Raw genomic sequence first — 115,343 nt, forward strand, 5'->3', positions numbered from 1 at the left:
CCTTCTCCACCGAGCATACACTCAGCGAGTTACAGACGTTGTGCCGACGTTATCAGGCATTATTACTCAGCATTGATGAACAAACGCTGTCGGTCGCCGTCACGGTGTCCCCTTCTTCAGAGATGATCGCCGCACTGCGTTTCGCCAGCAACCGCCGAATTATGGTGGAACAGTGGCCACAGGCCAGAATGGAACAACAGCTTAACCCAGTGAACGCCGTTGCTGAGCCAGCAGAAACCTATCATGCCGGTACTTATCACACCAATACCGGGCAGCAGGAGCATGACGACGATTCCCCCGTAGCGCAGTTTATCCATCAAACGCTGCGCCTCGCCGTTCAGCGCCGAGCCTCTGATATTCACTTTGAGCCACAGCCAGACAGCTATCGTGTGCGGCTACGCATTGACGGTGTATTGCAGGCCATATCCGCGCCACCGCCAGAGTTGACAGGCCGTATTACCGCACGGCTGAAAATCATGGGCAAATTGAATATCGCCGAACGGCGGTTACCGCAGGATGGTCAATTCAGCCTAATGCTGGATCAACAGCCCTATTCGTTACGCATCGCCACCCTCCCGTGCAGCAGGGAGAAAAAGTCGTCCTGCGTATTTTACAAACACATCAGCAGGAGTTGGTGCTGGATAAACTCGGGCTTACTGCAAAAGCATTGCAACAGCTTATCGGTGTGCTGAGTACCTCACAGGGTATGCTACTAGTCACCGGTCCAACGGGGAGTGGCAAAACCGTGACGCTTTACAGCGCGATACGCTGGCTGAACGATAGCAGTCGCAATATCTGTAGCGTGGAAGATCCGGTCGAAATCCCCTTGCAGGGAATCAACCAAACGGCGATCAATCCTAAAGCGGAACTGGGCTTTGGCAGAATTTTACGTGCGCTGCTGCGACAAGACCCAGACGTCATTATGATTGGTGAAATCCGCGATGCTGAAACCGCAGAAATTGCGGTAAAAGCCGCACAAACCGGCCATCTGGTCATGTCCACGTTGCATACCAACTCTGCCGTAGAAACGCTGACTCGTCTCAACCATCTGGGCATTCCCGGTTATCTGTTAGCGGCGGCGCTAAAACTCATCGTCGCACAGCGACTTGTACGTCGATTATGCCCGCACTGTAAAACGCCAGGAGAGCCGCTACTCTCACTGCCAAACGACATGTGGCAAGGACCACTGCACCATTGGAAAGCCAATGGTTGCAGTCACTGTTTCTCTGGTTACTATGGCCGTGTCGCGCTCTATGAATTACTGCCCATCACGCCGGATTTTCAAACCGCGCTAGCAGGCAACGCCAGCGTAGGGGAATTATCTGTACTGTCACGCAACTCAGGTTTCCCAACGCTGCTGGCCTCGGGGTTGGAGCTGGTCAACGACGGCCTGACTTCACTTGCTGAAGTCTATCGTGTTGTAGGCGATGAACGGTCGATGAATCAGGAGGCGCAATGAAGTTAGAGCGCTTATATCACTGGCAGGCAATCACATCCGAGGGTGAATTTGCTGACGGCGCGCTTATTAGCACGCACCGCCAGCACGCTTATGCCAGCCTGATTGCCCAAGGCTACCAGCCGCTCATCGTAAAGGCTGGTCATTATCTATCACCCCGCTACTGGAAACGCGAACAGCTAGGTGAGTTAATCAAACAGCTTGCTGCACTACTACAAGCTGGATTGCCACTGCTGGAAGCATTAAAACTGATATCAGAGCAACATGAGCGCCCTGGCTGGCGCTGCATATTACGGGACGTCCGAACTCATGTTGCTCAGGGAAACTCGCTGTCTGAGGCATTGCACGACTATCCTCATATCTTTCCAGTCCTGTATCGATCCCTCATTGCCGTCGGCGAGTTGACTGGGAAGCTAGACGTATGCTGCCTACAGCTAGCACAACAGCAAGAGAAGCAATCCAGACTGCAACAAAAAGTTATCAAGGCGCTACGCTATCCTTGTTTTGTTTTGCTCATTGCAATGCTGGTCAGCATGATGATGTTGCTGCTGGTTCTACCCGAATTCGCAACACTCTACTCCTCGTTCAATACGCCGTTGCCGTGGTTTACTCGGCAGTTACTTCATCTAGCCGACCTCCTTGCTGGCTACGGGTTCCTTGGGCTATTGCTTATTAGCTGCCTAATATTGGGGTATGCCCGACTGAGACAGCAAAGACCATTATGGAAAACCAGAGAACAAGAATGGCTGCTGAGGCTCCCTGTGGTATCCAGTTTGCTACGTGGTAAATCACTGAACCAGATATTCAATATTCTGGCCATGACTCAGCATGCCGGTTTAACGCTTCCTGAGGGGCTGGATGCGGCAGCAACGATCCGTCACCCGCTTTATCAGGCAGCCATTCAACAGATACAGACGCAGTTGCATCAGGGTACGTCGCTATATCATGCCACACAACATCACATCGCATTGTTCCCTGCACCCTGTCCGCAGTTGATTCGGGTTGGGGAAGAAACCGGAGCGCTGGATACAATCTTTACACAGTTAGCAGAATGGCATGAGAGGCGGGTGCAACAACAGGCCGATATGCTGACACAAACGCTGGAGCCGTTATTGATGATGGTCGTCGGAGGAATGGTCGGGGCGCTAGTGATTGGCATGTACTTGCCTATCTTCCAACTGGGGAATGTATTGGCTGGTGCCTGAACCAGCCAATACATGCAAGACAACGTCGACAAATCAAACTACGCAATCGCTGTTAACAACGGAAAGACAGAATGTGAAGACGTATAACTATCCGTTGAAAATACGATTTTCCTGCTCGGCCACGCGGATAAACGTTGTGCGCTTCGTCAGCTCCTTCAAGCGGGATGCGCCAACATAGGTACAGGCCGATCGCAAGCCGCCAAGGATATCGCGGACAGTATTATCTACCGGACCGCGCAGTGGCAATTTCACGGTTTTTCCTTCTGCGGCACGGTACTCCGCCACACCGCCGACGTGACGTTCCATCGCAGATGTGGAACTCATGCCGTAGAACAACATCATTTTCTCACCGTTTTCTTCAACGATGGTGCCTTCACATTCATCATGCCCTGCCAGCATGCCGCCCAACATAACGAAATCTGCACCGCCGCCGAATGCTTTTGCTACATCACCCGGCATAGCACAACCGCCATCACTTACGATTTGCCCACCAAGGCCATGTGCCGCATCGGCACATTCAATCACGGCGGAAAGCTGGGGGTAGCCTACACCCGTTTTAACGCGTGTAGTGCAAACAGAACCGGGGCCAATGCCGACTTTCACGATATCTGCCCCAGAGAGAATGAGTTCTTCCACCATTTCGCCCGTCACGACGTTTCCCGCGCAGATAACCTTATCTGGGCAGGCCTCACGTGCTTTTTGCAGGAATGTCACAAAGTGTTCAGAATAGCCATTTGCTACATCGATGCAGATAAATTTCAGCTCCGACGACAGTGCCAGAATTTGCTTTAACTTGATGAAGTCAGCGTCAGATGTCCCGGTCGAAACCATAACATGACGTAATACCGATGCCGGTGCGCGTTGCACAAACTGAGACCAGTGTTCGACAGAGTAGTGTTTATGGACAGCCGTCAGAACATCAAAAGAGGCTAGGACTTCCGCCATACTAAACGTACCTACGGAATCCATATTGGCTGCGATAATCGGTACACCGGACCAGTTGCCTCCGGCGTGGAGAAAAGTGAATTGACGTTCTAATTCAACTTCGGAGCGGCTTTTCAGCGTCGAACGCTTTGGCCGGATGAGAACGTCTTTAAAGCCTAACTTTAAATCTTCTTCAATACGCATGAGGTTCGAGTTCCTGGTTAGTGACGGCAATATATTCAGTATCACTACTGAGCATAATCGTGTTTGAAAAAATAATGCCCTTTACCAGTGACGTTATCATACGCAGGAATAATCCTGCGGCAAGACTGCGATTTTCACTTTATTTGGGATAAAATCAGAAAAATTTACCTATCGCCCAGCAGAGTGATAGTGTGAAGCAAACAGCGGTTTATGCCTGATCGGATTCGGGGGATGGGAATGTACTCCTCACCCTTGAAGATAATCGAAATGTTAACTTTTCAGCACGAGTGCAATGACATACATCGTAGCCTTAACGGGCGGTATCGGCAGCGGGAAAAGCACCGTCGCCGATGAATTTGCCAAATTAGGGGCCACTATCGTTGACGCGGATATCATCGCGCGTCAGGTAGTCGAACCTGGGAAACCCGCACTGGATGCCATCAGGCTCCGGTTTGGCGATGCTGTGCTCAATACCGATGGTTCATTAAACCGCGCCGCACTACGTCACCGAATCTTTTCCTCATCAGAGGAGAAACAGTGGCTGAATAATTTGCTCCATCCGTTGATCCATCAGGAAACACAGGCCCAGTTTCGTGCCATGTCCACACCGTATATTCTGTGGGTCGTCCCGTTACTGGTGGAGAATGGGTTGCAACAGCGAGCACAGCGTATTCTGGTCGTTGATGTAGACAGAGACACACAGCTTGAACGCACACTGGCCCGCGATAGCATCAGTCGGCAGCAAGCAGAAAACATACTGGCAGCACAGGTAACCCGAGAACAGCGCCTGGCTTATGCTGATGATATTATTGATAACAGTCGTTGCCCAAACGAACTAGCTCCACAGGTTGCGGCATTACACCGCCACTATTTGGATCTAGCCGCCTACGCAACCGACAGGATGACTAAGAATGAGTGACGCCTCCTCAACCATTTTATTTGAATATCCGCTGAACGAAAAAACGCGTACCTGGTTGCGTATCGAATCATTATTGCAGCAGTTGCATCAAAACCACTCCCTGACCGATATGGGGGGCGCACTGACATTTTTTCGAGCCATCGCCGAGCTGCTTGATGTACTAGAACGTGGAGATGTGCGTACCGAGTTGCTGAAAGAACTGGAGCGCCAACAGCAAAAATTGCTGCAATGGAGTGATGTGCCGGGCGTTGACATGGAGCGGATCCACACACTGCGACGCCAGTTGAAAGATCTGGCCGGCACACTGATGGCGGCACCGCGGATGGGGCAGTTCTTACGGGAAGATCGACTGATTGGCATGGTCCGCCAGCGACTCGGTATTCCCGGCGGGTGCTGCAGTTTCGACTTGCCGACACTACATAGCTGGCTGCACCAGCCTCAGGAGCTGCGTGAGAAATTGGTTTATGGCTGGCTTAGCTCCTTGTCGCCGCTCAAACAAGCATTGGATATGATTCTGGAACTGATCCGTCACTCCGGCACATTCCGCCCACAAACCAGCCTGAATGGCTTCTTTCAGGACAATGCCTCTGATGCAGACCTGCTACGTTTGCGTCTTGAACAGGTACATCAACTCTATCCGCAAATATCCGGCCATAAGACACGCTATGCCATCCGTTTTCTACCATTGGATAGCGAAAACGGCCATATTCCCCCTCGTTTAACGTTTGAACTGGCCTGCTGTTAGACACAGCCCCGATAAACGAAAACGCATTCAGCACCAAATAGAGTGAAAAGAATTTTATGACAACAGAGATTACAACGGTGAAGTGCCCCACCTGCAAGCAGGCGGTCATCTGGGATGAGAACAGCATCTATCGCCCATTTTGCAGCAAACGTTGTCAGCTCATCGATTTGGGTGAATGGGCTGACGAAGAAAAACGCATTCCGAGTGATGATATGGTTTCTGATAGTGATGACTGGAGCGAAACGCGCTAACAGCCACGTTTCGCAGTAACATCTTTCAGACAGGCAAATCTAGATTAAAGCGATTTCAGCCAGCGGATCATCTCCGCGTTCGCTGGCGGAAATTCCTCCTCGCGTAATTCTTCTACGCTCACCCAGCGAGATTCCTGACCTTCCCGGCCATAGGGTTCCCCCAGCCATGTTTCAACCAGAAAAAAATGAAGCGTGATGATTCTCTCCGGCGTAGAAAATGTTTTGTTATTTAGCGGCTGCGGTGCGCTAGCGTCGATACCCGTTTCTTCGAACAGTTCACGAATCAGCCCCTGCTCTGGCGTTTCGCCCGCTTCAATTTTACCGCCAGGAAATTCCCACATCCCTGCCATATGAACGCCATCAGGACGACGAGCAATGAAGTATTGCTGTTCCGCATTGCGGATGATTCCCACTGCGACGGATAACTGTTTTTGCGTCATGACAATTCCTATCAAATGCTTACCAAGTAAAAGGCGGTCAATGACCGCCTTTGCACTTATCACCTATTACTCACTGGATTAGCAGCCCATTATTTCTGTAAGCGACCGTGGCACTGCTTATATTTCTTGCCTGAGCCGCATGGGCAAGGATCGTTACGCCCAATTTTACGGTCTGCATGAGCGGGTGAACCGGTATTCAGGCTATCTTCTTCCTGATGGCTCAGTTGCTGCTGCCGCGCCAAACGTTCAGCTTCTTCACGGCGTTGCAGCTCCAACGCTTCGATTTCTTCCGGCATTCTCACCTGGACTTTGCTCAGCGTGCTGATCACTTCATATTTCAGTGATTCCAACATCGCAGCAAACATAGAGAATGATTCACGCTTATATTCTTGTTTCGGATCTTTCTGTGCATAGCCACGCAGATGGATGCCCTGACGCAGATAATCCATTGCCGCCAGATGCTCTTTCCACAATGAATCCAGCGTCTGCAACATCACACCTTTCTCGAAGTTGCGCATGACTTCATTGCCAACCACTTCTTCTTTGCGAGAATAAATTTCAAGCGCCTGCTGGAAAATACGCTCACGCAGCGTTTCTTCATGCAGTTCAGGCTCTTTATCCAGCCATGCCTTGATCGGCATATCCAGATCGAAATCGTTCTTCAGGCGCTGTTCCAGTCCTTCCGCATCCCACATCTCTTCCAGAGACTGCGGCGGGATATAGCTGTCGATAGTCGCTTTAAACACATCCTCACGAATACTAGTGATGGTTTCGCTGATATCAGCGACGTCCAGCAGTTCGTTACGCTGCGTGTAGATCGCACGACGTTGGTCGCTCGCTACATCGTCGTATTCCAGCAGTTGTTTACGAATATCGAAGTTACGGCTTTCCACTTTACGCTGTGCGTTAGCAATCGCCTTGGTGACCCACGGGTGCTCAATGGCTTCACCCGGTTTCATACCCAGCTTACGCATCATGTTAGAAACACGATCGGAGGCAAAAATACGCATCAGCGCATCTTCCATCGACAGATAGAAGCGTGATGAACCCGCATCCCCCTGACGGCCCGAACGGCCACGCAACTGGTTATCAATACGGCGAGATTCATGGCGCTCTGTACCGATAATGTGCAAACCACCCGCAGCCAGTACGGCATCATGACGCACTTTCCAAGCGGCTTTGATTTCTGCAATTTGCCCGTCATCTGGATTCTCCAGATGCGCCACTTCTGTTTGCCAGCTACCGCCTAATACGATGTCCGTACCACGACCAGCCATGTTGGTTGCGATAGTGACAGCACCCGCCTGACCCGCCTGAGCAACGATATCGGCTTCCATGGCGTGGAACTTCGCATTCAACACATTGTGTTTAATGCCCGCTTTCTCCAGCGCCAGAGAAACCACTTCGGATTTTTCAATGGAGATCGTACCGACCAGAATCGGCTGGCCTTTTACGGAACGGTCTTTGATATCCTCAATAATGGCATCGATTTTTTCCTGTTCGGTCATGTAGACCAGATCAGGCAAATCTTTACGGATCATCGGACGGTTGGTCGGCACCACAATCGTATCCAGCTTATAGATAGAGCTGAATTCGAACGCTTCGGTATCTGCCGTACCCGTCATACCTGCCAGTTTTTCGTACAGCCGAAAGTAGTTCTGGAAGGTAATGGAAGCCAACGTCTGGTTTTCATTCTGAATGGCCACCTTCTCTTTCGCTTCCACGGCCTGATGCAGACCATCGGACCAGCGACGTCCCTGCATGGTGCGCCCCGTGTGTTCGTCAACGATGATAACTTCACCGTCTTTCACAATGTAGTCCACATCGAGAGTAAACAGCACGTGCGCGCGCAGTGCGGCGGTCACATGGTGCATCAGCATAATGTTCGTCGGGGAGTACAGCGATTCTCCCTCTTCCATAATGCCTTCTTTCACCAGCAGTTCTTCCACCAGAACCAGACCGCGTTCGGTGAGGTTAACCTGGCGTGCTTTCTCATCAACAGAGAAGTGGCCTTCACCGTGGAAGGTGTCCGAATCTTCCTTCTCCTGACGGATCAGATGAGGGATAATTTTATTGACGCTGATATAAAGCTCAGAGCTGTCTTCAGCCGGACCAGAAATGATCAGCGGTGTACGTGCTTCATCGATCAAGATGGAGTCAACTTCATCCACCAGCGCGTAGTACAGTTTGCGCTGTACGCGATCTTCCGGGCTGAATGCCATGTTGTCGCGCAGGTAGTCAAAGCCGTATTCGTTATTGGTCCCGTAGGTAATATCTGCGGCATAGGCTTCACGCTTCGCCGGAGCAGGCATTCCTGGCAGGTTAATACCGACGCTCAGGCCAAGGAATTCAAATAGCGGACGGTTATTTTCGGCATCACGCTGTGCCAAATAATCGTTCACGGTAACCACGTGCACGCCACGGCCAGTCAACGCATTCAAGTACGCCGGTAAGGTTGCCGTCAGCGTTTTACCTTCACCAGTACGCATCTCCGCAATGCACCGCTCGTTCAACACCATACCGCCAAGAAGCTGCACGTCGAAATGACGCATGCCAAATACACGCTTACTAGATTCACGCACCACAGCGAAGGCTTCTGGCAGCAGGTTTTCCAGCGTTTCACCTTTCTCCAGACGAGCACGGAACTCCAGCGTTTTCGCTTGCAGTTCCTCATCTGAAAGTTTTTCCATTTCTGGCTCTAACCGACCAACAACATCAACATTTTTACGCATACGGCGTAGAGTACGATCGTTACGACTACCAAAAATTTTGGTTAGGATATTCATGACCATAATAATTTTAATCTCACAAGTGCCACGTATCCAGTGGCAACACAACATCGAAAACCTGAGAAACTCAGAGAAAACGGAATAAATTTCTTCCGCTAATTATCCATTACACGTTCAACTGAGAAGAGAGGGTCCTGCACGGATGCCGCGAATTTGGGCAAGCCAAATACCGATTTGATGATGTGCCTGAGGATAAAAAGTGACTCGCCCAGCATGGGGGGAGATCACAAAGGGATACTGGGAATCCTGCGTCAGCAGCGCATTTAGCGTATCCAGCAAAACCAGAGAATGCGGTTCCAGCTCGTCAGCCTGCTGGGCATTGACCGTCTGTGGCGTCGTCAATGCAAAAGAAAGGTGACGGATGACAGTACGAATCGCATGCTGATGCCAGTAATCAACGCTGTAGGACGAGCGTCGATGTGCTTCTTTCAGCGCCACCAGATCGGTAAGGCTCAGCGATACGTTATTTTGGCGACTAACACTGGAACTTGAATTAGGGAGTGAGGCAATATCCTGTGAGTCGTTCAGGCTTGTCGGCAGACCAAGACTCGCCGCGACCATCCCTAATAAGAGATGCGGCCAGAAATAACGTCTGCCAAATTGTCGCCAACGATTTAGAATACCAATCACGAGTAACATCCACCGGAGCCAGGTCTATGCGTGATAGCCGCCCACAATCACTGGAATTTCTGTTTGATAGCGCATCCATGTCGGGTAAAGGCCCGCTACAAGATGTGCAACAGCGCGCTATCGCCTTATTAAAACTCAACCGTGCCGTCCGCGGATTACTGCCTGCACCGTTGCACCCATGGTGCCGCGTCGCTAATTACCGACAAGGCTTACTGATACTGGAAACCGCCAACGCCAGTTGGCTGATGCGGTTACGTTACGAACAACCTGCGCTGCTCTCTGCATTACGCGCACAAATACTACCATCATTGGCTTCAATCGACATCAGGATTAATCCAACGCTTGCCGCAAAAGGGCATGAAATCGTGAAAAATAGTAGCATTTCAGTAACGGAGAGTGCCGACAGCAAACCGTTGCGTCAGTTGAGTGAGCAAAGCGCGGAAACATTGAGGACGTTAGCAGGCAACAGCCCGGAAAAACTTAGAAAGATATTAGAACGACTGGCTTCGCTGGCCGGAGAGAGTACCAGTAAAACCAGTCGTAATAAGAAGTGACGACTTCAGGCGTTACGCCAACACGATAGACGGTGCTTTAAATGCCAGTGGCATTTCAGCTTCGTCTTCAAAGGTCACGTATTCCCACGCTTCCTGATTTGCCAGCACAGCCTGCAACAGTTTGTTGTTCAGGGCATGGCCAGATTTAAATGCAGAAAACGCACCAATGATGTTGTGGCCACACATAAACAGGTCGCCAATGGCATCCAGCATTTTATGGCGGACAAACTCATCTTCAAAACGCAAACCGTCTTCGTTCAACACGCGGTAATCGTCAACGACGATGGCACAATCCATACTGCCGCCCAGGCACAACCCACGAGACTGCAAGTATTCGATATCGCGCATGAAGCCGAAGGTACGCGCACGGCTGATCTGGCGAACAAACGCATCAGCAGAGAAATCCAAACGATAGCGCTGGTTGCCCGCATCAATCGCCGGGTGGTTGAAGTCGATAGTGAAATCCAAGCTAAAACCGTTAAACGGTTTCATTTCGGCCCACTTATCACCATCTTCAACGCGAACTGGCTGTTTGATACGTACGAATTTCTTGGCACAATTCAGCTCTTCAATACCCGCATCTAACAGCAGGTAAACGAACGGGCTGGCGCTACCATCCATAATTGGAATTTCTGGCGCGTCAACATCAATGACAATATTGTCAATGCCCAACCCTGCAAGCGCAGCGTTAAGATGCTCCACCGTAGAAATACGCACGTCATGCTCATTAACCAGGCAAGTACAGAGCATGGTATCACGCACGGATTTTGCATCAGCCGGGAAATCAACCGGGGGATTCAAGTCTGTGCGGCGATAGATGACCCCGGTATTTGCCGGTGCAGGACGCATGGTCAACGTGACCTTCTTGCCGGTATGTAACCCGACACCAGTCGCCTGAACAATACGTTTTAATGTACGTTGTTTGATCATCATTTTATCTCGCATGTTACTGAACCTACCGACCTAGTATAGACCAGGCTCGGTGGCACAGTTTAGCACAAAGAGCGGAGATTCCAACGTTATCTGGCAGCAAATTAGTCTGCCTGCTTACGCAGAAACGCCGGGATATCCAGATAGTCTGGCTCTTTATTTGTCTGCGGATTCTGGTCGTTAACCACTTTAGCAGCCGGTTTTTCCTGCGCCAGCGGCGTCATACCGTGTTGCTGGTAACGATGATCCATCACAGGCTGGCTGGCCTGCTTGTTCGTCACCAGAGTAATCTCAGGACGTTTGTCCATGCCGATACCCGTCGCAACAACCGTCACACGCAGTTCATCATTCATTTCTGGGTCAAGCGACGTACCAATCACCACAGTCGCATTGTCAGATGCAAATGCACGGATAGTGTTACCTACCGTCTCGAACTCATCCAGACGCAGGTCAAAGCCCGCCGTGATGTTGACCAACACGCCACGCGCGCCGGACAGATCGATATCTTCCAACAGTGGGCTGGAGATCGCCATTTCAGCCGCTTCTTCTGCACGGTCTTCACCGCGTGCAACGCCGGAGCCCATCATGGCATAACCCATTTCGGACATCACGGTACGCACGTCTGCAAAGTCGACGTTCATCAGGCCTGGACGCGTGATCAGCTCGGCAATACCCTGTACTGCGCCTTTCAGTACGTCATTTGCTGCACCAAATGCATCCAGCAGGGAAATACCACGCCCCAGTACTTTCAGCAGCTTATCGTTTGGAATGGTGATCAGCGAATCAACGTGCTTAGACAGCTCGGCGATACCTTGCTCCGCAAACGCCATACGCTTTTTGCCTTCAAAGTTGAAAGGCTTGGTCACCACAGCGACGGTCAGAATACCCAGGTCTTTGGCTACTTCAGCCACAACCGGTGCAGCGCCGGTCCCTGTACCACCGCCCATACCTGCGGCGATAAACACCATGTCCGCGCCTTCCAGCGCTGAACGCAGTGCTTCACGATCTTCTTCAGCCGAATTACGGCCAACTTCCGGGTTAGCGCCTGCACCCAGACCTTTTGTGATACCGCTACCGATCTGAATCGTCTGGCCAACCGCTGTTTTACGTAATGCCTGCGCATCCGTGTTGACCGCAAAGAACTCAACGCCTTCGATGCGCTCGCGCACCATGTGTTCGACGGCATTACCACCGCCGCCACCGACGCCGATGACTTTAATCACCGCGTCGTTGGTTAATTCCATTGGTTCAAACATAATTTCTCTCCGTTTGTGCCTGTAACTGCGAGATCATAAAACTGTGCCAGGTGATCTCTTTGATAAAATTAAAATTCTTTCCTCAACCAGCTATTGATTCTCTTGAACCAGTTGCTCACTGAGGCACGTTTTTCGACTTCATGCTCACCACCCAGGTGAGATTCTTTTCCGTAATGCAGTAACCCAACCGCCGTTGAGTAATAAGGCTCTTGGGCGTAATCCGTCAGCCCTGTTATATTCATTGGTTGTCCAATACGCACCTGTGTATGGAACACACGCTGCGCACAAGCCGCCAGACCGTCTATTTGCGCGGCACCGCCCGTCAGCACAATCCCTGCCGCCAGATGGTGTTTCACGCCCTGTTGACGCAACTGCTCCTGCAACTGTAAAAGTTCATCGTTCACCAAGTTCAACAGCTCGGTGTAACGTGGTTCAATCACTTCCGCCAGTGTCTGTCTTTGCAGACTGCGGGGTGGACGTCCTCCAACACTCGGAACCTCCACATTCTCATCTTTGCCGACGATCGCGCCTAATGCACAGCCATGGCGCACCTTAATCGCTTCGGCATCCGTCGGCGGCGTGCCAAATGCGTAGGCAATATCGCTCGTAACTACATTGCCTGCATAAGGAATCACTTTCGTGTGTCGCAATGCACCACCGGTATAGACCGCGATATCCATTGTGCCGCCACCGATATCAACGACGCACACGCCCAGTTCACGCTCGTCTTCTGTCAGAACCGCATAGCTGGAAGCCAGCCCCGCAAAAATCAGTTGGTCGACTTTTAAACCACAGCGTTCAACGGCTTTAACAATATTCTTCGCCATATCGTTATGGCAGGTTATCAGGTGGACTTTCGCCTGCATACGCACGCCGGATAAGCCCACTGGGTTTTTAATCCCTTCCTGATAATCGATCGCATATTCTTGCGGAATTACATGGAGAACGCGGTGTTCATCGCGCACGCGCACCGATTTAGCGGTGTGCACCACGCTTTCTACGTCTTCCTGCGTCACCTCTTCTTCTGAAATAGGCACCATTCCTATTTCATTCTGGCAACTGATGTGTTTTCCCGATAGCGCCAGATACACAGAAGAAATCTGACAGTCTGCCATTAACTCCGCTTGATCAATCGCGCGTTGAACACACTTAACGACCGATTCCAGATCGTTTACGCCGCCTTTATCCATTCCGCGTGACGGACAACTGCCTACGCCAATAATATTGACCATGCCATCGGGCAGGACTTCCCCTACCAGCGCAGCCACTTTTGCTGTACCGATTTCCAGCCCAACTACCAGTTTTCTGTCTGTCGACTTGATCATTGTTGTTTAGCCTGTGCCTGTTTCTGGTTACTGTTCTGTTGCTGATCAATGTCTTATTGCTGACCAACTCGTTGCCGATCAACATGTTGTTGATCAAGCAAAGCTGGAGCCCAACCTATCGCGGCCCCGCTGTCGTATCGCAAATCTACATGGCTAATACGTTTGTTCTCGCTCTGAGCCTGCCGCTGCAACAGCGGATACAGCTCGATAAAGCGTTGCAGACGTTTAGCCCTATCGTCCCGCCCCAATTCGAGGCGAGTATCATCGTCTAATCCCAGTTGCCACGAATGCCGCGCACTCATCGCTACCGTTTTTAACGTAAACTTTCCGGCGGCTAGCGTCTGACTCATGATGCGATAGCCTTCCAATACTTCTGTTTCACTGCCTTCTGGGCCATATAGCAACGGCATCTTACGGTTACCAACGCGTTCGGCGGGGACAGTGAACGAATTTCCTTCCGCATCAACCAGTAGCTGATCATTCCAACGCGCTACCGGCACATATTCAACCAGATGAATCTTTAATTCGTCCGGCCACTGCTTACGCACGCTGGCCTGTTTGATCCATGATAGACGTTCGATCTGCTGCTGGATCACGTTCACATCCTGTGTCATGAACGTTCCCGGCGACCCCAACGACAAAATCGCCTGACGAATATCGTCATTGGTGGTGTACTGCCTTTCCCCTGTCACTGCCATACGAGAGAGCGGCAGGCGGCTGGCGTCTTTCATCCACCCCACCACAATCCAGCTTCCCCAGACGATCGTCCCTATCACCATCAGCAGGAAAATGATTCCTGCCAATTGGCCTCCATTACTGCGACGTGTTCCTTTCGGTTCAGGCTCTCGTCCGCGTGTATTCAGCGCTGCCTGCGACATATCAGCCAGCAAGCTCCAGAATTTTCACGACCAGTTGCGAAAAAGTCAGACCACGTTGACGCGCCGCCATAGGAACCAGGCTGTGGCTCGTCATCCCTGGAGACGTATTCACCTCAAGCAAATAGAAAGCACCATCGCTATCCAACATAAAATCGACGCGTCCCCATCCGCTACAATCCACCGCACGGTAAGCCGCCATCGCCAGTACCGCTAACGCCTGCTCTTGATCGTCCGGCAGACCACTTGGGCAGAAATACTGCGTATCGTCCGACAAATACTTCGCTTCATAATCGTAAAACGTCCCCGCAGGCTGGATGCGAATAGACGGCAATACCTCATCACCCAAGATAGCAACGGTATACTCTGGGCCACTCAGCCATTTCTCGACCAGAACATCGTCATCATGACGGAATGCTTCTTCCAATGCCGCAGGCAACTCACTAAGCGCATTCACTTTGCTCATGCCAACGCTGGAACCTTCACGGCTTGGTTTGACGATCAGCGGCAACCCAAGATGAGTGAACTTCGCCAGCAATTCGTTTGCTGCCGTTTCTGAATAGTGCCGACGATCCAATGCCACGTAAGGCGATACCGGTAATCCGACCGCTTGCCACACCTGTTTGGTACGGAGCTTATCCATCGTCAGTGCGGATGCCATCACGCCGCTACCGGTATAAGGCAGCCCCAGAAATTCCAGAACACCCTGCAATGTGCCATCTTCACCACCACGACCATGTAAGGCGATGAAAACGCGGGTAAAGCCTTCTTCCTTCAATTTCGTCACAGGGAAGTCACGGGTATCGACCGCATGCGCATTGATGCCCGCTTCTTTCAGGCCAGCCAAAACCGCCTGACCGGAAAGTAACGACACTTCACGTTCAGCAGAGGTTCCACCAAGCAATACGGCAACTTTCTCAGTCATGATGTTCCTCATTCACTTATCTGCGGCTGTAATCTGGAATCAGCCAGTTTACGCGCCAGTTTACCGATGTTGCCGGCTCCCTGAACCAAGATCAGGTCTTCACCTCGCAGCGCCTGTGACAACAGTTCCGGTAAAGTATCCACATCCGTCACCAGAATCGGATCAATCTTACCTCTTCCGCGAATGGTACGGCACAGTGAACGGCTGTCTGCGCCCGGAATCGGCGATTCTCCAGCGGAATACACATCCAGCATCAGCAACACGTCAACCTGCGATAGCACATGCGCGAAGTCGTCGTACAAATCACGGGTGCGCGTATAGCGATGTGGCTGAAAAATCATAACTAACCGCTTATCTGGCCAGCCAGCGCGTGCGGCTTTAATCGTAGCATCAACCTCAGTCGGATGATGGCCATAATCATCGACCAACATCGCGGTGCCACTGTGTCCATTGACTAATTCGAGCGGATACTCGCCGAGAAAATCAAAGCGACGCCCGGTGCCCTGAAAACGTTCTAGCGCGCGCAGAATCGACTCGTCGTCGATGCCTTCATCGGTCGCCACGGCAACCGCCGCCGCTGCATTCAGCGCATTGTGACGCCCCGGCGCATTCAGCGTAACGTTCAGCAACGGTTTATCTTTCCGCTCCAGCGTAAAGTGCCCTTGTGCGCCAGTCTGACGATATCCAGCAATTCGCACATCAGCATCGTCGCTAAAACCATAGGTAATGATGTGACGACCAACACGTGGCAGCAGCTCACGGATTACCTCATCATCCACACACATCACGGCCTGACCATAAAACGGCAGGTTGTGCAGGAAATTAATGAACGTCTGCTTCAGGTTCTCAAAATCGCCCTGATAGGTGTCCATATGGTCGGCTTCAATGTTGGTTACAATCGCCACCATCGGCTGCAAATGCAGGAAGGACGCATCGCTTTCATCTGCTTCTGCGATCAGGTAACGGCTTGAGCCCAAACGCGCATGCGTTCCCGCTGCTTTCACCAAACCGCCGTTCACAAACGTTGGGTCCAATCCCGCTTCAGCATAAATACTGGTGACCATCGCCGTTGTCGTCGTCTTGCCATGCGTACCCGCGATCGCAATGCCATGACGAAATCGCATCAGTTCCGCCAACATTTCGGCACGACGGATCACCGGAATCCGTGCATCATGCGCAGCGACAATCTCTGGGTTATCCGCCGTAATCGCACTTGATACCACCACCACGCTGGCGTTCAGAACGTTCTCTGCACGGTGGTGGAAATAAATCTGCGCGCCAAGTTCGGTCAACTGTTGCGTCACCGCATTCGGTGCCAGATCGGAACCGCTAATTTCATAACCTTCGTTGGCCAACACTTCGGCGATACCACCCATGCCAGCACCGCCGATGCCGACAAAGTGTATGTGCCGGACGCGATGCATCTCGGGCACGATTGAACGTAGTTTCGCCAGTTGTTGAGTATTCACTTTATTCTATCGCTACCTTGTAACGTCGCCGGCCAGTCTTCTACCCGACAACGTTGTATTAATTAACCATGAGCCACATCTGTGACCCGACTGCCTGCCGCTGCACTGACTTCCGCCGCAACCCGTTCGGTTGCATCTGGAATCGCCACTGCGCGGGCTTTTTGCGCCATCGCCAGCAAAGTTGTGCGATCCCAACCGGACAGCACCTCACTGACTGCCGCCACGCTAAACTGTGGCTGCTCAATAATTTTTGCCGCGCCAGCCTTTTCCAGCGGCAGCGCATTCCAGTACTGCTGCCGATCTTTATGCTGAAACGGCACAAACAGTGCAGGTAACCCAGCCGCCGCGATTTCACTGACGGTCAAGGCACCGGAACGGCATACCACGATGTCTGCCCACGCGTAGGCTGCCGCCATGTCATCAATAAACTCAGTAATCTTGTGCTGCGTCTGCCCAACATTCTGATAAGCCTGCTGAACGGTTGATAACGCACCTTTACCGACCTGATGCCAAATCGTAATACGCTCACCCAACTGCTCTGCCACACCGGGAAGCGTTTGGTTCAGCACCCTTGCACCCTGACTACCACCAACAACCAGCACCCTCACAGGGCCTGAGCGATCGGCTAATCGTGTTTCCGGTGCTGGTAATGCCAACACATCGGTTCTTACCGGGTTACCCACGACATCTGCCTTGGGAAACGCGCCCGGAAACGCCTGCAATACCTTTTTAGCGATATGGGATAACCAGCGGTTGGTCAGCCCTGCAATACCATTCTGCTCATGCAGTACGACCGGAATGCCGCACAGCCAGGCAGCCAGACCACCGGGGCCAGAAACATAACCGCCCATGCCCAGCACCACATCAGGCTGGTAACGGCGCATAATCGCCCGCGCCTGACGTACTGCCTGAAAAATACGAATCGGCGCGCTTAACTGCGCCCGAATACCTTTGCCACGCAAGCCAGAAATGCGGATAAAATCAATTTCGATACCATGCTTAGGCACCAAATCGGCTTCCATACGATCCGCAGTACCTAACCAGCGAACCTGCCAGCCCTGCGCCATCAGATGATGCGCAACCGCCAGCCCAGGGAAGACATGTCCACCCGTGCCGCCAGCCATCACCATCAAACGCTTGCCTTCGCCACTCATCGGGCACCTCTCGTAAACGCCTGCGCTTTTGTCCGGCGCGTTTCAAAATCAATGCGTAACAACAAAACAATCGCCGTCGACATAATCAGTAAACTGGAACCACCATAACTGATTAGCGGTAGCGTTAACCCTTTCGTCGGCAGCATCCCCGCCGCTGCGCCTACGTTCACCAGCGTCTGAAAGCTAAACCAGACACCGATCGAACACGCCAGAAAGCCTGAAAAACGCTGATCGATCTCCAGCGCCCGCTTTCCGATAGACATCGCGCGAAAAGCGACGAAGAATATCATTAACAACGCCAAAACCACACCGATATACCCCAGTTCCTCACCTAAAATAGAGAAAATGAAATCGGTATGCGCTTCCGGCAGATATTCCAATTTCTGCACTGAATTCCCCAGCCCTTGCCCCCAGAACTCACCGCGTCCAAACGCCATCAGAGATTGTGTTAACTGGTAGCCGTCGCCGAACGGATCATCCCACGGATTCCAGAAAGACGTCACACGCCGCATACGGTAAGGTTCAGCGACAATCAGAAGCCCAACGGCAAATCCACCGGAACCGATGATCGCCAGAAACTGCCACATCTTGGCTCCGGCCAGAAACAGCATCGCCAGCGTCGTAATAAACAGTACCACCACCGTACCGAGGTCAGGCTGAGCCAGTAGCAGCACCGCCAATACCACCATCACGCCCATCGGTTTGCAAAATCCCCAGAAGTTATTTCGTACTTCTTCAACCTTGCGCACCATGTAGCTGGACAGGTAGCAAAACAGCGCCAGCTTGGATAATTCCGCAGGCTGGATGCGCAACGGCCCCAGAGAAATCCAGCGAGACGCACCGTTAACCGAACTTCCCACAGCGAGTACAACCAGCAGCATGACCATCGCGAGCAATAACAGCACCGGACTATAGCGTTGCCATATTTCCATCGGGATACGCAGCGTAATTAACGACAAGCCAAACGCTAACCCCAGATAAATCGCATCACGCTTCGCGAACAAAAACGGGTCGCTGGCAAGACGTTGCCCGACAGGCATAGAAGCAGACGTCACCATAACAAAACCAATAATGGCGAGCCCAAGCGTCAACCACACGAGCGTTCTATCGTACAGAACGATGCTCAGCGTATCGCTTTCGCGTGTCCCCATAACCCAGCTTTTGACGCGTTCGATAAACGCCAGCCCAAAGAACCGCATCAACCTAATTCCTTCGCAAGGCGAGCAAACTCATCACCTCGCTGTTCAAAACTGCGAAACTGATCCAGGCTTGCACAAGCTGGCGACAGCAGCACCATGTCACCCGGCTTAATGCGTTCAGCGATGACGCGCATCGCCTGTTCCATTGTGTCTGTCTGTGCGGCAATTTCCGGGCGCAATGCAGCCAGTTGTGCACCATCACGACCAAAGCAATACAAACGAATACGCTCACCCTGTAAATACGGCACCAACGGCGAGAAGTCGGCAGATTTTCCATCACCACCGAGTAACAAATGCAACGTGCCGTCGACAACCAAACCGCTTAATGCTGCTTCGGTGCTGCCCACATTGGTGGCTTTAGAATCATTGATCCACCGCACGCCATCGCGCTCAAAGGCCATTTGGAAACGATGCGGTAACCCGGTAAATGCCGTCAATGCCGCCAGCGCAGAAGCCCGCGGGATCTTCACGGCATCAGCCAGCGCCAACGCCGCCAATGCATTCGTGTAGTTATGTTGCCCGACCAGCTTGATTTCACGGGTGTTGAGCACACGTTCACCGTTTACACGCAGCCAGGTTTCACCCTGCTGGCGGTTGAGATGATAATCGCCGACATCAACGCCAAAACTGCGACAGCGTGCATCCGCACCGCGAACCGGCATGGTCAGCGCATCATCAGCATTCACAACACACAAATCCGCGTGTTCATAAATACGCAATTTCGCCGCCCGGTACTGCTGTAGACCAAACGGGTAACGGTTGGTGTGATCTTCCGTTACGTTCAGAATGGTAGCCGCAGCGGCGTGCAGGCTACTCGTCGTTTCCAATTGGAAACTTGATAACTCCAGGACATAAAGCTGAGCGGGCTGTTCCAGCAACTGCAACGCGGGGAGGCCAATGTTGCCACCGACGCCCACCTGCCAGCCTGCAGCGCGCGCCATTTCACCGACCAGCGTTGTCACCGTGCTTTTGCCGTTCGAACCGGTAATCGCCACAATCGGGGCCTGCGCTTCACGACAGAACAGTTCAATATCGCCAACAATCTCAATACCAGCATCAGCGGCGTCACACAGAATCGGCGTCGCCAACGCAACACCGGGGCTGGCGACGATCAAATCCGCATTCATCAGCCAATCTTCATTCAGGCTGCCAAGATGCCGTTCCACCTGTTCCGGCAGCTTATCCAGACCCGGTGGACTGATACGGGTATCCACCACGCGCGGTACGACACCGCGCGCGAGAAAGAAATCAACACAGGAGAGCCCGGTCAGACCCAACCCGATAATGACGACTTTTTTACCCTGATAGTCCACCATGTCTTATCGTACCTTCAGCGTTGCCAGGCCAATCAGCACCAGCATCAACGAAATAATCCAGAAGCGCACAATCACGCGCGGTTCCGGCCAGCCCTTAAGTTCATAATGATGATGAATCGGTGCCATGCGGAAAATCCGCTGCCCGCGTAACTTAAAGGACCCAACTTGCAGGATCACCGACAGCGTTTCAACCACGAAGACACCGCCCATAATCACTAACAAAAACTCCTGACGCAGCAGTACCGCGATAGTACCCAGTGCGCCGCCCAGTGCCAGCGAACCTACGTCTCCCATGAAGACCTGCGCCGGATAGGTGTTAAACCACAGGAACCCAAGCCCTGCACCGACAATCGCGGTGCAGACGATCACCAGTTCACTGGCATGACGGATATACGGAATATGCAGATAGCCGGCAAAATTCATGTTCCCCGTTGCCCATGCCACCAGCGCAAAGCCAGCAGCAACAAACACGGTCGGCATGATTGCCAGCCCATCCAGGCCATCAGTCAGGTTTACGGCATTACTCGTTCCTACAATCACAAAATAGGCCAGCGCGACATACAGCAGGCCCAACTGCGGCATCACATCTTTGAAAAACGGCACAACCAACTGCGTGGCTGGCGTATCTTTACCGATGGAGTACATGGTGAAAGCCACCACGAGCGCAATCACGGACTGCCAGAAATATTTCCAGCGGGCAATCAGCCCTTTGGTATCCTTACGCACCACTTTGCGGTAATCATCAACAAAACCGACTGCACCATAGCCCGCTAACACAAGCAGTACGCACCAGACATACGGGTTAGACAAATTCGCCCACATCAGAACGGAAACGATAATCGCCACCAGGATCATCACGCCCCCCATTGTCGGGGTTCCGCGCTTGCTAAAATGCGATTCCGGCCCTTCGCTACGCACAACCTGCCCAATCTGCAAACGTTGCAGCCAGGCGATCATATGCGGCCCCATCCATAAGGAAATAACCAATGCGGTCAGCAGGCTGACAATGGCGCGGAACGTCAAATAAGAAAAGACGTTAAAACCGGTATAAAGTTTGGCCAAATGTTCGGCCAGCCATACTAACATTGAGCATTCTCCTGTAATGCGTGTACAACTTGCTCCATCGCAGCGCTGCGAGAGCCTTTGACCAATACGCTGATGACGTTATGTTCTGACATCAGCACCTTCAAACGTGAAACGAGCGCGGCCTTATCGTGAAAATGCTCACCATTACCGTTGCTTTGGCTTATCAATTTACTCAACGTTCCGACACTCAATACGCGATCGATGCCCGCAATACGCGCCGCTTCGCCCACCTGACGGTGACACTCAGGGGCATCATCACCCAGCTCGCCCATATCACCGACAACCATCACGCGGTAACCCGGCATCTCTGCCAGTACCTGTGCCGCGGCCGTCATCGAGCCCACGTTGGCGTTATAACTGTCATCCAGCAGTAGCTTGCCTTCAGACAACGTGATCGGAAATAATCGCCCCGGCACCGCTTGAAGCTGAGATAATCCGACTTTAACCGCGTCCAGAGTCGCCCCGACGGACATCGCCAGCGCCGTTGCCGCCAACGCATTCGACACATTATGTCGACCAGGTAAAGGCAGCAAAACCTGCGTTTCGCCAAACGGTGTATGCAGAGTGAAGCGCGTACCCTGTGCTAAAACGACTACATCGCTGGCAAAAAAATCGATGTCGCAAGCGGCCTGTGGCGAGAAATGCCAGACGGTTTTATGATTCAGCGTGACCTGCCAGTGCGGGAAATCGTTGCTGTCCGCATTTACGATCGCTACGCCGTCGGCTGGCAAACCAGAAAAAATCTCACCTTTTGCCTGCGCTACACCGGCCAGTGAACCAAAACCTTCCAGATGTGCAGCAGCCAAGTTATTGACCAGCGCACTTTCTGGCCGCACCAGATCGGTGGTATAGGCAATCTCACCAATGTGATTCGCCCCTAGTTCAATCACCGCAAACTGGTGTTCCTCTGTCAGACGCAGCAGCGTTAACGGCACACCAATATCGTTGTTGAAGTTACCCGCGGTATACAGCACCGAGCCACACTGGCGCAGGATCGCTGCCGTCATCTCTTTAACCGAGGTTTTGCCGGAAGAACCAGTCAGTGCAACAACGCGCGCCGTTGACTGCTGACGAACCCAGGCACCCAATTGCCCTAACGCTAAACGCGTATCGCTCACCAGCAATTGCGGTACATCGATATGTAAGCGCTTACTGACTAACAGGGCCGCCGCACCGCCTTTTACTGCATCTGCTGCGTAATCATGTGCATCGAATTTGTCGCCTTTCAGCGCGACAAACAAACAGCCGGACGTCAGTTGACGCGTATCGGTTGAAACATCTTCAATATCAATGTTCTCACCCATTAGCTGCGCATTCAGCGCCGTGGCAAGTTGCTGCAAAGAAACGCGAATCATGCGATCACCCCCAGCAAGCGAGCAACGGTAATGCGATCGGAATAATCAAGACGCTGATTGCCAACCAGTTGGTAATCTTCGTGCCCTTTTCCTGCAACCAGCACCACGTCATTTTCCTGCGCCTGCATGATCGCACTGGTGACAGCCTCAGCACGTCCATGTATCACCTGGACGCGCCCGGCATCTAGCAGCCCAGAGAGAATATCGGTAACGATCGCCTGAGGTTCTTCACTGCGCGGGTTATCGTCAGTCACTACAACGCGATCGGCCAGTTGTTCTGCAATACCGCCCATAAGTGGGCGCTTACCTTTATCGCGATCGCCGCCGCAGCCAAATACGCACCAGAGTTTGCCCAGACAGTGCAAACGCGCCGCTTCAAGCGCTTTTTCCAGCGCATCCGGCGTATGGGCATAATCAACAACGACCGTTGGCTTTCCTTCAGCATGGAAAACTTCCATGCGACCGCATACAGGTTGCAGTTGCGATCCAGCAATAACGAGCTTGTCGAGCGGATAGCCAAGAGACAGCAATGTTGCTAATGCCAGCAGCATATTGCTGACGTTAAACGCCCCCATCAGGCGACTTTCAATTTCGCCATGTCCCCAGCTTGAATCAAACGCAATCGTGGCGCCGTTATCGTGATAATCAATCTGTGTCGCTTTCAGCCAGCGCCCACGGCAGCCGGGGACCAAATTGTTTTCCATCGTTACAGCAACCGCGTCTGGCAACTTGGCTAGCCAACGCAGCCCAACCTCATCATCAGCATTGATAATCATCTGGCCTACGCGATGCTCAGCGAACAGTGCCCACTTGGCCGCTTCATAGCTTTCCATATCACCGTGGTAATCAAGATGGTCGCGGCTCAGATTGGTGAACACTGCCGCCGTAAAAGGCAGCGCGGCCACGCGGTTTTGTACCAACCCGTGGGAAGACACTTCCATTGCAGCAAACGTCGCGCCTTGCTCTACCAACTGGCTCAGCACCTGCTGAACATCGACAGCAGACCCTGTCGTATTCTCTGTCGGAATGGCTCGCCCCAATAGGCCATTGCCTACGGTACCCATCACTGCGCTCGTTTCGCCTAACGCCTGGCTCCACTGCGCCAGAAGCTGAGTCGTTGTCGTTTTCCCGTTGGTTCCCGTTACGCCAATTAGCTGTAATCTTTCCGCCGGTTGCTGATAAAAACGGCCTGCCAGCGCGGAAAGCCGCTGGTTCAGATTACTGAGATAGACCACTGGCACACCGTGCATTTCGCGAACGGTGCCATCAGCAGTTTCACCTTCTGCTTCAGCAACAATCGCTGCTACGCCTTGCGCAATTGCCTGCGGAATATAGCGCCGTCCATCTGCTTTGTGCCCGACAATCGCGACAAACAGATCCCCGGCAGCCGCGACGCGGCTGTCTAATGTCATTTCCCGCAGCGCGAGCTCCGGGGTGTCTTGCACCCACGGCGCAAGTAAATCGCGCAAATTACGATCTGCCACCTGATCCCTCTTCTCTATTAATTACAAACTCGTTTTTGTCGCCCACTGGCAACGCATCCGGTTCGATATTCATCGTACGCAGAACGCCACCCATGATGGCGCCAAAGATTGGCGCAGAAACCGCGCCGCCGTAGTACTTCCCTGCCTGCGGATCGTTAATCACGACAACCAGAGCAAAACGTGGGTTACTGGCTGGCGCCACACCCGCCGTATAGGCAATATATTTGTTGATGTATTTACCATCTGGGCCGACTTTCTTGGCCGTGCCGGTTTTAATCGCGATACGGTAGCCCTTGATAGCTGCCTTGGTGCCGCCACCGCCGGGTAGTGCAACGCTTTCCATCATGTGTACCACTGAACGCACCAGCGCTTCAGGGAAGACACGCTCGCCAGGCACGGGGGGATCGACTCTGGTAATCGACAGCGGGCGGTAAATACCGAAACTGCCAATCGTGGCATAGACTCGCGCTAACTGTAATGGGGTTACCATCAGCCCATAGCCGAAAGAAAAGGTGGCCCGCTCTACGTCAGACCACCGTTGTTTTTGAGGGTATAAGCCACTGCTTTCTCCGACCAACCCCAAATTGGTCGCTTTTCCTAATCCAAAGCGCGCGTAAGTATCTACTAACGCAGAGGAAGGCATCGCTAACGCCAGCCTGGAGACACCGACGTTACTCGATTTTTGGAGCACGCCCGTCAGCGTTAATTCACTGTAACGCGCCACATCTTTGATTTCATGACCATTGACGTAATACGGCAGCGTGTTGAGTACGCTGTTCTCTTTCACCACGCCGCGCTGCAAGGCCGTCATCACCACCATCGGTTTAACGGTAGAACCTGGTTCGAAAATATCGGTAATCGCGCGGTTACGCATGATGTCTTTCGGCGTACCCGCCAGATTATTCGGGTTATAAGACGGGCTATTTGCCATTGCCAACACTTCGCCAGTATTCACATCGACCAGTACGGCCGTTCCCGATTCGGCTTTGTTAAAGGCAACAGCATTATTGAGCTCGCGGTAAACCAGCGCTTGCAAACGCTCATCAATACTGAGCGCCAGATTATGTGCGGCCTGGCTGTCAACAGAGGAGATATCTTCAATCACGCGACCAAATCGGTCTTTACGCACGGTCCGCTCACCGGGTTGCCCAGTCAGCCAGCGGTCAAAACTTTTCTCAACGCCTTCAATGCCTTGCCCATCGATATTGGTGAAACCAATGAGGTGAGAGGTCACTTGCCCTGAAGGATAGTACCGACGGGACTCCTGCCGCAGATTAATACCTGGTAATTTCAGCTTATGAACGTATTCACCAATAGCCGGGTTAACCTGACGCGCCAGATAAACGAAGCGCCCTTTAGGGTTAGTATTGATCTTGGTTGCCAACTGATCTAACGGAATATCAAGCGCATCAGAAAGTGCTTTCCAGCGCGTATCCAGTGTAATACCGCCACGATCGTTCACTTCTTTCGGATCTGCCCAAACGGCATTCACGGGTACACTGACGGCCAGGGGGCGACCGGCGCGATCGCTGATCATACCGCGCGCCGTTGGCACTTCCTGAACGCGCAGGGAACGCATATCGCCTTCGCGCACCAGTTTGTCTGGATTGATCACCTGAAGATATGCCGCACGAGCCATCAAGCCAACCATCGCAAGCAGGATACAGCCGCAAAGCAACGCAAAACGCCAGCTAACAAAGCTGGCTTGATCTTCCTGGCGCTTTAACTTTCCTGTACGGGCTGCTTTCATGCTTAGCTGGTTGCCTATTTAGTTCATTACTTAACCACAATATTTTCCTGTGACGGATCGACATGCCCCATTTGCAGTTTTTCCGTCGCGATCCGCTCAACGCGGCTATGATCCCCTAATGAGTTTTCCTCCAGGATCAGATTTCGCCATTCGATATCCAGCGCATCACGCTCCAGCAGAAGCTGTTCGCGTTCTGCAGTCAGCAAACGCGTCCGGTGCGCCGTCGTTACGACAAAGACGGCAGAAACCAACACGGCAACGATCAGCAGCACCGGGAGTTTTGCATTACGCAGCAGATCCTCACCGATGACACCGACCAGCGTATGCCGTTCGTTACCGATCACGCTGACAGTCTCTCAGCAAACCGCAGCACGGAACTACGCGCACGCGGGTTTTCTGCCACTTCGTCTTCCGAAGGCATCAGTTTCTTTCCGACAGGCTTTAACGTCTGTCCACCCTGGCTGCGCAGTTGTTCTTCCGTTAGCGGTAGACCAGCAGGCACCTGTGGCCCACGACTTTGATGACGGATGAACCGTTTCACAATCCGATCTTCTAACGAGTGGAAGCTGATCACCGACAGACGCCCCTGCGGAGCCAGTACGCTCAGCGCACCTTCTAACGCACGCTCGATCTCTTCCAGTTCGCTATTGATATAAATGCGGATCGCCTGAAAACTGCGCGTTGCCGGATGTTTATGCTTTTCGCGAACCGGGCTAGCAGCCGCAATCAATTCCGCCAGTTCTTTTGTCCGCGTCATCGGCTCGGTACGATTACGTTCCACAATGGCGCGGGCAATCCGCTTGGCAAAACGCTCTTCACCGAACGTTTTCAAGACCCAGACAATATCGTCAGCTTCTGCTTTCATCAGCCATTCGGCAGCAGACAAACCGCGCGTCGGATCCATACGCATATCTAGCGGACCATCACGCATGAATGAGAACCCACGCTCAGGATCATCAAGCTGCGGGGAAGAAACGCCAAGATCGAGCAGAACACCATCGATCTGTCCGGTCAGCCCACGTTCAGCAACATACTCCGCCATTGCAGAGAACGGCCCATGGATGATAGAGAAACGCGGATCGTCAATCGCCTTGGCGGCTTCAATGGCCTGAGGATCGCGGTCGATAGCTAACAGACGCCCTTCCGGCCCCAGTTGGGAAAGAATCAGACGGGAGTGACCGCCACGGCCAAATGTACCGTCGATGTATGTGCCGCCGCTGCGAATATTCAGGCCATTTACGGCCTCATCCAACAGGACGGAGGTATGTTTATAATTTTCCAGCATGACTATAGCGATAAGTCCTGCAACCGCTCAGACAAAGGTTCCTGAGTCGATTGTTCAGCGTCAATATCATCCTTGACCTGTTGATACCAAGTCTGTTCATCCCACAGTTCAAACTTGTTGAACTGCCCGACTAGCATCACTTCTTTTTTAAGGTCCGCATGCTGCCTTAACGTATTCGCAATCAACAAACGTCCTGCACTATCCATTTGACACTCGCTGGCATGCCCCAATAACAAACGCTGCACACGACGCTCAGCGGGGTTCATGCTCGACAAGCGAGACAATTTTTGTTCAATGATTTCCCATTCGGGTAAGGGATAAAGCAGCAGGCAGGGCTGATGCAAGTCAATGGTGCAAACCATTTGACCTTGCGATTCCTCGTTCAGCATTTCCCGGTATCGGGTAGGCACAGCAAGACGCCCTTTACTGTCGAGGTTAACCAGCGTAGCCCCACGAAACATACCTGAATTACCCCTCCATCGCCTTTTTCACCACTTTACCCCACAAAATCCCACCTTTAAGAGTGTACGGAGGGTATGAAAACCTTGTCAAGCCAGAGCAGACGCGCTTTGGGATTATTCCTGAATGAATTTGGGCCAGCATAGAGGTAAAAAGAATAAGGAGTCAGAATTAGCAGTGATTAACATCATGATAATTTGAGGAAAATTTTCAGTAAAAAGGGTTCATTGCAAACATATCGCCACCAACTTCGGCATATAGATTATTTTCATTGTCACAACCTGATACCAAAGATAAAGACTATTCAGAATAGTCTCATTAAACCGAACGCCTTGAATACCAAGGCCTACCGTAGCCCGCAAAACCATACATGACTGTTAACATTTGCTCAATGTCACATTTTTAACATCAACATCATCGATTCTTTATTAATCTGTCGATTTACGCTCATTCATGCCCTCTCACCGATGAATACGGCTTCCTACGAAAAGAAAAACAGGTTCAGGAAACGCATCGAATAAAATGAACACCAGCACATCCTGAGAAGCCTTAAGCAAGGGCGTCAAAAGCAACCTCTGTTTATCGGTCATTCCCTCACTTCCTTTAAGGCTTTCACATAATTAACGCGTTGCAGGAACGCCACGGCCCAAAAACAAATTAATACTTTGTTTTTAAATAATTTTAAATTTCATCTCGCGATAAAAAAACAAGAAATTTACTGGATAAACATAAAGTAGCGGAAAAATAGAAAAAACGTTCGTAAATAAAAATTTTTCACTAATACCAAGCTAATATATCAGTGATGTAAACTACACAAATTAAATAAGACATAACAAAAAACCATCCAAACCAACCTAACCAGTTTATCCATCCTAAGATTGGAGCAGCCAGGTATGTTTTCCCCGACGTCACGATTGCGAAGCGCCACCGCAGATACCTTTGCGCTCGTTGTCTATTGTTTCATCATCGGCATGGCGATTGAAATCATGCTTTCCGGGATGAGCTTTGAGCAGTCACTGTCTTCACGCCTGCTATCTATCCCTGTCAATATTGCTATTGCCTGGCCATATGGGCTTTATCGCGATCGCGTGCTGAATATGGCTAAACGTCGCGGTGGCGACCATTTCCTGGTGCGTAGCGTTGCCGACCTGTTTGCGTATGTCAGTTTTCAATCCCCTGTTTATGCCGTGATCCTCTGGGTTATTGGGGCAAACCCAGCACAAATCCTGACCGCCGTCACCAGTAATCTGGTGATATCAATGGTGATGGGCGTAACGTATGGCTATTTTTTGGAATACTGCCGTCGGCTATTCCGAGTCGCACTGCCATAAAAATGCATTGAGATCGGATGAAGAAGAGGCGCCATAGCAATCTATGGCGCAGAAAGGCAGGGGATATTACGCGCGGCTCAGTGAGCCACGGCGGTACAGATTACGCCGAATACGATTCAAGCCAGGCTTCGGCCTTTTCGGTTCATCCAGACTGGCTAACACCAACTCCAGCACACGCTCTGCAACTTCACGATGGCGCTGGGCAACAGACAATACTGGGCATTCCAGATAATCCAACAGTTCATTATCCCCAAAGGTCGCGATAGCCAAATTATTCGGCAACCGCCCGTTAATCTTCAGGTTAACGTCCATCACCCCCTGCAATAGTGGGAATGAGGTGGTGAACAACGCATCAGGCATAGGATTATTGTTCAAATAATCCATAAACGCAGCAGCAGCGGCTACCCGCTCATAGCTATTGGAGTAAAGATAATTCACTTCACGCGGATCGCCTGCCCACGCCTGACGGAACCCCTGTTCACGCAGGAAACTGACGGAGAGTTCAGGCAAGGCACCAAGATAGAGTACCGATTTCGCAGGCATTTTCCTTAATTCTTGCGCCAGCATTTCGGCATCTTCAAGATCGGCCCCCACCACGCTGGTAAAGTGCTCACGATCTAATGCCCGATCTAATGCAATAATCGGCAGGCCACCGTTTATCCAACGCTGATAAAACGGGTGCTCAGGTGGCAACGCGGTAGAAACGATAATCGCATCAACCTGACGCTGTAACAAATGTTCAATACAGCGCATCTCGTTATCCGGCTGATCCTCGGAACACGCGATTAATAACTGATATCCGCGCTGTCTGGCCTGACGCTCCAGATAATTGGCGATGCGCGTATAGCTGGTATTTTCCAGATCGGGAATAACCAGGCCAATTGAACGTGTGCGCCCAGCGCGTAATCCAGCCGCGACGGCGTTGGGATGATAATTGTGCTCCCTGACGACAGCCATGACTTTCTCAACGGTCTTATCGCTTACGCGATATTGTTTGGCTTTCCCGTTAATGACATAGCTGGCTGTCGTGCGTGAAACACCCGCAAGACGCGCGATTTCATCCAGTTTCACGGTAACCCCTTAGTAGGCCGGAAAATAAGTAGGCCGGCTAAACAAATAGTGTGATGACCATAAAATCATCATGGATATGGCGTAGATCTAACAGCAGAAGCTTTTGTACGGCAACTGCTTTTATCACGTTACCCACATATTTCAAGTCGTCACATCAATAATGGACGTCTTTTAACCTGAAATACATTGCACCGATATCAGATAAGGGAAATAAAAAAGCCCGATGCTATTATCGGGCCTCTTAAAGGAAAAAGCAGCGAAAAGTCGATTAACGCATGATTTTGTCGCCGCGCGATACACCGACGATCCCAGAGCGTGCCACTTCAACAATTTCGGCAACTTCACGCACGGCACTGAGGAATGCATCCAGTTTATCGCTGGTGCCAGCAAGCTGTACGGTATACAGCGAGGCGGTGACATCCACAATCTGGCCGCGGAAAATATCGGCACAGCGCTTCACTTCTTCACGGCCATAGCCTGTGGCCTGTAGCTTGACCAGCATGATCTCTCGCTCAACGTGCGCACCCTGCCCCAGTTCGCTGACGCGCAGGACATCCACCAGCTTGTGCAGTTGCTTTTCGATCTGCTCCAACACTTTCTCATCGCCTACCGTCTGAATCGTCATTCGGGATAGCGTAGGGTCTTCGGTTGGCGCTACCGTCAGGCTTTCGATGTTGTAGCCACGCTGTGAAAACAGACCGACGACACGTGATAAAGCGCCTGATTCATTCTCAAGTAATACTGATAAAATCCGACGCATGATCAGGTCCTCTCCGTTTTGCTCAACCACATTTCATCCATCGCCCCGCCGCGAATCTGCATGGGGTAAACATGCTCGCTGCTATCGATGTTGATATCAACAAACACCAGGCGATCTTTCTGCGCCAGCGCTTGTGACAGCTTACTTTCCAGTTCGTCCGGCGTATCGATAGAAATCCCGACGTGACCGTACGCTTCAGCCAGCTTGACGAAATCCGGCAACGATTCCATATAAGAACTAGAATGGCGGCCAGAGTAAATCATATCCTGCCACTGCTTCACCATGCCGAGGAAACGGTTGTTCAGGTTGATCACCACGACCGGCAGATCATATTGCAGTGCCGTAGAAAGCTCCTGAATATTCATCTGAATACTGCCATCGCCCGTGACACAAATGACCGTTTCTTCCGGTAGCGCAAGCTTGATACCCAACGCGGCGGGCAGGCCAAAGCCCATCGTCCCCAGACCGCCAGAGTTCACCCAGCGGCGTGGTAAATCGAAAGGATAATACAGCGCAGCAAACATTTGGTGCTGACCGACATCCGATGCGACATAGGCTTTGCCTTCGGTCAGCCGATGCAACGTTTCAATCACCGCCTGCGGTTTAATCTTGTCGCTTTCGGTGTCGTATTTCAGACAGTGACGCCCACGCCATTGCTCGATACCCTGCCACCAGTCGCGCAGCGCATCGAACTGCTGCGGTGCGCCATCCTGTTCCAACAACTCCAGTATCAGGCTTAGCACCTGTTTGGCATCGCCCACGATAGGGATATCTGCGTTTACCGTTTTGGAAATCGACGCAGGATCGATATCAATATGCAATACCGTCGCATTCGGGCAGTACTTCGCCAAATTGTTCGTCGTGCGGTCATCGAAGCGCACCCCAACGGCAAAAATCACATCGGCGTTATGCATAGCCATGTTGGCTTCATACGTCCCGTGCATCCCCAGCATGCCGAGGCATTGACGGTGCGTCCCTGGGAAGCCGCCCAGCCCCATCAGAGACGTTGTTACTGGCAGATTGAGCTTTTCCGCCAGCGCCAGCAGTTCTTCGTGGCACTCCGCGTTAATCACGCCACCACCGCTGTAGATAATCGGCTTTTCTGCCGCCAGCAGGGTTTGCAACGCACGACGAATCTGACCTTTGTGCCCTTGAACCGTTGGGCTGTAAGAGCGCATGCTGACGCTTTCGGGATAAACATACGGCAGTTTATTCGCCGGACTCATGATGTCTTTGGGTAGATCGACGACCACTGGCCCCGGACGTCCGGTTGATGCCAGGTAAAAGGCTTTTTTCAGGATCGTCGGGACATCTTCAACTTTCTTGACCAGAAAGCTGTGCTTCACGATAGGGCGGGAAATGCCCACCGTGTCGCATTCCTGAAAGGAATCATAGCCAATCAGCGAGGTGGCAACCTGACCGGACAACACCACCATAGGAATGGAGTCCATATACGCCGTGGCAATACCGGTGATGGCGTTTGTCGCACCGGGACCGGAGGTAACCAGCACAACGCCGACCTCACCCGTCGCGCGCGCATAGCCATCGGCCATATGCGCTGCACCTTGCTCATGCCGCACCAAAATATGCTCGATACCGCCAACCGTGTGTAGGGCGTCGTAAATATCCAACACCGCACCGCCCGGATAACCGAACACATGTTTTACGCCCTGATCGATCAACGATCGGACCACCATTTCGGCGCCTGACAACATCTCCATGGATCTGCCTCTTTTGTTCAGAAAACGGAGCCCGTTTCTGTATTGACCGGGGGGAATCCCCGCGCTCACGTTGTGTTAATACTGTTAACTTTACGAAATATTATAGGGATTGCTAATAACCCATTAACATAACGCCAGATTATGACGCAGACAAACGGCAAAAAACCACCGCTCCTAATCAGGCCGAGGGGAAATCGAACGTGAGTGAAAAAAGAACTGAGATAAAATACTAGCCAGGAACCTGTAGACCTGAGAGATCGTCCATAAAGGACGTGAATTACAGAGTGAAATTTTGAGGCCGAAAAACCACATTTCTTTTCAGGAGACGAATTTTTCGGCCTACGACATCATCAAGATTCCGCGTACATCGCATCAATTTCCAGTTGATAACGCTGGTTGATGATCTTCCTGCGCAGCTTGAGCGTTGGCGTCAACTCTCCTTCCGCCATCGAAAACGGTACTGGCAGCAGCGTGAATTTCTTCACCTGCTCAACGCGGGAAAGCTCTTTCTGCATCTCCCGCAGGCGCTGTTCGAACAGTTCAATAATATGGCTGTGACGCAACAATTCCAGACGATCGTGGTACTTCAAGTTGATGGAGCGAGCGTATTCTTCCAGTGCCTCGAAACAAGGAACGATCAGTGCTGAAACGTACTTACGCGTGTCCGCGATAATCGCAACCTGTTCGATGAAGCGATCCTGCCCCAGTGTCCCTTCCAGATGCTGCGGTGCAATATATTTACCGCCCGAGGTTTTCATCAGATCTTTCAAGCGCTCGGTAATAAACAGGTTTCCGTTAGCATCCAGCTCTCCTGCATCACCGGTTTTCAGCCAGCCGTCTTCGGTAAAGGTTTCTGCAGTTTCCTGCGGACGATGGAAATAACCCCGCATGATGGTCGCGCCACGCACTTGGATCTCTTTTTCCTCGCCAATGCGAACCTCAATGCCCGGTAGCGGCGTGCCAATAGAGCCTAAGCGGAAGCGGCCTTCTTCCCAGCAGGAAACCGTCGCGCAGGTTTCGGTCATGCCATAACCATAAATAATGCGAATCCCGATCGACCGGAAAAACAGAATAATGTTGTCATCCAGTCGTGCGCCTGCTGCGGGCATAAAGCGAATTTCGCCCCCCAGAAGCTGACGCAGTTTCCCTAACACCAATCGGTCGGCATAGTGGTGCAGGATGCGGCGTAAGAGGTTACCTTTTTTCGCCGCCTGCTTAGCCAGAAAAGCATGCTGCCCCTGCGCGATAGCCCAGTTGAAGAGTCGTTGACGATACCACGGTGCCTGTGCCACTTTTTCATGAATGGCGCTATACACTTTCTCATAAAAACGGGGGACGGCGCACATCACCGTCGGCTTCACCGCCTGCATCGCGCCACGCACCAGATTCGTATCGCTGAGGTACACGTTCTGTGCGCCACAGTGCATCACGAAGAAGCTCCAGGCACGTTCGAATACATGGGAAAGTGGTAAGAAACTCAGTGAGACATCGTTTTCCGACATGCTCAAGCGCTCGTCGTGCAGCTTAAGCTGCATCGCCATGTTGGTGTAATCCAGCATGACGCCTTTTGGTTCACCCGTGGTGCCAGAGGTATAAATCAGCGTAAACAGATCGTTAAGATCGCGACTGTCGATGCGTGTTTGCCATTCATCACGCCAGAAATCGTCTACTGCCTGCGCTTCAAACTCATGCAGAGATTGCGCAATATCGCTACCGTGCAGGTTAACGCCCTCATCCATCACGATAATATTTCGTAACTGTGGGCAGGCATCACGTAGCACCAGCAGCGCATCCAACTGCTCCTGACCACCGACGAAGATCGTGCGGATATCCGCATCATTAATAATGAACGCCGCCTGTGCCGCCGTATTCGTGGCATAAATTGGCACGCTGATCGCACGCAGGTGTAATAGCGCAAGGTCGGCCAGCGACCAATTCATCGAGTTATGAGAGAAAATCGCAACCCGTTCCTGAACATCCACGCCCTGCGCTAAGAGCGCGCTGGCAATGCGCTGAATGCGCTGTCCTGCCTGTGTCCAGGTGAGTTGCTGCTCGCCCGCAGGCGTCCACTCGCGCAACGCAATACGACCTGCGCAGTGATTGATCCGATCTTGAACCCGGTGCACCACATGGTATGGCTGTAAATGATTAGTCATCTGTAAAAGAATTTATAAGGGAAATGAATGTGACAGCGTTTCAGCGTACAGCTGTATATTATTTGGCGTGCAGTCTACCGCCATTGTTCAAAACCGCAACGATCTTTCGTTCATTCGTCGTTGGCTATCGCTGGTTTACTTGACGCACGTCACATCAATCAAAAGTTGACATAACCCTGATAATCGCGTACCAATAATGCAACACCGAATTTTAGATGACGAGATCCCATGTTCAACTTTGCTGTCCTACTAGGCCTACTACTAAACGCATCCTTCTTGCGCGGTAGGTTTGTGGGCAGAGTTAAGAACTAAGTTTCTCGCCACACGATACAAAAACCCGCGCTGATGCGCGGGTTTTTTTTTACTCGCCGAGCGCCAAGTACAAAGTAGACACGACAAGGAACTAAACCGATGAGCGAGCAAGTCATTATTTTTGATACCACATTACGCGATGGTGAACAGGCTTTACAGGCGAGTTTGAGCGTAAAAGAAAAGCTGCAAATTGCCTTTGCTCTGGAGCGTATGGGCGTTGATGTCATGGAAGTTGGCTTTCCCGTGTCCTCTCCTGGCGACTTTGAATCCGTTCAGACCATTGCCCGCAACATCAAAAATAGTCGTGTATGCGGTCTGACCCGCTGTGTCGAAAAGGATATCGATGTCGCCGCAGAAGCGTTGCGTGTCGCAGACGCCTTCCGTATTCACACCTTCATTGCCACCTCACCGATGCACATCGCCACCAAGTTGCGCAGCACGCTGGATGAGGTGATTGAACGCGCTATCTACATGATCAAACGCGCGCGTAACTACACAGACGATGTTGAATTCTCCTGCGAAGATGCGGGCCGCACGCCAATCCCCGATCTGTGTCGCGTGGTCGAAGCGGCCATCAACGCTGGTGCACGTACCATTAATATCCCGGACACTGTCGGCTACACCATGCCGCATGAGTTCGGTAATATCATTGCTTCGCTGTACCAACATGTTCCGAATATCGATAAAGCCATCATTTCTGTTCACACTCACGACGATCTGGGCTTGGCCGTCGGCAATGCCATGGCGGCGGTTCACGCAGGGGCTCGTCAGGTAGAAGGCACGTTGAATGGTATCGGTGAACGTGCGGGTAACTGCTCACTGGAAGAAGTGATTATGGCGATAAAAACCCGCCATAACCTCCTGAATGTCCACACCAACATCAATCATCAGGAAATTTACCGCACCAGCCAACTGGTCAGCCAGATTTGCAACATGCCTATTCCTGCCAACAAAGCGGTCGTCGGTGCCAACGCCTTCGCCCACTCTTCAGGCATTCATCAGGATGGCGTGCTGAAAAATCGTGAAAACTACGAAATCATGACGCCAGAATCCATCGGCCTGAAAGAGGTGCAGTTGAACCTGACTTCCCGTTCTGGCCGCGCGGCGGTGAAACACCGCATGGAAGAGATGGGCTATCAGGACAGCGATTACAATCTGGACGATTTGTACTCCGCCTTCCTGAAACTGGCAGATAAAAAAGGTCAGGTGTTTGATTACGATCTGGAAGCGCTGGCCTTTATCAGCCGTCAGCAGGAAGAACCCGAATTCTACAGTTTGGACTATTTCAGCGTTCAGTCTGGTTCCAGCGTGATGGCAACCGCTTCAGTCAAGCTGATCTGTGGTGAAGAAACCCAGTCAGAAGCCGCAACGGGTAATGGTCCGGTAGATGCCGTTTATCAGGCGATCAACCGCATTACGGGTTACCAAATTTCGCTGGTTAAATACCAACTGACGGCCAAAGGACAGGGGCGTGATGCGCTGGGTCAGGTTGATATCGTCGCAGATTATCAGGGGCGTCGCTTCCACGGCGTCGGTTTGGCAACGGATATCGTTGAATCTTCCGCACAGGCAATGGTAAATGTATTAAACAACATCAAACGTGCTCAGCAGGTAGAAAAAGAAATTCAGCGTCTGCAACAGCACAATAACCAACAACAAAACGATAGCAAACAACAAAACAGTCAGGAAACAGTGTGATGACAAAGAGCTACCATATCGCCGTTTTACCCGGAGACGGCATTGGCCCAGAAGTAATGGCACAGGCCCACAAAGTACTGGATGCGGTGCGTCAGCGTTTTGGTATCCGCATTACCACCAGTGAATACGACGTTGGCGGTATCGCCATTGACCGTCAGGGCACACCGTTGCCACAGGCAACCGTTGCGGGCTGTGAGCAGGCCGATGCGATCCTGTTCGGTTCCGTGGGCGGCCCGAAATGGGAACATTTGCCACCGGCAGAGCAGCCAGAGCGCGGTGCGTTACTGCCTTTGCGTAAGCACTTCAAATTGTTCAGCAACCTGCGCCCTGCACGTCTGTATCAAGGGCTGGAAGCGTTTTGTCCACTGCGTAGCGACATCGCCGCAAAAGGCTTTGATATCCTGTGCGTCCGCGAACTGACGGGTGGGATCTATTTCGGTCAGCCGAAAGGCCGTGAAGGTAGCGGTCAGTATGAGCGCGCTTTCGATACCGAGGTGTATCACCGTTTCGAGATTGAACGCATCGCGCACATCGCGTTTGAATCCGCCCGTAAACGCCGTAGCATCGTGACCTCCATCGATAAAGCCAACGTGCTGCAAAGCTCTATTCTGTGGCGCGAGATCGTCACGGAAGTCGCTAAAGCCTACCCAGATGTGCAGTTGTCCCATCTGTATATCGATAACGCGACAATGCAATTAATCAAAGATCCGTCTCAGTTTGACGTGATGCTGTGTTCTAACCTGTTCGGTGACATTCTGTCCGACGAGTGCGCCATGATTACCGGCTCAATGGGCATGCTGCCTTCCGCGAGCTTGAACGAGCAAGGCTTCGGCTTGTACGAGCCTGCTGGCGGTTCCGCACCAGATATCGCGGGTAAAGACATTGCCAACCCGATCGCGCAGATTCTGTCACTGGCGCTGCTGCTGCGTTACAGCCTGGGGGCGGATGATGCCGCAGAGGCAATCGAAAAAGCCGTCAATACTGCGCTGGCTGAAGGCTACCGCACCGCCGATCTGGCAAGCGCCAGCAACGCGATCGGTACCAGTGAAATGGGCGACGTGATTGCGCGTTTCGTGGCGCAAGGGGCATAACCATGGGTAAGACGTTATATCAAAAACTGTACGACGCGCACATCGTGCATGAAGCGCCGAACGAAACACCGCTGCTGTATATCGACAGGCATCTGGTGCACGAAGTGACTTCCCCGCAGGCGTTCGACGGCCTGCGTGCGATGGGCCGCAAGGTTCGTCAGCCGGGGAAAACCTTCGCGACCATGGACCACAACGTGTCCACGCAGACCAAGGACATCAATGCCAGCGGTGAGATGGCTCGCATTCAGATGCAAGAGTTAATCAAGAACTGTGCGGAATTCGGCGTTCAACTGTATGACCTGAACCACCCGAATCAGGGTATCGTTCACGTTATCGGTCCTGAACAAGGGATGACGCTGCCGGGTATGACCATCGTTTGCGGTGACTCACACACGGCAACGCACGGCGCATTTGGTTCACTGGCTTTCGGTATCGGTACGTCGGAAGTGGAACATGTGCTGGCGACGCAAACCCTGAAACAGGGTCGTGCCAAAACCATGAAGATTGAAGTCACCGGCGATGCGGCACACGGCATCACCGCAAAAGACATCGTGCTGGCGATCATCGGTAAAACCGGTAGCGCGGGCGGCACCGGCCATGTGGTTGAGTTCTGCGGCAAAGCGATTCGTGCACTGAGCATGGAAGGCCGTATGACGCTGTGTAACATGGCCATTGAGATGGGTGCGAAGGCGGGTCTGGTTGCACCGGATGAAACCACGTTCAACTACCTGAAAGGCCGCCAGTTTGCACCGAAAGACGCCAACTGGGACGCCGCCGTTGCCTACTGGAGCACGCTGCAATCCGATGATGACGCGCAGTTCGACACTATCGTCACGCTGGATGCCGCGCAGATTGCACCACAGGTCACCTGGGGCACTAACCCCGGTCAGGTTATCGCCGTCAATCAGGAAATCCCTAACCCTGATTCTTTCAGCGATCCGGTAGAGCGCGCCTCTGCTGCCAAAGCGCTGGCGTATATGGATCTGCAACCCGGCATTAAACTGACCGACGTGAAGATCGATAAAGTCTTCATTGGTTCTTGCACCAACTCGCGTATCGAAGATTTACGCGCGGCGGCAGAGATTGCCAAAGGACGTAAAGTCGCTGCTGGCGTTCAGGCTATCGTCGTACCCGGCTCCGGCCCGGTAAAAACCATGGCGGAGCTGGAAGGGCTGGATAAAGTGTTCATCGAAGCCGGTTTTGAGTGGCGCTTACCGGGCTGCTCCATGTGTCTGGCGATGAACAATGACCGCCTGAACCCTGGCGAACGTTGTGCATCAACCAGCAACCGTAACTTTGAAGGCCGTCAGGGGCGCGCTGGCCGCACCCATCTGGTCAGCCCGGCAATGGCTGCGGCTGCGGCGGTGACGGGTCGCTTTGCCGACGTCCGCGAGTTGAATTAAGAGAGAAACCGACATGGCTAAATTTACCCAACACACAGGTCTGGTGGTTCCTCTGGATGCCGCTAACGTCGATACTGATGCCATCATTCCGAAGCAGTTTCTGCAAAAGGTGACGCGTACCGGTTTCGGCCAACACCTGTTTCACGACTGGCGTTTTCTGGACGATGCAGGCCAACAGCCCAACCCTGAGTTTGTGCTGAACAAGCCACAATACAAAGGGGCAAGTATCCTGCTGGCGCGCGAAAATTTCGGCTGTGGCTCTTCCCGTGAGCACGCGCCGTGGGCGCTGACCGATTACGGTTTCAATGTTGTTATCGCCCCAAGCTTCGCCGATATTTTCTACGGCAACTCGTTTAACAACCAGTTGCTGCCAGTGAAGTTGAGCGACGAAGAAGTGGACGAGCTGTTCAAACTGGTTGACGGTCAGGAAGGGATTACCTTCACCGTCGATCTAGAAAATCAGGTCGTTCAGGCAGGTAGTAAACGTTATCCGTTTGAAATCGACAGCTTCCGCCGTCACTGTATGATCAACGGATTAGACAGCATCGGTCTGACGCTGCAACACGAAGCATCGATTACCGAGTATGAAAAGAATCAGCCAGCCTTTCTGAACTGATTTAAGATTACTGATAGTCTGAAGCTCGCATCCTTGCGAGCTTTTTCTTTTTTAAATTAAACGCTAAAGCAAGGCGGCAATCATATAAAAAACCAGCATACTTAAGAGCACGGCTATCACAATATTTCTGATAAAAAATGAAATCACGATGCTCACAATCGCGCCGAGAAAATAAGGGTTATCAGGAAAGGCGCGAATCACGCCGTGGTCCATTAAAATAATCGGTCCGCAAATCGCAGTGAGTAAACAAGGCGCTGAATACTTTAATGCTCGATGGAGTAAAGCCGGAATTTTTACCGGTACGGCGGGCTCAAGAAAGATATAGCGATTAAAAAACACGATCCCCGACAGAACGAATATCAATAACCAACTCATTTCTCTTCCTTAAGCACAGATGCGATGAATACCGAGAAAAACATACCGCCGACACCGGCAATAGCGATGGCGCCTTCTATCTTGAAGTAGGTCAATAGCATCGACAGCAGCAGAGAGAACAGGACGCCAGAAAAAGTGCTGATCTTCTTGATCATCGGTACAACGATGGTGATGAACGTGGCAACAATAGAGTAATCAAGGTGATACTTATCCAAGTCAGGCACCGAAGACGCCATGAGCACACCGAGGATGCTGAAGATATTCCAAAAAACATAAAAGGTAAAACCCGCACCGATTAAATAACTGGCGCTGACATTGTTCTTTCGATCTTTCTTTTCACTGAGCGCAAAGAGTTCATCTGATAATAAAAAACCAATAGGCAGTCGTTTTCTTAATTTTAAGGTTGAAACATATTCGCGTAGCGTCAGACCATATATCAGGTGCTGTGCGGTGATAAAAAACACGGAGATTAATAGCGTCGCAACATTCGCCCCGGACATGAGTAAGCCCAGCGAAACGAGCTGCGCTGCCCCCGCGAAAATAATCGCTGACATCCCGATACTTTGCCCGACGGATAATCCCGATTGAATAGCCATCGAACCAGCAAGAATCCCCCAGGGCACAACTGATAAACAGAGAGGAAGCATTTCAACCACGCCGGTCATAAAGTGCTTCCACGGGCTAATCGCGTCTTTTGATGACGACGATGAACGGGCTACGGTGTTTTCCATATAACCTTGCACTACCATAAATAAATCGATAGCGGAAAATTAACAAAACGCCTTTTAATAGTATTGGATAAAGTTGCTGCGCCTCAGAATAGAGAACGAGCCTATTCATACCCTCAATAACCCGAGTTTCAGGACAAAAACGTTAACGTTTTGAACAACGCACAGGCAACTTGAAGTATGACAGGTTATACGTTGCCTTTAGCAAACTCCCCTGGCGTCAACCCCAACGAATTTTTGAAATGACGATGAAAGTGGCTTTGATCGGTAAAACCACACTGCACCGACACATCAAGAATAGTATTGCCTTTACGTAATAGATCTTTCGCCTTACGCAGACGTGCCTGAATCAAATAAGCGTGGGGCGTAATACCGACTACTGCCTTAAATTGTCGTAAGAAGTGCCACACGCTAAGCTCGGCGAGAGCTGCCAGTTCAACAAGAGCCAGTTCTCTCTCGGGATAGCTGTCTATAAAGGCTTTAACATTCAGTATATTTTGAGTCGCAACGGGAAGTATTTGTGGCGTCAGGCGAGTCTTGCTATAGCGCATCGTCAGCCAGGTTAATGACGACAGCAGCAGCGTTTCTTTCAATAACATATTGCCCGGCTGAGCAAGCATATTGAAGGTCATGAGCAGTTGTTCAGCCAATCCGGGATCGTGCACCACCGCATCGGGAAACCACGGAACGGAATCTTTAGTGCGGTGAATATCCTGATTAATCGAGCGAAAAAGATCGGGATGCGGATAAATGGCCCGATAGGCCCAGCCAGTGTCTACCTCAGAACTGCCCGTATGCACATCGTCCGCATTCACCAGAATGATGTCACCTTTGGGCGCAACGTGCTCTGCACCAGAGCGATAAAAGCGTTGAGCGCCCTGCTCAATCACGCTGATGCAATAAGTATCATGAACATGACGAGGAAAGCGCTGCTGGTAGTACTGCGCCTGCAACATATCCAGACCGCCGAGTGCTTCAAGGTGTCTGAAGTTTGTCTGCTCTTGCGCAACCGGCTTTTTATGCACGCGTTAACCCTCTTATCATTTGTACAAAATTGCTCAGGCAGAAAAATAATAGGCGATCTTCATCATCCAGAAACGGTGTACCTGTTTCACTGATTCTATCAGAAGCGGACTCACATCCCCATGCTGGAAAAAACAGCAAAAAAAGCCAGCGACAAAAGCCGCTGGCGATCGATGATACATCTCTGTCTTTTTTACCGCTCTGGCTTTTTTACCAACAGGATTACATCAGATGAAAACGGGACACGCCAAGATTCAACCGCTCAGCCTGCTGCTCCAGCGATGCGGCAGACGAGGAGGCTTCCAGCACCAACGTCGCGTTTTGTTGCGTGACTCGATCCATTTCTGATATTGCTAACGACACCTGATTGATGCCGCTGCTTTGTTCATCGGAAGCCAGCGCGATCTCATTCATGATTCGAGTAACGTTATTAATTTCCGCGACAATCTCACCCATCGCTTTACCCGCTTCGGATGCCAGCGTCGTTCCCTCCGTTACTCTGGCTTCGGATTCTTTAATCAACGCGGCAATTTCTGTTGCAGCGTTAGCCGCACGCTGTGCCAGACTACGTACTTCTCCTGCAACCACCGCGAATCCTTTGCCCTGCTCGCCTGCTCTGGCGGCTTCAACCGCCGCATTAAGCGCCAGAATATTGGTCTGGAATGCAATCCCATTAATGAGCGAGATAATCTCAGAAATTTTATCTGAACTCTTGGCAATGCCGGCCATAGAACCGACAACCTGTTCCACAATATCGCCACCGTTCACCGCTTTAGATGACGTATCCGTCGCTGCCTTGCTGGCATGATGCGCATTATCAGTATTCTGCTTCACCGCTGCGGTGAGCTGTTCCATGCTGGCTGCCGTTTCCGCCAGCGCTGCGGCCTGCTGTTCCGTCCGGGCGGATAAGTCGGTATTACCGACAGCAATTTTTGTCGAACTGCTGTGAATCGACTCCGCACTATCACGCACCGAGCCAACGGTCTCTGAGAGTGAATCCTGCATTTGCTGGATATTGTCCCCCAAAATACCAATTTCATTTCTTCCCACATCCACACTCGTGCGCGTTAAATCTCCCTGCGCGATCGCTTGTATACGCGACACCCAATACTGTATTGGATTAATAATGACCCGGCGAATTAATAAGAACGTCATACCGGTTAACACGATGGCAAGAATAAACGCCCCCGTCATGAGCGTATATCCCAGCGTTGAATGTCTGTCGGCCGTCACATTAATATTTTTTGCCATCTCAACCCGATAAAGGTAAGACGCTTTCAGCGGCACGTCATACTCATCGTCCAACTTAGACAGGGTGGTCGACTCAAACGCATTGAGTTCGTCAACATTGCCCCGTTTCGCTATATCAAACATCGGCTTGATACCCCGCTCGACATAATCGCTATAGCGTGCTTTCAGTTCATTATCACGTGCTTGTTCAACGTCAGCGCGAACCGCTCTATTTTGATATCCGTTAAACATTTGCTGCGACATCGCCAGCCGTTCTTCGGCGGCTTTCATACTGGCGTTGTAACTGTCCGTAAGACCATTATGTAAGTGGTTCACCGCATGCAGCAAATTCATACGTGCCGCACGCATATGATTCGCGCTATCAACTAACTCCATCCGAACGTTCAATTCCAGCGTTGATTCATTTAATGACAATTCTGCTTGCTTCAAAAAATAGGATGATGTTGCGACAGCCAGGGCAAAGAGCAGTAAAACACCAGAAAAAACAACGATAAAAAGAGGTGTTAGCTTAATATTATGTACCCCGGGGGCGGACCGCCAGGATTCTGGTTTTTCGTAAAGCGCTATTGACTGATACGGTACATCGCTCATTTTTACATCCGTCGAGTTATTCAGAAAGTTGCTGTGAAGTAAATTTCAGGTAAGTAATAAAAAATAAAACACCACCACATGTTACATATTAATTAAAGATTGTGACAACCTGCGTTAAATGCAAGAAAAAAAATAGTAACCTATAAAAAATAATTTTATCTATAAGATCATCATCACAAAAAAACGTCATTTTAACGATAATGATTTCAATTAAAAACAATTCATAATGTGAATAATTACATGCAGTTATTTAGCAACCCAGTTAATTTCTTTGCGTTACGATTTATTATTAGTATAGAAACACATTCACAGAATTGTTTAATTTTAATGACAATAGATTTCATCCTAATATTCAATGTTGAGTATTAAATCATCGTTACTTTAGCAATCGCTGAATACCCCCCTCTGCGAGCATAATCCCTCTCCTGTCTTCTACTTTCTTTTGCGAAGCCGCGCGCAGGCTTATCACATCGTTCAATTTTCAGAGAAATAAGCGGATATATTTCATTCTCGACCAATAACGATGTTGACATCCGTCAACAATTGAATTTACCATGGCTCTCTATAGCGATGAAAAAACATCCAAATAAGCACATTCAAGCAGCTATTGAATACGCATTAGCGCAGGGCTGGCGTTTTTATTCTAGTAGTGGGCATGCATTTGGCAGGCTTGTCTGCGGTACTCCGAACCACAGTACTCACATGATGAGTATTTGGTCCACGCCATCAGTCCCAGAAAACCACGCAAAGCAAATCCGCCGCAACGTCGATAGCTGTCTGGCAATGCAGAAACAATAGAAGATACATACGGTTTAGCGAGGAATTTATGACAACGTATCACTTTTCTCTCACGCTATCGGGCGTTTCTGCAGATACCATAGGACTGGAGGATGCGCTTTTTTCCAGCGGCTGTGACGATGCTCTGGTCTGCTTTTATGGCAACGCTGTCTATCTCGAATTTGATCGAGAAAGCCCCCTTTTTTCTACCGCAGTCATCAGCGCTATTCATGACATTGAGTCCGCAGGTATCCAGGCAAACGTCCACTCCGTCGATGCAGCCTGGGTTGGGATCAGTGATATCGCGGCCTTATCCGCGCTATCGCGTCAAGCCATTGCGCTTCTCAAAGATGGAAAACGTGGCGCGGGCGATTTTCCCTCTCCGGTTCAACGCTTACGTGGTACATCGCCGCTATGGGAATGGAGTGATGTCGCCGACTGGCTAGCTAAACAAAAAAAAATACCACAGGAATTAGCCGACAACGCCCAGGAGCTTGCCACGATTAATCTGGCCTTGCAGATACGCAATGCACACCAGCAGGACGAATTAGCACGTTATTGTGCATTACTCAGCGAGGGTAAATTATTACGTGAACACTGCCGCTGATATCTCTTTGCCGCAAACTATCAGCGAAAAACCAAAAGGCGATAAGCAGGTCAGCACCATAAAAAAAACCAGCGAGAGAACTCGCTGGTTGGTGAAACATCACCATTACTCAGAATACGTTTCCTCACACCACCTAGAGCCAATGCCGATATTCGTCGTCGGACATGTCGTTCAGGTGCCACTGCGTCGCCTGCTGCAACAGTGCGATTCGCTGCTGGGCAGACATCCATCGCAACCACGTCGCTTTACAGGTCGATAAGTAGGTTTGATAGAACTGGGACAAACGGGAAATCGCCATGAGCCACCTCCTTTATTTCCTTGTTGAAAAGTATCGACGTAATATAGGGAAAGATAAATTGATGACTTTAGTGCAGGGAGTTCCTCTTTTATGTCTTCTCCTCGATTGCAACAACAGTTCATCCGCCTGTGGCAACACTTTCAGGGGCAAACCACCGATACCACGCTGCAAGAACTGACCGGGGTACTTAACTGCTCACGCCGCCATATCCGCTCGTTATTGAACGCAATGCAGCAAGAAGGCTGGCTCATCTGGCAGGCAGAAGCTGGGAGAGGAAAACGTTCGCAGCTCTCCTTTGTGTACACCGGATTAGCGCTACAGCAGCAGCGTGCCGAAGATCTGCTGGAACAGGATCGTATTGAGCAACTGGTGCAACTGGTCGGTGACAAAGAAGCGGTGCGCCAGATGCTACTCTCTCACCTTGGGCGAAGTTTCCGGCAAGGCAAGCACATTCTGCGCATCCTCTATTACCGCCCGTTAGGCAATTTACTGCCAAGTTCAGCACTGCGGCGTTCAGAAATGCATATTGCGCGACAAATTTTTAGCGGATTAACCAACATAAATGAGGAAAATGGGGAACTGAAACCCGATCTGGCTCATCATTGGCAGCAATTATCTCCCTTGCACTGGCGCTTTTATCTGCGTCCGGCAATCCGTTTCCATCACGGTCGTGAACTCACGATGGACGACATCACCACATCGTTATCGCGCCTCGCTCCGCTTCCGCTCTTTTCCCATATTGAAGCGGTGACCTCACCGATGCCGTTTGTGATTGATATCAAGCTGAGCAGCCCAGATAAATGGCTACCGTGGCTCCTGGCCAGCGTACACGCCATGATCCTGCCGCAAGAGTGGCAAACGCTGCCGAATTTTGCACAGCACCCGATTGGCACCGGGCCTTACGCGGTGGTACGCAATAACAGCAGCCAGTTGAAAATCCGGGCTTTCGATGACTATTTTGGCTATCGGGCGCTGATTGATGAGGTCAACATCTGGGTCTTACCGGATGAACCGGAAGAAATGCCAGTGTCTGTCCAATTCCAGTCTGATGAGTCTCATCATGAACAGTTGGAAAGTAGAATGGAGGAAGGCGGTTATTTCCTGTTATTCGACAAGCGCTCGCAGTTGAACCAACGCCCAGAGGTTCAGCAATGGCTCAGACAGGTATTTAACCCTATTTCGCTGCTCAGCCATGCCAATACCAGCAACCAGCGCGACTGGTCGCCCGCCTATAGCCTGCTGCCACGCTGGCATCACCATCATCCCGATACGCCACAGTCCATTCCTGAAGGGCTAACAGAAGTCACGCTTACGTTCTATCAGGAACATCCGGAGTATCGGATATTAAGCGAGATTATGCGCACACTGCTGGCGCAACAGGGCATCACCCTGCATGTTCAGATCATCAGCTACGAAGACTGGTATCAGGGCAATGCCGCAAGCGATATCTGGTTTGGTAGCCTGAATTGTTACCTGCCGCTCGAATTCTCTCTATTCGCCATGCTCTATGAGCTGCCACTGGTGCAACATTGCCTGAACGACGACCTGGGCACGGACGCACAGCAGTGGCGTAACCATACGTTGCCGATGGCGGAATGGTGTGAAAAGCTCATCAAGAGCGGGCAACTGCATCCGTTACTGCATCACTGGCTGCAACTTCAAGGGCAGCGCAGCATGCGCGGCGTCAGGATGAACATGCTGGGCTGGTTTGATTTTAAATCCGCCTGGTTCGCGCCGCCGGAACGCTGAGTACCGTTGAAAAAGGTGCGGGGCACGTTGAATCGCCCCGCACCCCGCGGTCTATTTTTGCAATTGCATCCGTAAGAAATGTTCGACGTCGACCGTCTCGTAACCATTGCGTTCATTGAACGTGCCGGATTTGTCCCACCACATGCCCTCTCCCAAAGCAAACGCAGCCCGATAGTGCGCCATTGCGTCATCTGGGGCCACCTTCAGATCCTTGCGCAATTTGTCCAGAGTCCATAGTGTCTTCTCAAAGACCTTCCCTGTGACACGTTCAACGACATCGGCAAGTTGCCCGTATGAAATAGTGTCACCTGCCACGTAGACCACCTCATTAGCCCGTCGTGGTTCAGCCAACAAAATTTCAGTCGTGAGCCAGCCAATATCTTCGGGGATCGTCACGGTCACTTGCGTATCCCAACTTCCCAGACCGTGAAGGATTCCGTGCTCCAGATCCACCACGCCGAAGACGGGTTCAAACAGGAAACTCGTGAACATACCAGTCGAAACAATCACCCATTCGGTACTCCGTTGGCTACGTAGCAGTTGTCTCACGTCGTATTGTTCATCAAAAACCGGATGGCCGCTTTTTCGACCCACAACGTCATAATCAACACCGAATTGCCAAGGGAAATAGCGCGCGACGTTGGCAGCCAACACCGATCTGGTTATTTTCATCTGAGTGCCTGGCCCCGCTACGAACCCCGAACAGTTCAATACCGTCTTATAATTCCTGAAAAGCTCGGTTAGAGCATGTTCATCAGAGGCCAGATCGAACCCGATAACGTCAACCCCTAGTGCACGGAGTTCGGTCAGTGTTGCCATCCCGTGCTCCGACGGATCGTTAACGGTGTCCGGCGAGACGAGTGCCGTGACCGACAACGGCAAGGTTCGCGCACGCGGTGCAAGAGCACGCAATACCGCCATACCGAGTTGCCCTGCGCCAAGCACAAGAATATCTTTCAACGCTGTTCCGCTATCATTCACGCCTTAACTCCTTCACAATTTCAAATTATCGCTATCATAGGGAATAGTGAACGCCCCATGTAGTCAGTGTGCTAACACGCCTTTTGTCCGATACTGCTTGTCAGAATAAGGACATTCAAAGATCGAGTGTCATGTTATACAAAAATGCGCAGATGATAAGATTCCGCCAGCTCACTTCATAATTTGAAAAAATCAAACGATAAGGTGATATGGCTGCTAACACGGCAGTACGCCTTACACGTTTCATCGCAAAATGGGGAGACATCATCGTATGGATCGGTTTCAGGCCATGGAGACATTTATCCGAGTGGTCGATGCGGGTAGTTTCAAAAAAGCGGCGGAAACAATGCATGTTCTGCCATCCACCGTCACCCGCAGCATCAAAGAACTCGAATCACATCTCGGCGCTCGGTTACTCAACCGAACGACGCGAGCACTCAGTATTACGGATATTGGCCTGCGCTATTACGACAGTTGCAAAGCGATCTTGCGGGATGTGCACGCGGCGGAAAGCGTAACGGCACAGCAAAAGGAGGAACTACAGGGAACGATCAGAATCGGGGCGACACCTTCTCTGGTCAAAAATTTCCTGATCCCGGCACTGCCGGACTTCTGTGAGCGTCATCCGGGAATAAGGTTGGACTTCCATCTGGGTGATGCCACTGTCGATATTGTCCAGCAGGGTATTGATTGTGTCATCAGAACCGGAGAACCCCCGTTATCACGACTGGCCGCACGACGTCTCGGGGCGTTCCATTGGACTATCTGCGCTTCCCCACGCTATCTCGAACAACATGGATACCCCACAACGTTGGACTCGCTCAAAGATCATGTCGCAGTGGGCTATATCCACAGCCGGGCAGCTCGTTCAATTAGTTGGGGGTTTCACGATGAAGCTCACACCGTAGCGATTCCGCTAGCAGGACAGATCAGCGTAAATGACACCGATGCCTATCTCGCCGCGGGTGTAGCGGGTCTGGGTCTACTACGCATTGCCAGTTATATGGTACGCCAGCAACTCTCTGATGGACATCTTGTCCGGCTGCTTCCTGATCTCGAAGCACCACGTGAACCTATTTTCATCCTCTACCCGCAAAGCCGCCACCTCTCGCCAGCTATCCGCGCCTTTATCGACTGGTGTACCGCACTAATCGAGCAGGAGGCAGTGAAATGGTGAATGTCCACAAACAGGACAACAGAGTTCATTACGTTAAGCGAGATTGTGCCTGTACTGTGGAGTATTCAAGCCTGGTTCGCGCCGCCGGAACGCTGAGAACCTTTCACTGCCCGACTTAACCCTTTACAATGAGTCGTTCTCAACGGGGTGCGGAAAATTTTTCGCTGAGAAGATACCCGTCGAACCTGATCCGGTTAATACCGGCGAAGGGATTTGAGAGTGCGGCTTATTGCTGCCTCGAAGTCCTTTGCCACCCTATGATTCTCAGGAGTGCAAAGTGTTAAATCAATTATTACACCGTTCAGCCATCGTGCTGAAAACCAGCCTGCCTTGTCTGTTACTGCTCTCAGCATCCGCTTTCGCCAAGCCCGCGCTTACCGTTTATACCTACGACTCATTCGCTTCCGAATGGGGTCCAGGCCCCGTCATTAAAACCGCGTTTGAAAAAGAGTGCGAGTGCGAACTGAATTTTGTCGCGCTGGAGGATGGCGCATCGCTGCTGAACCGTCTGCGTATGGAAGGCAAAAACAGCAAAGCGGATATCATTCTGGGGCTGGACAACAACCTGTTGCAGGCTGCGGAGCAAACCGGTCTGTTTACGCCACACGGTCAGGACACCAGCGCCGTCACAGTGCCGGGCGGCTGGAGCAATAAGACGTTCATCCCTTACGACTACGGCTATTTTGCTTTTGTGTATAACAAAGACACGCTGAAGAACCCGCCGAAAAGCCTGCATGAACTGCTGGACAGCAACGCACCGTGGAAAGTGATCTATCAGGATCCACGCACCAGCACGCCGGGGTTGGGCCTGCTGCTATGGATGCAGAAAGTGTACGGCGACGATGCGCCACAAGCCTGGCAGAAGCTGGCGAAAAAAACCGTTACCGTGACCAAAGGCTGGAGCGAAGCCTACGGCCTGTTCCTGAAAGGGGAAGCGGATCTGGTGCTGAGCTATACCACATCACCGGCTTATCACATCATCGAAGAGAAGAAAGACAACTACGCGGCGGCCACCTTTAGCGAAGGGCATTATCTGCAAATCGAAATCGCCGGGCAGTTGGCTTCCAGCAAAAATCCCGAGCTGGCAAAACGCTTTATGAAGTTCATCCTGAGCCCAACCTTCCAGCAGGCTATCCCCACCACGAACTGGATGTATCCGGCGGTGAAAACCGAACTGCCTGCGGGCTTCGCGACGCTTGCCGTGCCTGAGAAAGCCATGCAGTTCAGCGCACAAGAAGTCGCCGACCAAAGGACACAGTGGATTCAGGCATGGCAACGCGCCGTCAGCCACTGATCGGCGGACGTTTGTGGCCGGGACTACTGGCCACCTCGCTGTTAATTTCCGTTGCCGTACTGGCTTTCGGCGCACTGTGGCTACAGGCGCCCGAAAGTCAGTGGCGCACGCTATGGCATGACTGTTATCTCTGGCATGTCATTCGGTTTACCTTCTGGCAGGCGTTTCTCTCTGCACTGTTTTCTACCGTTCCCGCGATTTTCCTCGCCAGAGCGCTGTATCGGCGGCGTTTCCCCGGTCACCGTTGGCTGCTGCGCCTGTGCGCTATGACGCTGGTACTGCCCGTGCTGGTCGCCGTTTTTGGCCTACTCAGCGTATATGGCCGCCAAGGCTGGCTGGCCTCTGCGTTGGGCTGGTTTGACCTGAAATACACGTTCTCACCCTACGGATTGCAGGGCATCCTGCTGGCACATGTATTCTTCAATCTGCCGCTGGCAACCCGACTGCTGTTGCAATCCTTAGAGGGCATCGCCACCGAGCAGCGCCAGCTAGCCGCCAATTTAGGTATGAATAGCTGGCAACATTTCCGTCTGTTGGAATGGCCCAACCTGCGCAGGCAGATTTTACCCACCGGCGCGCTGATTTTTATGCTCTGCTTTGCCAGCTTTGCCACGGTGCTGTCGCTAGGCGGTGGCCCGCAGGCGACGACGATTGAGTTGGCTATCTATCAGGCATTGAGCTTTGATTATGATCCAGCGCGAGCAGCACTGCTGGCATTAATTCAGATGGTTTGCTGTCTAGGTTTGGTGCTGCTGAGCCAGCGGCTGGGACGCATTCTACCCGTCGGCAGCACGCAGCAGCTTGCCTGGCGCAACTTGCAGGATAGTACCTTAAGTCGCCTCACCGACGGCCTGCTGATCGGCGCACTGTTGCTGCTGGTCATTCCCCCTTTGCTAGCCGTGGTGGTCGATGGCGTGAATCGCTCGCTGGTTACCGTGCTGCAACAGCCCGTGCTCTGGCAAACGCTGTTTACCTCGCTGCGCATTGCCTTAGGCGCAGGATTGTTGTGTCTGGTGTTAACCATGATGCTGCTCTGGAGTAGCCGCGAGCTCAAGTTACGCCAGAAGCCACTCTACGGGCAGTTGATGAATCTGAGCGGCATGCTCATCCTCGCCATGCCCGGTATTGTGCTGGCAACCGGCTTTTTCCTGCTGCTGAATAACAGCATCGGGCTACCACAATCCCCCTATGCGCTGGTGGTGTTCACGAATGCGCTGATGGCAATTCCGTATGCCATTAAGGTGCTGGAAAATCCCATGCTGGACGTTGCCGAGCGCTATAACCGGCTCTGTACATCGCTGGATATTCGCGGCTGGCAGCGGCTGAAGCTGATCGAGCTGGCTGCGCTGAAGCAGCCGTTAGCTCAGGCGTTGGCCTTTTCCTGCGTGCTGTCAATCGGTGACTTCGGCGTCATCGCACTGTTCGGCAATGAGCAATTCCGCACGTTGCCATTCTATTTGTACCAGCAAATTGGTTCCTATCGCAGCGCCGATGGCGCAGTCACGGCACTGCTGTTGATGCTGCTGTGCTTTATGTTATTTACCCTGATTGAGAAACTGGCAGGCCGTCATGATCGCGCTTGAGAAATTGACCTACTTCTATCAGCACTTACCTATGCGCTTTGATTTTCACGTCAAACCGGGTGAGCGCATCGCCATCCTCGGCCCCAGTGGCGCAGGAAAAAGCACGCTGCTGAATCTGGTTGCCGGTTTCCTGATGGCGGATAGTGGTGAGTTACGGCTTAACGGCGCATCTCACCGCGAGACGCCTCCCGCGAAACGACCGGTTTCGATCCTGTTTCAGGAAAACAACCTGTTTCCTCACCTGACGATTGGGCAGAACATCGCGCTAGGATTGCACCCCGGCCTGCGACTCAGTGCCGCACAGCGTGAAACGCTACGGCAGATCGCCAATCGGGTCGGTCTGGCGGATCTTCTGGATCGGCTACCGTCGCAGGTTTCCGGTGGACAGCGTCAGCGCGCAGCATTGGCACGCTGTCTGGTGCGTCATCAACCGATTCTGCTGTTGGATGAACCGTTTTCGGCACTCGATCCCGCGCTGCGCCAGGAGATGCTCGATCTGGTTGAAAGCGTGTGTCAGGAGCGTCAGTTCACGCTGTTGATGGTGTCCCACAATCTGGATGATGCCATGCGGATCGCAAAACGCACGGTGCTGATCGTGGACGGGCAGATTTATTATGATGGGCCGACTCAGGCGCTACAGGATGGCAGCGCCGAGGCAGCCGCCATCCTGGGGATTTCGCGTCCGTCTTCGGATTGAGGAGTTAAGGCAAAGCCTGATAGCGCAGGTTACTGAACGTTACGTCGCCTTCGCCCGACGCGTAAAGGGCAGGCCGCAAACTGAGGAAGTCATACGCGACGTTGTGATGGTAGCCAGACACTTCCATCTGCACCGGATACTTCTTCCACGGTTCCTGATCCGAGGTTCGGGTGTAAAACGTCACGATATGACGGTCGTTTTTCATCCGAATTTGCACCTCATTGCCCGTGATGTGCGGTAGTTTCTTCTCCGCTCTTTCCAGCCCATAGCGGTGCATCACCGTCCCGTCCTGATTAAACGACAGCCCGACGTACAGCTTCGCATTGTAGAACAGCAGTAAACCGGCCTGCGCTCCGGGAGCGAAATTCGCCGTGACTTCAATTTGGTAAGCCTGATCGCCGGGGATCATCGTCAGCGGCGCGCTGTCTTTCGGCGACGTTCCTTTTGCCTTCAACTGTAGCTTACCGTCTTTAAGCGTGACCCGCTTCAGTTCTTCCGCATTGGCGCGGTAGAAATGCCAGCGGGCTGGAAATTTCTCGTCGGTAAAACTATCAGACCAACCGATACCGTGAGGCACCGCTTCGCCCCCTGCGGGTTTGCGAATCGGTTTGCCAGTATCGAATCCAGCAGAGGTAAACCAGCCATCATTCCCCCAGACGATCGGCTCCAACATCGCCTGACGTCCCAGCGTCATAAAGCCGTTTTCATAACCGTGGTACATCATGTACCAATTTTTATCCGGTCCTTCGATCAGCGTTGCGTGGCCGCGTGACCACCATTTTTCTGAACGATCCTGCGTGCGGATAATCGGGTTATGCGGTGAATTTTCCCACGGCCCGTTGATCGATTTCGATCGCGCGGCAATCACCATATGTCCGGTTGGTGGCCCAGCCGTGCCGCCTTCCGCCAGCACCATGTAGAAGTAATCGCCGTGGCGCAGCATCTTCGGCCCTTCCTGTGAGAAGCTTTCCACATCCCACTCTTCTGGATACTGCCACCCCTGATAGACCACCTCCATTTCACCGACCGTCGACAGCCCGTCATCGGTTAACTGCACGCGGTTGCCGCCAGACATAAAGATGTAACGCTTACCATCCTCCCCCACCACATGGCCGGGGTCGCTAGCCGGGTTTTTAAGACCGGTATCTTTCGGCGCTGTCCATGGGCCGCGAATATCATCGGCGGTAATCACATACAGCGTTTTCTTTTTCGTTCCTTTGGCGTCGATAATCCGGTTTGTAGTGAAGTAGATATAATATTTGCCGTCGTGTTTCACCAAATCCGGTGCCCAGATCGCGTCAACGGGCGTCGTTATCGCAGGGCCAAGCGGCTGCCAGTTCACCAGATCGCGCGAGTGCCAAATTAACAGTCCGGGGATGTCGTCAAAGGACGAAAACGTCATGTAGTAATCAGCGCCATCCTTGATAATGGTGGGATCAGGATGATCGCCCGCAATAATCGGGTTGAGATAACAACCATTACCCAAATCAGCCTGACGCTGCTGTTCAATACCGCGCATCCATTCATTGGCAGGGCCTGCCTGGCAGGCGATCGCCTGGCTGATACCTATTGCCATCAGTAAGATACCGCTTAATACACCTCTCCCCACTGCTCGGGACATGCCCATCTGTCACCACCCACTATCTCAATGATTATTTTATCATTTATAACATTGAAACCCTGTTCCAATTGTGAAAAAAGTCACGCTTCTCTGGTTGTGTGGCGAAAAATAAAGCAGTAATAACAGCATTAAATGTCGATAGATTGTGATCCTGTAGGCATATTCGGTTTTTATCCCTTGTGGGTATTGTGTCTTTTTATGCTGCTGTGCTTATATGAATTGGCAATTGGTTCATTACTTATTCGAACACAAATAACGTAAACGTAAATAACGTAAATAGGATTCCCGTGACGCACTACTCTTCTTCCACTTCAGCACTACTAAGCACCGCGCATGTTGACGCGGTCGTCGTCGTGCGCGTGGTGGTCGTGGTCGTCGTCGGCAGCGCGCCGTAACGGGTTCCGAATCGAAGATTCTCAAACCCCGCCGGCGCCAGCCGAGCGGGGTTTCTTGTTTCTACCCTCCCCGCTCCGACACCGCACCGGCCCTGATGAAGGATGTAAACATGCGTTATACAGGCGCTCAGTTGATTGTTCGATTGCTCGAACAGCAGGGCATCACCACCGTAGCGGGTATTCCAGGTGGCGCAGCTCTGCCGTTATATGATGCACTGGGTCAAAGCAAGACGATTCGCCACGTTTTGGCTCGCCATGAGCAAGGCGCAGGATTTATGGCACAAGGCATGGCGCGCGCCAGCGGGCAAGCCGCCGTTTGTATGGCCTCCAGCGGTCCGGGAGCAACCAACCTGCTTACTGCCATTGCCGATGCCAAACTGGATTCAATCCCGCTGGTGTGTATCACCGGTCAAGTGCCTTCCAGCATGATCGGCACCGATGCATTTCAGGAAGTCGACACCTACGGCATCTCTATCCCCGTCACCAAGCATAATTATCTGGTGCGTGACATCAACGAACTGCCGCGCGTGATCCCGGAAGCGTTTCGCATCGCACAATCGGGTCGCCCTGGCCCGGTGTGGATCGATATTCCAAAAGACATTCAGAACGCGACCATTGAACTGAGTGAACTGCCTAGCGTCTTTCCTCTCGATACGCCACCAGCCATCGTGCAGCAGGACATTGAGCGGGCTGCCGCCATGATTAACGCAGCGCAGCGTCCGGTTCTCTATCTGGGCGGGGGAATTATTAGCAGCGTCGCACACGAACAGGCCGTTCAGTTAGCGGAACGTTCCAGCCTGCCAACCACCATGACGCTAATGGCCCTAGGCTCAATGCCTGTCGATCATCCTCTGTCGCTGGGTATGCTCGGCATGCACGCCGCACGATCAACCAATCTGATCTTACAGCAGGCGGATTTGTTAATTGTGCTGGGTGCACGTTTTGACGATCGCGCGATTGGTAAAGCGGAGCAGTTTTGCCCGCAGGCCAGCATCATCCACATCGACATCGATCCGGCCGAGTTAGGCAAGATCCGTCAACCGCACGTGGCGATCAATGCCGATGTCGCGCAGGCGCTGGATCACCTGCTGCCACATATTGCCCCCCAATCGCGTGATGTATGGCACGCAACCGTCCGCGGGCTGCAACAGGAATTTCCGTTCAACATGCCGAATGTTGACGATCCCTTAAGCCATTATGGTCTGGTTCAAGCTACGGCACAGGCGTTGACGGATGATGCCATCATTACGACCGATGTCGGACAGCACCAGATGTGGGTCGCTCAATCTTATCCGCTGCGTCGCCCGCGCCAATGGCTGACATCCGGCGGGTTTGGCACGATGGGTTTTGGCTTGCCTGCGGCGATTGGTGCGGCACTGGCCGAACCGGAGCGTACCGTAGTGTGCTTCTCGGGTGATGGTAGCCTGATGATGAACATTCAGGAAATGGCGACTGCGGCAGAAGAAGGGCTCAACGTAAAAATCGTCCTGATGAATAACCAGTCACTCGGTCTGGTTCATCAGCAACAGGATATGTTCTTCCAGCAACGCATCTTCGCCGCAGATTACCGCTACAGTGCGAATTTCCTCGCGATTGCCGCAGGTTTCGGCTTTGCGACTTGCGATCTGAACGCCGCAACCGACCCACAGGCCGCGTTGAAAGAAGCACTCAACCAGCCGGGCCCAGCGCTGATCCACGTACGCATTGACGCTAATGAAAAAGTTTTCCCCATCGTGCCGCCGGGCGCAGCGAACATCGATATGATCGGAGATTAATGACTATGTCAACTCAAGCAACTTCAAATCAGGTCACGCTAGAACTCTCTGTACGCAACCATCCCGGCGTGATGTCACACGTTTGCGGCCTGTTTGCCCGCCGGGCATTTAACGTAGAAGGCATTCTGTGTATGCCGCTGACAAACGGTGAAGAAAGCCGAATCTGGCTATTGGTTAAAGATGACCAACGGCTACAGCAAATGATCAGTCAGGTAGAAAAGCTGGAGGACGTTCTACAGGTACGCCGTCACGGTGAAGAAATGCGTATTTTCGAGCAGGTCGCTGAGTTCTACTGTTAAATCTGGCAAGGGCCGGGAACGTCCCCGGCCGGAATAACGGCTACCCGTTGAGCACCTGCCATAGCAGGTGCCGGTAAACTGGCATCAGCGGGTGCTGAATCAGCACGATCAACGATGCAACCGCCGCTACAGATATCGCTGGAGCGACCCAACGCAGGCGTCTGAGCGGTATCTTTCTGCTAAACCAATCAGGATGCTTACGCTTATCGCTACGCCACCAGCGCCAGTTTAACCAGCCTGCGACCCATACTACGACGGCTGTTGTCAGTAATAACCACTTAAAACCGGCGCTGTTCGTGTCTGCGGGAATATCAATCGCCACCCCAGCCAAAATACCGGGTAAGAAATAGGCCGGTGGCCACAGCAGGCAGCCGATGATATTCGGCACGGCAAATTTATACGGAGGCAACCCCAACATTCCCGCCACCATCGGGATTAACGGCCGCGTCGGGCCGACGAAGCGCCCGATCAATATCGTCGGCATTGGGTGTTGATACAGGGCATATTCGGTTTTATTCACTAATGCCTGATACTTTTTCAGGAAAGACCAGTTATGCAGCGGCGCTTTGAAACGCACGCCAATAAAATAGGAAATCCAGTCCCCTAGCAGGCAGCCGATAATCCCAGCCGCCCACGCCGGATACAGCCCCATTTGTCCGCTACCGATCAGTGCCCCCAGCGTTGCCATCATAACCGTACCTGGCAACAGCAAGCCCACCAGAGCCAGAGATTCCAGAAAGGCAACCAGCATGACGGCGATCAGCGAATACGCGAGTGATTGGGTAACCAGATGATCCAGCCACGCTTCCATAAAACCTACCCATATTTTATAAAAACAAGGATTGTCTGGATCATAGCAGAAGCCGTCAACTCCTGATTGCTGGTCAATTCTTTTGCACCGCAGGGCATCAACACTTATGATAGCGGTCATTTTTTGCCACTGTGCCGCTCTGCCACTATGTTTTTTAAACTACTCAATCATTTCGGGCTACGACGCCTTATCTTATTACTAGCAGTGGCAAGCGCATTAGTGACGCTGGCAAACAGTTTTTATGCCAGCTATCGCGTCCAGCGAGAGCTTCTGATTGATAACACACTTGAAGCCAACCGCGTCTACGCCGCCAAACTTGCGGCAATGACCCATTCTTTCTTTAAAGAATCCCAGCAGCAGTTAGCCTACAGCGCAAACATCGTCGCTTACCAAATGGATGACAAAGTCAGTCTGCTAAAAGAAGCTGACCGCCTGCGATTACAGACCAGCAACTTCAACTCTGTCGTCATTGCCGATGAAAAAGGTATTGTCAGGGCCACATCACCCGACACGTTCCAATTAATCGGGAGAAACCTGACAACAGACGGCGTGCTCGACGCGTTAAAAGAAAAGCGGCCTCTCATCAGTCAGCCCTATATGTCTGCCGCCAATAACCTTATCGTGCTGATATCGTCGCCGATTTTCACGCGAGATGGCCGATATAAAGGGTTTATCGGCGGATCGATCTATCTCAAGCAACCCAGCGTGCTTAATACGCTGTTAGATAAACACTATTACCGCGACGGCTCTTATATTTATGTCACCGATAAAAATAGAAAGATGCTGTATCACCGCGATATGGAGCGTATTGGTAAAGTAGAAACCAACGATCTGAAGATCGACACACAGCGCGAAGATAATGGTAGCCAGCATATGGTTAACTATCTGGGTGAAAAAATGTTAGCGGGTTACGCCGTTGAATCAACCTCACAATGGGAGATTGTGGCGCTTCGTCCAACGGACACCACGCTGAAACCATTGGATGGACTGATGCTGAACGTTCTGCGTCATACGCTCCCGCTAGCGCTGCTTACTATCTTGTGCGTCTGGCTACTTGCCCGACTCATCGCACAGCCCCTCTGGCTGTTGGCGCGCAGTGCCAATAAGATGGATGCGACAGACGTTTCTGACGATATCAGAAATATCCACTCTTGGTATTTTGAAGCCTCTCAGCTTAAGCAGGCAATGTTACTGGGTATCGATTTATTACAGCGCAAAATTGGTAAGTTACGCTCTGAGGCACACTCGGACCCGATGACCGAACTGCTCAATCGTCGTGGGTTGGACAGCGTTCTCCGCTACTGGCAGATGGGGCAAAAAAGCTTTGCGGTCATTGCGCTCGATATCGATCGCTTCAAGCGCATCAATGACACTCATGGTCACGACGTCGGGGATACTGTTATTCGCTATCTATCACAGCTTATTCGCACCAGCTCGCGCGATGCCGACATTCTGTGCCGCAGCGGCGGTGAAGAGTTCCTGATCCTGCTGCCCGAAACCAGTCAGGATGAGGCTATCAAGATTGCTGAACGATTACGTCAACGCACGCAGGACTCCACGATACCGGTCGTGGGCAACATTACGATCTCATTAGGTGTTGCCCTGTGGGAACCGGGCACCAGCGATATGTCAGTCGAGCGAACCTTCAAGCTAGCGGATGAGGCGCTGTATCAAGCCAAACAGGAAGGCCGCAACCGTGTGGTTTCAGCCTTAAGCAACGAACATTAATTCCCGATTTCCCCTGTCTTTTTATGGTTCATCACACAGTCGCGTTAATCATTTAGCCAGACAGATTATGATGTCCCGATTAAGAACGCCACGGTAATCAATAAAACAGGCGGGTATTGCGTGATAGCAATACCCGCCTGTTTTACTTTTCTTACCTGAATTTTAGTTTTCCTATGCCTATTTTGCATAATAAATGTAAGTAACCGCTTACTCACACCCTTCGCAAACGTGCGCAAATTATCACCTTATTTGTCATTAACCTATCAAAATACCGTGTTTAAATTGGTTATTCCTTTGATTAATTTATCACTAAGGAAAACTTTCAGCATTACTGCGCATTCTGCGCAACTTCTTGCTCACTTTCTGGTGGAAATCACTGTTTGCGCAATGGATGCCGTTTTTTCGCGAGGTCTGCGCAACTTCTTGCTCAAATTTGGCTTAAGGAAAATATGACTTAAGTGATTCATCAGCAAAAACAACAGGATAAAAATTGGCATGCAGATTGCTATACAGAACGTGAAGTTATTCAACTCGTTCAACAACAAGGAGCAATACCATGCCAACTCCATGCTATATCAGCATCGAAGGAAAAACTCAGGGCAACATTACCGCGGGTGCTTTCACCTCTGACTCTGTCGGCAACATCTACGTGGAAGGCCACGAAGACGAAATGCTGGTGCAGGAATTCAAGCACGTCGTTACCGTACCAACCGACCCGCAATCCGGTCAGCCATCCGGTCAGCGCGTACACAAGCCGTTTAAATTCACCGTCGCACTGAACAAAGCGGTGCCGCTGATGTACAACGCCCTCGCCTCCGGTGAAATGCTGCCAACCGTTACCCTGAAGTGGTATCGCACCTCGGTGGAAGGCAAACAGGAGCACTTCTTCTCTACCGTGCTGACCGATGCCACCATCGTTGATGTTAACTGCCAGATGCCACACTGCCAGGACCCAGCCAAGCTGGACTACACCCAACTGATTGAAGTCTCACTGGCCTACCGCAAAATCGACTGGGAGCACACCGTCGCTGGAACCTCTGGTTCCGACGACTGGCGCGCGCCAGTCGAAGCTTAATCGTTCTGTCTCCAACCCGGCCACCGTGCCGGGTTTTTTGCCTGCCCTGTACTGAGATCTGGTATCTCCAGATCTGATCCTACCCAGCAATAGTGGACACGCGACTAAGTGAGTAAACTCTCAACCAGAGGTGATTACTCATGACAAAACCAGTACCAACCAGCAAAACGCCCCGCAAACAGTACACGCCCGAATTTCGCGATGAAGCCCTTAAACTGGCTGAGCGTATTGGAATCGCTGCTGCTGCCCGTGAACTCAGCTTGTATGAATCCCAGCTCTACAACTGGCGGAGTAAACAACACCAGCAGATGAACTCATCAGAGCGCGAGAATGAACTGGCTGCCGAAAATGCGCGTCTGAAGCGCCAACTGGCGGAGCGCGATGAAGAACTGGCTATTCTCCAAAAGGCCGCGACATACTTCGCGAAGCGCCTGAAATGAAGTATGTCTTTATCGAAAAGCATCGGGCAGAGTTCAGCATCAAAGCCATATGTCGGGTGCTTCAGGTTGCCCGCAGCGGCTGGTATGTCTGGCGCAGGCGTCGTTGTCAGATAACCCCGCGCCAGCATTTCCGGCTCATTTGCGATGAGGCTGTCCGTAAGGCATTCGCTGGGGCAAAACAGCGTTATGGTGCGCCACGTCTTGCTGATGAGTTGCCGGAGTACAACATCAAAACCATCGCTGCGAGCCTGCGCCGTCAGGGGTTGCGGGCGAAAGCCAGCCGTAAATTCAGTCCGGTCAGCTACCGTGAACATGGCCTGCCGGTATCGGAAAACCTGCTGAAGCAGGACTTCATCGCCAGCGGCCCGAACCAGAAGTGGGCAGGCGATATCACGTATCTTCGCACGGACGAGGGCTGGCTGTATCTCGCGGTGGTGATTGACTGGTGGTCACGGGCCGTTATTGGCTGGTCGATGTCGTCACGAATGACGGCGCAACTGGCCTGCGATGCGTTACAGATGGCGCTCTGGCGTCGTAAGCGACCGAAAAACGTTATTGTCCATGCCGACCGTGGCGGACAGTACTGTTCAGCGGATTACCAGACTCTGCTGAAACGGCATAATCTGCATGGCAGCATGAGTGCAAAGGGGTGTTGCTACGATAATGCCTGTGTGGAAAGCTTTTTCCATTCACTGAAAGTGGAATGCATCCACGGGGAACGCTTTATCAGCCGGGAAATAATGCGAACAACAGTGTTTAATTATATCGAGTGTGATTACAATCGGTGGCGACGCCACAGTGCTTGTGGCGGTCTCAGCCCGGAACAATTTGAAAACCAGAACCTCGCTTAGGGCTGTGTCCACATTACGTGGGTAGGATCACTAGACCTGGAACAGATATTAAGGTTGATCTTAACGGAAATGTTCATCCGAATAGTGGGGGCGTATCAGTTTCCCCAAATACTGATGGTTTACCTAACCATAGGAAGCCACCAGAATTCGGTGGAACAGGAAAAGATCCTGTATGGGAACTTGATACATCTGATTTAGGAAAGGATTTAAAACATGTCCCTGATTCGCGTACTCACGGAACGATCCAACCCAGCCGTACGATGAGTATGGATGAATATCAAAGAGCATTAGCCTCGACAAAAGGGAAGTGGGAATTATGCCAATAAAAGAAGAGTTTATTGATATATTATCGAGTGAAATAGTCTTTTGCTCTAATCTTATGAAATTAAGAGAGTTGCTTATTTCTTTCAAGGTTAGAGGTATGTCTAAAAATGAAATGCTCTTATATCTTAATGAACTTAGGCTAGTTTCAAATGAAGAAGTTGTTTTAGAGTTAATGGATTTTGTTGAAGGACATTGTAATCCTCAATTATCTATATATTAAAAAATAAAGCATAAAGCCGAGAATCAGTGGAGCAGCAGCTTCTCTCGCGGGCGTTACGCTACACGGCTTCCGGCGAACTGGCGTCAGTCAGGGACGGCTTGCGGGATGCGGACAACCGTCTGGTGGAAGCGCGGGGCCGGGGCTACAGGGTGAGTTCGTGGCCCGCTATGGCTATGATGCGCTGGGCAGGCGCACCCATAAAACGGTCACCCGGGGTGAAAACGGTAAACAGGAAGAGACGCGTTTCCTGTGGGAAGGTTTTCGGCTGCTACAGGTCAGACACGCCGAGCGGACGGAAAGCTACGTTATGACCCGACTCTCTGGTGGTCACCGTTAGCGCGTATCACGCAGCAATCGGGCGCGCGTGACGGCGATATCCGCTGGTTCAATACCGAACTGAACGGGGCGCCGCTGGAGACTACGGCAGCTTTGGCGCCGTCAACGGACAGACGCAGGACAGCGAAGGGCTGCGTTGCGGCAAGTCGATAGAACCCCAACCGCTACGCTATGCCGGACAATACGCGGATGAAGAAACAGGGTTACACTACAACCTGTTCCGCTATTACGACCCGACGGTAGGCCGCTTCACCACACAGGACCCGATAGGGCTGGCGGGAGGGCTGAATCTTTATCAGTATGCGCCGAATCCGCTGGAGTGGGTTGCTCCGCTTGGGTTGAATACAGCCCCTTCTCTGCCAGATAGAATTATCTCTTCTAATGGCAATACAAATATTGTCCATTATTATGATGACTTATCCAGAGAGCATGCAGATCCGATTCATTATCATATTGAAGAAAATGGAAAATCTATTGGGAAAGTAAAAGCTGATAGAACTCTACTCGATGGTAAGTTAAACAAAAAGTCATCTGAGATGTTGGGTGATAGGGAAATAATAAATAAAATGCGTAGATCTGAGAAGAAAATCGCCAATTATATTAGAAAGGTTGGGGGAGGTAAGGTTGGCGGCAGGCCGTTTAAACCTGGAGCTAGAGGTCCCAAAAGAAATTGTGGAGGTGTGTAATGCAAACTGATTATTTAGATAAATTGGAATATTATTATCGTGAAGGGGGGGGGATGGAACTCCTATGGCGTAACCACGATGTTTTTTTTCAACTTCTTTCATTTTCCCTTGATATGGATTTTTCTTTATCACAAAAAAATTCGCAACGTGAATATGCGAAATACTTTATATCATACACTTCAGTATTTCTTGTAAAGGATGTCTTGGATTTGGAATTAATTGAAAGAAAAATAGGTTCTAAAGCTGGTGTCTTCATGCGTCTTTTTTTTAATAATGAACTCATTTCCAATGAGTTCATAAGGGAAGTGATTTATAAGAGTGAGTTTATTGGGAGAATAGAAGGTTATTCGGAATGGATTGAGTACCCATTAATGCTTGCAGCAAAAAGTGTTATATCTTTTTCTAAAGAAAAAGGCATAGGGCTAAATGATGTGATTCCAAGTTCATTCAACATAAGCAATTATCTTAAGGAGTATCTTCTTTCATGGGCTTATGAAGAAGGGAAGCTATCTAATGATGCTGAAATGTATTTCAAGCTTAATTTTGATAAAAAATACAAAATGATATCATCTATCTTAGAAAATAAATCATATTGATATTTCATCATTAGAATTCACTTGGGATTTTAAATTATGATTAAGAATATATTTTAAATAATTCAGATTGAAGGAAGAGACGCACTGAACGGTGCGCCGCTGGAGATGACGGATGCGGAAGGCGCGGTGCGCTGGAGCGGAGACTACGGCAGCTTCGGCGCCGTCAACGGACAGACGCAGGACAGCGAAGGACTACGCCACGGCAAGCCGGTAGAATCCCAGTCGCTACGCTATGCCGGACAATACGCAGATGAGGAAACAGGTTTACACTACAACCTGTACCGCTATTACGACCCCACGGTAGGCCGCTTCACGACACAGGACCCGATAGGGCTGGCGGGGGGGATAAATCTTTATCAGTATGCGCCGAATCCGCTGGGGTGGGTGGATCCGCTGGGGTTGGCGAAATGTTCCTCTTCCCGTAAACCAGAAAAAGTAAAATCAACAGGGAGAACTAAAACAAGAAATAAGAAATAAGAATGAGGATTTTGCTTTAGATCATGTAAAAAAACATCCAGAGAATGGATCTGTAATAATAAAACCAGAACAAATCGGCGATCCACACTTTAAAGGGAAAGGATGGTCTAAGATGGAACAAAAAATCAATGATGTAAATGTACATTATATGGCTAAAATAGATAAGACGGGTAAAATGACACACGTTACTGATTTCAAGATAAAGGATTAATTATGAAATTTACTTACAAAGATAAAAAAGAAAAAAATGATCACTGGCTTAACTGTGAAAAAACCGTTCCCCTTATATAGAGTTAAGTAATGTAAATAAGGATTATGTTAATATTTTTTATGATATAAGTAATTATAATATCGATTTAGAATTATTATCCAATGACATAAAAAACATGTATTCCACATATGTGGGTTTTTTCATGATTAACGATAAAATAATAGAAAACTTAGAAGCCCAATATTATTTTTTTAATTTCATAGTTAAAGTTGAGCATGCTTGTTATTTGGCGGATAAATTGCATGACTACCTAGAATATAAATTAATGAAATGAAAATGGTATTGAGATATATCACATTGATAATATTAAGGACAATACGCGGATGAGGAAACGAGGTTACACTACAACCTGTTCCGCTATTACGACCCGACGGTAGGCCGCTTCACCACGCAGGACCCGATAGGGCTAAACGGCGGGTTAAACTTATATCAGTATGCGCCGAATCCGCTGGGGTTAAGCCCCTGTTCATCTAATAAAGGATTTAATCGCAGAGATAAAATTACCAGTCGCTGGACTGATCGCTTGACGGGGAAAAAACCTGCGGATGTTCATGATTATTTAACGTCGAAAGGCTGGTCGAAAACATACCCTCAGGCTGATAAGCCGGGCGCTATCCAGCATATTCAATATGTTAAAACAACAAAATCAGGCACTACTTATAAATTAGATTATCATCCAGGTGGCTCAGGCTCCCAACAGAATATTCATGGAAATGACTATTGGAAGGTTTATCGTGACGTTAATGGTAAGGATGTCGTTTATGGCCGAATAGGTCATGGTGGGTTTAAAAATCATGATCTTATTAACGATTCTCCTGTTTATGTTAACGGCGTGCTAATGAATGGTGGTCTATAAATGATTGATATCAATGCTGATATTATTTCTAATAAATCGATTGGAAATATAATTTTAGGTGAGAACATTGAAAACCATCTCAATGATATGTATTCAAATCATGTTGTTAGGTTTTTCGATTATTTTTTACCTGATTATGAAAAAAGAATGGCGTATGTTATTGATGAGACAATTACGATAGCTACATTGTCTAACGGTTTAATTACATCTGTCGGGTGCAATGAGAAATACAAGGGTTATTATATGAACTCTCTGCATACTGAGATGAGAATGTCCGATATAATTAAACTGACTGATAATCAACGTATATTTAACGGTTGTATTATCGTTAATGATGATTTTGGTTTTTCTATTGATCTTCCAGCTCCATATGATGAAATAGCAGATGATATAGATAACGTTCCTTTAGAACTTATTCTAAAAGAAATGAGAGTTGCTAACTATTACTCATGGAAACCGAAGAAATAAATAAAATCCGGAAGCGCTCCCAACGATCCTTCCGGCTATTTTTTATCTGCTGTTTATCGTGTGCGGTGTCAGAGATTACTCCCGGTCTCAATCACTATTCTGCCCCGCTCAACCGTCACCGTTATCGGCATCCCCGTCATAAACCCCGACGCTTCCCGCTAGCGGCCTTTAAGGTTGATGGCGGAAGGAAGGTTGAGCCTGCCGTTTTGGCGTACTCATGACCAGTATCGCCGCTGGGGGGATTATTGCCCGTCTATTGGCAACGCTGCTGGCGCAGCGGTAACCCCAGTGATAGCGTACAGGGAAAGGGATGGGGCCTGTTCTGAGAAACGACGATAACACGCTTGAGGCACTGACGGACAGCGTCTGGCTGGATGAATCGACCTGTCTGGTGCACTATACCTACAATGCGCACAGGCAGTTGATTACCGTCACCGGGCGGGGCGGTAGCGTGCGCCGTCGTTTTACCTGGCACGATGACGGGCTGATGGCCAGCCATGAAGAGGCGAGCGGCCTGCTTAGCGAATACCAGTGGCAGGAGATTGCCGATTTACCGCGTGTGGTGGCCTACCGCAACAGTGCGGGTGAGCAACTCACGCTGGAGTATGACTTCGCCGGACAACGGCGCGGCGTACCAGTTTGGCTATGATGCGGTTGGCCGGCGGGTGAACGAGCGGCGCGTGGATGGCGTCGAACTGACTTTTGACTACGACGCCAGCGGTCGCAGCGCGCTCATGCCGCGAATGACGAGGCTGTCTCGCACATTTATCAGTACGATGACCAAGGCTACGGCTCTCGCGGAAACGGGAGTCCACGGAGGAGAGTCTTATCATGAGTTTAGAATTAGTTGCAGATTTGAACGCCCAAATCGCTAAAGAAACACGAGATGAGATATTATTAGCATTGGAAAGTGAGTATCAAAGAGTTTATGCATCAACATCTGGAAACTATGGCTTTGTTAGATATGGTGAAGAATATAAAATTAAAACGCCCCCGCTCTTTGATATTTCCATTTTAAAAGACAAGGTTATTTTATCGATATATGGAAATTTAACCGATCAGAGAATAATCACAGATCAAGTTAGCAATGCTTTTTTGGCGAAAAATATTCCTGTTTATTTTTCGGAAGAATAGTGAAAATATTAATTATAAAAAAAACAAACCCCATCCACAACTCAATCACACATTTATGAATTAAACATGGAAATAAAATTAAAAGTAAATAAAAAGCCTGTTGAGCCAGATGAATTTTTAAATGAAGAGGAAATGGAGTTATCTCCTTTCCACTTTTCGCTTGTCGAACTATCTCAATATTTAAATGGTTTTATAGATATTACATTTAACGATAAGTTGAATGTTAGACTAGATTTATTTTCTGATTTCTCAGTATGTCTTGAGGATATCATCGACTCTATCAATGCGGCAAAAACACGCAATTGCAAAAGCGAAGAAATATGGTTTTGCGAGCAGGGATCTGATTTTTACATATATTACAAAGTGAATGAAAATAGACTCTCCCTATCTTATAAAAAGGGGCCAGGGGTAGGAGGAATCAACAGAGAAATGTCTGATTTCATCGTTCACATTGACACATCAGAATATATTGAAAAATGGACGAGTATTTTTCAAGAATTACGAATTATCTTTGAACAAGAATTGCATAAAAAAATCCCTTCACCTTTTTAACAGTAGTAATAATAGATAGATGGCTAAGTCAACTTTCAATCGAAGACTCGTTAACATGAACATGAGAGAAATAGAAACTAAATATGGTGTAATTTACGGAAGAAATGCGCTTATCTTGTCAAACACAGCGCTTAATCTCCACCCTTTTGAGTTCATTGTGACATCATCGTTATCATTGATGGCATGCAAGCCATCAATAAAAAATAAAAAAGATGTCCTTATTAAATTTTCATTTACTGACATAGAAAATTTATCGATCTACAAAACAGATGATTACCCTTATGAAAAATACACTGCATCAAGTTTTGATGAAGTTGAAGGGGAATATAAAAGAGATAACAAAAGAATAGTGCTAAGCACCTACGATCACGTTTTTGATATCATTGGAAAATGCGAAGTAATATATTCCTAATTAAATAGGAGTAAAATTAAATAGTTAGAATTATTTCTCATTACATTCTAAGGTAGCTGTATATTCCAAAATTTTGAATATTAAAGATCATGTTGAAAATAAACAGAAAGTAAACCCGTTGTCAGAGTCGGAGAGCACAGTGCTCACCGTAGGACAGTTGCACAAGCTGTAGCCTATAATGGCTTCGGCGTGACAGTTCTATTCCAGGACACTGGACATTACCTGTATAAATAACCATACTTATCCCCACAATCCTTCCTTATCCGCTTGCTATAAAAGGCCGCTTAGTGACTCAGGTTCGTCAGGGGTTTCTACTGACCCGCCACTGGAATGATACGCCAGCAGGCACGCAGGTTGAATTCTGGCTGGCCACCGATGAAGGCCCGCTGCTCGCCCGACTGCCACCACAAGAGGCCATAGCCTTTATTCCCGCACAGCAGGAAGCCCGCGCAAGAATGCTTTTACAGCAGGAAAAACGCTGGCAGTTAAAACCGCTTGCTATGCAAGATTTCCATCATCAACCGCTACTGGGGCTGTATTGCCCGCAATACCGTCAGCTACTGCGGCTGGAAAAGTTACTACGTGAAGGTGGCGTTCAGGTCTACGAAGCGGATATTCGCCCGACGGAACGTTTTCTGATGGAGCGCTTTATCACCGCCCCCGTGTGGTTGAGCGGTACACCCACGTCAGATAACCTGCTGACGCAAGCCCGTATGAAACCCAACCCCGATTATCGCCCGACGCTCAGGCTGGTGTCGCTAGATATCGAAACCACCCGCCACGGCGAGCTTTACTGCATTGGGCTGGAAGGCTGTGGACAGCGTCAGGTTTACATGCTCGGCCCACCAAACGGGACACCTGCTGAACGCGATGATTTTAATCTTGAATACGTCGCCAGCCGCCCGCTACTGTTGGAAAAGCTGAACACCTGGATGCAGCTGCACGATCCCGACGCCATCATCGGCTGGAATCTGGTGCAGTTTGACCTGCGTGTTTTGCAGAAACATGCCGAACGCTACAACATTCCGCTCACGCTGGGGCGTAATGGACAGGCGCTGGAATGGCGAGAACACGGCTTTAAACAGGGACATTTCTTTGCCAGCGCAACCGGCCGCCTGATTATTGACGGTATTGAAGCGCTCAAATCCGCGACGTGGAATTTTGCCTCGTTCAGTCTGGAGTTTGTCGCACAGTCGCTGCTGGGGGAAGGCAAAGCCATCGACACGCCCTACCAGCGGATGGATGAAATCGACCGTCGCTTTGCCGAAGATAAGCCCGCACTCGCTCGCTATAATCTGCAAGACTGCGAACTCGTCACGCGTATTTTTGACAAAACTGAACTCCTTCCCTTTTTACTGGAACGCGCCAGCGTCACCGGGCTGGCGGCAGACCGCAGCGGGGGTTCCGTTGCAGCATTTTCCCACCTCTATTTACCGCGCATGCATCGCATGGGTTACGTCGCCCCTAATCTGGGCGAGGTTGCGCTTGAGGCCAGCCCCGGTGGATTTGTCATGGATTCGCGTCCCGGCCTGTATGACTCAGTGCTCGTGCTGGATTACAAGAGCCTCTACCCCTCGATTATCCGTACCTTCCTGATCGACCCGGTCGGGCTAGCGGTGGGAACGCAGAATCCAGACACTCAACATGCCGTATCCGGTTTTCGCGGGGCATGGTTCTCCCGCGAACAGCACTGTTTACCTGCGATTGTCGAGCAAATCTGGCAAGGGCGTGAAGCAGCGAAGCGCACCAACAATAAGCCGCTATCACAGGCATTGAAGATCATCATGAATGCCTTTTACGGCGTGCTAGGTGCTACCGGCTGTCGCTTCTTCGACCCGCGCCTCGCCTCCTCTATCACCCTGCGCGGTCATGAAATCATGCGTAAAACGCGCGAGCTGATCGAAGAACAAGGCTATCAGGTCATTTATGGCGATACCGACTCCACGTTCGTCTGGCTTAAGTATTCGCACAGTGAAGAGGAAGCTGCAAAAATTGGCAAAACGCTGGTACAGCACATTAATCAGTGGTGGACACGGCATCTGCAAGACACCCAACAATTAACCAGCGCGCTGGAGCTAGAGTTTGAAACCCATTTCCGCCGCTTCCTGATGCCAACGATTCGCGGCGCAGAGCAAGGCAGTAAAAAGCGCTACGCCGGAATGATCGACACGCCACAAGGCGAAAAGATGGTGTACAAAGGGCTGGAAACCGTGCGTACCGACTGGACGCCGCTGGCACAGCAGTTTCAACAGCAGCTTTATCTGCTGATTTTTCAGCAACAACCTTATCAGGACTGGCTGCGAGATTATGTCGATCGAACCCTGAACGGTGATTTTGACGATCTGCTGATTTACCGTAAACGACTACGTCGCAAGCTGGATGATTACCAGCGCAACGTGCCACCACACGCCAGAGCCGCGAAGATCGCCGATGACTATAACCGCCAGCAAGGGCGACCGCTGCAATACCAAAACGGCGGTTGGATCAGCTATGTGATGACCGTCCACGGCCCTGAACCACTGGAAACCCGGCATTCACCGTTAGATTACCAGCATTATGTAGAACGCCAGCTCCAACCTGTCGCAGACGCCATTCTTCCTTTCCTTCATGACGATTTTGCTACACTGGTGACAGGTCAGATGGGATTATTTTAAATAGAAGCGGTTAATTCACAGCACAGCAAGTTTGAGAGGTGACGAACGCGCTGTCATCCATTACCATAACGCCCTTTCTGAATTTGCATCAGCAGCATTATCAGCAACCGATAATGTAATCAGACATTCCCCCGACACAAACGACATCGAGCTAAGAATTTATGCCTTTTACACTTGGTCAGCGCTGGATCAGCGATACAGAAAGCGAACTTGGACTGGGAACGGTTGTTGCCGTCGATACGCGTATGATAACGCTGCTTTTCCCTGCCAGCGGTGAAAACCGACTTTATTCCCGCAGCGATGCCCCCATCACCCGCGTGATGTTCAATCCCGGCGACACCGTTACCAGCCATGAAGGTTGGCAGCTCAAGGTTGATGACGTGCGGGAAGAAAAAGGATTGCTGGTGTATTGCGGCCAACGCCTGGACGATGAAACGCAGGCTGAACTGCGTGAAGTCTTTCTAGACAGCAAGCTCACGTTCAACAAACCGCAAGATCGCCTGTTTGCCGGACAGATTGATCGTATGGATCGCTTTGCTCTGCGCTATCGCGCCCGCAAGCACCAGAACGAGCAGGCGCTGCAACAATGGGGCGGTTTGCGCGGCATGCGTGCCAGCCTCATCCCCCATCAGCTTCACATCGCTCACGAAGTCGGCCAACGCCATGCACCACGCGTTTTGCTGGCGGACGAAGTCGGTCTGGGGAAAACTATTGAAGCCGGTATGATCATCCACCAGCAACTACTGGCGGGTCGTGCCAATCGCGTGCTGATTATCGTACCGGAAACCCTGCAACATCAGTGGCTGGTCGAAATGCTGCGCCGCTTTAACCTGCTGTTCTCACTGTTTGACGACGAGCGCTATGCCGAAGCCAAACTGGACAGCAGCAACCCGTTTGAAACCGAACAGTTGGTGATCTGCTCACTGGGGTTTGTTCAACGCAGTGCCCAGCGTTTTGCACAGTTGGTCAACGCTGACTGGGATCTGCTGGTGGTGGATGAAGCCCACCATCTGGTCTGGAGCGAAGAGAGCCCCAGCCCGGAATACCAGGCGATTGAAGCGCTGGCTCGCGCTACCCCTGCCGTGCTGCTATTAACCGCAACACCTGAACAGCTTGGGCAGCAGAGCCACTTTGCGCGCTTACGCCTGCTCGATCCCAACCGTTTCCACGACTATCAGGAATTCGTTGCCGAACAGCAGCAGTACCGTCCGGTCGCCGATGCCGTCACTCTGCTATTAGCGGGTGAAACCGCTCAGGCGGCTGAGCTAAATGCGCTGAGCGATCTTCTGGGTGAACAGGACATTGAGCCGTTGCTGAAATCCATCAACAGCGACAGCGATGACAACCAGAAAGCGCGTCAGGAACTGATCACCATGCTGATGGATCGCCACGGCACCAGCCGTGTGTTGTTCCGCAATACGCGTCAGGGCGTTAAAGGCTTCCCCCAGCGTATCCTGCATCAGATCCGCTTGCCGCTGCCGGCGCAGTACCAAACGGCCATTAAAGTGTCCGGCATTATGAACGCGAACAAGCCACTGGAAACCCGCGCGCGCGACATGCTGTACCCAGAACAAATTTATCAACAGCTCGAAGGGGACGACGCCACCTGGTGGAACTTCGATCCGCGTGTCGAATGGTTGCTGAACTACCTGACGGCCAATCGTGATGAAAAAGTGCTGGTAATCTGTGCTCAGGCAGCCACAGCGCTACAGTTGGAGCAGGTGCTACGCACACGTGAGGCTATTCGTGCCGCCGTCTTCCATGAAGGGTTGTCTATTCTGGAACGTGACCGTGCCGCCGCCTATTTCGCTTCCGAAGAAGAAGGCGCACAGGTGTTGATCTGTTCAGAGATCGGCTCCGAAGGCCGTAACTTCCAGTTTGCCAGCCATTTAGTGATGTTCGATTTGCCATTCAACCCCGACCTGCTGGAACAGCGTATTGGTCGTCTGGATCGTATCGGGCAGGCAAAAGAAATTCAGGTTCTGGTGCCGTATCTGGAAAATACTGCACAGGCCATGCTGGTACGCTGGTATCACGAAGGGTTGGATGCGTTTGAGCACACCTGTCCAACAGGCCGCACTATCTATGATGCACACCATACACAGTTGATTGAGCGACTGACGACCGTCGGTGAGCAGCAGGGATTGGATGAATTTATCCATACCTGCCGCCAGCAGCACGACAGCCTGAAGCAACAGCTTGAACAAGGCCGCGATCGTCTGCTGGAAATGCATTCTAACGGTGGCGAGCAGGCTCAGTTGCTGGCGCAGGCCATTGCTGAACAGGATAATGACGTCAATCTGGTGACATTTGCCCTGAACCTGTTTGATATTGTTGGCATCAATCAGGAAGATCGCAGCGATAACCTGATCATACTGACGCCATCCGATCATATGCTGGTGCCGGATTTCCCAGGTTTGCCGCAGGACGGCTGTACGATCACCTTCGATCGCGATCAGGCACTTTCCCGCGAAGACGCGCAGTTTATCAGTTGGGAACACCCGCTCATTCGTAACGGGCTCGATCTGGTACTGTCCGGCGATACCGGAAGCTGTGCGGTTTCCCTGCTGAAAAATAAAGCGCTGCCGGTCGGCACACTGCTGGCTGAGCTAGTTTACGTTGTGGAAGCTCAGGCACCAAAACACTTGCAACTGACCCGCTTCCTGCCGCCAACACCGGTTCGTCTGCTGATGGATCGTAAAGGCACGGATCTGGCGGCACAGGTTGAGTTTGAGAGCTTCAACCGCCAGCTCAACGCAGTAAACCGTCATACGTCCAGCAAGCTGGTGAATGCAGTGCAATCCGATGTTCATGCGATGCTGCAACAGGCAGAAGCGTTGGTAGAAACGCAGGCGCGCCAGCTTATCACCGAAGCGCAACAGCAGGCCGATCTGCAACTGCGCCGCGAACTGGAACGTTTGGAAGCACTGAAAGCCGTCAATCCAAACATTCGTGAAGATGAGCTGACCGCGTTGGAAAATCAGCGCGAGCAGGTGCTGAGCAACCTCCACGAGGCCAACTGGCGTCTGGATGCGATCCGTCTGGTCGTGGTAACACATCAGTAGCACTACTGGCAGCGGTGTAGGCACAGCACTATACCGCTGCCATAACAACATGTTGTTTGCAAAATCGAGATATACGAGCCTACCATGAGGCGAGGTTTCCCTGCGAACTGATCGCCCCCACAAAATCAGTTAGTCCAGAAGGATTGCAGCAGATAGCTTTATGATTTGGGAATCAGAAAACTGTCAAAGATGCTTTTCGACATAACCATCATGACGCATTCGCAAATAAGAAATAATGGGAGCATTAAATAATGAGTCGCTATGATGATATTAACCATTACTTCTATAGTGAAAATAATATTCACATGGATACAGAAAGATATTTAATATTATTAACAGACTCCTATGATATGTATTTGGATGATATCCGAGACAACCCCAATGAATTGTACATAACTTCAAAGATTTTTTTCGAAAGAGTATCTCCCGGACAGATGTATTATTACATGTGGGAGCTGGTTTTTGAAAAAAAAATCAACAACCAAATGTTATGTAATTTCATTGCCTTTGAATCAATGTATCTATTCATCGAATATACATCACATTCTGGACACATTGATAATTTCAAAGAGACTTTATCTAGACAAGGTTGTGCCCTACTTGCGTTCATCTCTTGTCATAAAAATGATATTACAGCATATTGCAGTCCTTTTATTTTTGATAAATTAAAAAACAAAAACAATATACATAAAGATGATTCAGCTATTCAGAAACTAGGTATATTAGCGATTGAAATGCTTGCAAGTGAGCATAACCAGACCATCGATTGGGATTCTATGGGAATTCCTTTTGACCATTTTTATCGCGATTTTGTTAAGGAAGTTTTATATTCAACAGATGAAAAGGTATTAACAGATTGGCTCAACGCACTTTGTGATAATCATTTAAAGTGGTCCGCTCGTTCTGAGCTTATTGAGAATGAATCGCCGCTTTTGGGCTATGAAATATCAGAAGACTATCAACTCCTATGGCCATTTGAATACCAGGCTGTGAAGAACTTTCGTGCTAAACATGGGTTAAGCACCCCTGAGATTGATCATCCGTTACTCAATACGCCAATGGCAATCGATCACCATCCCGATTTTAGCCAATGGCAAGCCCCGGAATGGTTTTATCCATTACTCGATAAACTGATTGCTATTAATCCGAAAATCACCTTTGTCAGGGATCTTTTCAAATAATAAATCCAGCCAACTCTGAAGGACTTAAAAAATGACGTTGCGGTTTGAAAATCAGAGTGTTGTTAAAGAACTTTTCGGGGTTGATATTTCACATCATTCACAAGTTCGAAGCAATAAAGGTAATTTTAAATGAGCCAGAGATTCGATGACATCAGAGATTATTTCTACAGTAGAAACAGCTCCGACATGGATACTGAAAGGTATGTTAATTTAACAAATGAAGAAGGTGATGTATATTTGGAAAAATTAAATAAAATAGAAAACTCACCTGAGAAGACATTCATAACATCAAATAGTCTCTTTGAAACCATAGCCCCTAGCCATGCATACTACTATTCATGGAGTATTATTTTTAATAAAAAAATAGCCAACCAATACTTATGTAATTACATTGTCTTTGAAGCCATGTCTCTTTTTAGTGACTATGGTTCGTATGAAGATCACACCGAATATTTTTATATCCCCATAAATAAGCAAGGTTTGGCATTACTTTATTTTATGGCTTGCCACCAGTTTGATTTATCTGAACGCTGCTATCCATTTATAGTTGATGGTTTAAAAAGTACAATTATAGATGATTTTAAGGATCTAGAAGTACAAAAGTTAGGCATATTAGCGATTGAAATGCTTGCAAGTGAGAATAATCAAACCATCGATTGGGATTCTATGGGAATTCCTTTTGACCATTTTTATCGCGATTTTGTTAAGGAAGCTTTATACTCAAAAGATGAAAAGGTATTAATAGATTGGCTCAACGCACTTTGTGATAATCATTTAAAATGGTCAGCTCGTTCTGAGCTTGTTGAGAATGAATCGCCGCTTTTGGGCTATGAAATATCAGAAGACTATCAGCTCCTATGGCCATTTGAATACCAGGCTGTGAAGAACTTTCGCGCTAAACATGGGTTAAGCACCCCAGAGATTGATCATCCGTTACTCAAAACGCCAATGGCAATCGATCATCGTCCCGATTTTAGCCAATGGCAAGCCCCGGAATGGTTTTATCCATTACTCGATAAACTTATTGCTATTAATCCGAAAATCTCCTTTGTCAGGGATCTTTTCAAATAATAAATCCAGCCAACTCTGAAGGACTTAAAAAATGACGTTGCGGTTTGAAAATCAGAGTGTTGTTAAAGAACTTTTCGGAGTTGACATTTCACATCGCCCACAATTTTTAAGTAATAAAGGTAATTTTTAATGAGCCAGAGATTCAATGAAATCAGAGATTATTTCCACAGTAGAAATAATTCCAACATGGATATCGAAAGATATGTTAATTTAACAAATGAAGAAGGTGATGTATATTTAGAAAAATTAAATAAAATAGGAAACTCACCCGATAAGACATTCATAACATCAAATAGCCTCTTTGAAACCATAGCTCCTAGTCATGCATACTACTATTCATGGAATATTATTTTTAATAAAAAAATAGCCAACCAATACTTATGTAATTACATTGTTTTTGAAGCCATGTCTCTTTTTAGCGACTATGGTTCGCATGAAGACCACACCGAATATTTTTATATCCCCATACATAAACAAGGTTCGGCATTGCTTTATTTTATGGCTTGCCACCAGTTTGATTTATCTGAACGCTGCTATCCATTTATAGTTGATGGTTTAAAAAGTACAATTATAGATGACTTTAAGGATCTAGAAATACAAAAACTAGGTATATTAGCGATTGAAATGCTTGCAAGTGAACATAACCAGACCATCGATTGGGATTCTATGGAAATTCCTTTTGATCGCTTTTATCGCGATTTCGTTAAGGAAGTTTTATATTCAACAGATGAAAAGGTATTAACAGATTGGCTCAACGCACTTTGTGATAATCATTTAAAGTGGTCCGCTCGTTCTGAGCTTATTGAGAATGAATCGCCGCTTTTGGGCTATGAAATATCAGAAGACTATCAACTCCTATGGCCATTTGAATACCAGGCTGTGAAGAACTTTCGTGCTAAACATGGGTTAAGCACCCCTGAGATTGATCATCCGTTACTCAATACGCCAATGGCAATCGATCACCGTCCCGACTTTAGCCAATGGCAAGCCCCGGAATGGTTTTATCCATTACTCGATAAACTGATTACTATTAATCCGAAAATATCCTTTGTCAGAGATCTCTTCAAATAACGAGTTTCCAGTCATAGAAAACATAGGGAGTAATATGAATCGAGAAGCGAATGATGGCAACCAACGTTAATATATCGTGCATTAACCGCAGAGTGGTGAGAGCCACTATCAAAGTGGTCAATACAGCGCCGCCTTCCCCGCATTTTTGGGACTTCTTTGAAGTCAAAATCATGGCTATGGATACTAAAGGTCTGACACCATTGGAACAAGATGAGGGGAATCTGTCAGAAATTAAGAAGGACGGAATTGCTATAATAAAACATGCACAAATTTCTAATTGTAGGAGTTTTCAGTAATGAAGACATTCAAAGACACTCAGAATTATTATAATGAAAACAATAGTTCACTTGACCCTAATGAATATTTATCATCATTAAAAGATTTTGACAGATTCATTCTTGAGCCTACAGATACACCAACGGATGCATTTGTAAATTCAATGGCATTTTTTGATATAGTGTCGCCGCGATATGCTTTTTATTATGCGTGGTTAATAAATTTTAAAGAGAGAATAGATAATCAATATTTATGTGACTCAATTGCATATTATGCCATGTCACTTTTTAGTGATTACGGTTCACATAGCAAACATGTTGAGTATTTTGATAATCCATTATTTAAACAAGGGATTGGGCTACTTACCTTCATGGCATGTGAAAAATTTGAAGTAGTTAATAATTGTTATCCGTTTATCATTGATGGATTGAATACAATGCCAGCAGGTGATTTAGGAGAAATCCCTCCCCAACGTTTAGCGGTTCTTGCAGTTGAGATGTTAGCAAGCGAGCGTGATCAAGTCATCGACTGGGATTCAATGACAATACCCTTCGATCACTTTTATAGAGATTTTGTCAGAGAGGCTTTATATTCAAAAAATGAAAATTTAGTTAAAGAATGGTTGGTTGCATTATGCGATAACCACGTGCACTGGAGTGCAAGACCTACTCTTGTTGAAGAAGAGGTTGACTATATGGGATATGAAATTGAGGAACCACATTTACTCCTATGGCCATTTGAATACCAGGCTGTGAAGAATTTCCGTGCTAAACATGGGTTAAGTACCCCAGAGATTGATCATCCGTTACTCAATACGCCAATGGCAATCGATCACCGTCCCGACTTTAGCCAATGGCAAGCGCCGAAATGGTTTTATCCATTACTTGATAAACTGATTGCTATTAATCCGAAAATATCCTTTGTCAGGGATCTCTTCAAATAATAAATCCTCAGTCATAGGGAACATAGAGGTGATATGAGGCTGACTGAATAAATTTATGAAAGCATTACCGTTACCGCCGGGCCGACTTTGTTCATACAGCTATTGAATATTTGCATGACAATTTCTAACCTTTAATGACCTACAGGAATATTCCTGAATCTAAATAATCCTGCATAATACCGCTACACTCGATGGAAGGTTTGTAGCACAAGGTGTTAGAGGTTTCTCACCATTAAATGCCCGTCTGGTAAGGCTTAACCATCACGCGTGATGATTTGCAAAGTAATTACTGTATATTCAACCAGCAACCTACTATTTCACAAAGCTATATAGTCTGGAATAAGCTATCAGCCAAAACTATGAGAGGGTTGATGAAATTAGGCGGGACAACGAGAGATTGCAATACATCAACAAAAACAAATAAAATCAATTAAATATACAATGGCATGTTAATTAAATCAGATAGAGAAAAGTGTATATGGTAGTAATTTATCAAGATCAGCACATCATGGTGGTGAATAAGCCCAGCGGGCTGCTGTCGGTTCCCGGCCGTGCGCCAGAAAACAAAGACAGCGTCATGAGCCGTATTCAGGCTGACTACCCCACGGCCGAATCTGTTCATCGTCTGGATATGGCAACCAGCGGCGTGATTGCCGTTGCACTCACAAAAGCTGCCGAGCGCGAATTAAAGCGCCAGTTTCGCGAGCGTGAACCTAAGAAATGCTACCTTGCCCGCGTCTGGGGACATATGGCGCAGGATGAAGGCGTTATCGATCTGCCACTGATCTGCGACTGGCCGAACCGCCCGAAACAGAAAGTCTGCTTTGAAACAGGAAAATCAGCACAGACGGAGTATCAGGTACTCTCGCGTGACGATGACGGTACGACACGCGTCAAGCTGATGCCGATTACCGGTCGTTCTCATCAACTGCGCGTCCACCTGCTCGCACTCGGCCACCCTATCCTCGGCGATGGCTTTTACGCACATCCCGATGCCAAAGCGATGGCCCCCCGCCTTTTACTGCATGCACAAGAGTTAGCGATCACACACCCAGCGTTCAATACCCCGATGCACTTTCGTTGTGAGGCGGATTTCTGAGGCAAACGCGCTAGCGGAATTTCCACATTATATTCAGCATGAACGGTTAAGAGATAAAGCATAAGAGAAGTGAGAAAGAAGAGGAAGGATGCGGATTATTTTGCCCGATTCGCACCTTTTAACAGTTCATAGGCGGCTTGAATATCCTGCGCTTTGCGTTTGGCCATCTCCATCATTCTCGGTGAAAGCTTCTTCGCGACCAGCTTATCGGGATGATGTTCGCTCATGAGTTTACGGTAAGCGCGTTTAATCGTTGCGGCATCATCGCTGCTGCGCACCCCCAAAGTACGGCAGGCACTTTCAACCGTTGGCCCACACGGCACCGACGCTGGGCGTTGACCACCATAAGAGTGTCCGTTGGAATAACCGCCATTGGAATAACTACTGCTGCGCCGCTGATGTGATTTGCCATTCTGTCGTGACTGGTTTTGCCGAGACTGCTGCCCCGTGGGGCTTTCCATATTCCGCAAAAAGAACTCAAACTGCTCACGCGTCACGCCCAGTTCATCCGCAATAACATACAGCACACGGCGCTCATTTGGGTGTAGAACACCATCGACAAACGCGACCTGAAGCTGAATTTCCAGAAACATCTTAATTAAATCAAAACGCCCCAGACAGGCATCACGCAGCTTGCGCAATCTTATTCGCAAAGGGAAATGGCCAGCTTTTCCCTCGCGGAAAGCCCGTTGGGCAGCAGTTCTAGCCTCACCAAACAGCTCAAGGCGATCCATCATTTTGGTCGCGATCTTGATGTCAGCTTCCGTCACCCGGCCTTTGGATTTGGTCAGATGCCCCATCGCCTGAAAGGTCGTGAGAAAGAACAGTGACTGACGGGTAGACTGAGCGGAGAAATAATCACGGCGACGCGATGCCTGGACTCTGTCAATCCAATGCCCCATCAGTAAACCCATGATCACTCCCCAGATGCCAACGCTTGAGGCAATTCCCAGCGCCAACCCCAGCAACTTTCCCCAATACCGCATATACTCCTCAAATCCTCATGCCGTCAGCCAAAAATTGCTTTATCATACCTGTCATTTATCTTTGCACCTAACGGCGGTGCGTATATAAGCGGTGGGGATTTAACACTGGCGCAACGCTAACGAGTGATATAGTCTCTGACCGTTTGCCGACATGATGCCCCTGATGACGGAACACCCGATAACACGTATGAAAAAAAGTTTCCCAACTCTGCTGGCCACTCTGGTTTGGTCGGCGCTTTACAGCCAGCACGCGCTGGCCGATCTCGCTGAACAGTGCATGCTGGGTGTACCCACGTACAACAGGCCGCTGGTAACAGGCGATCCCAATCAGTTGCCGGTCAATATTCAGGCCGACAAAACCGAAGCCAATTATCCCGACAACGCCAAATTCATCGGCAATGTTAACATCCAGCAGGGCAACAGCATCATGACTGCCGAGCAGGTGGAGTTGAACCAACTGGATCCGGCAACGCAGGGCAGCACACCTACGCGCACCATTACCGCGACGGGGAATGTCCACTACGACGACAATCAGGTCATCCTCAAAGGCCCTAAAGCCTGGGCCAACCTGAATACCAAAGATACTGACGTCTATGAAGGCGACTATCAGATGGTGGGCCGTCAAGGGCGTGGTTCCGCCGACAAAATGAAAATGCGTGACAGCAATCGCTACACCATTCTGGAAAACGGCTCCTTCACTTCCTGCCTGCCGGGAGATAATAGCTGGAGTGTCGTCGGTTCGGAAGTAATTCAAGACAGAGAAGAACAGGTTGCTGAAATCTGGAACGCGCGTTTCAAGATTGGTGGCGTACCTGTGTTCTACAGTCCGTATTTACAGCTTCCTATCGGTGATAAACGACGCTCTGGCTTCCTGATCCCTAATGCAAAATATGGTAGCAGCAATGGCTTTGAACTGCTGACACCCTATTACTGGAATATCGCCCCTAATTTTGACGCCACCATCACTCCGCATCTGCAAACCAAACGCGGCGTACAGTGGCAGAACGAATTCCGCTATTTGGCCACGCCGGGCCTCGGTGTTATTCAGTTCGACTGGCTCCCCAGCGACCGTGAATACGCCAAAAACGCACCGCAGGACGATAATGATACCCGCTGGCTGCTCCACTGGGGCCACAGCGGCGTGATGGATCAGGTGTGGCGTTTTAACGCGGACTATACAAAAGTCAGCGACGATCGCTACTTTACCGATCTGGATTCGCATTACGGTTCAACTACTGACGGCTACGTCACCCAAAAACTCAGTGCAGGTTATGCGAACCAAAACTGGAACACCACACTGTCCACCAAACAGTTCCAGGTCTTTTCCAATGCGACCAGCCGTGATGTCTACCGCGCAGAACCACAGCTTGATATCAATTACTACCAGAATGATATCGGCCCGGTTGATATGCACCTTTACGGTCAGGCGGTAAAATTTACCAACGTCAACGACAACCGGCCAGAAGCCACGCGTCTGCACGTTGAGCCAACGCTAAATCTCCCGCTGGCAAACCGCTGGGCCAGCCTGAATACCGAAGCTAAGCTATTAGCGACGCACTACCAGCAGGATAATCTGGAGCGTTACCGCACTTCCTCGACGCCAAACATTGACCAAAGTACAAAAGATGCACTGAAAGACTCGGTGAATCGGGTGATGCCGCAATATAAAGTCGATGGCAAGATGGTCTTTGAACGCGAAATGGACTGGTCGCAGGCTTATACCCAGACGCTGGAACCTCGTGCGCAATATCTGTACGTGCCTTATCGCGATCAGAGCAGTATCCATAGCTATGACTCCACGCTCATGCAGACTGACTATTCCGGCCTGTTCCGCGATCGCAGCTACAGCGGTCTGGATCGTATCGCGTCCGCGAATCAGCTTGTGACCGGTGTCACCACGCGAATTTATGATGATGCGTTGGTTGAACGTTTTAACGCTTCTATTGGTCAAATCTATTACTTCGATCGCCCACGTACCGGTGACCGCAATACGTCACTCGATAAAAGTGGTAACAATGGTAGCCAGGTGTGGGCAGGTGACTCCTTCCTGAAAATCGATGACAACTGGGGTGTTCGCGGTGGTCTGCAATATGACAATCGCCTGAACGAAGTTGCGCTGGGCGATGCCGTGTTAGAATACCGTCGCGATGCGGAACGTCTGGTACAGTTAAACTACCGTTATGCTAGCCCTGAATATATTCGCGACATGATCCCTAATGTCACGAACCCTGGCTTCCAGCAAGGTATCTCACAGGTTGGTGTCACCGCGAGTTGGCCGATCGTCGAACGCTGGGCGGTTGTGGGTGCCTATTATTACGACACCAAGGCTAATCAGCCAGCAAACCAGCTTATTGGCTTACAGTACAACACCTGCTGCTGGGCTGTGAGCGTCGGTTATGAACGTAAAATTACCGACTGGAATAGCGCCAGCCGCAACAGCGAATACGACAACAAAGTGTCATTTAATATTGAATTACGTGGTTTAAGCAGTAATTACGGCTTGGGTTCTGACAAAATGCTGCGCTCGGGTATTTTGCCTTACCAGCGTGCATTCTGATGTCATGCAGAGTGCTTAGCAGTAGCAAACAGGCTGTCTCACTGAAACGTTGGAACTTTAACCCGCCTTGCGGATGAAATAATGGGAAAGGTATGAATAACTGGAGAACGCTTATTCTCGGATTGGCACTGAGTGCCTCTACCGCGTTCGCAGCACCACAGGTGGTTGATAAGGTCGCAGCAGTCGTCGATAACAGCGTCGTACTGGAAAGTGATGTAAACAGTCTTTTGCAATCGGTAAAACTGAACGCCCAGCAGGCCGGGCAACAGTTACCGGATGACGCCACGCTGCGTCATCAGATTACCGACCGCCTGATCATGGATAACATCATCCTGCAGATGGCGCAGAAAATGGGTATTCAGGTGACGGATGAGCAGTTAAATCAGGCAATCGCTAATATTGCCGCTCAGAACCGGATGTCTATAGACCAGTTAAAGAGTCAGTTGGCTTATGAAGGTCTGAACTACAACACCTACCGTAACCAGATTCGTAAAGAGATGCTGATTTCGGAAGTACGTAACAACGAAGTTCGTCGTCGCGTTACCGTACTGCCACAGGAAGTCGATACGCTGGCGAGGCAGATCGCTAACCAGACCGGCGAGAATGATGAGCTGAATCTGAGCCATATCCTGATCCCATTACCGGAAAACCCGACTCAACAGCAGGTTGATGAGGCGGAGAATCTGGCTGCGTCGTTGGTGAAGCAAATCAGTGAAGGCGCGGATTTCGGTAAGCTGGCCATCACCTATTCATCTGACTCTCAGGCGCTGAAAGGCGGCCAAATGGGCTGGGGCAAGTTGCAAGAAATTCCAACGCTGTTTGCTGAACGCTTAACACAAGTGCAGAAAGGCCAAGTCGTTGGCCCGATTCGCTCTGGTGTGGGTTTCCACATTCTGAAAGTTAACGATATTCGCGGCGGTAATAAAAACGTATCGGTAACTGAAACCCACGCTCGTCATATTCTGATCAAACCTTCCGTGGTGATGACGGACAGCCAGGCGCAAGCCAAGCTGGCCGACGTTGCACAGCAGATCAAAAACGGCAGCACCGATTTCGCGGCACAGGCCAAACTGCTCTCTCAGGATCCAGGATCGGCGAATCAAGGCGGCGACCTTGGTTGGGCTTCTCCAGATATGTACGATCCGGCTTTCCGCGATGCGTTGCTGAAGCTGAAAAAAGGCGAAATCAGCCAGCCTATTCACTCCTCTTTTGGCTGGCACCTGATTCAGTTGCTGGACACCCGTCAGGTTGATAAAACCGACGCGGCGCAAAAAGAGCAAGCGTACCGTATGATCTTTAATCGTAAATTCGCGGAAGAAGCGCAAACCTGGATGCAGGAACAGCGTGCATCGGCCTATGTCAAAGTGATTAATGGTGCCGCTAACTAATGCAGACTGAGAGCAATACGCCACGCGTTGTGATCACCCCCGGCGAACCTGCCGGGATTGGCCCCGATCTGGTGATTGCTCTGGCACAGCAGGACTGGCCTGTAGAGCTCGTTTGCTGTGCCGATCCTGAGCTGTTATTCACTCGCGCATTGCAGTTGTCTATGCCGCTGGCGCTGCGTGACTATCACCCCAACCAGCCCGCACAGCCACAGCGGGCAGGTAGCCTCACCGTCCTACCGATCGCCACACCAGCAACCGTCATTGCAGGCCAACTGAATGTTGCCAACAGCGCTTACGTCGTTGAGACGTTAGCCCGTGCGTGTGATGGTTGCCTGAACGGTGAATTCGCGGCGCTGATTACCGGCCCGGTGCATAAAGGCATTATCAACGATGCCGGTGTCCCCTTCAGCGGGCACACTGAATTTTTCGCCGATCGCAGCAACTGTGACCGCGTCGTCATGATGCTGGCGACAGAAGAGTTACGCGTTGCCTTAGCGACCACACACTTACCGCTCGCTGCCGTTTCTGCGGCCATTACCCGCCAGAGTCTGCATGAAGTCATCACGATCTTACATCATGATTTGCAGACAAAATTTGGTATCACTCAACCGCAGATTTATGTCTGTGGGCTGAATCCTCATGCGGGTGAAGGCGGCCATATGGGCCGTGAAGAGCTGGATGTGATTAATCCGGCACTGGACGAGCTACGGCAACAGGGCATCACGCTGATTGGGCCGTTGCCTGCCGACACGCTTTTCCAACCAAAGTATCTGCAACACGCTGACGCCGTTTTAGCGATGTATCACGATCAAGGGCTCCCGGTTCTGAAGTATCAGGGCTTCGGGCGCGCTGTTAATATCACACTGGGGCTACCGTTTATCCGCACGTCGGTCGATCACGGTACAGCACTAGAGCTGGCCGCAACCGGTAGCGCTGACCCCGGCAGCTTCATCACGGCATTAAATCTTGCCATTAAAATGATAAAGAATAGTAATGAATAATCGCGTACACCAAGGTCACTTCGCCCGTAAACGTTTTGGGCAAAACTTTTTAAACGATCATTTCGTGATCGATAGTATCGTCTCGGCCATTCATCCTCAGCCAGGTCAGGCTGTGGTAGAAATCGGTCCGGGGCTTGGCGCGTTGACGGCTCCGGTCGGCGACAGAATGGATCGTTTTACCGTCATTGAGCTGGACCGGGATCTGGCGGCACGGTTGGAAAAGCATCCGACCCTGAAAGATAAGCTGACGATTATTCAGCAAGATGCCATGACGATCGATTTCGCCGCGCTGGCTGAACAGGCTGGGCAGCCGCTGCGTGTTTTTGGCAACCTGCCGTATAATATTTCCACACCGCTGATGTTCCATTTGTTCACCTATACTCAGTCTATCCGCGACATGCACTTTATGTTGCAAAAAGAAGTGGTTAACCGTTTGGTGGCAGGGCCAAACAGCAAAGCCTTTGGACGTCTGAGCGTTATGGCACAGTATTATTGCCAGATAATTCCGGTGCTTGAAGTGCCACCGGAAGCATTCAAGCCCGCACCTAAAGTCGATTCTGCCGTAGTGCGGCTCGTGCCTCATGCCGTGATCCCTTATCCGGTCAGTGATATTCGCGTGCTGAGCCGCATCACGACAGAAGCGTTTAATCAGCGCCGCAAGACTCTGCGTAACAGCCTAGGTAATCTGTTCACCCCAGAAACGCTCACCGAACTGGGTATCAATGTCACCAGCCGTGCAGAGAATGTGACCGTTGAGCAATATTGCCGGTTGGCGAACTGGTTAAGCGAGCACCCGGCAAAACAGGAATAACTGGAGTTCATCATGATTAATGCGCCCCGTGTTTGTGTACAGGTTCAGAGCTTCTACGTGGAATCACAATCGGAGCCTGATGAAGAACGTTTCGTGTTTGCTTACACGATTACGATTCGCAATCTGGGGCGTCATGAAATCCAGCTTTTGGGGCGTTATTGGCTAATCACTAACGGTAACGGCCGGCAGACTGAAGTCCAGGGTGAAGGCGTAGTCGGCGAACAGCCGATTATCCAGCCTGGCAGCGAATTCCAGTATACCAGCGGTGCCGTCATGGAAACGCCTCTCGGCACAATGGAAGGCCACTACCATATGGTTGACCATCAGGGTAAGGCATTTCAGGTTCCAATCTCCGTCTTTCGTCTGGCTATCCCTTCACTGATACATTAATTATGTCTACCTATTTAGTTGGTGATGTTCACGGCTGTTTAGTTGAACTCAAAGCGTTATTGGCGCAAGTTTCCTTTAATCCTGAGCAGGATACGCTCTGGCTAACCGGTGATTTAGTCGCACGCGGGCCGGATTCGCTTCAGGTACTGCGCTTCGTTCGTTCCCTCGGTTCCTCTGTCCGTATGGTGCTTGGCAATCACGATCTGCACCTGCTGGCCGTTTATGCCGGTATCAGCCGCAACAAACCGAAAGATCGTCTCAGCGATCTTCTCACCGCACCGGATGCAGACGAGCTAATCAATTGGCTACGCCGCCAACCGATCTTACAGGTTGATGACGATCTGAAACTGGTTATGGCGCACGCGGGCATCACACCACAGTGGGATCTGCCGACAACACTGATGTGCGCACGCGAAGTTGAATCGATCCTGAGTAGCGACAGCTATCCACTTTTCCTTGATGCCATGTACGGCGATATGCCGAACCACTGGAGTCCAGAGCTCAGCGGTCTGGCTCGTCTGCGTTTTAGCACCAATGTTTTTACCCGTATGCGCTACTGCTTCTCTGGCGGGCAGTTGGATATGCTCTGCAAAGAGCCTCCGGGTCAGGCACCTTCCCTACTAAAACCGTGGTTTGATCTACCGAGTCAAATCGCTGATGAATACGCGATTGTGTTCGGCCATTGGGCATCACTGGAAGGGAAAGGCACGCCGGAAAACATTTATGCGCTGGATACCGGGTGCTGTTGGGGGGGAGAAATGACTATGCTGCGTTGGGATGATAAGCACTACTTTACGCAACCGTCACTTTCATCAAATACCGAAGCCTCTGTTGATATCACGCTCTAAAATAGGTGAGTAATGCACTGGTGTCGCCATTCCATTGCTAGCCGTGCCATTGTCATAGAAAGGGGAAAGTCGCCCCAGACTGAATCTTTTTAGATGATGGCACGACTAACGCCTCGGAGGGGATCGACCAGATGCCGCCACCAAGAAACCCGGCCAAACCAACGACTTCTACGCCATCTGTCGGTAATTCACGGCGGCGCGGATCGCTCAAACGGTCAGTATTCAGATTGCTGCTTCTATTCGCCATACGCACTATCTCCTTCATATCAAACACAGCGGTTTACGTCTATTTCGACTTAACCGCATCTCGACCTATCTACATTTCAATTTAGCGATATTTCAATTTCACTACGCGAACAATTACTCGTTTTTATACTAACGATGACAGATGACGGAAATGTGAAATGAAAAAACCCGCTGCGAGGCGGGTTTGAGTATTCATCGAATGACCGACAGAGCGCTATCGCAGAAAGATGCCCTTAGCGGCGTTCCAGAATTTCAAAGCAGTAACTGTGTGAGTTACTCTCGTCAGCATCATGGAATTCGCTGAAAACAGACTGCCATTCGTCCGGCTCGTAGTCAGGGAAATGCGTGTCGCCTTCCACTTCAGCATCAATGTGCGTCAGGTAGAGACGATTAGCCTGCGCCAGCATTTGCTGATAAATACTGCCGCCGCCAATCACCATCACTTCCTCAACCTCACCTGCCGCCGCCAGCGCAGCATCTAACGAAGAAACCCAGGTCACGCGATCGTCATCACCAGGATGATTACTGACGACCACATTCAGCCGGCCGGGCAGCGGCTGACCGATAGAACGGAAAGTATTACGCCCCATAATAATCGGCTTATTAAGCGTATTACGCTTAAACCATGCCAGATCGGCGGGCAAATGCCACGGCATCGCGTTTTCCATGCCAATCACGCGATCCACTGCCAGTGCAGCAATCAAACTAATAACCATGGTGAAAAAACCCTGTAGGTCAGAAAATTGCTGACACTATACGGAAAGCCCTTTCTCCCGTCGATATTAAGACTCGGCGGAAATGTAATATAAGAGTTTTAAACCCCAGGCCGTTTACGGTAGAGCCAGATTCCCGGTAAAGACAGGCCGATAGAGAGCGCACCGACGATAAAGCTGGCCTTCAGGAAATTGGTCATCATGACGCTCATCAGCGCTTCGCTGTAGCCAAGATGCGAAATCTCCACCACCGAAATCATCGCCGTATAGGCAGAGATACCGGGAAACATCGGAATAACGGCAGCCACAGTGAAGACTTTCGGGTGCGCCAGTAGCCAGCGTGACCAGCGAATGCCGGTGATGCCAATCAGGATTGCCGCCAGAAACGATGCCCATTCGATATTCATACCAAAATGTATCGCCAGAAACCGGATGCCATGCCCGACGCCCCCTAGCAGTGCGCAGTAAGGCAACGCTTTCAGTGGCACGTTGAAGACCATCGCAAACCCCAACGCAGGAACAGCAGCCAGCACCATGTCCTGCAATAGCGCCCAAAGTAAACTTAAGCCCATCCGCGTAACCCCCACAGCGACATCGCCATCACTACACCAATACAGGTTGCCAGCGTCAATAAGCTCGCTACCGTCCAGCGTGCCAGACCGGTATTCACATGCCCTTTAAACATATCCGCCACGGCGTTGATCAAGGGAAAGCCAGGAACCAACAACAGCACACTCGCCGCCATCGCCACCGTCGAGGTCTGAGAAAAAGCAGGCAAACGCATCAACAACCCTGACGCCGACGTGGCGACAAACGCCGTAATACAGAAATTGATCAACGGATTCAGATGTCGCGCCGTAAAGATCTGGCGGACATACATCGCCAGGCCACTGGCAATCAATGTGACAATAAAGGCATCCCACCCACCGCCGTTCAAACGGCTGAAACAGCCGCAGGAGAGCGCCACAACGGAAACCATCAGCCAACGTGGATAGCGCAGTGGCTTAATGTTTCCCAGACGTTTTTCCACGCCCGCCACGTCCAGCAGCTTATGCTCGGCCATGATGACCGCATGCTGCACCTCAATGACAACGTGCATATTAATGCCGCGATCCACATTCTTTCGTGTCGAGGTCAGGCAATGCCCCTGCATGATGGTGGTCAAGACAATCGAGTTTGCCGAGATGGAACTCTCAACGCTATCAGCACCCAATGCCATACCTAGCCTTGAAGACAGTTGCTCCACGACCATACTTTCTGCGCCATGCTGTAACAGCAGCAGTGCGCACTGGATGCACAACCGGGTTATTTCCCGCTGCTGTGGCGCTTCACCCATCTGTTTTTCGCCACATAATTGTTTTGCACTACTTAATAGTTTTTCACTACTTAATAGTTCACGGTTCTCACGTTCACTGACCATGTTATTCTCTCAACCTGCCCCTGAAATTAACCACAAAAAATTAAAGGATAATTGTTAACATATCGCCGCCTAATAACCAATAAGAGTGATGCGAATTCATTATTCTGGCGTTATGATTCCCCTCGCTGCTCTCTTTTTTCACTGTCTGGAATGATCATGCTAGAAACATCGCTGTTTGTCGCGACCATCGCCACGTTAGGGATGATCTCCCCCGGTCCCGATTTTTTCCTCGTCATCAGAAATGCCGCGCGCTACCCACGCGCTGCCGCAATGATGACTGCCATTGGCGTAATCTGCGGCGTCGCAACCCACATGGCGTACTGCGTCGCCGGGTTAGCCGTCGTTATCACCACCACTCCGTGGCTGTTTAATGTACTGAAATATGCGGGCGCCGCCTACCTAATCTGGATCGGTATTCAGGCACTCTTCGCGCGCGGCGGAAGCAAGATGGACGTATCAAACCTGGTGCAGCAAAGCGTCAGCCTGAAAAAAGCGTTCCTACAAGGCTATCTCTGTAACCTGCTTAACCCGAAAGCCACACTCTTCTTTCTGGCGATGTTCACTCAGGTTCTGAATATTCACTCCGGCATCGGTGAAAAGCTGTGGTACGCCATGATTATCTGGGGGCTATCTGTCGTCTGGTGGCCGCTGTTGGTGGTGCTTTTCCAAAGCGAACCGGTACGCCGCGGGTTGGCTAAAGTGCAGAAACTGGTAGATAAGCTACTGGGCACGGTGTTGATCGCGCTGGGCATCAAAGTGGCGTTGGGTTAACACTCAAAACGCGCCCCATGAAAAAAGCCAGCGCTGTTACCAACGCTGGCTTTTATTATCAGCTTACAACCTATCGAGATAGGGCTATCAGCCTTTAATCATCGCATGCATTTCCTGCACGGAAGTCACCTTCTCCGTCGGATCTGCCGTCAACGACATCGCGGTAGCGAAACCACCGTTCAGCGTGGTGTCGTAATGCACCTTGTATTGCAGCGCACTGCGGCGAATCAACTTGGAATCCTCAATCGCCTGACGCCCTGCGGTGGTGTTAACGATATAGGTGTACTCGCCGTTCTTGATACGGTCCTGAATGTGCGGACGACCTTCATGCACTTTGTTCACCAGACGCGGATTAATACCAGCCTCACCCAGTTCAATCGCCGTGCCGTGCGTCGCATCCAGCTCAAAACCGTGCTTCAACAACTTGGCCGCCAGATCCACCACCCGAGCTTTATCACCTTCACGTACCGACAGCAGTGCACGTCCGGTTTTCTTCATGTGTGAGCTGCTGCCCAGCATCGCCTTGGCAAACGCTTCAGCAAACGTGCGGCCAACGCCCATCACTTCACCGGTCGAACGCATTTCTGGCCCCAGAATCGGGTCAACGCCAGGGAATTTGTTGAACGGCAGCACCACTTCTTTCACCGAGTAGTAAGGCGGGATGATTTCTTTGGTGACGCCCTGCTCAGCCAGCGTTTTGCCTGCCATCACGCGTGCCGCGACTTTGGCCAACGGAACGCCCGTCGCTTTCGAGACAAACGGTACGGTGCGCGCTGCACGTGGGTTCACTTCAATCAGATAAACTTCGTTGTTCTTCACCGCGAACTGCACGTTCATCAGGCCGCGAACGCAAAGTTCAAATGCCAGTTTCTCAACCTGCTGACGCATCACGTCCTGAATTTCTTTGCTCAGCGTGTAAGCCGGCAGTGAACAAGCCGAGTCGCCGGAGTGAACCCCAGCCTGCTCGATGTGTTCCATAATGCCGCCAATCAGTACACGTTCACCGTCGCAAATGGCATCGACGTCAACTTCGATAGCATCGTCAAGGAAGCGGTCTAACAGAACTGGCGCATCGTTGGATACGCTAACCGCGTTTTGGAAGTAGCGGCGCAGGTCGATTTCGTCATACACGATTTCCATCGCACGACCGCCCAGTACATAAGAAGGACGGACAACCAGCGGGTAGCCGATGCCACGCGCTTTTTCTACCGCCTGCTCAATCGTCGCTACCGTGGCGTTAGCAGGTTGCTTCAGCCCCAGACGATTAACGGCCTGTTGGAAACGCTCGCGGTCTTCTGCACGGTCAATCGCGTCCGGGCTGGTGCCAATAACCGGCACACCGGCAGCTTCCAGCGCACGCGCCAGTTTCAGCGGCGTCTGACCACCGTACTGCACGATAACGCCTTTCGGCTTCTCGATACGGACAATTTCCAGCACGTCTTCAAACGTTACTGGCTCGAAGTACAACCGATCAGACGTATCGTAGTCTGTTGAAACCGTTTCAGGGTTGCAGTTGACCATGATGGTTTCATAACCATCTTCACGCAGCGCCAGCGAAGCGTGGACACAGCAGTAGTCAAACTCAATCCCCTGACCAATACGGTTCGGCCCGCCGCCTAGCACCATGATTTTGTCACGATCCTGAGTCGGGTTGGCTTCACACTCTTCTTCATACGTGGAGTACATATACGCCGTATCGGTAGAGAATTCAGCCGCACAGGTATCGACACGCTTATAGACCGGATGCAGGTCGAATTTATCGCGCAGCTTGCGAATTTCGCTTTCCGCCACGCCAGCCAGTTTCGCCAGGCGCGCATCGGCAAAGCCTTTACGCTTCAGCGTGCGCAGGAAATCGGCATCCAGTGCAGTTACGCCTTTCTCTGCAACCTGCTCTTCCAGACGCACCAGCTCTTCAATCTGCACCAGGAACCAGCGATCGACGTTGGTCAAGTTAAACACGCCATCGACGGACATCCCCGCACGGAAAGCATCCGCGATGTACCAGATACGCTCGGCACCGGCATCTTTCAGCTCGCGGCGGATCTTGGTCAACGCTTCAGGATCGTCCAAATCAACTTTCGGATCGAAGCCCGTTGCGCCCACTTCCAGACCACGCAGTGCTTTTTGCAAAGACTCTTGCTGTGTGCGACCAATCGCCATCACTTCACCGACAGATTTCATCTGTGTGGTCAGACGGTCATTGGCACCGGCGAATTTTTCAAAGTTGAAACGTGGGATCTTAGTAACAACGTAGTCGATAGCGGGTTCGAAGGACGCTGGTGTACGGCCACCTGTGATGTCATTCATCAACTCATCGAGCGTATAGCCGACAGCCAGTTTGGCCGCAATTTTCGCAATCGGGAAACCCGTCGCTTTAGACGCCAGCGCAGAAGAACGTGATACGCGTGGGTTCATTTCGATAACGATCAGGCGACCGGTTTTCGGGTTTACCGAGAACTGAACGTTGGAGCCACCCGTTTCTACACCGATTTCACGCAGTACCGCCATCGAGGCGTTACGCATGATTTGATATTCTTTATCCGTCAGCGTTTGCGCTGGCGCAACGGTGATGGAGTCACCGGTGTGGATACCCATCGCATCGAAGTTTTCGATTGAGCAGACAATGATGCAGTTGTCGTTCTTATCACGCACCACTTCCATCTCATACTCTTTCCAACCGATCAGTGATTCATCGATCAGCAGCTCTTTGGTTGGCGAAAGATCCAGCCCACGTTCACAGATCTCTTCGAACTCTTCACGGTTGTAAGCGATACCGCCACCGGTGCCGCCCATCGTAAAGGAAGGACGGATAATGCACGGGAAGCCGACGTCAGCCGCAACAGCCAGCGCTTCTTCCATATTGTGTGCAATACCGGAACGTGCGGTATCTAAGCCAATTTTCTTCATTGCGACGTCAAAGCGGCGACGATCTTCTGCTTTATCAATCGCATCTGCCGTTGCACCAATCATGGTGACGCCGAATTCTGCCAGCACACCTTTGCGTTCCAGCTCCAGCGCACAGTTCAGTGCGGTCTGGCCGCCCATCGTCGGCAGCACCGCATCTGGACGCTCTTTTTCAATAATCTTACGCACCACTTCCCAGTGAATTGGCTCGATGTAGGTCGCATCGGCCATCTCCGGGTCAGTCATGATGGTTGCTGGGTTGGAGTTCACCAGAATAACGCGGTAACCCTCTTCACGCAGCGCTTTACATGCCTGTGCGCCCGAGTAGTCAAACTCACACGCCTGGCCGATGACAATCGGGCCTGCGCCCAGAATCAGGATGCTTTTAATATCTGTACGTTTTGGCATTTTCTCGCTCCTGATTATTTAGCTGAAGAACGGTAAGTCTGAATCAAGTCAATAAAGTGGTCGAACAGCGGCGCGGCATCATGCGGGCCAGGGCTAGCTTCTGGGTGCCCCTGGAAGCTGAACGCTGGCTTATCCGTGCGGTGAATCCCTTGAACCGTATGGTCAAACAAGGATTTATGCGTGACGCGCAGCGTGTCAGGCAGGTTATCTTCATCAACCGCAAAACCGTGGTTCTGCGCGGTGATCATCACACAGTTGTTATCCAGATCTTTGACTGGGTGGTTACCACCGTGGTGACCCAGCTTCATTTTGATGGTCTTGGTACCGCTCGCCAGTGCCAGCAGTTGGTGACCCAGACAGATACCGAATACCGGAATATCCGTTTCCAGGAAGGTTTTGATCGCGCGAATCGCGTAGTCACACGGTTCCGGGTCGCCCGGGCCGTTAGAGAGGAAAATTCCGTCTGGATTAAGCTTCAGTACGTCCTCAGCAGGTGTCTGCGCCGGAACAACCGTCAGGCGACAGCCGCGATCCACCAGCATACGCAGAATGTTACGTTTCACACCGTAGTCATAAGCCACCACGTGGTAAGGCAGCTCGCTTTCGTTTTTCGCCGCAGGCAATTCGCCTTCCAGCGTCCAGCTTCCCTGTAACCAGCTATAGCTTTCTGCCGTCGTCACTTCTTTTGCCAGATCCATCCCCTTCAGACCAGGGAAGGCTTTCGCTTTCTCCAGCGCGACAGCCGCATCCGGCGCATCGCCAGCGATGATGCAGCCGTTCTGTGCGCCTTTTTCACGCAGCAGACGGGTCAGTTTACGGGTATCGATGTCGGCGATGGCGACGATGTTGTTGCGCTTGAGGTATTCAGACAGGCTTTCTTCACTACGGTAGTTGCTGGCAATCAGAGGTAAATCGCGGATAACCAGACCTTGAGCCTGTACAGAGGGGGATTCTTCATCGTTGGCATTAGCGCCAACATTACCGATATGGGGATAAGTGAGAGTGACAATCTGGCGGGAATAGGAAGGATCAGTAAGGATTTCTTGATAACCGGTCATCGACGTATTGAAGACCACTTCCCCCACTGCCGATCCTTCTGCCCCAATGGCCCGACCGTGGAATTGGGTTCCGTCTTCCAGAACCAATAGCGCTGACTTAATCAAAACACCCTCCAAGGAATAAACAATCACGTTATTTGCATATTAATTCAGATTCGAGCCACTAAATCAATGCAAAAACTACCTGTAAGGCCAATTTTTGGCAAATTGGGCGCATTTTAATGATGGTCTTCCCAATTGTCTACCCAAACCGCTTTTTTTCTCTTATTTTTATGCTTTCCGAAATAAATAATCGCCCACTGACGTAAAAAGCGATATCAACTCAGACAAGTAAACGGTTGCGAAGCAATTTTGTTAAAACAAGGGTGACAAATAACCAATAAAGGACATTTAGGAAGTAAGGAAGGTAAACCATCACGAAAAAAGAGAATAAAACACAAATAAAAACCAGTAATAACACTAAAAGCAAATCAACAAAACAAAAACAAAGGTGAACATAAAAAAGCCCACCTTTTTCATATAGATATATTTTCTTTATAGAAAAAAAATACTACAAATCATCTAAAGAAAGCACATCTCTCATATCAAAAAGACCACCTTCCTTCGAATTAATCCAGATAGCTGCTCTTACTGCACCATTAGCAAACGTCATACGGCTGGAAGCCTTGTGGGTAATCTCAACCCGCTCGCCAATATCAGCAAACATCGCCGTATGTTCACCGACAATATCGCCAGCCCGCACGGTAGCAAAGCCAATGCTTTTTGGATCGCGCTCACCGGTATGGCCTTCACGCGCGTACACCGCACAAGACTTCAGATCGCGTCCCAGCGCGTCGGCAATCGCTTCGCCCATCGCCAGCGCAGTACCAGATGGCGCATCCACTTTGTGGCGGTGATGTGCTTCAATGATTTCGATATCAGTATAGTCGCCCATGACCTTAGCGGCTTTTTCCAGCAGTTTCAGCATAACATTGACGCCAACGCTGAAGTTCGCTGCAAACACAATCCCGATATCCTGCGCAGCCTGCTTAATCGCCGCTTTGCCGGCATCATCAAAGCCGGTTGTCCCAATAATCATGCCTTTACGGTGCTGACGGCAAAATGCCAGATGCGCGAGCGTGCCTTCCGGGCGAGTAAAGTCGATCAAAATGTCGAAATCATTCTGCACGGCATCCAGATTTTCATTCACGGTGATACCGTTTTTACCCAGCCCCGCCAACTCACCGGCATCGCTTCCTATCAGGGACGAGCCAGAACGTTCGAGTGCCGCCCCCAGTATCACACCGTCCATTTGCTCAACAGCCTGAATCAACTGACGCCCCATACGGCCGCCCGCACCGACCACCGCAATACGGATGGATGAATCTTTCATAATGTCTCTCTCTTTTTGATCCTGACGACATAAAAATAACATCAGGTTAACGGGCGCTGCGCACTATCGCCAGTGGATTTACCGCCAGATTAGAAAATACTGTTTGAAGCCGCAGAAAATCAGCAAAACTGTCTAGGTTGAGGCTTAAGAATGGCACTTCAGAGCGGTGAGAAAACGCAAGGTGCTTGGAGATACCCAGGAAAGGTTAAAAACAAACCACATGGCATAACGCATAAAAATTCATTTTTATGCATTAACATTTTCATGAGTGAATAACGATGGGGCAAAATTGAAAGGAATAACAGCCAATAGGGCCGAAGCCCTATTGCAGAAACAGACTAATCGATCTGTTTAACTTCAACACGCAGCTCTTTAGGTACTTCAAAGACGATGTTTTCTTCACGCCCTTGCATTTCAACCGCAACCTTACCGCCTAATTCTTTCAGACGTTGAATCACCTGTTGTACCAAAATATCCGGTGCCGATGCGCCTGCGGTCACCCCAATCTGCGCAACCCCCGCTACCCATGATTCTTGGATATCTTCGGCAGCATCAATCAGATAAGCCGCTTTCCCCGCTCTCTGCGCCAATTCAGCAAGGCGGTTGGAGTTTGAGGAGTTTTTAGAGCCCACGACAAAAACGACATCTGCCTTATCTGACAAATGGCGAACCGCTTCCTGACGATTGGTCGTTGCATAACAGATGTCATCTTTACGCGGGCCGACAATCTGCGGGAAACGCTCACGCAAGGCATCAATCACCGCATAGGTATCATCGACAGAAAGCGTGGTTTGGGTCATAAAGCACAGATTGCTTTCATCTTTTACCTGTAGCTGCCAGACATCCTCGGGGGACTCTACCAGATACATGCCGCCATCCGCATTGCTGTACTGCCCCATCGTTCCCTCAACTTCGGGGTGCCCAGCATGCCCGATCAGAATGGCTTCTACGCCTTTCTTACTGGCTCTGGCCACTTCCATATGCACCTTGGTTACCAGAGGACAGGTTGCATCGAACACCGTCAGGTCGCGGTTTTTGGCTTCATTACGTACCGCTTGCGAAACGCCATGTGCCGAGAAAATCAGAATCGCACCATCCGGCACGTCTTCAATCTGCTCAATAAAAATCGCGCCGCGTTCACGTAAGCCATTAACCACATAGCGATTATGTACCACTTCATGACGGACATAGATCGGCGTACCAAAAAGCTCCAGCGCACGTTCCACAATGCTGATAGCTCGATCGACACCGGCACAGAAGCCGCGTGGATTAGCCAGCAGGATCTGCATGTGTCACCTCCTGTTGTACGGGATCGATATCCAGCACTTCAAGATCGAAGGTAATCGCCTGACCGGATAAAGGATGGTTGAAATCCACCGTAACTGATTCTTCGGTCACATCACGGATAATTCCCGGCATATCATTCCCGGCTACGCCGCTGAACAGCATAATGGTGCCCACATCCGGCACGCCGGTCTGAGCAAAATCACGACGTAGGAAGAACTGGATCAGGTTCGGGTTGGTCGGCCCAAAAGCCGACTCCGCCGGTAGCGTAAACTTGCGTTTATCACCACGCTTCAACCCCAACAGATTTTGTTCCAGCGCGTCAGACAGGCTGCTATCGCCAAGGCGAAACAGCGCTGGCTTGCCGCGCTCACGCGTAGACTCGGCCGTGGAGCCATCCTCCAGCGTCAGAATAAAATGCACCAGCAGCGCGCTGTTGTGCTGCACAGTCTCGGACATCAGTGACCCTTTTGCTTAACGGTATCAGTATCATCATGCGTACTGAAAAACCCTTCCAGCACGATGAGCGCCGCACCAATACAGATTGCGGTATCGGCTAAATTAAACGTAGCGAAGTGCCAATCACCAACATAGAAGTCGATGAAATCAACGACAAAGCCGTGCCATGTCCGGTCAAACAGATTGCCCAGTGCACCGCCGATAATCAGCGAATAGGCAATGTTATTTAGCTTCTGCTTGACGCTGCCACGGTACATCATCACCACGAGAGCAACCACAATCGCAATCGCAATCCCAGCAAAGAACCAGCGTTGCCAGCCGCCTTTATCCGCCAGGAAGCTGAATGCTGCGCCATAGTTACGGGCGTAATGCAGATTCAGAGAAGGCATCACTGGCACCGTATCTCCCAGCGCAAAGTGGGCGAGGATCCACTGCTTGCTGCCAAGGTCGATAACTAAAACCAGTATCGCCAGCCAGAGCCAGCGCAATCCGCTCGAACAAATTTTATTCATCAGACAAATTTACGCTCTTCGCCATTACCGCCCACGTTAGTCGCACAGCGACCACACACTTCAGGATGTTCGGCATTGCTACCGATATCCGTCTCGTAATGCCAGCAGCGTGGACACTTGTGCCCTTCTGCCTCACTTAAGGCAATTTTCAGTCCGGTGAGTTCCGTTGCCTGTGCGCTATCTGGCGCATTTTCATGACGTTCCACTCGTGCTTTTGACGTCAACAGCGCAAAATGCAGCTCCTGCTGCAACTGGCTCAGCTTACCCGCCAGATTCGCATCGGCGTACAACGTGACGGAGGCTTCCAGCGATCCACCGATGCGTTTATCATTACGCGCCTGTTCGATCGCTTTATTCACTTCGCTACGCACTTTCAGGATATCAGCCCAGAACGCATCGTTCATGGTTTCTGAGGCATCCAGCGCGAACAGACCGTCATACCACTCTTCGGTAAACACATACTGCGCACGTTCACCCGGCAGGTAGTTCCAGAGTTCATCCGCCGTGAAGGACATAATCGGTGCCATCCAGCGCACCAGCGCTTCTGAGATATGGTATAGCGCGGTCTGGCAGCTACGGCGTGCGACGCTGTCACTTTTTGCCGTGTACTGACGATCTTTAATGATATCCAGATAGAAAGATCCCATTTCGATCGAGCAGAACTGCATCAGACGCTGTACCACACGATGGAAATCATAGCTTTCATACGCTTCGAGGATCTCGTCCTGCGCCGCTTTCGCGCAGCCAACCGCCCAGCGATCCAGCACCACCATCTCTTCCGGTTTTACGATGTCTTTCTGCGGATCGAACCCATTCAGGTTCGCCAGCAGGAAACGCGCGGTGTTACGAATACGACGATAGGCATCAGCAGAACGCTTCAGGATCTCATCGGATACGGCGATTTCACCAGAGTAATCCGTTGAACCGATCCACAGGCGCAGAATGTCGGCACCCAACTTGTTCGTCACGTCCTGCGGGCTAATGGTATTCCCGATAGACTTGGACATCTTACGGCCCTGACCATCAACGGTGAAGCCGTGGGTCAATACCTGACGGTAAGGCGCTTTACCTTTAATCGCGGTGGAGATCATCAGAGAAGACATAAACCAGCCACGATGCTGGTCAGAGCCTTCCAGATACATATCTGCTGCGTGGCCGCCGAATTCAGGACGAGCCTCCACCACGGACGCGTGCGTTGATCCAGAATCGAACCACACGTCCAGCGTGTCTGGCACTTTGACGTAGTTATCCGCCTCTGCGCCCAGCACATCGGCCGGATCGAGATCCCACCATGCCTGAATGCCATCGGCTTCAACACGTTTTGCCACCGCTTCAATCAGCTCAGCGGTACGCGGATGCAGTTCTTCCGTCTCTTTGTGAACGAAGAGTGACATCGGCACGCCCCAGGTGCGCTGACGGGAGATACACCAGTCAGGACGGTTGGCGACCATCGATTCAATACGCGCCTGGCCCCAATCCGGAATCCACTGCACCCCTTTGATTTCAGACAACGACTGCTTACGCAGGCCTTTCTGATCCATGCTGACAAACCATTGTGGCGTTGCACGGAAAATGATCGGCGATTTATGACGCCAGCAGCACGGGTAGCTATGCTGTAATTTCTCTACGTGCAGCAACATGCCTTTTTCACGCAGGATTTCAACGATCAGATCGTTAGCTTTGAAAACGAATTTACCGTCCAACTCAGGATAGGTACCGCTCAGGTAGCAGCCGTTCGGCCCCACCGGGTTGGCGATTTCCAGATTGTATTTCTGGCTGATCACATAGTCGTCAGGACCGTGACCACCGGCGGTGTGTACTGCACCCGTACCCGCATCCAGCGTCACGTGGTCGCCCAGAATTGCTGGGACATCGAAGCCCAGGAATGGATGTTTGAAACGCAGCAGCTCAAGATCCGCGCCTTTGCAGTCGCTCAGCACAGCCCACTGAGTCACACCCACGCGTTTCATGACGCTTTCAACCAGGTCGGCCGCCAGAATCAGCGCCTGACCATCAATCTGTACCAGTTGATAATCGAACTCTGCGTTCAGTGAGATGGCACGGTTTGCTGGCAACGTCCACGGCGTGGTCGTCCAGATCACCAGAGAAACAGGGCCATCTACGCTACTCACGCCAAACTTGGCTAATACCGCCGCCACATCAGTCGCGTTAAACGTCACATCAATGGATGGGGACGTTTTGTCGTAATACTCAACTTCTGCTTCCGCCAGCGAGGAACCGCAGTCCACACACCAGTGAACTGGCTTAGCCCCCTTATGCAGGTGACCATTCTCAATAATGCGGCCCAGCGCACGAATGATGTTCGCTTCGGTTTTGAAATCCATCGTCAGGTAAGGACGATCCCAGTCGCCCAGCACGCCGAGACGAATAAAGTCGGCTTTCTGACCGACAATCTGCTCCGCTGCATATTTACGGCACTCGGCACGGAATTCTGCCGCGCTGACTTTCTCGCCCGGCTTACCGATCAACTGTTCTACTTTCAGTTCAATCGGCAGACCGTGGCAGTCCCAGCCCGGTACATAAGGAGAATCGTAGCCAGACAGGCCTTTCGATTTAACAATAATATCTTTCAGAATCTTGTTAACTGAGTGACCAATGTGAATACTGCCGTTCGCGTAAGGAGGGCCATCGTGCAGAATGAAGGTCTTCTTTCCCTTCTTCGCATTGCGAATAATCCCGTACAGATCCTGCTCATACCAACGTTTCAGCATGTCAGGTTCGCGCTTGGCCAGATCGCCACGCATCGGGAACCCTGTTTCCGGCAAGTTCAGGGTAGTCTTATAGTCACTCATTAGATTCTCGATTTCGTTTCGCTAGAAAAATTAAACCGGTGTCTTTAACCCGAAAAACGTCCGGGCTGTCACCACATCATCGGCGATTTGCTGTTTTAACGCATCGAGCGAAGCAAAACGCTGTTCATTACGGATCTTTTTACGCAGTACGACTTCAATATGACGACCATAGAGGTCCATTGTCATGTCCAGCAAATGCACTTCAAGCTGCTGGCGTTTATCACCATTTACGGTCGGACGTGTGCCAATATTGGCGACGCCCGGCAGTGGTTCTTCGCCCAGTCCATAAACGCTGACGGCATACACGCCGCTGACGGGGGAAACCTGACGTTTCAGCGGTAGATTGGCAGTCGGGAACCCAATGGTTCTACCCAGCTCTTTACCATGCTCTACGCGCCCAGAAATGCAGTAAGGGTGGCCCAACAGGCTTTCTGCCAATTCAAGCTCATCACGACTAAGTGCCTCACGAACCGCCGTGCTGCTGACGCGCTTGCCACCATTACAGAACGAATTGGTGCTGATGACATCGAACCCCGATTCACGCCCAGCCTTCTGTAATAACAGGAAATCTCCCTGACGACCAGCCCCGAAGCGGAAGTCATCCCCCACAACCAGAAACTTCACGCCCAGTTTCTTCACCAGCAGAGAAGAGACAAATGTCTGGGCATCATTGGCGGCGAAACACGCGTCGAATTTGACACACAGCAGATAGTCCACGCCAGCCTGCGCCAGATATTTCACCTTGTCACGCAGACGCGTCAGGCGTGCGGGCGCTTTTTCCGTAGCAAAAAGTTCCAGCGGCTGCGGTTCAAAAATCATGACCATCACTGGCAGCCCACGAGCGCGACCTTCCTGCTTCAGTCGCTCAAGCAGCATTTGGTGTCCGAGGTGCACGCCGTCAAAATTACCAATAGTGAGCACACAGCCATAATGGTGTGCCCGAAGATTGTGTATACCGCGAATTAGCTGCATGGCTGGCCCAGAACAAAGGGTTAAAATTATGGAAATTGGCGGATTATACCTTGTACAGCGAGTAAGGTTAACCCGCGATTCGCGCCTTTTGCAGTCACCCTATAAATCGTGCCAGTATTTGTACGTTTTTTAGCTGAATCATCGATGAATGAGGCTCATATGCAGAATATCCAGATAGTAGATGTCCCATACAATCCAACTTTACCGAGAGTAGACAGGGCTTTATCAAATTCAGGATGAAATTATGATGCGAAAGGCTGTATTCCACCGCGTGAAGCTGCTAAAATCCTGCGCCATCACAACGTAACAAGTGTCGACGTACAAACGACGCTTATTTGCACAAATCCATTGACAAACGAAGGCTAAACGAGCATATTCCACGGCCTTTGAATTGTCCTCGATTGAATATATTTGGGAGTTGGACCTTGGCTAATATCAAATCAGCTAAGAAACGCGCCGTACAATCTGAGAAGCGCCGTAAGCATAATGCAAGCCGTCGCTCAATGATGCGTACTTTCATCAAGAAAGTATACGCGGCGATCGCTACTGGCGATAAAGAAGTGGCACAGAAAGCGTTTAATGACATGCAACCTATCGTGGATCGCCAGGCTGGTAAAGGTCTGATTCACAAGAACAAAGCTGCACGTCATAAATCCAATCTGGTTGCGCGCATCAACGCCATGCAATAATCACGCATCTGCGTGTCGTTGCTAAAAAAAACCGGCTCAGGCCGGTTTTTTTGCGTCTGTTGTTCTGTTACCGAGCAGCCGCTCTATCACAGAAAAGCGCGGAGAAATCTGCGTTGCAGACGCGCTGCACCGCAGGGTGCTGGATCATTCTGGCCGCAAAAATCGCATAATACTCATCCTGAATGTTCTCGATCCTACCAATCTCGACGATATCCCCTTGCTGGTAGATTTCATTGGCGTACAGCGATGGCGCAACGAAAATCGCATCATTATTAATGCCGAATGCCGTCATCAGCGCCGCATCATCAAACTCACCCAAAATATCTGCCTGAATATTCTGCGCAGTAAACCAATTCAACAGTTTACGACCCAGCATGGTTCGACGCCCGGGAATCAGCAATTTACGTTGTTCAAGACAGGCGGGGAAAGGGTGTTCAGGGTGCGGGCGCTTGCAGTAAAAACTCACACCACACTCGCCCAACTTGAGTGAAAACAACCCTTCCTGCTGCGTCGAATCCACCGGACAATCCGACAGAATCATATCCAGCTTATGCTGACTCAACTGATCCAACAGCATCTCATGCGTCGACTCAAAACAGCGCAAATGGATATGTTCTTGTTCCGTGACGACCGTTTCCAACACCCTACTTACCAGCCGTTTGGACAACGCATCTGCCACGCCAACATCGAATAGCAGATTCGATTCTTTGCGGTAGTTCACAATATCCAACATTTCCTGGCTGAGCTGGAACATGCTATCCGCATAGCGAAAAACGAGCTGCCCCAGTTCCGTCGGTTCCAGCCCTCGTCCTTTGCGCTTGAAAAGTTTGCCCTGTAAACGTTCTTCCAGACATTTAATTTGCCCAGTAATGGTCTGCGGCGTTAAAAACAGCGTTTCTGCCGCACCGGCAACGGAACCCGACTTATAAACCTGCCAGAAATAGTAGAGATGATTAAAATTCAAATGAGACATACCCGCCCCTCTTCGCGCACCTGGCATCACATCAACCCTTGCACGGCTGCATCACCTTGTCCAGCGTCGGCAGCACCCCGCGTAATGCCAGATAACCAAGCAGCGCCGCCAGCCCTGACGCCAGCAAGATCCCCAGCTTGGCGTAGGTAATCAATTCCGCATCACCGCCAGAAAATGCCAGCAGCGTAATGAATATCGACATGGTAAAACCGATTCCGCACAGCACGGAGACCGCCACAATCTGGTTAAAGTACACACCAACAGGCAGACGCGCATAGCCAAGCCGAAGGGTTAGCCAACTGAATAAGGTAATACCCAGCGGTTTACCGATCAGTAGCCCAGCAGCAATACCCAGGCTCAACGGGGAAAACAGTTTTTCCAACACAATTTCCTGCAACACAATGCCTGCATTGGCGAAGGCAAACAGCGGAATAATCAAAAAGGCGACCCATGTTTGTAAGCCATGCTCCAGCGTGGTCGCCGGAGAAGGTTTCCCGTCGGACGTGCGCAGAGGAATAAAAAATCCGACAATGACGCCGGCCAGCGTCGCATGAACGCCACATTTCAGAATACAGACCCACAAGACGATCCCCACCAGTAAATAGGCAGACGTCTTCCTGACCTGCTGTCGGTTCATATAGGCCAGAACCGCGATCGCCAACACCGCGCCACCCAGCGCTGGCCAGAAGATCTGCTGCGTATAAAACAGGGCGATGATCAAGATCGCTCCTAGATCGTCAATGATGGCCAACGCTAGCAGGAAAACCTTTAACCCTGCGGGAACGCGTTTGCCCAATAACGTCAACACACCAACGGCGAACGCGATGTCTGTCGCGGCAGGAATAGCCCAGCCGGCGCGCGTCACCTCATCATTCGCATTAAAAAGCAGAAATAGCAAAGCGGGGAAAAGCATTCCGCCTACTGCGGCCGCCAGTGGTAACATCGCCTGCTGGCGGCTGGCTAACGTGCCTTCGACCAACTCGCGTTTCACTTCCAGACCAATCAGCAGGAAAAAAATCGCCATCAGGCCATCGTTAATCCATAGCAGCAGGTTCTTATTGATTTCCAATGCGCCAAATCGCATTTCCACTGGCATCATCAGGAATTGTTGATAGCCCGCAGCAGTAACAGGCCAATTGGCAAATACGATCGCCAAAACGGTGGCCATCATTAGCATCACGCCAGCGGCCGCATCCAATCGAATAAAGCGCCGAATCATTGTTATCATTGACTTAATCTCCCATCAGGCGCGAACGTCAATACCCAGCGTCCGCTTTCTTGCTGGCAAGGTTACGCAATTCATATCACTCGTTAAAAGCAGATTAAAACTGGCTTAATACTCGAAAAAATCGATCTATAGAATTGAGATTGTGTAGAGGAAGACATAAAAAAACGTCGGGAGCGTTTTTCAACGTTGCGTAACAACGGCCTCAGGGTGACGGACAAGGATGCCCGTCATAAAAAAACCGGCAAGTTTAACCCCACCGGTCTTTCTATCACGCGTTAACGATTGTCGATTAACGGGTCAAGTCGTCGAAAAACTTCTTCACGCCATCGAAAAAGTTTTTCGAGCGCGGACTGTTTCTTTCGCCAGACGGGCCACCGAAGCTCTCGTCGAGCTCTTGCAGCAGTTGTCTCTGACGCTCGTTCAGATTAACCGGCGTTTCTACAACCACACGGCACAGCAGATCGCCCTGCGCACCGCCGCGAACCGATTTCACCCCTTTGCCACGCATGCGGAACAGTTTTCCGGTCTGCGTTTCCGCAGGCACTTTCAGCTTCACGCGACCATCCAACGTCGGGACTTCAATCTCGCCGCCTAATGCTGCCATCGCAAAGTTGATCGGCACTTCGCAGTACAGATTGTTTTCTTCACGCTGGAAGATCGGATGCGCTTTAACCTGCACCTGAACGTACAAATCACCTGACGGTGCGCCGTGCTCGCCTGCTTCACCCTCGCCGGACAAGCGGATACGGTCGCCGGTGTCCACACCCGCCGGGATTTTCACCGACAGCGTTTTGCTCTTCTCTACGCGACCATGACCGTGACATTTGATGCACGGATCTTTAATGATCTTACCGCGACCATGACAGTGCGGACACGCCTGCTGCACGGTAAAGAAACCCTGCCGCATCTGCACCTGACCGTTACCATGACAGGTTGGACAGGTGACAGGCGAGCTACCCGGTTTCGCACCGTTGCCGTGGCACACATCACACTCTTCCAGCGCAGGAATACGGATCTCTTTGGTGACGCCACGTACCGCTTCTTCCAGCGTCAACTCCATGTTGTAGCGTAAATCGGAGCCACGGCTTGCGCGCTGACGGCGGCCACCGCCAAAGATGTCCCCGAACACGTCGCCAAAAATATCACCAAAATCAGCACCGCCGCCGCCAAAGCCACCGCCGCCTCCGCCCATACCGCCTTGCTCAAACGCCGCGTGACCATACTGGTCGTAGGCTGCACGTTTTTGCGAATCGATAAGGATCTCGTAGGCTTCTTTGATCTCTTTGAACTTGGCTTCTGCCTCGCTATCACCCGGATTACGGTCCGGGTGGTACTTCATTGCCAGACGCTTGTACGCTTTCTTTATTTCGCGCTCATCCGCGCTTTTAGCAACGCCCAGGCTTTCGTAATAATCTTGCTTCGCCATTTCTTTTCCTGCCCTCAACATGCGTGCACGGGCGTAGAGTTTCCTCGACGCCCGTGCTGATTGCCAGCAATAGCCTTGTAGCTGCTACTGCGCCCGCTCAAGGGCGATTACTTTTTGTCTTTTACTTCTTCAAACTCAGCATCAACGACATCGTCGTCGCGGCGAGCAGAGGCATCATCAGCGGCACCTTCAGCACCTGGCTGTGGCTGAGACGCTTCCAGCAGCTTGCCGGAAACCTGAACCAGCGCCTGAATTTTCGCTTCGATGTCTGCTTTATCTTCGCCTTTCAGCGCGCTTTCCAGCGCTTTCAATGCGTCGTCAATGGCAGTTTTATCATCAGCGGCCAGTTTATCACCCACTTCTTCCAACTGCTTACGCGTGCTGTGCAGCAGGTGATCGCCCTGGTTACGTGCCTGAACCAGCTCTTCAAACTTGCGGTCAGCTTCAGCATTCGCTTCTGCATCGCGTACCATTTTCTGAATTTCATCTTCGTTCAGACCAGAAGAGGCCTTGATGGTGATTTTCTGCTCGCGACCGCTGTTTTTGTCTTTCGCGGAAACGTGCAGGATACCGTCGGCATCGATGTCGAAAGTAACTTCGATCTGCGGCATACCGCGCGGTGCGGCCTGAATACCATCCAGGTTAAACTGACCCAGAGATTTGTTGTCGTGCGCGCGCTTACGCTCACCTTGCAGAACATGAATCGTTACCGCAGACTGGTTGTCTTCCGCTGTAGAGAACACCTGACTGTGTTTCGTCGGGATCGTGGTGTTCTTAGCGATCAGCGCGGTCATCACGCCGCCCATGGTTTCGATACCCAGAGACAGCGGGCTTACGTCCAGCAGCAGAACGTCTTTCACGTCACCAGACAACACCCCCCCTGAACCGCAGCACCGATGGCAACCGCTTCGTCCGGGTTCACGTCTTTACGTGGCTCTTTACCGAAGAAGTCAGCGACTTTCTTCTGTACCAGAGGCATACGCGTCTGACCACCAACCAGAATCACGTCCTGAATTTCAGAAACGGACAGGCCAGCATCCTGCAACGCGACTTTCAGCGGTTCAAGAGAACGGTTTACCAATTCTTCTACCAGTGATTCCAGTTTCGCACGGGTCACTTTGATGTTCAGGTGCTTAGGACCGGTCGCGTCAGCCGTGATGTACGGCAGGTTAACGTCGGTCTGCTGTGCAGAAGACAGCTCGATCTTCGCTTTTTCTGCCGCTTCTTTCAGACGCTGCATTGCCAGCGGATCGTTACGCAGGTCGAAACCTTGCTCTTTCTTAAATTCGTCAACCAGATAGTTGATCATGCGGCTATCGAAGTCTTCACCACCCAGGTGGGTGTCACCGTTGGTCGCCAGAACTTCAAAGGTTTTTTCGCCATCAACTTCGTCGATTTCGATGATAGAGATATCGAACGTACCGCCGCCCAGGTCATAAACCGCGATAGTACGGTTGCCAACTTCTTTATCCAGACCATATGCCAGCGCTGCCGCTGTCGGTTCGTTGATGATACGTTTGACTTCCAAGCCCGCGATACGGCCGGCATCTTTGGTTGCCTGACGTTGCGCATCGTTGAAGTAAGCCGGTACGGTGATAACCGCTTCGGAGATGGTCTCACCCAGATAGTCTTCCGCCGTTTTCTTCATTTTTTTCAGCACTTCAGCCGAAATCTGTGGCGGAGCCATTTTCTGATCTTTTACTTCCAGCCATGCATCGCCATTATCTGCCCCGACGATTTTATACGGCATGATGTTGGCATCGCGCTGAACTTCTTCGTCTTTGAAACGACGGCCAATCAAACGCTTGATAGCAAACAGTGTATTTTGCGGGTTAGTCACTGCCTGACGTTTAGCCGGTTGGCCAACCAGAATTTCACCGTCTTGCGTATAAGCAATGATTGAAGGCGTGGTGCGATCGCCTTCACTATTTTCCAGTACTTTTACCTGAGTACCGTCAATAATCGCGACACAAGAGTTGGTTGTACCCAGGTCGATACCAATAATCTTACCCATCTAAACATCTCCACTAAAAAGTCATATTCGGTGTGGTGGTTAAACCTACTACCTACTGTGCGGGCGAAATGTCGTTTTTCAACAAAATTTCTCGTTTTCCAACGACACACCCTCGTTTTTCATCAGCAGCACACGTTTTATTTTCATGCTAACTACCGATGTAACGGCCCGACACACGCCTTTGCGGCAGGTCAAACTGTTTCGGTTGCAAATAAGATGGGGCCAACATTTCTATCATCAAGGGGGAAAGATGAAAAAAAATGACCTTTATCCCTCTTACGATCAAACTATTCTGCCTTCCCGATGTTGTGTCCATTCCAAACGCCCGATATGATGCCGCGCTCGCCGCAAAAATGGGGACATTTCCCTACACAATGGCGGGCAATAACACCTAAACGACTCCTATCCCAACGTGATTGGCGCATTCGCTAACCTTAATGCCGCGCCCGACGCGAAGGGACTATTAATAATCTGTTATTGCAGAGGATTTATGAGCACGAACACGTTGGCAAATCCTGGTCCATTAGGACTGATGGGCTTCGGGATGACCACTATTCTGTTGAACCTGCACAACGCAGGCTTTTTCCCACTGTCTTCCATCATTCTTAGCATGGGTATTTTCTACGGCGGTATTGCCCAGATCCTGGCTGGCCTGCTGGAATATAAAAAAGGGAATACGTTTGGCGTGACGGCGTTTACGTCTTATGGCGCATTCTGGCTGACGCTGGTTGCCATTCTCGTCCTGCCTAAAATGGGTCTGGCAGAAGCCAGCGATGCCCAGTTCCTTGGTGTATTCCTGGGCCTGTGGGGCGTCTTCACGCTGTTTATGTTCTTCGGCACATTCGGCACCAACCGCGCCCTGCAATTTGTCTTCGGTAGCCTGACCGTGCTGTTTGCTCTGCTGGCCGTGGGTAACTTTACTGGCAACCACGCTCTGCTGACCTTCGCAGGTTACGAAGGCATCATCTGTGGTGCTAGCGCTATTTATCTGGCAATGGCAGAAGTGCTGAACGAGAAGTTTGGCCGCACCGTACTGCCCATTGGTGCTCGTGGCGCGTCCCACTAAGTTATAAGCACCGACGTGATAGACGCTGTCTATAAGCACTAGCCCGCGTTAAATAGCAACGAGCCCTGTCAATCTGACAGGGCTCGTTTGTTTTTACCAAGATAACGTGTGCTTAAACTTCAACGGGCGAACGGTCGCCCGCATCGCTATTTGCTGAAGAACGCAAATCAGCATCCAAATCGCGCTGCAAATAAACGCCCAGCAGCAACCCTACTGCGGCTAGCGTCAAGACATAGAATGCTGGAGCCATCGGCGTCACTTTCATGATCAGCGTGACAAAGACGGGCGTCAGGCCACCGAAAATGGCATAGGACACGTTGTAGGAAAAAGAAAGCCCTGAGAAACGGACAGCGGCTGGAAATGCCCTCACCATGACATACGGTACACCGCCCACCACGCCAACGCTGAGCCCCACAATCGCATAGCTGACAAAAAGCAACGTCGTACTGCTTGCCGCCGAGCTATAAAAGAACCAACTACAGGCAGCCAGCAACAGACTACCCACAATAAACAACTTGCTGGCACCGAAGCGGTCAACTAACAGCCCTGCGCCGACGCAGCCCGCCATCAGCGTAATCGTTGCCAGACAGTTCGCCTGCAATGCCAGCGCAGCAGAAATGCCGTGGACTTTTTGCAAGTACGTCGGCGCCATCAGGATAACGACGACGATGCACGCAGACAGCAGCCAGGTCAGCAGCATGGAAACCACAACGGCACGTTTATGATTTGAGACGACCGATTTCAACGGCAACTCTTCTGCCAGTTTTTTCTGCGTCTGCATTTCCATAAAAATAGGCGTTTCCTGTAACCAGCGGCGCAGATACATCGCCACAAGGCCAAATACCCCGCCGATGAAGAACGGCAGACGCCAGCCACCGTCCAACATCTGCTCTGGCGTGAGCACCGTATTCAATAGCGTCGCAATCAGAGAGCCTAGTAGAATCCCCATCGTCAACCCGGCAGTCAACGTACCGCAGGCAAAGCCAATACGGGCACGAGGGACATGTTCTGCAACAAAGACCCATGCGCCGGGAACTTCCCCGCCAATTGCCGCACCTTGGAGCACACGCATAAAAAGCAGTAAAAGCGGTGCCGCAATACCAATGGCTTCATAGGTCGGTAGCAGACCCATTGCCAGCGTTGGCAACGCCATCAGTAATATGCTCAGGCTGAACATTTTCTTACGTCCGCTCTTATCGCCAAAGTGGGCCATGATGATGCCCCCAAGCGGACGGGCCAGATAGCCTGCGGCAAAAATACCGAACGTCTGTACCTGCCGAAGCCATTCAGGAATATCTGGCGGGAAGAAGAGATCGCCAATAACCGCAGCAAAGAAAACAAAAATAATAAAATCATAAAACTCTAGCGCGCCACCCAGCGCAGCCAGAGACAGCGTTTTATAGTCCTGCCGGTTCAGCCGACGAGGATGGGCGTGTTGATTCAGCGTCATAAATTACCGTGCATTGCCAGAGTGAAAAAAAACGTCACCGCAGTGTGTAAAGTAGAAATTACTATAGCGGCAAAATTTTTATACACCAGCAAAGCTGAATCTTATGTTTCAAATCGCCTAACTTCAGTCTTTTATTTCGCGCACCGCATTTTTAGGGCGAAAAGCTGCTACCACATCCACATTGGTTTCAATATAAGGGCCTTCCAGCAGTTGGATACAATACGGTACGCTGGCAAAAATGCCGGCCACAATCACCTTGCCATCGGCATCTTTTAAACCTTCCAGCGTTTCCTTAATCGCTTTAGGTTGCCCCGGCAAATTGAGAATCAACGCTTGCTTGCGCAGCACGCCCACCTGACGAGAGAGGATCGCGGTAGGCACAAAACGCAGGCTGATCTGTCGCATTTGCTCGCCAAACCCCGGCATTTCCCGATCGGCAACGGCCAGCGTAGCATCCGGGGTGACATCGCGACGCGCAGGCCCCGTACCTCCCGTCGTTAACACCAAATGACAGCCGCGCTCGTCCACCAACTCACACAGCGTGTGTTCAATCATCGATTGCTCATCCGGCACGAGCCGAGTTTCCACCTCAAACGGCGTCGTCAGGGCACTGCGGAGCCAGGACTCCAGTTCTGGGATGCCTTTATCCTGATAAATTCCGCTGGAAGCACGATCGGATACGGAAACCAAACCAATACGCAATACGTTCATAAGCACCTCAATTTAAACAAAAAATAAATTTTATCAGGATCGTAAACGTTTTTATCAAAGAATTAACTCTTATGAAGAAATTCATACTACATCTGTTATTTCGCATCCTGTGCGATACAGCACTTGATAATGGTTGTTAATCGTCGTCTCAAAAAAACGACAAAATTACCTAACTTAATAATACCGCCACGCAATTAAAATTAAAAAATAGCAGGCGAATAAAAAAAATCGCTTACCCATTAAGAGCCAATGAAATAGGCCGATATATTAAAGATAAAAAGGATGATATCCACCACGACAGAACATCACGAAAAATCAAATAATATGATAAAATTAAAGCACTTCTTTAGTATCACAATAAGTAAAAAAGTCTTATCAAGGAAGTCGCCATGAACGATCTTAAGTATAAGATACTTAAACTTTTTGCCCATCCGACATACGCATTTTTCCTGTTCGGGGCGATTTCTTTTATCTTCACCATCGTTATTATGCATGAAGCGAACAAATCGACCTGGAAAGCAGAACGAACCAATCTCGATACCGCAATCAAAACCTATGGTTCCTACAGCAACAGCGGTGAAGTAAAAGAAAGCGATATGACCCGGCAATCCGGCACTTATTTGTCTTCACGAACCAGAACATTAGCCTTTAACACTCGAAATTCACGTAGTGAATGCATAAACAAGCTTTCTTCTTCCGATCTCACTTTCAACGATATGGCCGTGATCCGAACCTGCCAAAATAAATTGCCGTCTATCGGTGACTATGCAGGTAAAGACACGCTGACGGTTATTTTCCCTATTCTATCTCCTACCGATGAACTGCTGGGAATTTGGATAAGAACAACGTCGGAAAAACCACAGCCATCATTTATCCAGACGCTGTTTTCCCTGTCATCGACCCTCATTATTGTTGGTAGCGTAGTGCTTTTCGCTATTTTAGGCAGCCTGCTGTCACTTCTGGCAAAAAAATACCTGATAGAACTGCCCATCATTGCCAGATACGACGATCTGACTGGCTATTTACGGCGAGATGCGTTCTTTCTAGCAACGAATAAAGCCTTTAGTATCGCCAATCTGAGCAAGCGTCCCGTTAGCGTCATGCTGATTGATATCGACCATTTTAAACTTGTGAATGATAGTTTCGGCCATAGCGTCGGTGATGACGCATTGAGATTCGTTGCAGATACATTCAAGAAATCATTTCGCCGCGAAGATATTTTTGGCCGTATTGGCGGCGATGAATTCGCTATTGTTTTACCGAATACCGGGTTAAACGATGCCTATGCGATCGTCGATCGAGCCAGAGAGCGTCTTAGTGACACACCTTGTGATACGGCTTCAGGAAAAATCAGGCTAACAGTGAGCATCGGATTGGTTGAATACCATACCGCAGGGGAAGACTTAAGTGAGGTCATGAAGCGTGCCGATGATAATCTTTATATCGCGAAGAAAACCCGTAACACGACGGCGCGATAGATTTCTCCCCCCCCTCAGCAACACTACAGACAAAAAAATAGCCGGGAATTTCCCGGCTATTTTTATTCGCACAATGCTTACAGTAAATCTGCAATCATTTTTTCCAGTTTTTCCTGGTCGATCGCAAACTTACGAATACCGTCGGCCAGTTTATCAATCGCCATTGGGTCTTGGTTGTGCTGCCAGTAGAACTCGGCTTCTGTCATTTTCGCTGGGCGAACTTTCACCTCACCGACATAAGACAACTTACGAACCACTTCACCTTCGCTTTCTGACAGTTCTTTCAGCAAGGCTGGTGCAATCGTCAGACGGTCACACCCGGCCAGCTCCAGAATCTCGCCGACATTACGGAAGCTCGCACCCATCACGACGGTTTCATAGCCGTGCTCTTTGTAGTAATCATAGATTTCGCTAACGGAAACCACGCCCGGATCTTCATGCGGCGCGAAGTCTTTTTTATCGCCATTGGCTTTGTACCAATCCAGAATACGGCCAACGAACGGTGAAATAAGGAACACGCCCGCTTCGGCACAAGCACGCGCCTGTGCAAAGGAGAACAGCAGCGTCAGGTTACAGTTGATACCTTCTTTTTCCAACTGCTCCGCCGCACGGATGCCCTGCCAGGTTGAGGCCAGCTTAATCAGGATACGCTCGTTGCTGATACCTGCATCATTGTACAGTTTGATCAGGTGTTTGGCTTTCGCCACGCTCGCCTCGGTGTCATACGACAAACGCGCATCTACTTCGGTAGAAATACGGCCGGGGATCAATTTTAAAATTTCGAGACCAATGTTGACCGCCAGTTTATCCGTGGCATCTACGACCTGCTGTTTACGATCGCTGCTCTGCTCGCGCGCCCAGGCAATCGCCTCGTCGATCAGCTTACGGTATTCAGGAATTTGTGCAGCGTTCAAAATCAGTGAAGGATTGGTGGTCGCATCTTGCGGTTGGTACAGTTTCATTGCCGCAATATCACCGGTATCAGCGACAACTGTGGTCAATTGGCGTAGGTAAGTCAGTTTATCCGTCATGTTGGCATGTCTCGTTGTTTATACGTGGTGCTCGTGAATGAAAATAGCTCGTATATGAATCGACTTGTTATGTAATCAGGTGGCCATCTATTTTGCGCCGAAATCTGATAATAACACGCGCACTTTCCCGTGCAAGCCGACTGTTAATCCTCTCTACACAGCCCCGCCTCTTATCACGCTGAAATCATCACGCCGGAAAAATGAAGCGCCTTAAAAGATGAAGCTATCGTAGCCATCGCCGTTTTCTTATCGGGTTCTTGCTATAGTAGACGCATCAAAAATCAGACCGACAGGACATGGCGCATGCTTATTACTATTTCACCCGCAAAAACGCTCGACTACACCAGTCCATTGGCAACAACGCGTTACACCCAGCCGGAACTTCTGAACTATTCCGGCCAG

General features: G+C 50.5%; 102 protein-coding genes, 7 pseudogenes and 1 riboswitch (2 of these 110 running past the window's edge). Of the genes and pseudogenes, 55 read left to right on the forward strand and 54 right to left on the reverse strand.

Translation table 11 applies throughout. From position 1 onward, the window contains the following. Window positions 1-1,459, forward strand: a pseudogene (gspE, locus tag A7983_RS03840) (type II secretion system protein GspE) (it extends 13 nt beyond the left edge of the window). After that, window positions 1,456-2,661: a protein transport protein HofC gene (gene hofC / locus A7983_RS03845; protein ID WP_005975196.1), complete on the forward strand. Its 1,206-nt coding sequence runs from the start codon at window positions 1,456-1,458 to the stop codon at window positions 2,659-2,661. Before gspE ends, hofC begins: the two are co-directional and overlap by 4 nt. 87 nt (window positions 2,662-2,748) lie before the next feature. Here hofC and A7983_RS03850 read toward each other — a convergent pair whose 3' ends face one another. After that, the gene (locus tag A7983_RS03850) at window positions 2,749-3,789 is read right to left on the reverse strand and encodes a GMP reductase (protein WP_005975198.1); all 1,041 of its coding nucleotides are present in this window, start codon (window positions 3,787-3,789) and stop codon (window positions 2,749-2,751) included. Window positions 3,790-4,081: 292 nt separating this feature from the next. Between A7983_RS03850 and coaE the strand changes: the two genes are divergently transcribed. The 3 genes from coaE to yacG are packed head-to-tail and all read left to right on the forward strand — an operon-like array spanning window position 4,082 to window position 5,704. Next, complete coding sequence (gene coaE, locus A7983_RS03855) at window positions 4,082-4,708, forward strand: dephospho-CoA kinase (protein ID WP_005975202.1); 627 nt, start codon at window positions 4,082-4,084, stop codon at window positions 4,706-4,708. Then, complete coding sequence (gene zapD, locus A7983_RS03860) at window positions 4,701-5,453, forward strand: cell division protein ZapD (protein WP_005975204.1); 753 nt, start codon at window positions 4,701-4,703, stop codon at window positions 5,451-5,453. The genes coaE and zapD overlap by 8 nt, the downstream gene beginning before the upstream one ends. 56 nt (window positions 5,454-5,509) lie before the next feature. Further along, the gene (gene yacG / locus A7983_RS03865) at window positions 5,510-5,704 is read left to right on the forward strand and encodes a DNA gyrase inhibitor YacG (protein WP_005975205.1); all 195 of its coding nucleotides are present in this window, start codon (window positions 5,510-5,512) and stop codon (window positions 5,702-5,704) included. Between the two features lie 44 nt (window positions 5,705-5,748). Here yacG and mutT read toward each other — a convergent pair whose 3' ends face one another. The 3 genes from mutT to secM form a co-directional block, all read right to left on the reverse strand. Then, window positions 5,749-6,144, reverse strand: coding sequence for an 8-oxo-dGTP diphosphatase MutT (gene mutT / locus A7983_RS03870; RefSeq protein WP_005975207.1), 396 nt, complete (start codon window positions 6,142-6,144; stop codon window positions 5,749-5,751). A gap of 89 nt (window positions 6,145-6,233) precedes the next feature. Beyond that, window positions 6,234-8,936 carry a preprotein translocase subunit SecA gene (gene secA, locus A7983_RS03875; RefSeq protein ID WP_039478356.1) on the reverse strand — a complete coding sequence of 901 codons (2,703 nt, stop codon included), beginning with the start codon at window positions 8,934-8,936 and terminating at the stop codon, window positions 6,234-6,236. A gap of 111 nt (window positions 8,937-9,047) precedes the next feature. Further along, window positions 9,048-9,563, reverse strand: coding sequence for a secA translation cis-regulator SecM (gene secM / locus A7983_RS03880; protein WP_005975211.1), 516 nt, complete (start codon window positions 9,561-9,563; stop codon window positions 9,048-9,050). 26 nt (window positions 9,564-9,589) lie between these two features. On the opposite strand from secM, the gene A7983_RS03885 reads away from it, so the two are divergent. Then, window positions 9,590-10,117, forward strand: coding sequence for a DUF721 domain-containing protein (locus A7983_RS03885; protein ID WP_005975213.1), 528 nt, complete (start codon window positions 9,590-9,592; stop codon window positions 10,115-10,117). 12 nt (window positions 10,118-10,129) lie between these two features. Here A7983_RS03885 and lpxC read toward each other — a convergent pair whose 3' ends face one another. The 17 genes from lpxC to A7983_RS24645 all read right to left on the reverse strand — a co-directional run bounded on the left by lpxC (window position 10,130) and on the right by A7983_RS24645 (window position 28,575). After that, window positions 10,130-11,047 carry a UDP-3-O-acyl-N-acetylglucosamine deacetylase gene (gene lpxC / locus A7983_RS03890; protein ID WP_039278868.1) on the reverse strand — a complete coding sequence of 306 codons (918 nt, stop codon included), beginning with the start codon at window positions 11,045-11,047 and terminating at the stop codon, window positions 10,130-10,132. Window positions 11,048-11,151: 104 nt separating this feature from the next. Next, window positions 11,152-12,303, reverse strand: a complete 1,152-nt coding sequence (gene ftsZ / locus A7983_RS03895; RefSeq protein WP_005975217.1) for a cell division protein FtsZ — start codon at window positions 12,301-12,303, stop codon at window positions 11,152-11,154. A gap of 68 nt (window positions 12,304-12,371) precedes the next feature. Then, window positions 12,372-13,628 carry a cell division protein FtsA gene (ftsA, locus tag A7983_RS03900; RefSeq protein ID WP_005975219.1) on the reverse strand — a complete coding sequence of 419 codons (1,257 nt, stop codon included), beginning with the start codon at window positions 13,626-13,628 and terminating at the stop codon, window positions 12,372-12,374. Window positions 13,629-13,681: 53 nt separating this feature from the next. Continuing rightward, window positions 13,682-14,506, reverse strand: coding sequence for a cell division protein FtsQ (gene ftsQ, locus A7983_RS03905; protein WP_005975221.1), 825 nt, complete (start codon window positions 14,504-14,506; stop codon window positions 13,682-13,684). 1 nt (window position 14,507) lies between these two features. After that, window positions 14,508-15,428, reverse strand: a complete 921-nt coding sequence (locus tag A7983_RS03910) for a D-alanine--D-alanine ligase (protein ID WP_005975223.1) — start codon at window positions 15,426-15,428, stop codon at window positions 14,508-14,510. Window positions 15,429-15,436: 8 nt separating this feature from the next. Then, window positions 15,437-16,897, reverse strand: coding sequence for a UDP-N-acetylmuramate--L-alanine ligase (gene murC, locus A7983_RS03915; RefSeq protein ID WP_039478363.1), 1,461 nt, complete (start codon window positions 16,895-16,897; stop codon window positions 15,437-15,439). A 62-nt stretch (window positions 16,898-16,959) separates the two neighbouring features. Next, complete coding sequence (gene murG / locus A7983_RS03920; RefSeq protein ID WP_005975228.1) at window positions 16,960-18,051, reverse strand: undecaprenyldiphospho-muramoylpentapeptide beta-N-acetylglucosaminyltransferase; 1,092 nt, start codon at window positions 18,049-18,051, stop codon at window positions 16,960-16,962. Further along, entirely contained in the window at window positions 18,048-19,250 is a 1,203-nt protein-coding gene (gene ftsW, locus A7983_RS03925) for a cell division protein FtsW (protein WP_005975230.1), read from the reverse strand. Before ftsW ends, murG begins: the two co-directional genes overlap by 4 nt. Next, window positions 19,250-20,566, reverse strand: coding sequence for a UDP-N-acetylmuramoyl-L-alanine--D-glutamate ligase (gene murD, locus A7983_RS03930; RefSeq protein WP_005975231.1), 1,317 nt, complete (start codon window positions 20,564-20,566; stop codon window positions 19,250-19,252). The genes ftsW and murD overlap by 1 nt, the downstream gene beginning before the upstream one ends. A gap of 3 nt (window positions 20,567-20,569) precedes the next feature. After that, entirely contained in the window at window positions 20,570-21,652 is a 1,083-nt protein-coding gene (gene mraY / locus A7983_RS03935) for a phospho-N-acetylmuramoyl-pentapeptide-transferase (RefSeq protein WP_005975233.1), read from the reverse strand. After that, complete coding sequence (murF, locus tag A7983_RS03940; protein WP_005975234.1) at window positions 21,646-23,007, reverse strand: UDP-N-acetylmuramoyl-tripeptide--D-alanyl-D-alanine ligase; 1,362 nt, start codon at window positions 23,005-23,007, stop codon at window positions 21,646-21,648. Before murF ends, mraY begins: the two co-directional genes overlap by 7 nt. Further along, window positions 23,004-24,491 carry a UDP-N-acetylmuramoyl-L-alanyl-D-glutamate--2,6-diaminopimelate ligase gene (gene murE, locus A7983_RS03945; protein ID WP_005975236.1) on the reverse strand — a complete coding sequence of 496 codons (1,488 nt, stop codon included), beginning with the start codon at window positions 24,489-24,491 and terminating at the stop codon, window positions 23,004-23,006. The genes murF and murE overlap by 4 nt, the downstream gene beginning before the upstream one ends. Next, a complete protein-coding gene (locus tag A7983_RS03950) occupies window positions 24,478-26,241 on the reverse strand; it encodes a peptidoglycan glycosyltransferase FtsI (protein ID WP_005975238.1) in 1,764 nt (587 codons plus the stop codon). Before A7983_RS03950 ends, murE begins: the two co-directional genes overlap by 14 nt. Before the next feature lie 26 nt (window positions 26,242-26,267). Then, window positions 26,268-26,585, reverse strand: coding sequence for a cell division protein FtsL (gene ftsL, locus A7983_RS03955; RefSeq protein ID WP_005975240.1), 318 nt, complete (start codon window positions 26,583-26,585; stop codon window positions 26,268-26,270). Then, on the reverse strand, window positions 26,582-27,526 hold the full coding sequence (rsmH, locus tag A7983_RS03960) for a 16S rRNA (cytosine(1402)-N(4))-methyltransferase RsmH (protein ID WP_005975242.1): 945 nt from the start codon (window positions 27,524-27,526) through the stop codon (window positions 26,582-26,584). Before rsmH ends, ftsL begins: the two co-directional genes overlap by 4 nt. Window positions 27,527-27,528: 2 nt before the next feature. Continuing rightward, entirely contained in the window at window positions 27,529-27,987 is a 459-nt protein-coding gene (gene mraZ / locus A7983_RS03965) for a division/cell wall cluster transcriptional repressor MraZ (protein WP_005975245.1), read from the reverse strand. 459 nt (window positions 27,988-28,446) lie between these two features. Further along, the gene (locus A7983_RS24645) at window positions 28,447-28,575 is read right to left on the reverse strand and encodes a hypothetical protein (protein ID WP_005975247.1); all 129 of its coding nucleotides are present in this window, start codon (window positions 28,573-28,575) and stop codon (window positions 28,447-28,449) included. A 303-nt stretch (window positions 28,576-28,878) separates the two neighbouring features. On the opposite strand from A7983_RS24645, the gene A7983_RS03970 reads away from it, so the two are divergent. Next, window positions 28,879-29,316: an L-alanine exporter AlaE gene (locus A7983_RS03970; RefSeq protein WP_005975249.1), complete on the forward strand. Its 438-nt coding sequence runs from the start codon at window positions 28,879-28,881 to the stop codon at window positions 29,314-29,316. 66 nt (window positions 29,317-29,382) lie between these two features. Here the strand turns inward: A7983_RS03970 and cra are convergent, their stop codons facing one another. From cra to A7983_RS03990, 4 genes are all read right to left on the reverse strand, one after another. Continuing rightward, window positions 29,383-30,387 carry a catabolite repressor/activator gene (gene cra / locus A7983_RS03975; protein ID WP_005975251.1) on the reverse strand — a complete coding sequence of 335 codons (1,005 nt, stop codon included), beginning with the start codon at window positions 30,385-30,387 and terminating at the stop codon, window positions 29,383-29,385. A gap of 268 nt (window positions 30,388-30,655) precedes the next feature. Then, window positions 30,656-31,147: an acetolactate synthase small subunit gene (gene ilvN, locus A7983_RS03980; protein ID WP_005975253.1), complete on the reverse strand. Its 492-nt coding sequence runs from the start codon at window positions 31,145-31,147 to the stop codon at window positions 30,656-30,658. A gap of 2 nt (window positions 31,148-31,149) precedes the next feature. Further along, a complete protein-coding gene (ilvI, locus tag A7983_RS03985; RefSeq protein ID WP_005975255.1) occupies window positions 31,150-32,868 on the reverse strand; it encodes an acetolactate synthase 3 large subunit in 1,719 nt (572 codons plus the stop codon). A 350-nt stretch (window positions 32,869-33,218) separates the two neighbouring features. Next, the gene (locus A7983_RS03990) at window positions 33,219-35,024 is read right to left on the reverse strand and encodes an AMP-dependent synthetase/ligase (protein ID WP_005975257.1); all 1,806 of its coding nucleotides are present in this window, start codon (window positions 35,022-35,024) and stop codon (window positions 33,219-33,221) included. 411 nt (window positions 35,025-35,435) lie between these two features. On the opposite strand from A7983_RS03990, the gene leuA reads away from it, so the two are divergent. From leuA to leuD, 4 genes are read left to right on the forward strand one after another with little or no spacing between them, the layout of a single operon-like run. Next, the gene (gene leuA, locus A7983_RS03995; protein ID WP_005975259.1) at window positions 35,436-37,034 is read left to right on the forward strand and encodes a 2-isopropylmalate synthase; all 1,599 of its coding nucleotides are present in this window, start codon (window positions 35,436-35,438) and stop codon (window positions 37,032-37,034) included. Further along, window positions 37,034-38,125 carry a 3-isopropylmalate dehydrogenase gene (gene leuB, locus A7983_RS04000; RefSeq protein WP_005975261.1) on the forward strand — a complete coding sequence of 364 codons (1,092 nt, stop codon included), beginning with the start codon at window positions 37,034-37,036 and terminating at the stop codon, window positions 38,123-38,125. Before leuA ends, leuB begins: the two co-directional genes overlap by 1 nt. Before the next feature lie 2 nt (window positions 38,126-38,127). Then, window positions 38,128-39,528, forward strand: coding sequence for a 3-isopropylmalate dehydratase large subunit (gene leuC, locus A7983_RS04005; protein WP_005975263.1), 1,401 nt, complete (start codon window positions 38,128-38,130; stop codon window positions 39,526-39,528). A 13-nt stretch (window positions 39,529-39,541) separates the two neighbouring features. After that, window positions 39,542-40,144, forward strand: a complete 603-nt coding sequence (gene leuD, locus A7983_RS04010; RefSeq protein WP_005975265.1) for a 3-isopropylmalate dehydratase small subunit — start codon at window positions 39,542-39,544, stop codon at window positions 40,142-40,144. 63 nt (window positions 40,145-40,207) lie between these two features. On the opposite strand, the gene A7983_RS04015 is transcribed toward leuD, so the two are convergent. The 4 genes from A7983_RS04015 to A7983_RS04030 form a co-directional block, all read right to left on the reverse strand. After that, window positions 40,208-40,519 carry an AzlD domain-containing protein gene (locus A7983_RS04015; protein WP_005975267.1) on the reverse strand — a complete coding sequence of 104 codons (312 nt, stop codon included), beginning with the start codon at window positions 40,517-40,519 and terminating at the stop codon, window positions 40,208-40,210. Beyond that, window positions 40,516-41,250, reverse strand: a complete 735-nt coding sequence (locus A7983_RS04020) for an AzlC family ABC transporter permease (RefSeq protein ID WP_039478406.1) — start codon at window positions 41,248-41,250, stop codon at window positions 40,516-40,518. The genes A7983_RS04015 and A7983_RS04020 overlap by 4 nt, the downstream gene beginning before the upstream one ends. A gap of 185 nt (window positions 41,251-41,435) precedes the next feature. Further along, window positions 41,436-42,272 carry an AraC family transcriptional regulator gene (locus tag A7983_RS04025; RefSeq protein WP_005975271.1) on the reverse strand — a complete coding sequence of 279 codons (837 nt, stop codon included), beginning with the start codon at window positions 42,270-42,272 and terminating at the stop codon, window positions 41,436-41,438. Window positions 42,273-42,492: 220 nt separating this feature from the next. Continuing rightward, window positions 42,493-44,112, reverse strand: coding sequence for a methyl-accepting chemotaxis protein (locus A7983_RS04030; protein WP_005975272.1), 1,620 nt, complete (start codon window positions 44,110-44,112; stop codon window positions 42,493-42,495). Window positions 44,113-44,682: 570 nt separating this feature from the next. Between A7983_RS04030 and A7983_RS24300 the strand changes: the two genes are divergently transcribed. Beyond that, window positions 44,683-44,910 (forward strand): hypothetical protein, encoded by a 228-nt coding sequence (locus A7983_RS24300; RefSeq protein ID WP_071531154.1) that lies wholly within the window; start codon window positions 44,683-44,685, stop codon window positions 44,908-44,910. A gap of 28 nt (window positions 44,911-44,938) precedes the next feature. Then, the gene (locus tag A7983_RS04035; protein ID WP_005975274.1) at window positions 44,939-45,496 is read left to right on the forward strand and encodes a helix-turn-helix transcriptional regulator; all 558 of its coding nucleotides are present in this window, start codon (window positions 44,939-44,941) and stop codon (window positions 45,494-45,496) included. Window positions 45,497-45,629: 133 nt separating this feature from the next. On the opposite strand, the gene sgrT is transcribed toward A7983_RS04035, so the two are convergent. Further along, entirely contained in the window at window positions 45,630-45,794 is a 165-nt protein-coding gene (gene sgrT / locus A7983_RS04040) for a glucose uptake inhibitor SgrT (RefSeq protein WP_005975276.1), read from the reverse strand. A 90-nt stretch (window positions 45,795-45,884) separates the two neighbouring features. Between sgrT and sgrR the strand changes: the two genes are divergently transcribed. Then, window positions 45,885-47,543, forward strand: coding sequence for an HTH-type transcriptional regulator SgrR (gene sgrR, locus A7983_RS04045; protein ID WP_005975278.1), 1,659 nt, complete (start codon window positions 45,885-45,887; stop codon window positions 47,541-47,543). 51 nt (window positions 47,544-47,594) lie between these two features. On the opposite strand, the gene A7983_RS04050 is transcribed toward sgrR, so the two are convergent. Beyond that, a complete protein-coding gene (locus A7983_RS04050) occupies window positions 47,595-48,524 on the reverse strand; it encodes an aromatic alcohol reductase (RefSeq protein WP_005975280.1) in 930 nt (309 codons plus the stop codon). A 271-nt stretch (window positions 48,525-48,795) separates the two neighbouring features. Here A7983_RS04050 and A7983_RS04055 point away from each other — a divergent pair, with 271 nt between their 5' ends. From A7983_RS04055 to thiQ, 4 genes are all read left to right on the forward strand, one after another. Next, on the forward strand, window positions 48,796-49,701 hold the full coding sequence (locus A7983_RS04055) for a LysR family transcriptional regulator (protein ID WP_005975282.1): 906 nt from the start codon (window positions 48,796-48,798) through the stop codon (window positions 49,699-49,701). 133 nt (window positions 49,702-49,834) lie between these two features. After that, window positions 49,835-49,931, forward strand: a riboswitch (TPP riboswitch). An 80-nt stretch (window positions 49,932-50,011) separates the two neighbouring features. Further along, complete coding sequence (gene thiB / locus A7983_RS04060; protein WP_152413563.1) at window positions 50,012-50,995, forward strand: thiamine ABC transporter substrate binding subunit; 984 nt, start codon at window positions 50,012-50,014, stop codon at window positions 50,993-50,995. After that, entirely contained in the window at window positions 50,971-52,578 is a 1,608-nt protein-coding gene (gene thiP / locus A7983_RS04065; protein ID WP_005975288.1) for a thiamine/thiamine pyrophosphate ABC transporter permease ThiP, read from the forward strand. The genes thiB and thiP overlap by 25 nt, the downstream gene beginning before the upstream one ends. Further along, window positions 52,565-53,275 carry a thiamine ABC transporter ATP-binding protein ThiQ gene (thiQ, locus tag A7983_RS04070; RefSeq protein ID WP_005975290.1) on the forward strand — a complete coding sequence of 237 codons (711 nt, stop codon included), beginning with the start codon at window positions 52,565-52,567 and terminating at the stop codon, window positions 53,273-53,275. Before thiP ends, thiQ begins: the two co-directional genes overlap by 14 nt. Window positions 53,276-53,279: 4 nt before the next feature. On the opposite strand, the gene A7983_RS04075 is transcribed toward thiQ, so the two are convergent. Next, the gene (locus A7983_RS04075; RefSeq protein WP_005975293.1) at window positions 53,280-54,902 is read right to left on the reverse strand and encodes a family 43 glycosylhydrolase; all 1,623 of its coding nucleotides are present in this window, start codon (window positions 54,900-54,902) and stop codon (window positions 53,280-53,282) included. 281 nt (window positions 54,903-55,183) lie between these two features. On the opposite strand from A7983_RS04075, the gene A7983_RS24785 reads away from it, so the two are divergent. From A7983_RS24785 to ilvN (A7983_RS04085), 3 genes are all read left to right on the forward strand, one after another. Next, complete coding sequence (locus tag A7983_RS24785) at window positions 55,184-55,291, forward strand: ilvB operon leader peptide IvbL (protein ID WP_015731251.1); 108 nt, start codon at window positions 55,184-55,186, stop codon at window positions 55,289-55,291. A 110-nt stretch (window positions 55,292-55,401) separates the two neighbouring features. Next, entirely contained in the window at window positions 55,402-57,066 is a 1,665-nt protein-coding gene (ilvB, locus tag A7983_RS04080) for an acetolactate synthase large subunit (RefSeq protein ID WP_005975295.1), read from the forward strand. Window positions 57,067-57,071: 5 nt separating this feature from the next. Then, window positions 57,072-57,365, forward strand: coding sequence for an acetolactate synthase small subunit (gene ilvN, locus A7983_RS04085; RefSeq protein ID WP_005975298.1), 294 nt, complete (start codon window positions 57,072-57,074; stop codon window positions 57,363-57,365). Between the two features lie 40 nt (window positions 57,366-57,405). Here the strand turns inward: ilvN (A7983_RS04085) and A7983_RS04090 are convergent, their stop codons facing one another. Next, window positions 57,406-58,176 (reverse strand): DedA family protein, encoded by a 771-nt coding sequence (locus A7983_RS04090; protein ID WP_005975301.1) that lies wholly within the window; start codon window positions 58,174-58,176, stop codon window positions 57,406-57,408. 147 nt (window positions 58,177-58,323) lie between these two features. Between A7983_RS04090 and A7983_RS04095 the strand changes: the two genes are divergently transcribed. From A7983_RS04095 to A7983_RS04150, 12 genes and pseudogenes are all read left to right on the forward strand, one after another. Further along, window positions 58,324-59,904: a sensor domain-containing diguanylate cyclase gene (locus A7983_RS04095; RefSeq protein ID WP_005975303.1), complete on the forward strand. Its 1,581-nt coding sequence runs from the start codon at window positions 58,324-58,326 to the stop codon at window positions 59,902-59,904. A gap of 556 nt (window positions 59,905-60,460) precedes the next feature. After that, window positions 60,461-60,979 carry an Hcp family type VI secretion system effector gene (locus A7983_RS04100; protein WP_014700322.1) on the forward strand — a complete coding sequence of 173 codons (519 nt, stop codon included), beginning with the start codon at window positions 60,461-60,463 and terminating at the stop codon, window positions 60,977-60,979. Window positions 60,980-61,119: 140 nt separating this feature from the next. Then, window positions 61,120-62,270, forward strand: a protein-coding gene (locus tag A7983_RS04110; RefSeq protein ID WP_156781734.1) for an IS3 family transposase whose coding sequence is annotated in 2 segments (ribosomal slippage) — window positions 61,120-61,378 and window positions 61,378-62,270 — 1,152 coding nt in all. Because the reading frame shifts where the segments join, the coding sequence is not laid out codon by codon here. Window positions 62,271-62,287: 17 nt separating this feature from the next. Then, window positions 62,288-62,596 carry a Tse2 family ADP-ribosyltransferase toxin gene (locus A7983_RS24920; protein WP_456107102.1) on the forward strand — a complete coding sequence of 103 codons (309 nt, stop codon included), beginning with the start codon at window positions 62,288-62,290 and terminating at the stop codon, window positions 62,594-62,596. Further along, window positions 62,587-62,814 (forward strand): hypothetical protein, encoded by a 228-nt coding sequence (locus A7983_RS04115; RefSeq protein WP_005973801.1) that lies wholly within the window; start codon window positions 62,587-62,589, stop codon window positions 62,812-62,814. The genes A7983_RS24920 and A7983_RS04115 overlap by 10 nt, the downstream gene beginning before the upstream one ends. 56 nt (window positions 62,815-62,870) lie before the next feature. Next, window positions 62,871-63,491: pseudogene (locus tag A7983_RS24305) on the forward strand (RHS repeat-associated core domain-containing protein); the annotation flags it as partial. Then, entirely contained in the window at window positions 63,489-63,836 is a 348-nt protein-coding gene (locus A7983_RS24310; protein WP_069704140.1) for a hypothetical protein, read from the forward strand. The pseudogene A7983_RS24305 and the gene A7983_RS24310, both read left to right, overlap by 3 nt. Continuing rightward, window positions 63,836-64,432 (forward strand): hypothetical protein, encoded by a 597-nt coding sequence (locus tag A7983_RS04130; protein WP_174549428.1) that lies wholly within the window; start codon window positions 63,836-63,838, stop codon window positions 64,430-64,432. The genes A7983_RS24310 and A7983_RS04130 overlap by 1 nt, the downstream gene beginning before the upstream one ends. 84 nt (window positions 64,433-64,516) lie before the next feature. Continuing rightward, window positions 64,517-64,855: pseudogene (locus A7983_RS04135) on the forward strand (RHS repeat-associated core domain-containing protein); the annotation flags it as partial. A 635-nt stretch (window positions 64,856-65,490) separates the two neighbouring features. Then, window positions 65,491-65,647: pseudogene (locus A7983_RS24315) on the forward strand (RHS repeat-associated core domain-containing protein); the annotation flags it as partial. Window positions 65,648-65,703: 56 nt separating this feature from the next. Further along, on the forward strand, window positions 65,704-66,036 hold the full coding sequence (locus A7983_RS24230; protein ID WP_005975598.1) for a hypothetical protein: 333 nt from the start codon (window positions 65,704-65,706) through the stop codon (window positions 66,034-66,036). After that, entirely contained in the window at window positions 66,037-66,504 is a 468-nt protein-coding gene (locus tag A7983_RS04150; protein ID WP_005975600.1) for a hypothetical protein, read from the forward strand. A 68-nt stretch (window positions 66,505-66,572) separates the two neighbouring features. Here A7983_RS04150 and A7983_RS24790 read toward each other — a convergent pair. Next, window positions 66,573-66,650 (reverse strand): annotated as a pseudogene (locus A7983_RS24790) (SymE family type I addiction module toxin); the annotation flags it as partial. A gap of 182 nt (window positions 66,651-66,832) precedes the next feature. On the opposite strand from A7983_RS24790, the pseudogene A7983_RS04155 reads away from it, so the two are divergent. The 11 genes and pseudogenes from A7983_RS04155 to rluA form a co-directional block, all read left to right on the forward strand. After that, window positions 66,833-67,117 (forward strand): annotated as a pseudogene (locus A7983_RS04155) (hypothetical protein); the annotation flags it as partial. A 218-nt stretch (window positions 67,118-67,335) separates the two neighbouring features. Next, window positions 67,336-67,638 carry a hypothetical protein gene (locus A7983_RS04160; protein WP_005975604.1) on the forward strand — a complete coding sequence of 101 codons (303 nt, stop codon included), beginning with the start codon at window positions 67,336-67,338 and terminating at the stop codon, window positions 67,636-67,638. A gap of 66 nt (window positions 67,639-67,704) precedes the next feature. Then, window positions 67,705-68,190: a hypothetical protein gene (locus A7983_RS04165; protein WP_005975607.1), complete on the forward strand. Its 486-nt coding sequence runs from the start codon at window positions 67,705-67,707 to the stop codon at window positions 68,188-68,190. Window positions 68,191-68,245: 55 nt separating this feature from the next. Further along, on the forward strand, window positions 68,246-68,602 hold the full coding sequence (locus tag A7983_RS04170; protein WP_039479450.1) for a hypothetical protein: 357 nt from the start codon (window positions 68,246-68,248) through the stop codon (window positions 68,600-68,602). 287 nt (window positions 68,603-68,889) lie between these two features. Next, entirely contained in the window at window positions 68,890-71,256 is a 2,367-nt protein-coding gene (locus A7983_RS04175; RefSeq protein WP_005975610.1) for a DNA polymerase II, read from the forward strand. A gap of 161 nt (window positions 71,257-71,417) precedes the next feature. After that, the gene (gene rapA, locus A7983_RS04180; protein WP_005975612.1) at window positions 71,418-74,321 is read left to right on the forward strand and encodes an RNA polymerase-associated protein RapA; all 2,904 of its coding nucleotides are present in this window, start codon (window positions 71,418-71,420) and stop codon (window positions 74,319-74,321) included. Between the two features lie 251 nt (window positions 74,322-74,572). After that, a complete protein-coding gene (locus A7983_RS04185; RefSeq protein ID WP_069704141.1) occupies window positions 74,573-75,502 on the forward strand; it encodes a hypothetical protein in 930 nt (309 codons plus the stop codon). Between the two features lie 129 nt (window positions 75,503-75,631). Beyond that, window positions 75,632-76,573, forward strand: coding sequence for a hypothetical protein (locus tag A7983_RS04190; protein ID WP_005974641.1), 942 nt, complete (start codon window positions 75,632-75,634; stop codon window positions 76,571-76,573). A gap of 129 nt (window positions 76,574-76,702) precedes the next feature. After that, the gene (locus tag A7983_RS04195; RefSeq protein WP_069704142.1) at window positions 76,703-77,644 is read left to right on the forward strand and encodes a hypothetical protein; all 942 of its coding nucleotides are present in this window, start codon (window positions 76,703-76,705) and stop codon (window positions 77,642-77,644) included. Window positions 77,645-77,939: 295 nt separating this feature from the next. Next, window positions 77,940-78,863 (forward strand): hypothetical protein, encoded by a 924-nt coding sequence (locus A7983_RS04205; RefSeq protein ID WP_005973261.1) that lies wholly within the window; start codon window positions 77,940-77,942, stop codon window positions 78,861-78,863. Window positions 78,864-79,341: 478 nt separating this feature from the next. Further along, window positions 79,342-79,962 carry a bifunctional tRNA pseudouridine(32) synthase/23S rRNA pseudouridine(746) synthase RluA gene (gene rluA, locus A7983_RS04210; RefSeq protein ID WP_005973259.1) on the forward strand — a complete coding sequence of 207 codons (621 nt, stop codon included), beginning with the start codon at window positions 79,342-79,344 and terminating at the stop codon, window positions 79,960-79,962. 95 nt (window positions 79,963-80,057) lie between these two features. Here the strand turns inward: rluA and djlA are convergent, their stop codons facing one another. Next, window positions 80,058-80,948 carry a co-chaperone DjlA gene (gene djlA / locus A7983_RS04215; protein WP_005973257.1) on the reverse strand — a complete coding sequence of 297 codons (891 nt, stop codon included), beginning with the start codon at window positions 80,946-80,948 and terminating at the stop codon, window positions 80,058-80,060. A 187-nt stretch (window positions 80,949-81,135) separates the two neighbouring features. On the opposite strand from djlA, the gene lptD reads away from it, so the two are divergent. The 6 genes from lptD to apaH all read left to right on the forward strand — a co-directional run bounded on the left by lptD (window position 81,136) and on the right by apaH (window position 87,943). Then, window positions 81,136-83,505, forward strand: coding sequence for an LPS assembly protein LptD (gene lptD, locus A7983_RS04220; protein ID WP_039478987.1), 2,370 nt, complete (start codon window positions 81,136-81,138; stop codon window positions 83,503-83,505). Between the two features lie 92 nt (window positions 83,506-83,597). After that, on the forward strand, window positions 83,598-84,893 hold the full coding sequence (gene surA, locus A7983_RS04225; RefSeq protein WP_005973253.1) for a peptidylprolyl isomerase SurA: 1,296 nt from the start codon (window positions 83,598-83,600) through the stop codon (window positions 84,891-84,893). Continuing rightward, window positions 84,893-85,894, forward strand: a complete 1,002-nt coding sequence (gene pdxA, locus A7983_RS04230) for a 4-hydroxythreonine-4-phosphate dehydrogenase PdxA (RefSeq protein ID WP_005973251.1) — start codon at window positions 84,893-84,895, stop codon at window positions 85,892-85,894. Before surA ends, pdxA begins: the two co-directional genes overlap by 1 nt. After that, window positions 85,887-86,705 carry a 16S rRNA (adenine(1518)-N(6)/adenine(1519)-N(6))-dimethyltransferase RsmA gene (gene rsmA, locus A7983_RS04235; protein ID WP_005973249.1) on the forward strand — a complete coding sequence of 273 codons (819 nt, stop codon included), beginning with the start codon at window positions 85,887-85,889 and terminating at the stop codon, window positions 86,703-86,705. Before pdxA ends, rsmA begins: the two co-directional genes overlap by 8 nt. A gap of 12 nt (window positions 86,706-86,717) precedes the next feature. After that, window positions 86,718-87,095, forward strand: coding sequence for a Co2+/Mg2+ efflux protein ApaG (gene apaG / locus A7983_RS04240; protein WP_005973247.1), 378 nt, complete (start codon window positions 86,718-86,720; stop codon window positions 87,093-87,095). Between the two features lie 2 nt (window positions 87,096-87,097). Further along, a complete protein-coding gene (gene apaH / locus A7983_RS04245) occupies window positions 87,098-87,943 on the forward strand; it encodes a bis(5'-nucleosyl)-tetraphosphatase (symmetrical) ApaH (RefSeq protein ID WP_005973245.1) in 846 nt (281 codons plus the stop codon). A gap of 52 nt (window positions 87,944-87,995) precedes the next feature. Here the strand turns inward: apaH and A7983_RS04250 are convergent, their stop codons facing one another. The 4 genes from A7983_RS04250 to A7983_RS04265 form a co-directional block, all read right to left on the reverse strand. Then, a complete protein-coding gene (locus A7983_RS04250; protein WP_005973243.1) occupies window positions 87,996-88,190 on the reverse strand; it encodes a hypothetical protein in 195 nt (64 codons plus the stop codon). 232 nt (window positions 88,191-88,422) lie between these two features. Continuing rightward, window positions 88,423-88,905, reverse strand: a complete 483-nt coding sequence (gene folA / locus A7983_RS04255; protein ID WP_005973241.1) for a type 3 dihydrofolate reductase — start codon at window positions 88,903-88,905, stop codon at window positions 88,423-88,425. A gap of 98 nt (window positions 88,906-89,003) precedes the next feature. Beyond that, on the reverse strand, window positions 89,004-89,474 hold the full coding sequence (locus A7983_RS04260; protein ID WP_005973239.1) for a threonine/serine exporter: 471 nt from the start codon (window positions 89,472-89,474) through the stop codon (window positions 89,004-89,006). Further along, a complete protein-coding gene (locus A7983_RS04265) occupies window positions 89,465-90,238 on the reverse strand; it encodes a threonine/serine exporter family protein (RefSeq protein WP_039478984.1) in 774 nt (257 codons plus the stop codon). The genes A7983_RS04260 and A7983_RS04265 overlap by 10 nt, the downstream gene beginning before the upstream one ends. 240 nt (window positions 90,239-90,478) lie before the next feature. Here A7983_RS04265 and A7983_RS04270 point away from each other — a divergent pair, with 240 nt between their 5' ends. After that, window positions 90,479-91,093 (forward strand): LysE family transporter, encoded by a 615-nt coding sequence (locus A7983_RS04270; RefSeq protein ID WP_005973235.1) that lies wholly within the window; start codon window positions 90,479-90,481, stop codon window positions 91,091-91,093. Between the two features lie 87 nt (window positions 91,094-91,180). On the opposite strand, the gene carB is transcribed toward A7983_RS04270, so the two are convergent. The 8 genes from carB to ribF all read right to left on the reverse strand — a co-directional run bounded on the left by carB (window position 91,181) and on the right by ribF (window position 102,875). Continuing rightward, the gene (carB, locus tag A7983_RS04275; RefSeq protein WP_005973233.1) at window positions 91,181-94,405 is read right to left on the reverse strand and encodes a carbamoyl-phosphate synthase large subunit; all 3,225 of its coding nucleotides are present in this window, start codon (window positions 94,403-94,405) and stop codon (window positions 91,181-91,183) included. Between the two features lie 14 nt (window positions 94,406-94,419). Next, window positions 94,420-95,568 (reverse strand): glutamine-hydrolyzing carbamoyl-phosphate synthase small subunit, encoded by a 1,149-nt coding sequence (gene carA / locus A7983_RS04280; RefSeq protein ID WP_005973231.1) that lies wholly within the window; start codon window positions 95,566-95,568, stop codon window positions 94,420-94,422. Between the two features lie 445 nt (window positions 95,569-96,013). Beyond that, window positions 96,014-96,835, reverse strand: coding sequence for a 4-hydroxy-tetrahydrodipicolinate reductase (dapB, locus tag A7983_RS04285; protein WP_005973229.1), 822 nt, complete (start codon window positions 96,833-96,835; stop codon window positions 96,014-96,016). Between the two features lie 338 nt (window positions 96,836-97,173). Next, window positions 97,174-98,124: a 4-hydroxy-3-methylbut-2-enyl diphosphate reductase gene (ispH, locus tag A7983_RS04290; protein WP_005973227.1), complete on the reverse strand. Its 951-nt coding sequence runs from the start codon at window positions 98,122-98,124 to the stop codon at window positions 97,174-97,176. After that, entirely contained in the window at window positions 98,105-98,578 is a 474-nt protein-coding gene (fkpB, locus tag A7983_RS04295) for an FKBP-type peptidyl-prolyl cis-trans isomerase (RefSeq protein WP_005973225.1), read from the reverse strand. Before fkpB ends, ispH begins: the two co-directional genes overlap by 20 nt. Further along, window positions 98,578-99,093, reverse strand: coding sequence for a signal peptidase II (gene lspA / locus A7983_RS04300; protein ID WP_086002477.1), 516 nt, complete (start codon window positions 99,091-99,093; stop codon window positions 98,578-98,580). Before lspA ends, fkpB begins: the two co-directional genes overlap by 1 nt. After that, the gene (gene ileS / locus A7983_RS04305; RefSeq protein WP_005973221.1) at window positions 99,090-101,903 is read right to left on the reverse strand and encodes an isoleucine--tRNA ligase; all 2,814 of its coding nucleotides are present in this window, start codon (window positions 101,901-101,903) and stop codon (window positions 99,090-99,092) included. The genes lspA and ileS overlap by 4 nt, the downstream gene beginning before the upstream one ends. Before the next feature lie 30 nt (window positions 101,904-101,933). Continuing rightward, the gene (ribF, locus tag A7983_RS04310; RefSeq protein ID WP_005973219.1) at window positions 101,934-102,875 is read right to left on the reverse strand and encodes a bifunctional riboflavin kinase/FAD synthetase; all 942 of its coding nucleotides are present in this window, start codon (window positions 102,873-102,875) and stop codon (window positions 101,934-101,936) included. A 425-nt stretch (window positions 102,876-103,300) separates the two neighbouring features. On the opposite strand from ribF, the gene rpsT reads away from it, so the two are divergent. Next, a complete protein-coding gene (gene rpsT / locus A7983_RS04315; protein ID WP_005973217.1) occupies window positions 103,301-103,564 on the forward strand; it encodes a 30S ribosomal protein S20 in 264 nt (87 codons plus the stop codon). A 67-nt stretch (window positions 103,565-103,631) separates the two neighbouring features. Here rpsT and nhaR read toward each other — a convergent pair whose 3' ends face one another. The 4 genes and pseudogenes from nhaR to dnaK form a co-directional block, all read right to left on the reverse strand. Continuing rightward, window positions 103,632-104,537 (reverse strand): transcriptional activator NhaR, encoded by a 906-nt coding sequence (gene nhaR, locus A7983_RS04320; RefSeq protein ID WP_005973215.1) that lies wholly within the window; start codon window positions 104,535-104,537, stop codon window positions 103,632-103,634. 31 nt (window positions 104,538-104,568) lie between these two features. Then, window positions 104,569-105,765 (reverse strand): Na+/H+ antiporter NhaA, encoded by a 1,197-nt coding sequence (nhaA, locus tag A7983_RS04325; RefSeq protein ID WP_005973213.1) that lies wholly within the window; start codon window positions 105,763-105,765, stop codon window positions 104,569-104,571. A 289-nt stretch (window positions 105,766-106,054) separates the two neighbouring features. After that, window positions 106,055-107,191 carry a molecular chaperone DnaJ gene (gene dnaJ / locus A7983_RS04330; RefSeq protein WP_005973211.1) on the reverse strand — a complete coding sequence of 379 codons (1,137 nt, stop codon included), beginning with the start codon at window positions 107,189-107,191 and terminating at the stop codon, window positions 106,055-106,057. Window positions 107,192-107,298: 107 nt separating this feature from the next. Beyond that, window positions 107,299-109,205 (reverse strand): annotated as a pseudogene (gene dnaK / locus A7983_RS04335) (molecular chaperone DnaK). Window positions 109,206-109,695: 490 nt separating this feature from the next. On the opposite strand from dnaK, the gene satP reads away from it, so the two are divergent. Further along, the gene (gene satP, locus A7983_RS04340; protein WP_005973207.1) at window positions 109,696-110,271 is read left to right on the forward strand and encodes an acetate uptake transporter; all 576 of its coding nucleotides are present in this window, start codon (window positions 109,696-109,698) and stop codon (window positions 110,269-110,271) included. A 112-nt stretch (window positions 110,272-110,383) separates the two neighbouring features. Here satP and A7983_RS04345 read toward each other — a convergent pair whose 3' ends face one another. Both A7983_RS04345 and mog read right to left on the reverse strand, forming a co-directional pair. After that, on the reverse strand, window positions 110,384-111,721 hold the full coding sequence (locus A7983_RS04345; protein ID WP_005973204.1) for an MFS transporter: 1,338 nt from the start codon (window positions 111,719-111,721) through the stop codon (window positions 110,384-110,386). 123 nt (window positions 111,722-111,844) lie between these two features. Further along, window positions 111,845-112,432, reverse strand: a complete 588-nt coding sequence (gene mog, locus A7983_RS04350) for a molybdopterin adenylyltransferase (RefSeq protein WP_005973202.1) — start codon at window positions 112,430-112,432, stop codon at window positions 111,845-111,847. A gap of 389 nt (window positions 112,433-112,821) precedes the next feature. Here mog and A7983_RS04355 point away from each other — a divergent pair, with 389 nt between their 5' ends. Beyond that, window positions 112,822-113,910, forward strand: a complete 1,089-nt coding sequence (locus tag A7983_RS04355; protein ID WP_005973200.1) for a GGDEF domain-containing protein — start codon at window positions 112,822-112,824, stop codon at window positions 113,908-113,910. A gap of 77 nt (window positions 113,911-113,987) precedes the next feature. On the opposite strand, the gene tal is transcribed toward A7983_RS04355, so the two are convergent. Next, window positions 113,988-114,941 carry a transaldolase gene (gene tal, locus A7983_RS04360; protein ID WP_005973198.1) on the reverse strand — a complete coding sequence of 318 codons (954 nt, stop codon included), beginning with the start codon at window positions 114,939-114,941 and terminating at the stop codon, window positions 113,988-113,990. Window positions 114,942-115,244: 303 nt separating this feature from the next. On the opposite strand from tal, the gene yaaA reads away from it, so the two are divergent. After that, window positions 115,245-115,343, forward strand: partial view of a peroxide stress protein YaaA gene (gene yaaA, locus A7983_RS04365; RefSeq protein ID WP_005973196.1) — the start only. Its footprint extends 675 nt past the window's final position; the window shows 99 of its 774 coding nt (coding positions 1-99); its start codon is at window positions 115,245-115,247; the stop codon falls past the right edge of the window.

It is taken from the genome of Pectobacterium wasabiae CFBP 3304 (assembly GCF_001742185.1).
Taxonomy (GTDB): domain Bacteria; phylum Pseudomonadota; class Gammaproteobacteria; order Enterobacterales; family Enterobacteriaceae; genus Pectobacterium; species Pectobacterium wasabiae.

Excerpts from the sequence above, each read along its gene's own strand:
- A7983_RS04020 (WP_039478406.1), bottom strand. The coding sequence starts at position 41,250 with ATGGAAAACACCGTAGCCCGTTCATCGTCGTCATCAAAAGACGCGATT.
- ilvI (WP_005975255.1), bottom strand. The coding sequence starts at position 32,868 with ATGGAGATGTTGTCAGGCGCCGAAATGGTGGTCCGATCGTTGATCGAT.
- leuC (WP_005975263.1), top strand. The coding sequence starts at position 38,128 with ATGGGTAAGACGTTATATCAAAAACTGTACGACGCGCACATCGTGCAT.
- A7983_RS04345 (WP_005973204.1), bottom strand. The coding sequence starts at position 111,721 with ATGACGCTGAATCAACACGCCCATCCTCGTCGGCTGAACCGGCAGGAC.
- A7983_RS04030 (WP_005975272.1), bottom strand. The coding sequence starts at position 44,112 with ATGAGCGATGTACCGTATCAGTCAATAGCGCTTTACGAAAAACCAGAA.
- sgrT (WP_005975276.1), bottom strand. The coding sequence starts at position 45,794 with ATGGCGATTTCCCGTTTGTCCCAGTTCTATCAAACCTACTTATCGACC.
- leuB (WP_005975261.1), top strand. The coding sequence starts at position 37,034 with ATGACAAAGAGCTACCATATCGCCGTTTTACCCGGAGACGGCATTGGC.
- thiP (WP_005975288.1), top strand. The coding sequence starts at position 50,971 with ATGGCAACGCGCCGTCAGCCACTGATCGGCGGACGTTTGTGGCCGGGA.
- murG (WP_005975228.1), bottom strand. The coding sequence starts at position 18,051 with ATGAGTGGCGAAGGCAAGCGTTTGATGGTGATGGCTGGCGGCACGGGT.
- A7983_RS04250 (WP_005973243.1), bottom strand. The coding sequence starts at position 88,190 with ATGGCGAATAGAAGCAGCAATCTGAATACTGACCGTTTGAGCGATCCG.
- A7983_RS04130 (WP_174549428.1), top strand. The coding sequence starts at position 63,836 with ATGCAAACTGATTATTTAGATAAATTGGAATATTATTATCGTGAAGGG.
- fkpB (WP_005973225.1), bottom strand. The coding sequence starts at position 98,578 with ATGTCCGAGACTGTGCAGCACAACAGCGCGCTGCTGGTGCATTTTATT.
- mutT (WP_005975207.1), bottom strand. The coding sequence starts at position 6,144 with ATGACGCAAAAACAGTTATCCGTCGCAGTGGGAATCATCCGCAATGCG.
- lptD (WP_039478987.1), top strand. The coding sequence starts at position 81,136 with ATGAAAAAAAGTTTCCCAACTCTGCTGGCCACTCTGGTTTGGTCGGCG.
- A7983_RS04270 (WP_005973235.1), top strand. The coding sequence starts at position 90,479 with ATGCTAGAAACATCGCTGTTTGTCGCGACCATCGCCACGTTAGGGATG.
- pdxA (WP_005973251.1), top strand. The coding sequence starts at position 84,893 with ATGCAGACTGAGAGCAATACGCCACGCGTTGTGATCACCCCCGGCGAA.
- hofC (WP_005975196.1), top strand. The coding sequence starts at position 1,456 with ATGAAGTTAGAGCGCTTATATCACTGGCAGGCAATCACATCCGAGGGT.
- leuD (WP_005975265.1), top strand. The coding sequence starts at position 39,542 with ATGGCTAAATTTACCCAACACACAGGTCTGGTGGTTCCTCTGGATGCC.
- A7983_RS04075 (WP_005975293.1), bottom strand. The coding sequence starts at position 54,902 with ATGGGCATGTCCCGAGCAGTGGGGAGAGGTGTATTAAGCGGTATCTTA.
- nhaR (WP_005973215.1), bottom strand. The coding sequence starts at position 104,537 with ATGTCTCATTTGAATTTTAATCATCTCTACTATTTCTGGCAGGTTTAT.
- ftsZ (WP_005975217.1), bottom strand. The coding sequence starts at position 12,303 with ATGTTTGAACCAATGGAATTAACCAACGACGCGGTGATTAAAGTCATC.
- thiQ (WP_005975290.1), top strand. The coding sequence starts at position 52,565 with ATGATCGCGCTTGAGAAATTGACCTACTTCTATCAGCACTTACCTATG.
- A7983_RS04160 (WP_005975604.1), top strand. The coding sequence starts at position 67,336 with ATGAGTTTAGAATTAGTTGCAGATTTGAACGCCCAAATCGCTAAAGAA.
- A7983_RS04195 (WP_069704142.1), top strand. The coding sequence starts at position 76,703 with ATGAGCCAGAGATTCAATGAAATCAGAGATTATTTCCACAGTAGAAAT.
- A7983_RS04015 (WP_005975267.1), bottom strand. The coding sequence starts at position 40,519 with ATGAGTTGGTTATTGATATTCGTTCTGTCGGGGATCGTGTTTTTTAAT.
- ftsA (WP_005975219.1), bottom strand. The coding sequence starts at position 13,628 with ATGATCAAGTCGACAGACAGAAAACTGGTAGTTGGGCTGGAAATCGGT.
- folA (WP_005973241.1), bottom strand. The coding sequence starts at position 88,905 with ATGGTTATTAGTTTGATTGCTGCACTGGCAGTGGATCGCGTGATTGGC.
- rsmA (WP_005973249.1), top strand. The coding sequence starts at position 85,887 with ATGAATAATCGCGTACACCAAGGTCACTTCGCCCGTAAACGTTTTGGG.
- dnaJ (WP_005973211.1), bottom strand. The coding sequence starts at position 107,191 with ATGGCGAAGCAAGATTATTACGAAAGCCTGGGCGTTGCTAAAAGCGCG.
- zapD (WP_005975204.1), top strand. The coding sequence starts at position 4,701 with ATGAGTGACGCCTCCTCAACCATTTTATTTGAATATCCGCTGAACGAA.
- A7983_RS04150 (WP_005975600.1), top strand. The coding sequence starts at position 66,037 with ATGATTGATATCAATGCTGATATTATTTCTAATAAATCGATTGGAAAT.
- ftsW (WP_005975230.1), bottom strand. The coding sequence starts at position 19,250 with ATGCGGTTCTTTGGGCTGGCGTTTATCGAACGCGTCAAAAGCTGGGTT.
- A7983_RS03970 (WP_005975249.1), top strand. The coding sequence starts at position 28,879 with ATGTTTTCCCCGACGTCACGATTGCGAAGCGCCACCGCAGATACCTTT.
- A7983_RS04100 (WP_014700322.1), top strand. The coding sequence starts at position 60,461 with ATGCCAACTCCATGCTATATCAGCATCGAAGGAAAAACTCAGGGCAAC.
- A7983_RS04205 (WP_005973261.1), top strand. The coding sequence starts at position 77,940 with ATGAAGACATTCAAAGACACTCAGAATTATTATAATGAAAACAATAGT.
- coaE (WP_005975202.1), top strand. The coding sequence starts at position 4,082 with ATGACATACATCGTAGCCTTAACGGGCGGTATCGGCAGCGGGAAAAGC.
- A7983_RS04265 (WP_039478984.1), bottom strand. The coding sequence starts at position 90,238 with ATGGGTGAAGCGCCACAGCAGCGGGAAATAACCCGGTTGTGCATCCAG.
- A7983_RS04185 (WP_069704141.1), top strand. The coding sequence starts at position 74,573 with ATGAGTCGCTATGATGATATTAACCATTACTTCTATAGTGAAAATAAT.
- A7983_RS04190 (WP_005974641.1), top strand. The coding sequence starts at position 75,632 with ATGAGCCAGAGATTCGATGACATCAGAGATTATTTCTACAGTAGAAAC.
- nhaA (WP_005973213.1), bottom strand. The coding sequence starts at position 105,765 with ATGATAACAATGATTCGGCGCTTTATTCGATTGGATGCGGCCGCTGGC.
- apaH (WP_005973245.1), top strand. The coding sequence starts at position 87,098 with ATGTCTACCTATTTAGTTGGTGATGTTCACGGCTGTTTAGTTGAACTC.
- carB (WP_005973233.1), bottom strand. The coding sequence starts at position 94,405 with ATGCCAAAACGTACAGATATTAAAAGCATCCTGATTCTGGGCGCAGGC.
- rapA (WP_005975612.1), top strand. The coding sequence starts at position 71,418 with ATGCCTTTTACACTTGGTCAGCGCTGGATCAGCGATACAGAAAGCGAA.
- sgrR (WP_005975278.1), top strand. The coding sequence starts at position 45,885 with ATGTCTTCTCCTCGATTGCAACAACAGTTCATCCGCCTGTGGCAACAC.
- murF (WP_005975234.1), bottom strand. The coding sequence starts at position 23,007 with ATGATTCGCGTTTCTTTGCAGCAACTTGCCACGGCGCTGAATGCGCAG.
- ispH (WP_005973227.1), bottom strand. The coding sequence starts at position 98,124 with ATGCAGATCCTGCTGGCTAATCCACGCGGCTTCTGTGCCGGTGTCGAT.
- A7983_RS04090 (WP_005975301.1), bottom strand. The coding sequence starts at position 58,176 with ATGGAAGCGTGGCTGGATCATCTGGTTACCCAATCACTCGCGTATTCG.
- murD (WP_005975231.1), bottom strand. The coding sequence starts at position 20,566 with ATGGTGGACTATCAGGGTAAAAAAGTCGTCATTATCGGGTTGGGTCTG.
- yacG (WP_005975205.1), top strand. The coding sequence starts at position 5,510 with ATGACAACAGAGATTACAACGGTGAAGTGCCCCACCTGCAAGCAGGCG.
- A7983_RS04260 (WP_005973239.1), bottom strand. The coding sequence starts at position 89,474 with ATGGGCTTAAGTTTACTTTGGGCGCTATTGCAGGACATGGTGCTGGCT.
- A7983_RS04115 (WP_005973801.1), top strand. The coding sequence starts at position 62,587 with ATGCCAATAAAAGAAGAGTTTATTGATATATTATCGAGTGAAATAGTC.
- lpxC (WP_039278868.1), bottom strand. The coding sequence starts at position 11,047 with ATGATCAAACAACGTACATTAAAACGTATTGTTCAGGCGACTGGTGTC.
- ileS (WP_005973221.1), bottom strand. The coding sequence starts at position 101,903 with ATGAGTGACTATAAGACTACCCTGAACTTGCCGGAAACAGGGTTCCCG.
- A7983_RS04095 (WP_005975303.1), top strand. The coding sequence starts at position 58,324 with ATGTTTTTTAAACTACTCAATCATTTCGGGCTACGACGCCTTATCTTA.
- apaG (WP_005973247.1), top strand. The coding sequence starts at position 86,718 with ATGATTAATGCGCCCCGTGTTTGTGTACAGGTTCAGAGCTTCTACGTG.
- ilvN (WP_005975253.1), bottom strand. The coding sequence starts at position 31,147 with ATGCGTCGGATTTTATCAGTATTACTTGAGAATGAATCAGGCGCTTTA.
- A7983_RS04170 (WP_039479450.1), top strand. The coding sequence starts at position 68,246 with ATGAACATGAGAGAAATAGAAACTAAATATGGTGTAATTTACGGAAGA.
- mraZ (WP_005975245.1), bottom strand. The coding sequence starts at position 27,987 with ATGTTTCGTGGGGCTACGCTGGTTAACCTCGACAGTAAAGGGCGTCTT.
- tal (WP_005973198.1), bottom strand. The coding sequence starts at position 114,941 with ATGACGGATAAACTGACTTACCTACGCCAATTGACCACAGTTGTCGCT.
- A7983_RS04035 (WP_005975274.1), top strand. The coding sequence starts at position 44,939 with ATGACAACGTATCACTTTTCTCTCACGCTATCGGGCGTTTCTGCAGAT.
- A7983_RS03950 (WP_005975238.1), bottom strand. The coding sequence starts at position 26,241 with ATGAAAGCAGCCCGTACAGGAAAGTTAAAGCGCCAGGAAGATCAAGCC.
- A7983_RS03990 (WP_005975257.1), bottom strand. The coding sequence starts at position 35,024 with ATGACTAATCATTTACAGCCATACCATGTGGTGCACCGGGTTCAAGAT.
- ribF (WP_005973219.1), bottom strand. The coding sequence starts at position 102,875 with ATGCAGCTAATTCGCGGTATACACAATCTTCGGGCACACCATTATGGC.
- ilvN (WP_005975298.1), top strand. The coding sequence starts at position 57,072 with ATGTCAACTCAAGCAACTTCAAATCAGGTCACGCTAGAACTCTCTGTA.
- ilvB (WP_005975295.1), top strand. The coding sequence starts at position 55,402 with ATGCGTTATACAGGCGCTCAGTTGATTGTTCGATTGCTCGAACAGCAG.
- A7983_RS24300 (WP_071531154.1), top strand. The coding sequence starts at position 44,683 with ATGAAAAAACATCCAAATAAGCACATTCAAGCAGCTATTGAATACGCA.
- rsmH (WP_005975242.1), bottom strand. The coding sequence starts at position 27,526 with ATGCTGGAAAATTATAAACATACCTCCGTCCTGTTGGATGAGGCCGTA.
- surA (WP_005973253.1), top strand. The coding sequence starts at position 83,598 with ATGAATAACTGGAGAACGCTTATTCTCGGATTGGCACTGAGTGCCTCT.
- A7983_RS04165 (WP_005975607.1), top strand. The coding sequence starts at position 67,705 with ATGGAAATAAAATTAAAAGTAAATAAAAAGCCTGTTGAGCCAGATGAA.
- leuA (WP_005975259.1), top strand. The coding sequence starts at position 35,436 with ATGAGCGAGCAAGTCATTATTTTTGATACCACATTACGCGATGGTGAA.
- A7983_RS03850 (WP_005975198.1), bottom strand. The coding sequence starts at position 3,789 with ATGCGTATTGAAGAAGATTTAAAGTTAGGCTTTAAAGACGTTCTCATC.
- A7983_RS04355 (WP_005973200.1), top strand. The coding sequence starts at position 112,822 with ATGAACGATCTTAAGTATAAGATACTTAAACTTTTTGCCCATCCGACA.
- A7983_RS03885 (WP_005975213.1), top strand. The coding sequence starts at position 9,590 with ATGCGTGATAGCCGCCCACAATCACTGGAATTTCTGTTTGATAGCGCA.
- A7983_RS03910 (WP_005975223.1), bottom strand. The coding sequence starts at position 15,428 with ATGACTGAGAAAGTTGCCGTATTGCTTGGTGGAACCTCTGCTGAACGT.
- dapB (WP_005973229.1), bottom strand. The coding sequence starts at position 96,835 with ATGAAAGATTCATCCATCCGTATTGCGGTGGTCGGTGCGGGCGGCCGT.
- secA (WP_039478356.1), bottom strand. The coding sequence starts at position 8,936 with ATGGTCATGAATATCCTAACCAAAATTTTTGGTAGTCGTAACGATCGT.
- mraY (WP_005975233.1), bottom strand. The coding sequence starts at position 21,652 with ATGTTAGTATGGCTGGCCGAACATTTGGCCAAACTTTATACCGGTTTT.
- ftsQ (WP_005975221.1), bottom strand. The coding sequence starts at position 14,506 with ATGTCGCAGGCAGCGCTGAATACACGCGGACGAGAGCCTGAACCGAAA.
- A7983_RS24645 (WP_005975247.1), bottom strand. The coding sequence starts at position 28,575 with ATGACCGATAAACAGAGGTTGCTTTTGACGCCCTTGCTTAAGGCTTCT.
- rluA (WP_005973259.1), top strand. The coding sequence starts at position 79,342 with ATGGTAGTAATTTATCAAGATCAGCACATCATGGTGGTGAATAAGCCC.
- satP (WP_005973207.1), top strand. The coding sequence starts at position 109,696 with ATGAGCACGAACACGTTGGCAAATCCTGGTCCATTAGGACTGATGGGC.
- mog (WP_005973202.1), bottom strand. The coding sequence starts at position 112,432 with ATGAACGTATTGCGTATTGGTTTGGTTTCCGTATCCGATCGTGCTTCC.
- djlA (WP_005973257.1), bottom strand. The coding sequence starts at position 80,948 with ATGCGGTATTGGGGAAAGTTGCTGGGGTTGGCGCTGGGAATTGCCTCA.
- A7983_RS04055 (WP_005975282.1), top strand. The coding sequence starts at position 48,796 with ATGGATCGGTTTCAGGCCATGGAGACATTTATCCGAGTGGTCGATGCG.